This window comes from Acidisoma silvae (assembly GCF_020618775.1).
Lineage (GTDB): Bacteria > Pseudomonadota > Alphaproteobacteria > Acetobacterales > Acetobacteraceae > Acidisoma > Acidisoma silvae.
This window is the reverse complement of record NZ_JAESVB010000005.1, coordinates 1-113115: the sequence shown is the minus strand read 5'-3', so window position 1 is coordinate 113115 and position 113115 is coordinate 1. Positions and strand designations below refer to the sequence as shown.

General features: G+C 63.4%; 110 protein-coding genes and 1 tRNA gene (1 of these 111 only partly in view). 49 read left to right on the top strand and 62 right to left on the bottom strand.

Translation table 11 applies throughout. The features are described from left to right. The 5 genes from ASILVAE211_RS13010 to ASILVAE211_RS12990 form a co-directional block, all read right to left on the bottom strand. Nucleotides 1-501: the start of an amidohydrolase family protein gene (locus tag ASILVAE211_RS13010; RefSeq protein ID WP_227321758.1), read on the bottom strand. It extends 795 nt beyond the left edge of the window; the window shows 501 of its 1296 coding nt (coding positions 1-501); it begins with the start codon at nt 499-501; the stop codon falls past the left edge of the window. 4 nt (nt 502-505) lie between these two features. Beyond that, nucleotides 506-1459, bottom strand: coding sequence for an isopenicillin N synthase family dioxygenase (locus ASILVAE211_RS13005; protein ID WP_227321757.1), 954 nt, complete (start codon nt 1457-1459; stop codon nt 506-508). A gap of 38 nt (nt 1460-1497) precedes the next feature. Beyond that, on the bottom strand, nt 1498-2160 hold the full coding sequence (locus tag ASILVAE211_RS13000) for a hypothetical protein (protein ID WP_227321756.1): 663 nt from the start codon (nt 2158-2160) through the stop codon (nt 1498-1500). Further along, nucleotides 2160-2579 (bottom strand): RusA family crossover junction endodeoxyribonuclease, encoded by a 420-nt coding sequence (locus ASILVAE211_RS12995; protein ID WP_227321755.1) that lies wholly within the window; start codon nt 2577-2579, stop codon nt 2160-2162. The genes ASILVAE211_RS13000 and ASILVAE211_RS12995 overlap by 1 nt, the downstream gene beginning before the upstream one ends. A gap of 78 nt (nt 2580-2657) precedes the next feature. Beyond that, complete coding sequence (locus ASILVAE211_RS12990) at nt 2658-3881, bottom strand: CaiB/BaiF CoA transferase family protein (protein WP_227321754.1); 1224 nt, start codon at nt 3879-3881, stop codon at nt 2658-2660. 131 nt (nt 3882-4012) lie between these two features. On the opposite strand from ASILVAE211_RS12990, the gene speB reads away from it, so the two are divergent. Continuing rightward, complete coding sequence (gene speB / locus ASILVAE211_RS12985; protein WP_227321753.1) at nt 4013-4981, top strand: agmatinase; 969 nt, start codon at nt 4013-4015, stop codon at nt 4979-4981. Further along, nucleotides 4978-5589 (top strand): flavin reductase family protein, encoded by a 612-nt coding sequence (locus tag ASILVAE211_RS12980; protein WP_227321752.1) that lies wholly within the window; start codon nt 4978-4980, stop codon nt 5587-5589. The genes speB and ASILVAE211_RS12980 overlap by 4 nt, the downstream gene beginning before the upstream one ends. Before the next feature lie 120 nt (nt 5590-5709). Here the strand turns inward: ASILVAE211_RS12980 and ASILVAE211_RS12975 are convergent, their stop codons facing one another. After that, on the bottom strand, nt 5710-6198 hold the full coding sequence (locus ASILVAE211_RS12975) for a hypothetical protein (protein WP_227321751.1): 489 nt from the start codon (nt 6196-6198) through the stop codon (nt 5710-5712). Nucleotides 6199-6377: 179 nt separating this feature from the next. On the opposite strand from ASILVAE211_RS12975, the gene ASILVAE211_RS12970 reads away from it, so the two are divergent. The 3 genes from ASILVAE211_RS12970 to ASILVAE211_RS12960 are packed head-to-tail and all read left to right on the top strand — an operon-like array spanning nt 6378 to nt 9957. Next, nucleotides 6378-7691, top strand: coding sequence for a paraquat-inducible protein A (locus tag ASILVAE211_RS12970; RefSeq protein WP_227321750.1), 1314 nt, complete (start codon nt 6378-6380; stop codon nt 7689-7691). Next, nucleotides 7688-9382 (top strand): PqiB family protein, encoded by a 1695-nt coding sequence (locus ASILVAE211_RS12965; RefSeq protein WP_227321749.1) that lies wholly within the window; start codon nt 7688-7690, stop codon nt 9380-9382. The genes ASILVAE211_RS12970 and ASILVAE211_RS12965 overlap by 4 nt, the downstream gene beginning before the upstream one ends. Next, entirely contained in the window at nt 9379-9957 is a 579-nt protein-coding gene (locus ASILVAE211_RS12960; RefSeq protein ID WP_227321748.1) for a PqiC family protein, read from the top strand. Before ASILVAE211_RS12965 ends, ASILVAE211_RS12960 begins: the two co-directional genes overlap by 4 nt. Before the next feature lie 130 nt (nt 9958-10087). On the opposite strand, the gene ASILVAE211_RS12955 is transcribed toward ASILVAE211_RS12960, so the two are convergent. Both ASILVAE211_RS12955 and iolG read right to left on the bottom strand, forming a co-directional pair. Next, a complete protein-coding gene (locus ASILVAE211_RS12955) occupies nt 10088-10900 on the bottom strand; it encodes a sugar phosphate isomerase/epimerase family protein (protein ID WP_227321747.1) in 813 nt (270 codons plus the stop codon). A gap of 18 nt (nt 10901-10918) precedes the next feature. After that, the gene (iolG, locus tag ASILVAE211_RS12950) at nt 10919-11911 is read right to left on the bottom strand and encodes an inositol 2-dehydrogenase (RefSeq protein WP_227321746.1); all 993 of its coding nucleotides are present in this window, start codon (nt 11909-11911) and stop codon (nt 10919-10921) included. A gap of 185 nt (nt 11912-12096) precedes the next feature. On the opposite strand from iolG, the gene ASILVAE211_RS12945 reads away from it, so the two are divergent. The 9 genes from ASILVAE211_RS12945 (at nt 12097) to ASILVAE211_RS12905 (ending at nt 24489) form a co-directional block, all read left to right on the top strand. Continuing rightward, on the top strand, nt 12097-13047 hold the full coding sequence (locus ASILVAE211_RS12945; RefSeq protein WP_227321745.1) for a MurR/RpiR family transcriptional regulator: 951 nt from the start codon (nt 12097-12099) through the stop codon (nt 13045-13047). A 119-nt stretch (nt 13048-13166) separates the two neighbouring features. Beyond that, nucleotides 13167-15080 carry a bifunctional 5-dehydro-2-deoxygluconokinase/5-dehydro-2-deoxyphosphogluconate aldolase gene (locus tag ASILVAE211_RS12940; RefSeq protein WP_227321744.1) on the top strand — a complete coding sequence of 638 codons (1914 nt, stop codon included), beginning with the start codon at nt 13167-13169 and terminating at the stop codon, nt 15078-15080. Between the two features lie 30 nt (nt 15081-15110). Beyond that, nucleotides 15111-16982 carry a 3D-(3,5/4)-trihydroxycyclohexane-1,2-dione acylhydrolase (decyclizing) gene (iolD, locus tag ASILVAE211_RS12935; RefSeq protein ID WP_227321743.1) on the top strand — a complete coding sequence of 624 codons (1872 nt, stop codon included), beginning with the start codon at nt 15111-15113 and terminating at the stop codon, nt 16980-16982. A 146-nt stretch (nt 16983-17128) separates the two neighbouring features. Then, a complete protein-coding gene (gene iolE, locus ASILVAE211_RS12930) occupies nt 17129-18013 on the top strand; it encodes a myo-inosose-2 dehydratase (protein ID WP_227321742.1) in 885 nt (294 codons plus the stop codon). Further along, on the top strand, nt 18013-18813 hold the full coding sequence (gene iolB, locus ASILVAE211_RS12925) for a 5-deoxy-glucuronate isomerase (RefSeq protein ID WP_227321741.1): 801 nt from the start codon (nt 18013-18015) through the stop codon (nt 18811-18813). The genes iolE and iolB overlap by 1 nt, the downstream gene beginning before the upstream one ends. A gap of 163 nt (nt 18814-18976) precedes the next feature. Next, the gene (locus ASILVAE211_RS12920; protein WP_227321740.1) at nt 18977-20470 is read left to right on the top strand and encodes a CoA-acylating methylmalonate-semialdehyde dehydrogenase; all 1494 of its coding nucleotides are present in this window, start codon (nt 18977-18979) and stop codon (nt 20468-20470) included. Between the two features lie 191 nt (nt 20471-20661). Further along, entirely contained in the window at nt 20662-22248 is a 1587-nt protein-coding gene (locus tag ASILVAE211_RS12915) for a sugar ABC transporter ATP-binding protein (protein ID WP_227321739.1), read from the top strand. Between the two features lie 177 nt (nt 22249-22425). After that, on the top strand, nt 22426-23427 hold the full coding sequence (locus ASILVAE211_RS12910) for an ABC transporter permease subunit (protein WP_227321738.1): 1002 nt from the start codon (nt 22426-22428) through the stop codon (nt 23425-23427). A 99-nt stretch (nt 23428-23526) separates the two neighbouring features. Beyond that, a complete protein-coding gene (locus tag ASILVAE211_RS12905; protein WP_227321737.1) occupies nt 23527-24489 on the top strand; it encodes an ABC transporter substrate-binding protein in 963 nt (320 codons plus the stop codon). Between the two features lie 180 nt (nt 24490-24669). Here the strand turns inward: ASILVAE211_RS12905 and ASILVAE211_RS12900 are convergent, their stop codons facing one another. Next, the gene (locus ASILVAE211_RS12900) at nt 24670-25794 is read right to left on the bottom strand and encodes a Gfo/Idh/MocA family protein (RefSeq protein WP_227321736.1); all 1125 of its coding nucleotides are present in this window, start codon (nt 25792-25794) and stop codon (nt 24670-24672) included. Nucleotides 25795-25929: 135 nt separating this feature from the next. Here ASILVAE211_RS12900 and ASILVAE211_RS12895 point away from each other — a divergent pair, with 135 nt between their 5' ends. Beyond that, entirely contained in the window at nt 25930-27003 is a 1074-nt protein-coding gene (locus ASILVAE211_RS12895; protein WP_227321735.1) for a threonine aldolase family protein, read from the top strand. Nucleotides 27004-27134: 131 nt separating this feature from the next. On the opposite strand, the gene ASILVAE211_RS12890 is transcribed toward ASILVAE211_RS12895, so the two are convergent. Beyond that, a complete protein-coding gene (locus ASILVAE211_RS12890) occupies nt 27135-27914 on the bottom strand; it encodes a CbtA family protein (protein ID WP_227321734.1) in 780 nt (259 codons plus the stop codon). A gap of 12 nt (nt 27915-27926) precedes the next feature. Then, nucleotides 27927-28133 carry a CbtB domain-containing protein gene (locus ASILVAE211_RS12885; RefSeq protein ID WP_227321733.1) on the bottom strand — a complete coding sequence of 69 codons (207 nt, stop codon included), beginning with the start codon at nt 28131-28133 and terminating at the stop codon, nt 27927-27929. 187 nt (nt 28134-28320) lie between these two features. Here ASILVAE211_RS12885 and ASILVAE211_RS12880 point away from each other — a divergent pair, with 187 nt between their 5' ends. Then, entirely contained in the window at nt 28321-28881 is a 561-nt protein-coding gene (locus tag ASILVAE211_RS12880) for a histidine phosphatase family protein (RefSeq protein WP_227321732.1), read from the top strand. A gap of 62 nt (nt 28882-28943) precedes the next feature. Then, nucleotides 28944-29645: a glutathione S-transferase gene (locus ASILVAE211_RS12875; protein WP_227321731.1), complete on the top strand. Its 702-nt coding sequence runs from the start codon at nt 28944-28946 to the stop codon at nt 29643-29645. Between the two features lie 187 nt (nt 29646-29832). On the opposite strand, the gene ASILVAE211_RS12870 is transcribed toward ASILVAE211_RS12875, so the two are convergent. The 5 genes from ASILVAE211_RS12870 to ASILVAE211_RS12850 form a co-directional block, all read right to left on the bottom strand. Then, a complete protein-coding gene (locus ASILVAE211_RS12870) occupies nt 29833-30441 on the bottom strand; it encodes a hypothetical protein (protein ID WP_227321730.1) in 609 nt (202 codons plus the stop codon). A 3-nt stretch (nt 30442-30444) separates the two neighbouring features. Further along, a complete protein-coding gene (locus ASILVAE211_RS12865) occupies nt 30445-30750 on the bottom strand; it encodes a hypothetical protein (protein ID WP_227321729.1) in 306 nt (101 codons plus the stop codon). A 345-nt stretch (nt 30751-31095) separates the two neighbouring features. Beyond that, complete coding sequence (locus tag ASILVAE211_RS12860; RefSeq protein WP_227321728.1) at nt 31096-31557, bottom strand: CreA family protein; 462 nt, start codon at nt 31555-31557, stop codon at nt 31096-31098. Between the two features lie 51 nt (nt 31558-31608). Then, entirely contained in the window at nt 31609-32238 is a 630-nt protein-coding gene (locus tag ASILVAE211_RS12855) for a LysE family translocator (protein WP_227321727.1), read from the bottom strand. Nucleotides 32239-32315: 77 nt separating this feature from the next. After that, nucleotides 32316-33455 carry a ceramide glucosyltransferase gene (locus tag ASILVAE211_RS12850; protein ID WP_227321726.1) on the bottom strand — a complete coding sequence of 380 codons (1140 nt, stop codon included), beginning with the start codon at nt 33453-33455 and terminating at the stop codon, nt 32316-32318. A 287-nt stretch (nt 33456-33742) separates the two neighbouring features. On the opposite strand from ASILVAE211_RS12850, the gene ASILVAE211_RS12845 reads away from it, so the two are divergent. Then, nucleotides 33743-34273: a hypothetical protein gene (locus ASILVAE211_RS12845; RefSeq protein WP_227321725.1), complete on the top strand. Its 531-nt coding sequence runs from the start codon at nt 33743-33745 to the stop codon at nt 34271-34273. 48 nt (nt 34274-34321) lie between these two features. Here the strand turns inward: ASILVAE211_RS12845 and ASILVAE211_RS12840 are convergent, their stop codons facing one another. Together ASILVAE211_RS12840 and ASILVAE211_RS12835 are read right to left on the bottom strand one after the other, a co-directional pair. Next, on the bottom strand, nt 34322-35452 hold the full coding sequence (locus ASILVAE211_RS12840) for a M20/M25/M40 family metallo-hydrolase (RefSeq protein ID WP_227321724.1): 1131 nt from the start codon (nt 35450-35452) through the stop codon (nt 34322-34324). An 82-nt stretch (nt 35453-35534) separates the two neighbouring features. Next, a complete protein-coding gene (locus ASILVAE211_RS12835) occupies nt 35535-36485 on the bottom strand; it encodes a GlxA family transcriptional regulator (protein WP_227321723.1) in 951 nt (316 codons plus the stop codon). Between the two features lie 119 nt (nt 36486-36604). On the opposite strand from ASILVAE211_RS12835, the gene ASILVAE211_RS12830 reads away from it, so the two are divergent. Continuing rightward, nucleotides 36605-37402: an SDR family NAD(P)-dependent oxidoreductase gene (locus tag ASILVAE211_RS12830; protein WP_227321722.1), complete on the top strand. Its 798-nt coding sequence runs from the start codon at nt 36605-36607 to the stop codon at nt 37400-37402. On the opposite strand, the gene ASILVAE211_RS12825 is transcribed toward ASILVAE211_RS12830, so the two are convergent. From ASILVAE211_RS12825 to ASILVAE211_RS12790, 8 genes are all read right to left on the bottom strand, one after another. Further along, entirely contained in the window at nt 37399-38241 is an 843-nt protein-coding gene (locus tag ASILVAE211_RS12825) for an undecaprenyl-diphosphate phosphatase (RefSeq protein ID WP_227321721.1), read from the bottom strand. The two genes, ASILVAE211_RS12830 and ASILVAE211_RS12825, sit on opposite strands and share 4 nt — an antisense overlap. A gap of 36 nt (nt 38242-38277) precedes the next feature. Continuing rightward, nucleotides 38278-38490 (bottom strand): hypothetical protein, encoded by a 213-nt coding sequence (locus ASILVAE211_RS12820; protein WP_227321720.1) that lies wholly within the window; start codon nt 38488-38490, stop codon nt 38278-38280. Nucleotides 38491-38499: 9 nt separating this feature from the next. Next, a complete protein-coding gene (locus ASILVAE211_RS12815; RefSeq protein ID WP_227321719.1) occupies nt 38500-39261 on the bottom strand; it encodes a COG4280 domain-containing protein in 762 nt (253 codons plus the stop codon). A gap of 16 nt (nt 39262-39277) precedes the next feature. Next, nucleotides 39278-39625, bottom strand: coding sequence for a COG4705 family protein (locus ASILVAE211_RS12810; RefSeq protein WP_264478850.1), 348 nt, complete (start codon nt 39623-39625; stop codon nt 39278-39280). Between the two features lie 5 nt (nt 39626-39630). Continuing rightward, on the bottom strand, nt 39631-40071 hold the full coding sequence (locus tag ASILVAE211_RS12805) for a COG4705 family protein (protein ID WP_227321718.1): 441 nt from the start codon (nt 40069-40071) through the stop codon (nt 39631-39633). A 107-nt stretch (nt 40072-40178) separates the two neighbouring features. After that, the gene (locus ASILVAE211_RS12800) at nt 40179-40943 is read right to left on the bottom strand and encodes a biosynthetic peptidoglycan transglycosylase (RefSeq protein ID WP_227321717.1); all 765 of its coding nucleotides are present in this window, start codon (nt 40941-40943) and stop codon (nt 40179-40181) included. 89 nt (nt 40944-41032) lie between these two features. Continuing rightward, nucleotides 41033-42427 (bottom strand): sensor histidine kinase, encoded by a 1395-nt coding sequence (locus ASILVAE211_RS12795; protein ID WP_227321716.1) that lies wholly within the window; start codon nt 42425-42427, stop codon nt 41033-41035. Continuing rightward, nucleotides 42414-43097, bottom strand: coding sequence for a response regulator transcription factor (locus ASILVAE211_RS12790; protein ID WP_227321715.1), 684 nt, complete (start codon nt 43095-43097; stop codon nt 42414-42416). Before ASILVAE211_RS12790 ends, ASILVAE211_RS12795 begins: the two co-directional genes overlap by 14 nt. A gap of 114 nt (nt 43098-43211) precedes the next feature. Here ASILVAE211_RS12790 and ASILVAE211_RS12785 point away from each other — a divergent pair, with 114 nt between their 5' ends. The 6 genes from ASILVAE211_RS12785 to ASILVAE211_RS12760 all read left to right on the top strand — a co-directional run bounded on the left by ASILVAE211_RS12785 (nt 43212) and on the right by ASILVAE211_RS12760 (nt 53667). Next, a complete protein-coding gene (locus tag ASILVAE211_RS12785; protein WP_227321714.1) occupies nt 43212-43901 on the top strand; it encodes a response regulator transcription factor in 690 nt (229 codons plus the stop codon). Nucleotides 43902-43980: 79 nt separating this feature from the next. Next, nucleotides 43981-45411, top strand: coding sequence for an efflux transporter outer membrane subunit (locus ASILVAE211_RS12780; protein ID WP_227321713.1), 1431 nt, complete (start codon nt 43981-43983; stop codon nt 45409-45411). A 3-nt stretch (nt 45412-45414) separates the two neighbouring features. Further along, a complete protein-coding gene (locus ASILVAE211_RS12775; RefSeq protein ID WP_227321712.1) occupies nt 45415-46620 on the top strand; it encodes an efflux RND transporter periplasmic adaptor subunit in 1206 nt (401 codons plus the stop codon). Then, complete coding sequence (locus tag ASILVAE211_RS12770; protein WP_227321711.1) at nt 46617-49724, top strand: efflux RND transporter permease subunit; 3108 nt, start codon at nt 46617-46619, stop codon at nt 49722-49724. Before ASILVAE211_RS12775 ends, ASILVAE211_RS12770 begins: the two co-directional genes overlap by 4 nt. Before the next feature lie 327 nt (nt 49725-50051). Then, nucleotides 50052-52730 (top strand): iron uptake system protein EfeO, encoded by a 2679-nt coding sequence (gene efeO / locus ASILVAE211_RS12765; RefSeq protein WP_227321710.1) that lies wholly within the window; start codon nt 50052-50054, stop codon nt 52728-52730. Between the two features lie 124 nt (nt 52731-52854). Then, nucleotides 52855-53667, top strand: coding sequence for a COG4705 family protein (locus ASILVAE211_RS12760; RefSeq protein ID WP_227321709.1), 813 nt, complete (start codon nt 52855-52857; stop codon nt 53665-53667). Here the strand turns inward: ASILVAE211_RS12760 and ASILVAE211_RS12755 are convergent. The 13 genes from ASILVAE211_RS12755 to ASILVAE211_RS12695 all read right to left on the bottom strand — a co-directional run bounded on the left by ASILVAE211_RS12755 (nt 53619) and on the right by ASILVAE211_RS12695 (nt 71425). Further along, on the bottom strand, nt 53619-54974 hold the full coding sequence (locus tag ASILVAE211_RS12755; RefSeq protein WP_227321708.1) for a sensor histidine kinase: 1356 nt from the start codon (nt 54972-54974) through the stop codon (nt 53619-53621). The genes ASILVAE211_RS12760 and ASILVAE211_RS12755 overlap by 49 nt on opposite strands. Then, nucleotides 54971-55654 (bottom strand): winged helix-turn-helix domain-containing protein, encoded by a 684-nt coding sequence (locus ASILVAE211_RS12750; protein ID WP_227321707.1) that lies wholly within the window; start codon nt 55652-55654, stop codon nt 54971-54973. Before ASILVAE211_RS12750 ends, ASILVAE211_RS12755 begins: the two co-directional genes overlap by 4 nt. A gap of 37 nt (nt 55655-55691) precedes the next feature. After that, nucleotides 55692-56099: a hypothetical protein gene (locus ASILVAE211_RS12745; RefSeq protein ID WP_227321706.1), complete on the bottom strand. Its 408-nt coding sequence runs from the start codon at nt 56097-56099 to the stop codon at nt 55692-55694. Nucleotides 56100-56152: 53 nt separating this feature from the next. Further along, the gene (locus tag ASILVAE211_RS12740) at nt 56153-56932 is read right to left on the bottom strand and encodes a COG4705 family protein (protein WP_227321705.1); all 780 of its coding nucleotides are present in this window, start codon (nt 56930-56932) and stop codon (nt 56153-56155) included. Between the two features lie 691 nt (nt 56933-57623). Beyond that, nucleotides 57624-57713 (bottom strand) — tRNA-Ser (locus ASILVAE211_RS12735). 140 nt (nt 57714-57853) lie between these two features. After that, nucleotides 57854-58765 carry an IclR family transcriptional regulator gene (locus ASILVAE211_RS12730; RefSeq protein WP_227321704.1) on the bottom strand — a complete coding sequence of 304 codons (912 nt, stop codon included), beginning with the start codon at nt 58763-58765 and terminating at the stop codon, nt 57854-57856. Between the two features lie 202 nt (nt 58766-58967). Next, the gene (locus ASILVAE211_RS12725) at nt 58968-62081 is read right to left on the bottom strand and encodes an efflux RND transporter permease subunit (RefSeq protein WP_227321703.1); all 3114 of its coding nucleotides are present in this window, start codon (nt 62079-62081) and stop codon (nt 58968-58970) included. 6 nt (nt 62082-62087) lie between these two features. Beyond that, the gene (locus ASILVAE211_RS12720; RefSeq protein WP_227321702.1) at nt 62088-65327 is read right to left on the bottom strand and encodes an efflux RND transporter permease subunit; all 3240 of its coding nucleotides are present in this window, start codon (nt 65325-65327) and stop codon (nt 62088-62090) included. Beyond that, nucleotides 65324-66541 (bottom strand): efflux RND transporter periplasmic adaptor subunit, encoded by a 1218-nt coding sequence (locus ASILVAE211_RS12715; protein ID WP_227321701.1) that lies wholly within the window; start codon nt 66539-66541, stop codon nt 65324-65326. The genes ASILVAE211_RS12720 and ASILVAE211_RS12715 overlap by 4 nt, the downstream gene beginning before the upstream one ends. An 8-nt stretch (nt 66542-66549) precedes the next feature. Then, nucleotides 66550-68070 (bottom strand): efflux transporter outer membrane subunit, encoded by a 1521-nt coding sequence (locus tag ASILVAE211_RS12710; protein ID WP_227321700.1) that lies wholly within the window; start codon nt 68068-68070, stop codon nt 66550-66552. 48 nt (nt 68071-68118) lie between these two features. Then, nucleotides 68119-69150 (bottom strand): glycosyltransferase family 2 protein, encoded by a 1032-nt coding sequence (locus ASILVAE211_RS12705; protein WP_227321699.1) that lies wholly within the window; start codon nt 69148-69150, stop codon nt 68119-68121. A 22-nt stretch (nt 69151-69172) separates the two neighbouring features. After that, nucleotides 69173-69637 (bottom strand): GtrA family protein, encoded by a 465-nt coding sequence (locus tag ASILVAE211_RS12700; protein WP_227321698.1) that lies wholly within the window; start codon nt 69635-69637, stop codon nt 69173-69175. A gap of 75 nt (nt 69638-69712) precedes the next feature. Continuing rightward, the gene (locus tag ASILVAE211_RS12695; RefSeq protein ID WP_227321697.1) at nt 69713-71425 is read right to left on the bottom strand and encodes a protein kinase domain-containing protein; all 1713 of its coding nucleotides are present in this window, start codon (nt 71423-71425) and stop codon (nt 69713-69715) included. A 169-nt stretch (nt 71426-71594) separates the two neighbouring features. On the opposite strand from ASILVAE211_RS12695, the gene ASILVAE211_RS12690 reads away from it, so the two are divergent. The 3 genes from ASILVAE211_RS12690 (at nt 71595) to ASILVAE211_RS12680 (ending at nt 73615) form a co-directional block, all read left to right on the top strand. After that, nucleotides 71595-72089, top strand: a complete 495-nt coding sequence (locus ASILVAE211_RS12690; protein ID WP_406566058.1) for a L,D-transpeptidase family protein — start codon at nt 71595-71597, stop codon at nt 72087-72089. A 236-nt stretch (nt 72090-72325) separates the two neighbouring features. Beyond that, complete coding sequence (locus tag ASILVAE211_RS12685; protein ID WP_227321695.1) at nt 72326-73081, top strand: response regulator transcription factor; 756 nt, start codon at nt 72326-72328, stop codon at nt 73079-73081. A 156-nt stretch (nt 73082-73237) separates the two neighbouring features. Beyond that, on the top strand, nt 73238-73615 hold the full coding sequence (locus ASILVAE211_RS12680) for a VOC family protein (RefSeq protein WP_227321694.1): 378 nt from the start codon (nt 73238-73240) through the stop codon (nt 73613-73615). A 15-nt stretch (nt 73616-73630) separates the two neighbouring features. Here the strand turns inward: ASILVAE211_RS12680 and ASILVAE211_RS12675 are convergent, their stop codons facing one another. Beyond that, nucleotides 73631-74212 carry a chalcone isomerase family protein gene (locus ASILVAE211_RS12675; RefSeq protein ID WP_227321693.1) on the bottom strand — a complete coding sequence of 194 codons (582 nt, stop codon included), beginning with the start codon at nt 74210-74212 and terminating at the stop codon, nt 73631-73633. Between the two features lie 181 nt (nt 74213-74393). Here ASILVAE211_RS12675 and ASILVAE211_RS12670 point away from each other — a divergent pair, with 181 nt between their 5' ends. Both ASILVAE211_RS12670 and ASILVAE211_RS12665 read left to right on the top strand, forming a co-directional pair. Next, the gene (locus ASILVAE211_RS12670; protein WP_227321692.1) at nt 74394-75152 is read left to right on the top strand and encodes a GolD/DthD family dehydrogenase; all 759 of its coding nucleotides are present in this window, start codon (nt 74394-74396) and stop codon (nt 75150-75152) included. A 17-nt stretch (nt 75153-75169) separates the two neighbouring features. Next, nucleotides 75170-75661: a copper chaperone PCu(A)C gene (locus ASILVAE211_RS12665; protein ID WP_227321691.1), complete on the top strand. Its 492-nt coding sequence runs from the start codon at nt 75170-75172 to the stop codon at nt 75659-75661. 121 nt (nt 75662-75782) lie between these two features. On the opposite strand, the gene rlmN is transcribed toward ASILVAE211_RS12665, so the two are convergent. Both rlmN and ASILVAE211_RS12655 read right to left on the bottom strand, forming a co-directional pair. Further along, complete coding sequence (gene rlmN / locus ASILVAE211_RS12660; RefSeq protein ID WP_227321992.1) at nt 75783-76964, bottom strand: 23S rRNA (adenine(2503)-C(2))-methyltransferase RlmN; 1182 nt, start codon at nt 76962-76964, stop codon at nt 75783-75785. Nucleotides 76965-77026: 62 nt separating this feature from the next. Continuing rightward, nucleotides 77027-77518 carry an invasion associated locus B family protein gene (locus tag ASILVAE211_RS12655; protein WP_227321690.1) on the bottom strand — a complete coding sequence of 164 codons (492 nt, stop codon included), beginning with the start codon at nt 77516-77518 and terminating at the stop codon, nt 77027-77029. 100 nt (nt 77519-77618) lie between these two features. Between ASILVAE211_RS12655 and ASILVAE211_RS12650 the strand changes: the two genes are divergently transcribed. Beyond that, nucleotides 77619-78866, top strand: coding sequence for a class I SAM-dependent methyltransferase (locus ASILVAE211_RS12650; protein ID WP_227321689.1), 1248 nt, complete (start codon nt 77619-77621; stop codon nt 78864-78866). Here the strand turns inward: ASILVAE211_RS12650 and ASILVAE211_RS12645 are convergent. Continuing rightward, the gene (locus tag ASILVAE211_RS12645; protein ID WP_227321688.1) at nt 78863-79444 is read right to left on the bottom strand and encodes a TetR/AcrR family transcriptional regulator; all 582 of its coding nucleotides are present in this window, start codon (nt 79442-79444) and stop codon (nt 78863-78865) included. The two genes, ASILVAE211_RS12650 and ASILVAE211_RS12645, sit on opposite strands and share 4 nt — an antisense overlap. A 99-nt stretch (nt 79445-79543) precedes the next feature. Between ASILVAE211_RS12645 and ASILVAE211_RS12640 the strand changes: the two genes are divergently transcribed. Continuing rightward, nucleotides 79544-79984 (top strand): type II toxin-antitoxin system PemK/MazF family toxin, encoded by a 441-nt coding sequence (locus tag ASILVAE211_RS12640; protein ID WP_227321687.1) that lies wholly within the window; start codon nt 79544-79546, stop codon nt 79982-79984. A 312-nt stretch (nt 79985-80296) separates the two neighbouring features. Beyond that, a complete protein-coding gene (locus tag ASILVAE211_RS12635; RefSeq protein ID WP_227321686.1) occupies nt 80297-80884 on the top strand; it encodes a DUF308 domain-containing protein in 588 nt (195 codons plus the stop codon). Here the strand turns inward: ASILVAE211_RS12635 and ASILVAE211_RS26010 are convergent. From ASILVAE211_RS26010 to ASILVAE211_RS12595, 9 genes are all read right to left on the bottom strand, one after another. After that, the gene (locus ASILVAE211_RS26010) at nt 80874-81665 is read right to left on the bottom strand and encodes an MFS transporter (RefSeq protein ID WP_264478849.1); all 792 of its coding nucleotides are present in this window, start codon (nt 81663-81665) and stop codon (nt 80874-80876) included. The two genes, ASILVAE211_RS12635 and ASILVAE211_RS26010, sit on opposite strands and share 11 nt — an antisense overlap. Continuing rightward, entirely contained in the window at nt 81614-82279 is a 666-nt protein-coding gene (locus ASILVAE211_RS26005; protein ID WP_264478848.1) for an MFS transporter, read from the bottom strand. Before ASILVAE211_RS26005 ends, ASILVAE211_RS26010 begins: the two co-directional genes overlap by 52 nt. Next, nucleotides 82270-83766, bottom strand: coding sequence for an efflux transporter outer membrane subunit (locus tag ASILVAE211_RS12625; protein ID WP_227321685.1), 1497 nt, complete (start codon nt 83764-83766; stop codon nt 82270-82272). The genes ASILVAE211_RS26005 and ASILVAE211_RS12625 overlap by 10 nt, the downstream gene beginning before the upstream one ends. Nucleotide 83767: 1 nt before the next feature. Further along, complete coding sequence (locus ASILVAE211_RS12620; protein WP_227321684.1) at nt 83768-84688, bottom strand: efflux RND transporter periplasmic adaptor subunit; 921 nt, start codon at nt 84686-84688, stop codon at nt 83768-83770. A 10-nt stretch (nt 84689-84698) separates the two neighbouring features. Next, nucleotides 84699-84896 carry a DUF1656 domain-containing protein gene (locus tag ASILVAE211_RS12615; protein WP_227321683.1) on the bottom strand — a complete coding sequence of 66 codons (198 nt, stop codon included), beginning with the start codon at nt 84894-84896 and terminating at the stop codon, nt 84699-84701. Between the two features lie 4 nt (nt 84897-84900). Further along, nucleotides 84901-87039 carry an FUSC family protein gene (locus tag ASILVAE211_RS12610; RefSeq protein WP_227321682.1) on the bottom strand — a complete coding sequence of 713 codons (2139 nt, stop codon included), beginning with the start codon at nt 87037-87039 and terminating at the stop codon, nt 84901-84903. Then, on the bottom strand, nt 87036-87497 hold the full coding sequence (locus tag ASILVAE211_RS12605) for a MarR family winged helix-turn-helix transcriptional regulator (protein WP_227321681.1): 462 nt from the start codon (nt 87495-87497) through the stop codon (nt 87036-87038). Before ASILVAE211_RS12605 ends, ASILVAE211_RS12610 begins: the two co-directional genes overlap by 4 nt. Nucleotides 87498-87668: 171 nt before the next feature. Then, entirely contained in the window at nt 87669-88427 is a 759-nt protein-coding gene (locus tag ASILVAE211_RS12600) for an ABC transporter ATP-binding protein (RefSeq protein ID WP_227321680.1), read from the bottom strand. After that, on the bottom strand, nt 88427-89272 hold the full coding sequence (locus tag ASILVAE211_RS12595; RefSeq protein WP_227321679.1) for an ABC transporter permease: 846 nt from the start codon (nt 89270-89272) through the stop codon (nt 88427-88429). Before ASILVAE211_RS12595 ends, ASILVAE211_RS12600 begins: the two co-directional genes overlap by 1 nt. Nucleotides 89273-89426: 154 nt before the next feature. Between ASILVAE211_RS12595 and ASILVAE211_RS12590 the strand changes: the two genes are divergently transcribed. Continuing rightward, entirely contained in the window at nt 89427-90371 is a 945-nt protein-coding gene (locus ASILVAE211_RS12590; protein WP_227321678.1) for an aliphatic sulfonate ABC transporter substrate-binding protein, read from the top strand. Between the two features lie 41 nt (nt 90372-90412). Here ASILVAE211_RS12590 and ASILVAE211_RS12585 read toward each other — a convergent pair whose 3' ends face one another. Next, nucleotides 90413-90961, bottom strand: a complete 549-nt coding sequence (locus ASILVAE211_RS12585) for a cytochrome b (RefSeq protein ID WP_227321677.1) — start codon at nt 90959-90961, stop codon at nt 90413-90415. A 421-nt stretch (nt 90962-91382) separates the two neighbouring features. On the opposite strand from ASILVAE211_RS12585, the gene ASILVAE211_RS12580 reads away from it, so the two are divergent. Beyond that, nucleotides 91383-92570, top strand: coding sequence for an MFS transporter (locus ASILVAE211_RS12580; RefSeq protein ID WP_227321676.1), 1188 nt, complete (start codon nt 91383-91385; stop codon nt 92568-92570). A gap of 31 nt (nt 92571-92601) precedes the next feature. Here ASILVAE211_RS12580 and ASILVAE211_RS12575 read toward each other — a convergent pair whose 3' ends face one another. The 3 genes from ASILVAE211_RS12575 to ASILVAE211_RS12565 form a co-directional block, all read right to left on the bottom strand. Then, nucleotides 92602-93513, bottom strand: coding sequence for a DMT family transporter (locus ASILVAE211_RS12575; protein ID WP_227321675.1), 912 nt, complete (start codon nt 93511-93513; stop codon nt 92602-92604). Nucleotides 93514-93608: 95 nt separating this feature from the next. Then, complete coding sequence (locus tag ASILVAE211_RS12570; RefSeq protein ID WP_227321674.1) at nt 93609-94409, bottom strand: AraC family transcriptional regulator; 801 nt, start codon at nt 94407-94409, stop codon at nt 93609-93611. A gap of 79 nt (nt 94410-94488) precedes the next feature. Next, nucleotides 94489-95916 (bottom strand): UbiD family decarboxylase, encoded by a 1428-nt coding sequence (locus tag ASILVAE211_RS12565; RefSeq protein ID WP_227321673.1) that lies wholly within the window; start codon nt 95914-95916, stop codon nt 94489-94491. A 28-nt stretch (nt 95917-95944) separates the two neighbouring features. Between ASILVAE211_RS12565 and ASILVAE211_RS26330 the strand changes: the two genes are divergently transcribed. The 4 genes from ASILVAE211_RS26330 (at nt 95945) to ASILVAE211_RS12545 (ending at nt 99740) form a co-directional block, all read left to right on the top strand. After that, a complete protein-coding gene (locus ASILVAE211_RS26330; RefSeq protein ID WP_227321672.1) occupies nt 95945-96904 on the top strand; it encodes an FUSC family protein in 960 nt (319 codons plus the stop codon). 137 nt (nt 96905-97041) lie between these two features. Beyond that, complete coding sequence (locus tag ASILVAE211_RS12555; RefSeq protein ID WP_227321671.1) at nt 97042-97470, top strand: SRPBCC family protein; 429 nt, start codon at nt 97042-97044, stop codon at nt 97468-97470. Nucleotides 97471-97492: 22 nt separating this feature from the next. Then, on the top strand, nt 97493-99130 hold the full coding sequence (locus tag ASILVAE211_RS12550; RefSeq protein ID WP_227321670.1) for a UbiD family decarboxylase: 1638 nt from the start codon (nt 97493-97495) through the stop codon (nt 99128-99130). Next, nucleotides 99123-99740, top strand: coding sequence for a UbiX family flavin prenyltransferase (locus ASILVAE211_RS12545; RefSeq protein WP_456304495.1), 618 nt, complete (start codon nt 99123-99125; stop codon nt 99738-99740). The genes ASILVAE211_RS12550 and ASILVAE211_RS12545 overlap by 8 nt, the downstream gene beginning before the upstream one ends. Nucleotides 99741-99742: 2 nt before the next feature. Here the strand turns inward: ASILVAE211_RS12545 and ASILVAE211_RS12540 are convergent, their stop codons facing one another. Beyond that, nucleotides 99743-100507 carry an SDR family NAD(P)-dependent oxidoreductase gene (locus tag ASILVAE211_RS12540; protein WP_227321669.1) on the bottom strand — a complete coding sequence of 255 codons (765 nt, stop codon included), beginning with the start codon at nt 100505-100507 and terminating at the stop codon, nt 99743-99745. A 182-nt stretch (nt 100508-100689) separates the two neighbouring features. Here ASILVAE211_RS12540 and ASILVAE211_RS12535 point away from each other — a divergent pair, with 182 nt between their 5' ends. Further along, the gene (locus tag ASILVAE211_RS12535; protein ID WP_227321668.1) at nt 100690-101583 is read left to right on the top strand and encodes a LysR family transcriptional regulator; all 894 of its coding nucleotides are present in this window, start codon (nt 100690-100692) and stop codon (nt 101581-101583) included. Between the two features lie 172 nt (nt 101584-101755). Here the strand turns inward: ASILVAE211_RS12535 and ASILVAE211_RS12530 are convergent, their stop codons facing one another. Next, nucleotides 101756-102271 carry an Lrp/AsnC family transcriptional regulator gene (locus tag ASILVAE211_RS12530; protein WP_227321667.1) on the bottom strand — a complete coding sequence of 172 codons (516 nt, stop codon included), beginning with the start codon at nt 102269-102271 and terminating at the stop codon, nt 101756-101758. A 70-nt stretch (nt 102272-102341) separates the two neighbouring features. Between ASILVAE211_RS12530 and ASILVAE211_RS12525 the strand changes: the two genes are divergently transcribed. Together ASILVAE211_RS12525 and ASILVAE211_RS12520 are read left to right on the top strand one after the other, a co-directional pair. Further along, the gene (locus ASILVAE211_RS12525) at nt 102342-102974 is read left to right on the top strand and encodes a LysE family translocator (protein WP_227321666.1); all 633 of its coding nucleotides are present in this window, start codon (nt 102342-102344) and stop codon (nt 102972-102974) included. A gap of 188 nt (nt 102975-103162) precedes the next feature. Continuing rightward, nucleotides 103163-103705: a cupin domain-containing protein gene (locus ASILVAE211_RS12520; protein ID WP_227321665.1), complete on the top strand. Its 543-nt coding sequence runs from the start codon at nt 103163-103165 to the stop codon at nt 103703-103705. A gap of 189 nt (nt 103706-103894) precedes the next feature. Here ASILVAE211_RS12520 and ASILVAE211_RS12515 read toward each other — a convergent pair whose 3' ends face one another. Then, nucleotides 103895-104509 (bottom strand): FMN-dependent NADH-azoreductase, encoded by a 615-nt coding sequence (locus ASILVAE211_RS12515; RefSeq protein WP_227321664.1) that lies wholly within the window; start codon nt 104507-104509, stop codon nt 103895-103897. A gap of 166 nt (nt 104510-104675) precedes the next feature. On the opposite strand from ASILVAE211_RS12515, the gene ASILVAE211_RS12510 reads away from it, so the two are divergent. Then, nucleotides 104676-105572, top strand: a complete 897-nt coding sequence (locus ASILVAE211_RS12510) for a LysR family transcriptional regulator (RefSeq protein WP_227321663.1) — start codon at nt 104676-104678, stop codon at nt 105570-105572. Between the two features lie 316 nt (nt 105573-105888). Further along, a complete protein-coding gene (locus ASILVAE211_RS12505; protein WP_227321662.1) occupies nt 105889-107100 on the top strand; it encodes an MFS transporter in 1212 nt (403 codons plus the stop codon). 60 nt (nt 107101-107160) lie between these two features. Here ASILVAE211_RS12505 and trhO read toward each other — a convergent pair whose 3' ends face one another. Then, a complete protein-coding gene (gene trhO, locus ASILVAE211_RS12500; RefSeq protein ID WP_227321661.1) occupies nt 107161-108003 on the bottom strand; it encodes an oxygen-dependent tRNA uridine(34) hydroxylase TrhO in 843 nt (280 codons plus the stop codon). Nucleotides 108004-108357: 354 nt separating this feature from the next. On the opposite strand from trhO, the gene ASILVAE211_RS12495 reads away from it, so the two are divergent. From ASILVAE211_RS12495 to ASILVAE211_RS12475, 5 genes are all read left to right on the top strand, one after another. Further along, complete coding sequence (locus ASILVAE211_RS12495) at nt 108358-108888, top strand: hypothetical protein (RefSeq protein WP_227321660.1); 531 nt, start codon at nt 108358-108360, stop codon at nt 108886-108888. Nucleotides 108889-108985: 97 nt separating this feature from the next. Continuing rightward, the gene (locus ASILVAE211_RS12490; protein WP_227321659.1) at nt 108986-109276 is read left to right on the top strand and encodes a hypothetical protein; all 291 of its coding nucleotides are present in this window, start codon (nt 108986-108988) and stop codon (nt 109274-109276) included. A gap of 161 nt (nt 109277-109437) precedes the next feature. Then, complete coding sequence (locus tag ASILVAE211_RS12485; protein WP_227321658.1) at nt 109438-110022, top strand: TetR/AcrR family transcriptional regulator; 585 nt, start codon at nt 109438-109440, stop codon at nt 110020-110022. Beyond that, complete coding sequence (locus tag ASILVAE211_RS12480) at nt 110019-110849, top strand: EamA family transporter (RefSeq protein ID WP_227321657.1); 831 nt, start codon at nt 110019-110021, stop codon at nt 110847-110849. The genes ASILVAE211_RS12485 and ASILVAE211_RS12480 overlap by 4 nt, the downstream gene beginning before the upstream one ends. A 138-nt stretch (nt 110850-110987) precedes the next feature. Beyond that, nucleotides 110988-112043: an alpha/beta hydrolase family protein gene (locus tag ASILVAE211_RS12475; protein WP_227321656.1), complete on the top strand. Its 1056-nt coding sequence runs from the start codon at nt 110988-110990 to the stop codon at nt 112041-112043. A 97-nt stretch (nt 112044-112140) separates the two neighbouring features. Here ASILVAE211_RS12475 and ASILVAE211_RS12470 read toward each other — a convergent pair whose 3' ends face one another. Together ASILVAE211_RS12470 and ASILVAE211_RS12465 are read right to left on the bottom strand one after the other, a co-directional pair. Next, nucleotides 112141-112734 carry a cysteine hydrolase family protein gene (locus ASILVAE211_RS12470; protein WP_227321655.1) on the bottom strand — a complete coding sequence of 198 codons (594 nt, stop codon included), beginning with the start codon at nt 112732-112734 and terminating at the stop codon, nt 112141-112143. An 8-nt stretch (nt 112735-112742) separates the two neighbouring features. Further along, the coding region (locus tag ASILVAE211_RS12465) for an MFS transporter (RefSeq protein ID WP_227321654.1) at nt 112743-113115 on the bottom strand (373 nt) is incomplete at its 5' end.

Here is a 113115-nt window from a genome sequence, read left to right as displayed (position 1 = left end):
TTCCTTGAGCAGATCGACCGCGCGGGGCGAGCGGTAATAGCCGTCCTGCGGAAAGGCGACGAGTTGCAGGTCGATATAGGGTTTCACGCGCTCCCGCACTTCCAGCAGCGCATCGACCGCGATGAGGCTGTCGCTGATATCGATATGGCTGCGAATGGCCAGCAGGCCTTGCGCCACGGCAAGGTCGCAATAGCGCAGTGCGCGTTCCACCAAAGCGTCATGCGTCAGCAGGGGTTTCAATTCGCCCCAGAGTGCGATGCCTTCCAGCAGCGTGCCGGACCGGTTGATGCGCGGAATGCCCAGCGACAGCGTCGCATCCATATGGAAATGCGGATCGATGAAGGGCGGCGAGACGAGCTGGCCTTCGGCGTCGATAACCTCGCCGGCCTCCGCCGTGATAGCGCGCTCGACCGCGACGATGCGCTCGGCGCTGACCGCGATATCCTGGCCGCTGCGGCCGTCGGCCAAGGTTGCGTTGCGAATGAGAAGATCGAAGGTCACAGCGTCAGCTTCCGGTCTTGAGATGATCGTAGGTCGCGGTCAGGCGCTGCCGCAGATAGTCCGCACAGGTGATGGCGGGATAGCGCGGGGCCTCGCCGGGTGCGAGGCAAGTCGGCAAGGTTTCGACCACGGCATCGGGGTTGGCATCGGCGAAGAAGGCCACCGAATAGCGCTCGGCTTTCGGCCGCAGCACGCGATGCGGGGTGGAGACATAGACGTCATTCGTCCAGCGCATCAGGCAATCGCCGATATTGCAGACGAAAGTGCCGTCGATATGCGGCGCGTCCAGCCAGACACCGTCACGTCGTTGCACCTGCAACCCGGCGACGCCGTCCGTCGCCAGGATGGTGACATTGCCGTAATCGGTATGCTGGCCGGCGCCGATTTCGGCACCCTCCTGGGCCTCGCCCGCCGGGTAATGCAGCAGGCGTAAGGTGGCGATGGGCCGGTCCATCTTATCGGCGAAGAAATCCTCGGCAATGCCGAGGTCCAGCGCGAAGCCACGATGGATGGTGAGTTGCAAGGTCATGCAAGCGTCGTAATAGGCCAGAACCTGATCGCGCCATCCAGGAATATCGGGCCAGAGATTGATTCCGCGAAACGGCTTGCCGGCCAGAACTTCGGGGTCATCCGCGGGCAGCTCGAAACCGATATTGAAGGCTTCCTTCTGGTCGGGGCTGGCCTTGGCATCCAGCCGCTCGCCCGCCATGCCGACATAGCCGCGATTATGCGGGGACCGCTTGATGGATAATGTTTCCTTCACGGCATCCGGCTGCGCAAACAGCGTGTACGCCGCCGCGAAAATGCCCTTTGCCACGTCATCCGCGATACCGTGATTGCAGACGTAGAAGAAACCGACCTGCCGGCAGGCGGCGCCGAGCACGGCGGCCACCGCACGGCGTTCGTCCAGATCCGAAGACCGCAGGCCGGAAAGATCGATGATGGGGATATCGGTCATGAAATGCTCTCTGATGCCGGATGGCGCTAAGCGTCCGATCAAGCCGCGCCGGCAGGTTCGGTCAATTCCAGCAGGGTCAGCGTGACGGTGATCAACTGCTCAAGCTGCTTGGGCGTTATCGTGGCATCAAGCTTGCCATGGGCAGCCTGATTGCGCTCTCGCGCCAAGTTGCGGAGCATATCCGCCTCGTCCGGAGTGATGGCGCCGCTGAAGGCAAGAGCCTCCAGCATTCTTGCTGGCGGTTGCGGTCTCTCAAACGCCTCGGGCATCAGCCGTCGTGCGGCGGCTTCGAAGGCGGACCAGCCAGTCAGCAGCGCAGCGACGGCACCACCTTGGTCGAATACATAGGGTAGCCGGCGTACAATCTCCGTGACGGATTCTTTGGATTCCGGTGTCAGGTCAGGCTCGGTAGGCGCTCCTGGCGCGTACAGAATTTGGAATTCCCAATCTTTTTGAGTGGCAAAAATCGCCTGTACTTGTTGCAAGGGGGACTGGTCTTCCGATGCGCCGCCTCCGGCCGCGACTTCGATTGCAATTTTGCGGCCGGGCTTCACGGCAATGGCATCGGGGCGATAGCCTTTCATGAATGGAGGCAGAAGCTGACCGTTCGGATGTAGGAATACCTCGAAGCCATCCGCCTCAAGACCTGGAATAACCGTTTGCAGGATGGCACGTTCCCGCCGGCCCGGAGATTTACTCATTAGCGCCAATCCTCTGATGGATCGTCGGAAAGCCGCACGTAGAGCAGCGGCTTGGATCCCATGATCGCCTGTTCCAGAATAGGTGAGGGGGCACGGAACGCGAAGAAATTTTCCGGTTCGAACTTCTGGACCAGGATGCGTTCAACCTGCCTGTCGTCCAGGTAGATGTGCTGGGAGAAGGCATCGAGGACGGGTTTCACGATATTGTCGATGTCTCCCTGCATTTCCTCAGCCGGAAAATAAAATAGAGTCACCACGATCCGGCCAGCGCTGCAGAAATGCCCTTCGGGGAGAGCCCCTGCGCTGGCGGTGCGGATTTTATCTCTCCACGCTTCCCGGGTCGAGATGCGCTTTGTTTGCAGAGAGACGGGCGTGCCACCGACGACAAATTCCAGCGGGAAGGTGATTTCCACGGTCATCGGCGCTGATGGCTCCCTCTAATTCTATCGCTGGTGCCATAAAATCCAAAGAGGAGGGAAATTCAATTTGATATCGAATCAAACGACGCCCTTCGCCACCAGCAGCTCGATCGCCGCGTCATCCAGCCCTAGCGTATCGGCCAGAACCGCCTTGGTGTGCTGGCCGAGCGTCGGCGGCGCGCTGCGGTATTCCGGCGGGGTCGCGGACATGCGGATGGGATTGGCGACCAGCGCCACATCCACGCCCGCCGCATGGGGCAGGGTAATGCGCGTGTCCCGCGCCTGAACCTGCGGGTCGGCGAAGACCTGGGCCAGGGTATTGATCGGCCCGCAGGGTACGCCGGCCGCTTCCAGCGCCGCGATCCAGTCCTTGGTCGTGCGAGTGACGGAGACAGCGGTGAAAGCCTCCACGAAGGCCGCGCGATGTTCCACCCGCGCCCGGTTGGTGGCGAATTCCGGCATCAAGGCCCAGTCCGGATGGCCGGCGACGATGGCGAGTTTCGCGAACTGGCTGTCGTTGCCGACCGCCAGAATCATCGCCCCGTCCTGGGTCGGAAAATCCTGATAAGGCACGATATTCGGATGGGCATTGCCCATGCGCTGGGGCGCGCGGCCGGTGGTGAGGTAATTCATCGTCTGGTTGGCGAGGCTCGCCACCTGCACGTCCAGCAAGGCCAGATCGATATATTGCCCCTGGCCGGATTTCTCTCGGTGCAGCAGCGCGGCCATGATGGCGTTGGACGCATAGAGGCCGGTCATCACATCCGTCAGCGCCACGCCCACCTTCTGCGGCCCGGCCCCGGCCTCGCCATCACGCCTGCCGGTAATGCTCATCAGCCCGCCCATGCCCTGGATGAGAAAGTCATAGCCCGCGCGCTCGGCATAAGGCCCGGTTTGGCCGAAACCGGTGATGGAGCAATAGATCAGGCGCGGATTGATGGCGGCCAGGCTCTCATAGTCCAGCCCGTATTGCGCCAGGCCGCCGACCTTGAAGTTTTCCAGCACGACGTCGGATTGCCGGGCGAGGTCACGCACCAGGGCCTGGCCCTCGGGCTTGGTGAAATCGACGGTGACGGATTGCTTGTTGCGATTGGCGCAGAGGAAATAGGCGGCGTCCCGCGTGTCCTGCCCCTCGGCATCCTGCAAAAAGGGCGGACCCCAGGCCCGCGTATCGTCACCGCTGCCCGGCCGCTCGATCTTGATGATTTCGGCACCCAGATCGCCCAGCAATTGGCTGGCCCAGGGGCCGGCCAGAACGCGAGACAGATCGAGCACCCGAATATGCGACAGCGCGCCGGCCATTCTTTATCCACTCCAACGAGCGCCCAAGGGTCAGGCGCAAGTGACAGGACAGCACTGGCGCCCGTTGATCAAGTCGGATGCCCATGCTCTGTGACGCTCAGCCTTTCGCGACTGATGCAGGAGCTGCCCCCGTGACCAATTTCAACCAGCCGGTCGATGCCGCGCTCGTGCCGCGTTTCGCGGGCCACTCCACCTTCATGCGCCTGCCGGCGGTGGGCAGCCCCCAGGGCCTGGACGTGGCGCTGATCGGCGTGCCGTTCGACGGCGGCACCACCAACCGTGCCGGGGCGCGTCACGGCCCGCGTGAAATCCGCAACCAGTCCAGCCTCATGCGGCGGGTGCATCACGCGACCGGTGCCGCGCCCTATGACACGATGCAGGTGGCGGATCTGGGGGACTGTCCGGTGAACCCGATCGATGTCCGGGATTCGCTGGCCAAGATCGAATCCTTCTTCCTGGAAGTGGTCATGGCCGGGGCTGTGCCGCTGTCGGCCGGTGGCGATCATCTCATCACGCTGCCCATCCTGCGCGCGGTCGGCCGCCGCGCGCCGGTGGGCTTGATCCATTTCGATGCGCATTCCGATACCAATGACACCTATTTCGGCGACAATCCCTTCACCCATGGCTCGCCCTTCCGCCGCGCCATCGAGGAAGGCGTGCTGGACCCCAAGCGCATGGTGCAGATCGGCCTGCGCGGCTCGCTTTATACGACTGACGATCACGGCTGGGCGCGGGCGCAGGGCATCCGCCAAATCTATATCGAGGAGTTCGTCGGGCGCGGCGTGGACAGCGTGATGGACGAGGCCTTGGCCATTGCGGGTGACGGCCCGACCTATGTTTCTTTCGATATCGACAGTCTGGACCCGTCCATGGCCATCGGCACAGGCACCCCGGAGATCGGCGGTTTCACCACTCGGGAAGCGCAGTTCATGCTGCGCCGCCTGAGTGCCGTGAATATCGTCGGTGCCGATGTGGTGGAAGTGGCACCGCCCTTCGACCCGTCCGGGCTGACGGCGCTGACCGGGGCCACGATGATGTTCGAACTGCTATGCGCCATCGCCGCCGGCAGGGCGGCCGCCAGTCAGGAGGCTTTGGCATGAGCACGACCCATTTCTACCAGCCCGGTCTGGGCCACCGCCTGCCGCATGATCCGCTGAAGGCGATCATCGCGCCCCGGCCCATCGGCTGGATTTCGACCGTCAGCGCCTCCGGCCTCGTTAATCTCGCACCTTATAGTTTCTTCAATATGGTGTCCGACGCGCCGCCCATGGTCATGTTCAGCAGCAATGGCTGGAAGGACAGCGTGCGCAATGTCGAGGAAACCGGAGAGTTCGTTGCCAATCTCGCGGTCGAGGCTCTGGCCCGGCAGATGAATGAAAGCTGTGCGCCGGTGCCGCATGATGTGGACGAGTTCGAACTCGCCGGGCTCGCCAAGGCGCCGTCCTTTCTCGTCGCCCCCCCGCGCGTGGCCGCCGCCCCGGCGGCGCTGGAATGCAAATGCCTCTCCATCCAGCAGCTCAACGGCCTGGATGACGTGGAGGGGTCAAACTTCATGGTCATCGGCCAGATCGTCGGCGTGCATATCGATCCGGCCTATCTGAAGGACGGACGCTTCGATACGGCCGCCGCCAGCCCGCTTGGCCGCTGCGGCTATCGCGGCGACTATGTCGCTGTCTCCAGCCTCTTCGAAATGGTGCGCCCGGGCTGAGAGCGGGGCCGAGAATCCCCTTACCGTCATGCCCGCGAAAGCGGGCATCTTCTTGTCCCAGGGATCAACCGAGAAGATTCCCGCTTTCGCGGGAATGACGTTGCTTCAACGAGAAGCGGGTTACTTGAAGGTGATGACGACGACATCGCCGCCCAGGCTCAGCATCAGCCCGGTGCGCTTGGCGTGCAGATGCAGCACCACGCCGTCATTATTCTTCAGCCACAGATCGCCGCTGCTTTTGTCGCCGAAGGCGAAGCCGTAGCGGCCCTGCACATAGGAACCAGGAAACTGGTTGACGGATTTCAGGCCATAGACCTCGCCCGTGGCGTCGATGGTCGACGCACCGATACCGCCGACGCCGAGGCCGCCGACATTGAAGTTATAGCTGCGGCCCTGGTAGTTCAGCGTGCCGTAGCCGCCATTGCCGCTGCCGATGAAGGCGGCCTGAACCTGGTGCATGACAAGCGTGCCATCAGGCGTCTGCCCGTTCACGGTATTCGGACCGGCGCCAGAATGACTGCAAGCGCCAAGGCCCGTGACGGCGATACTTGCCGCGAGCATCATGCCCAGATGGAGCCGTCTGGCATGGCGGGCTGTTGAGATTTTCATCATCCTGGACCCTTTCTGGCACCCCTTATGGTGCATCGCGTGATTCCTGGGGCACGCGCTGTGCCTCAGTCGCAACTTCGCTTGACACGTCTTTGTGAAATCTATCATTTCCGGCGATGGGTGAATAGCAGCCCTGGATGGCCAAAAGCGGAGTGCGCGGTGAGATTCGGGCTAGCATCATGATGCATTGGCCGGCTGCTGTCGCGAGCGAAGATGCTGCCGGTGACGTCAGCCCCTCGCATCCCATCCTGTGCCGCTATTGCGGCTTGCTACAGCAGGTGCCGGCGCTTGCCGCACCGGCCGTCGCCTCCTGCGCGCAATGCCATGCCACGCTGCGCCGGGTGCAGCGCAATTCCCTCGGCCGGGCGCTCGCTTTTTCGCTGACCGCTCTGGCGCTTCTCGTTCTTGCCTGCATCATGCCGCTGATGCAGGTGAGCACCTTTGGCATCATCCTCGGCGCGGATGTCTTTTCGGGCCCGAGACGTCTGGACCAGCAGGGCATATGGGAATTGGCGCTGGTCGTGCTCTTCACCACGGTCGCCGCGCCGCTGCTGAAACTGGTCGGTACTAACTACGTTCTTCTGTCGCTGCGCAAGACGCATCCGCCGGCGCATCTGCGCCGCGTTTTCGCCTGGACGGCAAAACTCGGCGCCTGGTCGATGGTCGAAGTCTATTTGCTCGGCGTTTTCGTGGCTTACGTGAAGCTCGTCGACATCGTGCATATCGATGTCGGTTTCGCGGTCTACGCGCTGGTCGGGCTGATGGTCGCGACGGTCGCGGCGGATGCCTTTCTGGATCGCCAGGCGGTGTGGGAGGCGATGGAGCGCAAGGGTGTCGTGGCACATCCCGTCGGTCCTTTCACCATGCCGGCCGCACGCGATGGGTCTGTCTCCCTCCTGGCCTGCGAGACCTGCGAGAAAGTCTCAAGCGTGGCCGGGCAGGGCGCGCATGAATGCCCGCGCTGCGGCAGTCACCTCCATGCCAGAAAACCGAATGGTATTGCGCGCTGCTGGGCTTTGGTGGCGGCGGCCGCCATTCTTTATATTCCCGCCAATCTCTATCCCGTGCTGACGGTGGTGCAGATGGGTGCCGGCGCCCCAAGCACCATTCTGGGCGGGGTGGAGGAATTGCTGGCTGCCAAAATGTATCCGCTGGCGGCGTTGGTGTTTTTTGCCAGCATCATGGTGCCGATGCTGAAACTCGTCGGTCTCGTCATCCTGCTGGTCATGACGCAATTCGGAAGACCGGAACGGCTGGTCGATCGCGGGCGGCTGTATCGTATCGTCTGCGTCATCGGCCGCTGGTCGATGATCGATATTTTCATGATTTCCATCCTGGTCGCCCTGGTCCATTTCGGCGCCCTCGTTACCATCGCCCCCGGCATCGGCGCGGTCGCCTTCGCCGGGGTTGTTATTCTGACCATCTTCGCCGCCGAATCCTTCGACCCGCGTCTGATGTGGGACGCGGCGACCAGCCCAGGCAGACGCCCATGAGCGATTCCTCTCCGTCGATCCCCCATGCCGTCGTGCAGAAGAAAGGCCGGCGGCGCGTGTCGCTGATCTGGGCCATTCCCGTCGTCACGGTCGTGATCGGCGGCTGGCTGGTCTGGGATACCTATGCCAAGCGCGGTCCGTTGATCAGCATCACCTTCGATCAGGGTGACGGGCTGGCGGCCGGGCAATCGGTCGTCAAGCATCGCGACGTCACGCTGGGTACCGTCACCTCCGTCAAGCTGACACCGGACATGAACCATGTCGTGGTGAAGATTCAGATGACGCGAGATGCGACGCCGCTGATTTCGAATCTGACGAAGTTCTGGGTCGTGAAGCCGCGTTTCTTTGCGGGCAGTCTGGAAGGGCTCGGCACGCTGTTGAGCGGTCCCTATATCGATCTGCTGCCGTCCCCCGATAAGGGCAAGCCGCAGACGGTGTTCACCGGTCTGGAAGATCCACCGGTGCTGCAATCCGTGGTGCCGGGCCGCAACTTCGTGCTGCACGCCGACCGCATCGGGTCCGTCTCGCTCGGCGCGCCGATTTTCTATCGCGATCTTCAGGTCGGCCAGATTCTGGGCTGGGATATCGGTGACATGGCGAAAAGCGTCACCATCCATGCTTTCGTCCGCGCGCCTTACGACGCTTATGTGCATGATGATTCGCGCTTCTGGAACGCCTCCGGTCTGGCCGTGAAGCTGGGGGCGGACGGCGTGCAGGTGAAGGTGCAGTCGCTGGATGCGCTGCTGCTCGGCGGCATCGCCTTTTCCACGCCGGATGACGCGACGGCCGAGGCTGAATCAGCGGCCGGCACCAGCTTTCCGCTCTATGACACGCAGGACGATGCCGATCAGGCAAGCTATGACCGCCGCGTGCCCTTCGTCGCCTATTTCACGGGTTCTGTCGCCGGGCTCGGGCCGGGGTCACCGGTCACCTTCCAGGGCCTGCGTATCGGGCAGGTGAAAAGCGTCGATATGGAATATGACAGCGCCACTAATACCGTGCGCGCGCCCGTGCGGTTTGAGGTGGAGCCGCAGCGCATCAAGAATATCAATAAGGTCGCATCACGCGGACCTTTGGCCAATGTGCAGGCGCTGGTCGCCAGCGGATTGCGGGCGCAGATCCAGAAATCCAATCTCTTGACCGGGCAGAGCGAGATCGCGCTGACCATCCTGCCGAATGCGGCCAAGGCCGATGTCACCTTCCAGAATAATGAAATCGTCTTCCCGACGGCTTCCGGCGCGCTCGATTCCATCACCACTTCGGTCAGCACCCTGCTGGCCAAGATCAACAACCTGCCCTTCGATCAGATGTCGGCCAGCCTGACCACGACGCTGTCGGGCCTGGCGAACCTGACCAATGGGCCGCAGACGAAGCAGGCTGTGGCATCCTTGGCCGGCACGCTGGCTGCGTCGCAGTCGCTCGTGAAGCAGCTGAATACCGAAGTCGGGCCGGCGCTGAAAAGCCTGCCGGGCCTGACGAAGCAGCTGAAGGCGGCCTCGGTCAACCTCAATACCATGCTGGTCTCCGCCAACAGCACCTATGGCGGCGACAGCCATTTCAGCCGCCAGCTGGAGCAGTTGATGACGCAGTTGAACGACATGACGCAATCCTTCCGCGCGCTGTCGGATTTGTTGACAAGCCATCCGGAAGCGCTGATCCGCGGGCGCACCAATGCAGGGGTTGAGCAATGATGATTTCGCGGCGCCAGTTTTCGGTGGCAGCCTTGGCGCTGGCCGCGCTGCCGGCTTCCTGCGCCTCGCCCGCGCCGGTTCTCTACACGCTCGCCGCCGTGCCGGGTCCGGTTCTGTCCGGTGGTCCACGCATCGTCATCGTGCAGGATGTGGGCCTCGCGCCCTATCTTGACCGCAAACCCATCGTGCGGTCCTCCGCCGGCTACCAGATTGCGGTCGAGACCAATAACTGGTGGGGGGAGACCTTCTCCGCCATGATCGGCCGCGTGCTGGTGACGGAGCTTGATCAGCGTCTGCCGGACGCGCAGGTCTTTTCGGAAAGCAGCACCGTCTCGCCCCAGCCGCAGGCGACGGTCGCACTCACCGTCACGCATTTCGACCGGGATGCCAGCGGCGCGGTGGCGCTGGTCGCCGAAATCGAGGTGAAGCGCGCCGATGGATCGGTGCCGCCGACGGTCGCCACTCTACGTTTCACGGCGCCGGCGACGGGCAAGGATGTACCGAGCCAGGTTCAGGCGATGAGCGTGGCTCTGGGGCAATTGGCGGATGCCATCGCCCGCACGCTGGCGGGATAGGGACTGTCAGACTTAGTCAGCCTCCAGTCGTCATGCCCGCGAAAGCGGGCATCTGCTTGTCCCAGGTCTGAGCGAAGAAGATTCCCGCTTTCGCGGGAATGACGCTGCTTAGACGAAAGCCCGAACGGACTTACCGTCCCGCCAGCCAGACCCGGCTTTCACCCAGAAACAGCTCCTGTTGCGCCAGATAGTCACCGTCCTTCACCGGCGTGAAAGGATTGGGGCCGGCAGCCGTGCATTCCACGATGATCGGGCCTGTATAGCCGATCGCATCCAGTGCCTGCATGATGGACGTGAAATCTGTATGGCCGCGTCCGACACCTTCGCGGTTGGAATCCGCGACATGAAACAGGCCGAGCTTGCCGCCGACGTGGCGGATAGCACCGGGCAGATCGGCTTCCTCGATATTCATGTGATAGGCGTCGAGTAGCACGCGCATCGCCGTCGCATCCGCGTCACCCAGCAATTGCAAAGCCTGCGCGCCGGTATTGATGAGATGGCTTTCGTAGCGGTTCAGAACTTCATAAACCATCGGCACGCCGGCTGATGCTGCATAACTATCCACGGCGCGCACGCTATCCACCAGATGCGTATATTCCCCGGCCTGACTGCTGATCGGCTTGATCCGCTGCACCAGTCCGTGAAAGGACACGATGGGCTGGCTGCCGGTCGCTGCCGCGAAATCGATCAGCCGGCGGTAATAGTCGATGGCCGTCTGCCGAATGGCGCTATGGGGATGCGCCGGGTCGCAATCGGCCGGCGTCAGCGACAGGATCGTCAGCCCGTGATCGGCCAGTAGTCGCGCCGTCGCGACGGGCTCAAAACTGTCCAGATCGCCATGCAACTCCACGCCGTCATAGCCGAGCCGGGCGAGGGAGGCCGCGACCTCCGCCAAAGGGCGCGGCCCATAGGTCCAGGTGCAGACACCGAGTTTGCGTTGCATGGCTCGCCCTCCGTCCGCTCAGCCGATTTTTACGATGCGGCCGGTCTGAAGGCTTTCCAGCGCGGCGTCCGCCAGGCGCAGGGCCTCCGCACCATCGCGGAAGCTGGTCAGAGGCGTTTTGCCGCCCGCCACGCTTTCCACAAAATTCGCGATCTCTGCGGCATAGGCATCGGCATAGCGTTCGATGAAGAAGGGCAGCACGACATCGCCCTGGCCGGTGCCGGCGGCGGAAAAGGACTGCACGCTGGTCGCGGTCTTGTTGCCGGCAATCAGCATGCCCTTTTCGCCGAAAGCTTCCAGCCGCTGGTCATAGCCGTATGAGGCGCGGCGGCTGTTGTTGATATGGATCAGCGCGCCGGAGGCCGCGCGCATCGTCACCATGGCAGCGTCGATATCGCCGGCATCCTTAATTGCCGGGTCAACCAGATTGGCGCCGAAGGCCTGCACTTCCACGATGTCGCCGGCAAAATAGCGGGCCAGATCGAAATCATGGATCGTCATGTCGCGGAACAGGCCGCCTGAGACATTGATATAGCTGATCGGCGGCGGGCCGGGGTCGCGGCTGGTGATGATCAGTTGTTCCAGCTTGCCGATTTCGCCCGCCGTCATGCGGTCATGCACGGCGCGGAAGGATGGATCGAAGCGGCGGTTGAAGCCAATCATGACGGTGGCGCCAAGAGTGCCGATTTCCGCCCAGCAGGCTTCGACCTTTTTCATGTCCAGCGCGATCGGCTTTTCGCACAAAATCGCCTTGCCGGCACGGGCGGCGCGGGTGATCAACTCCACATGCGTATCCGTGCTGGTCGCGATCAGCACGGCGTCGACTTCCGCGTCAGCCAGAACCTCGTCGACCGATTGCGCGGCGCGCACGCCGAGTTCGGCCGCCATGGCGTCCGAGGCTTTTGTGAAGACATCGAAGACGGAGACGAGCTTGGCCTGGGGGTGACGCGCCAGATTGCGCGCATGCATGGTGCCGATGCGGCCGCAGCCGAGGACGGAAAAGCGGATCATTATCGTTTCTTTCGTGTCGGACGTTTCTGGGGAAGTCAGCGGCATCTGCCTGAGAATGCTGCTAACCTCCCAGGGCGCTTGGAGCGTCTTGATTTCTTGACGGAAGATATAGAAGAAATATTCCATTTAGGCTATCTCTTGTCAACGGGAGACGCCTTTGCATCGGCAGGTTTTGGATTGGGATGATGAGTGACAGCGATGGTGAACCGCAGGGCATGAGGGATGACGAGGCGATGCCGGCCGATCTGGAGGCGGATGCCGCGCCGCGGGATTTCCGTACGTTGCGCGCGCTAATCGTGGAGCGGCGCGGCCAATTGCCGAAGCGGCTGGTGCAGGTGGCGGATTTCGCGGTCCAGCATCCGCAGGAGATTGCCTTCGGCCGCGTCGCCGAACTGGCCAAGCGCGCCAATGTGCAGCCGTCGACCATGATCCGTTTCGCCCAGGCGCTGGGTTATTCCGGCTTTTCGGACCTGCAACTGGTCTTTCAGAGCCATGCCCGCGACCGCTGGCCCGATTATAATGTACGTCTGGAAGCGCTGCATGACGGCAATCAGGGCGGCGATGTGCTGAGCCTGCTGGACGGTCTGGTGGAGGCGTCCTGCGCTTCGGCGCGGGATTTCCGGCAGAGTATCGATGTCGAGGCGCTGGAACAGGCGGTGGAGCGGCTGGCCGCCGCACGTACTATTTATGTGGTGGGCGTGCGCCGGGCCTTTCCGGTCGCGGTCTATCTTGTCTATGCCTTGCAGAAGCTGGGCGTGCGGTCTGATCTGGTCGATCAGCTTGGCGGGCTCGGCGGCCGCCAGACGGATCTGATCACGCCCGAGGACGCGCTGCTGGCGCTGAGCTTCACGCCTTATGCGTCTGAAACGCTGACCTCGGCGCGGGCGGCCTTTCAGCGCGGTGTGCCGGTGATCGGCATTACCGATTCGCCTTTCTCGCCGCTGGTGCAGGTTTCCAGCACCTGGCTGGAAGTGGCGGAGGCCGATTTCGGCGGGTTTCGGTCGCTGTCGGCGTCCTTCGCGCTGGCGACGACGCTCTCCGTCGCCCTTGTCAGCAAGCGGGCGGGCGCTTTGCCGCCGGTCAGCGCACGCCATAAAAAGGAATATACAAACCGGATTGACGAAAATTTGGAATAATGGTTTTATTTAAGAATAAGCAAAAGCGGCGACAAGCCGCCTAGACAGGAAACGTCCGGCCGCTTCATCCGGCTCAATCGGCCTTGGCCGGGCCGCTCCTCCAGAAGAAGGGGTTTCCCATGGCCGCACCGATGCTGGACCTGATTACGATCGGTCGATGCTCTCTTGACCTCTACGGCCAGCAGATCGGCGGCCGGCTGGAAGACATGGGCAGTTTCAGCAAGGCCATCGGCGGTTGTCCCGCGAATATCGCGGTGGGCACCGCGCGGCTTGGCCTGAAATCCGCTTTGCTGACCCGCGTCGGCGACGAGCAGGTCGGCCGCTTCATCCTGGAACAATTGGCGCGGGAAGGGGTGGAGACCCGCGGCGTCACGGTCGATCCCAAGCGGCTGACGGCCCTGGTATTGCTCGGCGTGCGCGACAGCAGCACCTTTCCCCTCGTTTTCTATCGCGACAATTGTGCCGATATGGCGCTCTGCGAGGATGACGTGGATGAGGCTTTCCTGGCCTCGGCCGCTGCCATCGTCGTCACCGGCACGCATTTCGCGACGGCAGGCACGGCGGCAGCCCAGAACAAGGCCATGCGCATCGCCAAGGCCCATGGCCGGCGCGTCATCTTCGATGTCGATTACCGGCCCAATCTTTGGGGCCTCGCCGGGCATGATGCCGGCGAAAGCCGCTATATCCAGTCCGATGAGGTGACGGCTCATCTCGCACCCGTGCTCCCGCTTTGCGATCTGATCGTCGGCACCGAGGAAGAATTGCATATCGCCGGCGGCTCGCAGGATACGCTGGCGGCCGTTCGCGCCATCCGGGCGCAGTCCAAAGCCGTTATCGTCTGCAAACGCGGCCCGATGGGTTGCGTGGTCTTCCCGGCCGAGATTCCGGACAGTCTGGATGACGGCGTGCGCGGCCCGGGCTTTCCGGTCGAGGTCTATAACGTGCTGGGCGCGGGCGACAGTTTCATGTCCGGCTTCCTGCGCGGCTGGCTGCGCGGCGAGACGCTTGAAACCTGCTGCGCCTATGCCAATGCCTGCGGCGCTTTCGCGGTCTCGCGTCTGCTGTGCTCGCCGGAAATCCCGACCTTCCCCGAACTCGAATATTTCCTGGCCCATGGCAGCCAGCATCGCGCGCTGCGGCATGACGAGGATATCAACCATATCCATTGGGCGACGACGCGCAGCGCCACGCCGCCCGGCATCATGGCGCTGGCGATCGACCATCGCATTCAGCTGGAAGCGGTCGCCACCGAAGTCGGCGCGCCTTTCGAGCGGATCAGCGATTTCAAAGTTCTGGCCGTGCAGGCGGCGGCCCGCGTCGCGGCCGGGCGTCCCGGTTTCGGCATGTTCATCGACGGCCGCTATGGGCGCGAGGCGCTGTTCCGTGCGGGCGACCACAATCTGTGGGTGGCGCGACCGGTGGAGCGCACCGGCTCCCGTCCGCTCGATTTCGAATCCGGCGGAAGTCTGGGCGCGCATCTGACGGAATGGCCTTCGGCGCAGGTCGTGAAATGCCTGTGCTTCTATCACCCGGATGACCCGGAGGAGCTGCGTCTGCGGCAGGAGCGGGAATTGGCCCGCGTCTATGACGCCTGCCGCCGCACGGGGCGGGACGTGCTGATCGAAATCATCGCCGGCAAGCATGGCCCGCTGCTGGATGACACTATCCCGCGCGTCATCAATCGCCTGTACGATCTTGGCATGAAGCCGGATTGGTGGAAGCTGGAGCCGCAGAAAAGTGCGGCCGCCTGGGGGCAGATCAACGCGGCCATTACCACGCGCGACAGCTATTGCCGGGGCGTGCTGGTGCTGGGCCTGGAAGCGCCGATGGCCGATCTGGCGGCTTCCTTCCGCGCCTGCGCCGGCGTGCCGGTGGTGCGCGGCTTCGCGGTGGGCCGCACCATCCATATCGACCCGGCCCGCGCCTGGCTGAGCGGCAAGATTTCGGACGCCGAGGCGGTGGACCAGATGGCCGGTCGCTTTCAACAATTGGTGGATGCCTGGCAGGATGCCGGCCAGACCAAGGCCGCCTGATAAAAAAAGAAAACGGGATAGAGACGAGCGATGCGCATAATTCGCCTCACCATGGCTCAGGCCCTGGTTCGCGCCATGGCCGCGCAAAAGACGGTGGTGGAAACGGACGACGGTAAGACAAGCGTCCAGCCTTTCTTCGGCGGTGTCTGGGCCATTTTCGGCCATGGCAATGTCGCGGGGCTCGGCGAGGCCCTGCACGGCGCGCGCGACGTGCTGCCGACCTTCCGCGCCCATAACGAACAGGCCATGGCCCATGCCGCCATCGCCTATACCAAGGCGCTGCGCCGCCGGCAGGTGATGGCCTGCACCAGTTCCATCGGGCCGGGCGCGCTGAATATGGTGACGGCCGCCGCCGTCGCCCATGTCAATCGCCTGCCGCTTTTGCTGCTGCCGGGCGATGTCTTCGCCTCCCGCCGGCCGGACCCGGTTTTGCAGCAGATCGAGGACTGGCAGGACGGTACCGTCAGCGCCAATGACGCGTTCCGGCCCGTCTCCCGCTATTTCGACCGTATCACCCGGCCCGAGCAGATCATCCCGGCCTTCGCGCGGGCCATGCAGGTTCTGACCGATCCGGTGGAATGCGGCCCTGTCACGCTCGGCCTGTGTCAGGACGTGCAGGCCGAGGCCTATGATTTTCCGGCCTCCTTCTTTGACGAGAAAATCTGGACGCCGCGCCGGCCCCGGCCGGATGGCGGCGAATTGGCGGCAGCCGTCGCTCTGCTGCGGGAGGCGAAGCGCCCCTTCATCGTTTGCGGCGGCGGTACGCTTTACGCCCAGGCCGAGCGCGACCTCGCGGCTTTCGCCGAGAGCCACGGCATTCCGGTGGGGGAAACCCAGGCCGGCAAATCCTCGCTCGCGACGGATCACCCCATGAATATGGGTGCCATCGGCGTCACCGGCACGGCAGCCGCCAATGCCATGGCGGCGGAAGCCGATGTGGTGCTGGCGGTGGGCACCCGCTTGCAGGATTTCACCACCGGGTCTTGGGCGCTGTTCCAGGGTGAGGGCAGGCGGATCATCGGCCTCAATACCCAGCCTTTCGACGCCGGCAAGCATCAGGCCCAGCCGCTGGTGGCGGACGCCCGCGCGGGACTTTCCGAACTCACGGCTGCCCTCGGGGCGTGGCGCACCGATGCCGTCTGGTCGGAACAGGCGGCGGCGGTGAAAGCTGCCTGGTATAAGACGGCTGCCACCTATACCGACGCGCCGGTCGAAAGCGGCAATGCCCTGCCGTCCGACGCGCAGGTGGTGGGGGCCGTGCAGCGCCAGTCTCGCCCCTCCGATATCGTGCTTTGCGCGGCAGGCGGCCTGCCGGGCGAATTGCACAAGCTGTGGCAGGCCGGCGCGCCCGGCGGCTATCACATGGAATACGGCTTTTCCTGCATGGGCTATGAGATTGCGGGCGGTCTTGGCGTGAAGATGGCGCAGCCCGAGCGCGAGGTCTTCGTCATGATCGGTGACGGGTCATATCTCATGCTCAATTCCGAAATCGCGACCAGCGTCATGATCGCGCGCAAGCTGATCCTGGTCATTCTCGACAATCGCGGTTTCGGCTGCATCAATCGTCTGCAACAGGCGACCGGCGGGGCGGGCTTCAACAACCTGCTCAAGGACAGCCGGCATGAGGTGATGCCGGAGGTCGATTTCGCGCTTCATGCCCGCGCCCTGGGTGCGGTGACGGAAAAGGTGAGTGACCTGGCTGGGCTGTCTCAGGCGCTGGAACGGGCGCGGGCCAGTGAGCGCACCTATGCCGTCGTCATCGATACCGATCCGCTGATCTCCACCGCCGCCGGCGGCCATTGGTGGGATGTGGCGGTGCCGGAAGTCTCTGTCCGCTCGGAAGTGCAGGCGGCGCGGGCGGATTACGTGGCGGCGCTGACACGTCAGTTCGTCGGCAATTGATTTTTACTGTCATCCACGGGCTTGTCCCGTGGATCTACCCCCCGCAATGGCGTGACGTTTTGCTTGGGGGAAAGGGTAGACCCGCGGCATGAAGCCGCGGGCGACACTCTGCGAAGAACGAAAATAAACGAGGAAACGCCAAGACCATGACCATTCGTATCGGCGCCAATCCCATTTGCTGGGCCAATGACGACATGCCCGAACTGGGCGGCGACACGACGCTGGAAACCATTCTCAGCGAAGCGAAGCAGATCGGTTTCGAGGGGATGGAACTCGGCAAGAAATTCCCGCGCACGCCGGACGGGTTGCGGGATGCGCTGGCCCCCTACGGTCTCGCCTGCATTTCCGGCTGGTATTCCGCGAAATTGCTGAAACGCAATGGCGATGCCGAATTCGAGGCGGCGCAAAACCATCTCAATCTGCTCAAGGCCCAAGGGTCGACCGTCATGGTTGTCTGCGAAACCTCCAATACCATTCAGGGTGATATCGGCACGCCGCTGTCCCGCCGCCCGAAACTCACGGGTGACGACTGGCGCGCTTTTGGCGCGCGCATGACGCGGTTCGGAGACCTGCTGGCGGCGCAGGGAATGCGCATCGTCTATCACCACCATATGGGCAGCGTGGTGCAGAGCCCTGATGATATCGACGCCTTCATGGCCAATACCGGCCCCTCGGTCGATCTGCTGCTCGATACCGGTCATGCCGTCTGGGGCGGGGATGATCCGGCGCGGCTCGCCATCCGCTACCGCGACCGCATCGGCCATGTTCATACCAAGGATATCCGCACCGAGGTTCTGGCGCGCAGCCGGGCGGAGGATTGGAGCTTCCTGAAAAGCGTGCTCAACGGCGTCTATACCGTGCCGGGGGACGGCACCATCGACTTCCGCGCCATGTTCCGCGCCTTGCCGGGCTATTCGGGATGGGTGGTGCTGGAAGCCGAGCAGGATCCGGAAAAGGCCAATCCCTTCACCTATGCCAGTCTCGGCTATGCCAATCTCAAAACCTATCTGCGGGATGAGGGGCTTCTCTGATGACCTCCAAACTTCTGGTCCATCCGCACGCGCCGGATAAAGACGGGTTTATTCATCACATCACCCCGACCTCGGCCGGCTGGTTCCATGTCGGCTTCTCGGTCCTGAAACTGGCGCCGCAGAAGGTCGTCTCCCGTCCCACGGAGGGCGATGAGGTCTGTCTCGTCATCCTCTCGGGCCGCGTGCGCATCAGCGCCGGCGATGTCGATTTCGGCCTGCTGGGCGAGCGGGAATCGGTCTTCGACGGCTTGCCCTGGTCGGTCTATGTGCCGGCCAAGTCGAATTGGACGGTGGAGGCCGAGACGGCGGCCGAGGTCGCGGTCTGTTCCTCCCCGGCCGAAGGCAAGCTGCCCGCCCGCGTTATCCCGCCCAGCGAAGTGGGGGAGGAAGTGCGCGGCAAAGGCACCAATACCCGCCATGTGCGCAATATCCTGCCCGATACGGCGGTGGCGGAAAGCCTGCTGGTGGTGGAGGTGGTGACGCCCGGCGGCAACTGGTCTAGCTACCCTCCTCACAAGCACGATGTGAACGACCCGCCGCGTGAGACCTACCTGGAAGAGACCTATTACCATCGCCTCAAGCGCGGATCGGGCTTCGCCCTTCAGCGCGTCTATACCGATGACCGCTCTCTGGATGAGACGATGGCCATCGGCGACGGCGACGTGGTGCTGGTTCCGCGTGGCTATCACCCGGTCGGTGCGCCGCACGGGTTTGATCTGTTCTACCTCAACGTGATGGCGGGGCCGGTGCGCGAATGGCGCTTCACTATGTCGCCCGATCACGCCTTTCTCACCTGGTAAGCCCGTGTCTTTGAAAACCCTACTATGCCGGCCGTCTAACCCGCCTTTTTGCGCTCCGGTGCTCACGGCCTCTTACGGCCGCTTCGCTCCGGTGCTCAAAAGTCCGGGCCAGCCGGCTCAGCCTAGCGGGTTTTGAAAGACACGTTCCTTTTTGGAGAAGAAAATGGATATCGTTCAGCACTATATCGGGGGCAAGCTCACCTCCGGCACCTCGACCCGCACGGCCAATGTCTATCAGCCGGCGGATGGCTCGGTCGCGCGTCAGGTCGTGCTGGGCAATGCCACCGACGTCGATACCGCCGTCAAGGCGGCCGAAGCGGCCTTCCCGAAATGGGCGGCGACCCCGCCGCTGGCCCGCGCCCGCGTCATGTTCCGCTTTCGCGACCTGATCGAGCAGAAGGCGAAAGAGATCGCCGCCATCATCACCTCCGAACACGGCAAGGTGCTGTCGGATGCGCTGGGCGAAGTGACGCGCGGCATGGAAGTGGTGGAATACGCGACCGGCGTGCCGGAACTGCTGAAGGGTGATTTCACCGAGCAGGTCGGCCGCGACATCGACGCCTATTCCATGCGCCAGCCGCTGGGTATTTGCGCCGGCATCACGCCCTTCAACTTCCCGGCCATGGTGCCGCTGTGGATGCTGCCGACCGCACTCGCCACCGGCAATTGCTTCATCCTCAAGCCCTCCGAGCGCGATCCTTCGACCTCGCTGTTCATCGCCGACCTGCTGAAGCAGGCGGGTCTCCCGGACGGCGTTTTCGGCGTCGTGCATGGCGACAAGGAAGTGGTGGACGCGATTCTGGAACATCCCGGCATTCATGCCGTGAGCTTCGTCGGCTCCACGCCCATCGCCGAGTATATCTACACCACCGGCACCCGCAACGGTAAGCGCGTGCAGGCGCTGGGCGGCGCCAAGAACCACGCCATCATCATGCCGGATTGCGACCTCGACAAGACGGTCGATGCGCTAATGGGCGCGGCCTATGGCTCGGCCGGCGAGCGCTGCATGGCGATTTCGGTCGCGGTCGCGGTGGGCGGCATCGGCGATAAGCTGGTGGAGACGATGGCGCCGCGCGTGCGTGCGCTGAAGATCGGGCCGGGCACCGACAATACCAACGAAATGGGCCCGCTCGTCACCAAGATCCATAAGGACAAGGTCAGCGGCTATATCGATGCCGGCGAGGCCGAGGGCGCCAAGCTGGTGGTGGACGGTCGCGGGCTCAAGCTCCAGGGCTATGAGGACGGCTATTTCATCGGCGGCACGCTGTTCGATGACGTGACACCCGACATGAAGATCTACAAGGAAGAGATCTTCGGGCCGGTTCTGGCCGTCGTCCGCGCCGAGACCTTCGATGAGGCGCTCGATCTCGTGAACAAGCATGAGTTCGGCAACGGCACGGCCATCTTCACGCGGGACGGCGACTCGGCCCGCACCTTCGCCAGCAAGGTTCAGGCCGGCATGATCGGCATCAATGTGCCGATTCCGGTGCCGATGGCCTTCCACAGCTTCGGCGGCTGGAAGCGGTCACTGTTCGGCGATCACCACATGCATGGGCCGGAAGGCATTCGCTTCTTCACCCGCTACAAGGCCGTGACCTCGCGCTGGCCCACGGGCATCCGCGCTGGTGCGGACTTCATCATGCCGACTCTGGGATAATGTAAATGGCTTCGCCGCGCGCAAAAGCCCGCGCGCGGCGGAACCGGTTTTATTGCACTGCATCACGAAACGAGACCTGCGTTTTCTGCCGAGTGACTTGAGCGTGCCTTCGGACGACTTGACTTTACGGCAGGGACTGCCGAACGTCGCCAAAGACGGAAAGTCAGGGCAATTGCCCGGGGAGACAAGAAATGACCGGCCAGACAACAAATGTTCTGGATAACACGCCGTCGAGCGTGGCCTCGTCCGGCCAGCGTTCCGCCGCGCTCGAAATGCGTGGCATCAGCAAAACCTTCGGTCCTGTCCGCGCCCTGGCCGATGTTTCCCTGACGGCCTATTCCGGTGAAATTCATGCCCTGATGGGCGAAAACGGCGCCGGCAAATCGACGCTGATGAAAATCCTGTCCGGCGCCTATCATGCCGATTCCGGCGGTGAGATCAGGATCGACGGCAAGCCGCTACAGATCGGCAATCCGCTGGCCGGGCGCCGCAGCGGCATCGCCGTGATCTATCAGGAACTCGCACTGGCCCCCAATCTGACGGTCGCCGAGAATATGTTCCTGGGCGAGGAAATGCGTCGTAATGGCATGATTGACCGCACATCCATGAATGCCGCGGCGCAGCCATACCTGGATCGTCTTGCGGCGCCCTTCAGCCCGACATCCAAAGTCGCCTCGCTGTCCATCGCCGAACGCCAGCTGGTCGAAATCGCGCGTGCGCTGGCAGGCCACCCGCATATTCTGGTGATGGACGAGCCGACGACGGCGCTGTCCGCACGGGAGGCCGAGAAGCTGTTCACCATCATCCGCACGCTGCGCGATGAAGGCATCGCCATCATCTATATCAGCCACCGCATGGCCGAGGTTTACGAGTTGTCCGACCGCGTCTCGGTTTTGCGTGACGGCAGCATGGTCGGTACCTTGCTGCGGGAGGAGCTCAATCCGCAGACGCTGGTGCGCATGATGGTGGGGCGTGAGTCGTCATCCTTCTACAAGAAGGAACACCGCGCGCCGCTGACGGACCGCAAGATCGCGCTGGAAGCGCGCAATATGGATGACGGCCACCGCGTGCATGACTGCTCCTTCAGCGTCGCCGAAGGCGAGGTTCTGGGCATTGCCGGTCTGGTCGGGTCCGGTCGCACCGAATTGGCCCGCCTCATCTACGGCGCCGATCCCAAAAAACGCGGTCAAGTTTTCGTCAATGGGCAGGAGCGCGCCATCCATAACCCGCGCGACGCGATCGATGCCGGCATCGTCTATCTGACGGAAGACCGCAAGGTGCTGGGCCTGTTTCTGGACATGAGCATTAACGGCAACGTCAATATCAATGTGCTGGACGAGGATGCGCGGGCGGGTGGCGTGCTCAACCTCGCCGCGGCCAAGCGCCGCGCGGCTGACGCCATCAAGAAGCTTGGCGTGCGCGCGCCCAATGCCGAGATCAATGTCGGCAGCCTCTCAGGCGGCAACCAGCAGAAAGTTCTGTTGTCCCGTTTGCTGGAAACCAATCCCCGTGTGCTGATCCTGGATGAGCCGACGCGCGGCGTCGATATCGGTGCCAAGTCCGAGATCTATCGCATCATCGATCAATTGGCGCGGACGGGGGCAGCCATTGTCGTCATTTCCAGCGAATTGCCGGAGGTGATCGGCGTGTCCGACCGCGTCGTGGTCATGCGCGACGGCCATCTGGTGGGGGAAGTGGTGGCGCAGGCTGACGCCCCCATCACGCAGGAAGCGATCATGGAATTGGTGACCGATATGGGTAGTGCCAAAGCTGCCTGATCGGCGCATAGCTCGCGTCCGGTTTGGTACTTTATGCCAAAAGCAAGGGCGTGTATGGTTCTAAAAATTGCCCGTAACGGCGGGTTCGCGTAGCGAAAATTATAAGAAATTATAATATGTCCAAACCGGCACTAAGCCGGGGGCCGAGCGAAACGGTTGAAGTGGTGAGGAAAATCTATGGCTGACGTTACGACTGAAACCGTGGCGGCCCGGCAGGCGTCGGTGTCGCATCAGCAGCGTCTGCGCAACCTGCTGCAATATGCAGGCATGTTGCCGGTGCTTATTATATTGTGCATCGGTTTCGGTCTTGAGAACGAACGCTTCTTTAGTCTGACCAATGCTTCCATCGTTCTTCAGCAGGCGGCCATCAATACTGTGCTGGCGGCTGGCATGACCTTCGTCATCCTGACGGCCGGTATCGATCTGTCGGTCGGCTCCATTCTGGCCGCCTCCGCCATGGGCGCGCTCATCGTCTCCAAAATCCCCGATATCGGCATGCTGGGCATCGTGGCGGGCCTGGGCATCGGTCTGCTGTTCGGCCTCCTCAACGGTTTGCTGATCTCGGCCATCCGCCTGCCGCCCTTCATCGTGACACTCGGGTCGCTCACCGCCGTGCGCGGCATCGCCCGCCTGATGGGCGCGGATACGACCATCTTCAACCCGAGCCTGCCCTTTGCTTTCATCGGCAATGCGACGCTGTTCGGCGTATCCTGGCTCGTCATCATCGCCATGATCGTGGTCTTGCTGTCGTGGTTCATCTTGCGACGCACCGTGCTCGGCACACGCATCTATGCCGTCGGCGGCAATCCGGATGCGGCGCGGCTGACGGGCATCAAGGTCGGCAGCATTCTGCTCTTTGTCTATGCGACGTCAGGTTTCCTGGCCGGGCTTGGCGGTGTCATGTCGGCCGCGCGGCTTTACGCCGCCAACGGATTGCAGCTCGGCCAAAGCTATGAGCTGGACGCCATCGCCGCCGTCATTCTGGGCGGCACCAGTTTCACCGGCGGCATCGGCTCCATCTGGGGCACGCTGATCGGCGCGCTGATCATCGCCATTCTGACCAACGGCCTTGTTCTGTCCGGCGTTTCCGACATCTGGCAGTTCATCGTCAAGGGACTGGTCATCATCGGCGCCGTGGCGCTGGACCGTTATCGCCTGGATCACAAGGGCCGCACCTGACCCGGTCCGAGGCAGAAAAAATTCGCGTGCGGGGCCGCGTGACCCCGCATGAGAACGCGTGACGCTAAAAACAACAATACTTTCCAGTGAGGAACGACCATGAAGCTTGCACGTTACGGATTGTCGCAGATCGCGCTGGGCGCGGTGATGGCGGCCACGCTTGGCGGCACCGCCATGGCCAAGGACATCACCACGGTCGGCATTACCGTGGGGTCGCTCGGCAACCCGTATTTCGCCGCGACCGACAAGGGGATCGAGGCGCGGTCGAAAGAGATCACGCCGGGCGCCAAGACCATCGCAGTGTCGTCCGACTATGATCTGAACAAGCAGTTCACGCAGATCGACAATTTCATCGCGGCCGGCGCGCAGGTCATCATGGTCAATGCGGCCGATCCTGTCGCCATCGCCCCGGCGCTGATGAAGGCGCATAATGCCGGCATCGCCATCGGTGCCTTCGACGTCGCCGCGACCGGCGCGGACGTGACGGTGATGACCGACAACGTGAAGGCGGGTTCGCAAGCCTGCCAGTATATCGTCGATCATCTGCCGGGTAAGGCGGGCAATGTCGTTATCGCCAATGGCCCGCAGGTCTCCTCCGTCATTGATCGCGTCAAGGGCTGCGAGGATGTCCTCAAGACCGCCCCCGGCATCAAGATCCTGTCCGACAACCAGAACGCCATGGGGTCACGCGACGGCGGCTTCTCGGTCGGCCAGAGCCTGCTGACGCGCTTCCCGAAAGTGGATGCGGTTTTCGCCATCAACGACCCGACCGCGATCGGTTTCGAACTGGCGGCCAAGCAGCAGAACCGGAAGGAATTCTTCATCACCTCCGTCGATGGCGCGCCGGATATCGTGCCTGAGATCAAGAACAAGGACGGTCTGATCAAGGCATCGTCGGCGCAGGATCCCTACGGCATGGCCGGCAAGGCCTATGCCTATGCGGTGGACGTCGCCAACGGCAAGGCACCGCCCGCCAAGGTCATCCTGCTGGCGCCGACGCTGATCACCATCGACAATGTCGACAGCTACAAGGGCTGGGATCCGACCGCCGCGACGAAGTGAGTTTTTTGAAATGATACGTCATCCCCGGGCGGTCCAGCCCGGGGATGAAATGTCAATAAAGAGTTCCTACATTCGTCATCCCGGCCTTGAGCCGGGATCTTCTTGCTTGGGCATCCGCGAAAAGAAGATCCCCGTGACAAGCACGGGGATGACGCTGTTTTAACGAATGGCTGACAAAACCTACAGCCTCACCCAGGCCTCATTCTTCGACGACAGCAGCGCGGCATCGATGACGCGCTGCACCTCGTAGCCCTCGCGGAAATCGGCAAAGGGTTTCGGGCCACCGGCAAGGGCCGCCAGGAAGTTGCGGATTTCGATGACCTTGAGGTCGTTGAAGCCGATCTGATGGCCGCCCGCGACGCAGAAGGCGCCATAGGGCGCGTGTTCCGGCCCGGCCAGAATGGTGCGGAAGCCGTTGCGGCTGCGATCGGCCTCGGTCTTGTAATAGCGCAGCTCATTGAAGCGTTCCTGGCTGAAGACCAGCGCACCCTTTTCCCCAATGACTTCGAATTCCAACTGCATCTGCCGGCCGGAGGACAGCCAGCTGGCCTCCACCGTGCCACGGCAGCCATTGCCGAAGCGCACGAGCAGCCTTGCCTGGTCATCCACCGCAACCGTGCGCAGCTCATCCGGCTGGCCGGGCAGGGGGCGGCGGTCGATCACCGTTTCCACATCCGCGCAGACGGCGGCAATCGGCCCCAGCAGATAGCGCGCCATGCCGATGATATGGCTGCCGATATCGGCAATGGCGCCGGCGCCGCCGGCCGGGTCCAGCCGCCAGGTCCAGGGCGTCTGGCGGTTGGCCATGAAGTCCTCGGCATGAATGCCGCGAAAGCCCCAGATCTGGCCGAGCTCGCCAGCCGCGATCATGTCCCGCGCCAGGGTCAGCATGGGATTGCAGATGTAGTTGAACCCCACCTGCGTCACGACGCCTGCACGTTCGGCGGCTAGCGCCATGGTCAGCGCTTCCTCGGCCGTCGGCGCCAGGGGCTTTTCGCAATAGACCGGCTTGCCAGCGGCGAGTGCCGCCAGCGCGATCGGTGCATGCAGCTTGTTCGGCGCGGTGATGTCGACGATAGCGACGGCCGGGTCCGCGACCAGGCTCTGCCAGTCGTCCGTTGCGCGGGCAAAGCCGAAGCGCGCGGCGGCGGCCTCCGCCAAAGGCATTGTCGCATCGGCCAGCAGTTCCAGCCTAGGCACCACAGGCAGATCGAAGACACGGCCGACGCTGGCCAGGCCCAGCGCATGGGTCCGGCCCATGAAGCCCGAGCCGACAAGGCCGATGCCGAGTGTTTTTTTATCCAAAATTCCATTCCTCCGGATTTTTGGAATTCTTGTAGCGTAATGCGCCGCGTCGGTCATGTGAATTTGGGAAAAAGCGGCGCCCGTGGCAGGCTGGCCGCCAGGTTTCGATAGTCAGTTGGGTTGGAGTGAGCGCGCGTGGCGACGGTCGGCAAGAGCGAGTGGAATTTTTGCAGTGACAACGTGGCGCCGGTCGCGCCGGAAATCCTGGCGGCCATGGCCGAGGCCAATCAGGGCAATGTCGCCTCCTACGGCGAAGATCCCTGGACGGTCTCGCTGACCGAGGCGCTGCGCCGGCTGTTCGAAAAGCCGGATCTGATCGCCTTTCCGGTCGCCACCGGCACGGCCGCTAATGCGCTGGCCGTCAGCACCATGGTGCCGCCCTATGGCGGGGTCATCTGCACGGAAGACGCGCATATCAACACCGATGAATGCGGCGCGCCGGAATTCTTCAGCGGCGGCGCCAAGCTGCTGGCGGTGCCGGCGCCCGACAGCCGGCTGACCCCGGCGCAGATCACCGCGCGGGTGGAGCAGGCCAGGGATCACGGCGTTCATGTCGTGCAGCCCCATGCCGTCAGCATCACGCAATCGACCGAATGGGGCGCGGTCTATGGGCTGGAACAGTTGCGCGCCATTGGCGAGACGGCGGCCCGCCATAAGCTCGGCCTGCATATGGACGGCGCGCGTTTCGCCAATGCGCTGGTCCATCTGGGCTGCACGCCGGCCGAGATGACCTGGAAGGCCGGCATCACCGCGCTGTCCTTCGGGGCCACCAAGAACGGGGCCATGGCGGCCGAGGCGGTGGTCTTCTTCAATCCAACGCAGGCGCGCGGCTTCGCCGAAAGGCGCAAGCGGGCGGCCCATCTTTGGTCGAAGCAGCGCTTTATGAGCGCGCAGATTTTGGCCTATCTGAAGGACGATCTGTGGCTGCGGAATGCGCGTCACGCCAATGCAGTGGCGCAGATTTTTGCGCGCGGCCTCTCAGCCGTGCCGGGTGTTCGGCTGCTGCAGGAGGTTCAGGCCAACGAGGTTTTCGCGGTCCTGCCGGAAGGCGTCGTCGCGGCTCTGGAGGCAGAAGGCTTTGGCTTCTACCGCTGGCAGGCCGATACCGCGCCGGGCGAGGCCGCCATTCGCCTCGTCAGCTCCTATGTCTCCAAGCCGGAAGCGGCGGAAGCGCTGGTTTCTGCCGCCGCGCGTTTCGGCAATCGCTGAGGCCAAGAAAAAGGAAAGGCCCGGACTATGCCGGGCCTTTGCGAAATGCGTCATCCCGGCCTTGAGCCGGGATCTTCTGACTTGGGCGCCTATGAAGAAGATCCCCGTGACAAGCACGGGGATGACGTTGCTTACCGCCAGACCAGCGCCGGGGTCAGGCGAGGGCGATAGAGGCCCTTGGCGATGAAGCTGCGCTCGGTCAGCGCACCGAAGCCCAGGCCCAGCACGGCCCACATGATGATCTGCATGGCGGCGGAATCGACGCGGAAATGCCACAGCACCACCGCCGGGAAGTCCGACGGCACCTCGTTGATCGGCGGCAGGATGGCGGCGACGACCATGACCGCGACGATATAGACGGCGCCGGAAATGATCGCCGCTTCCCAGACGCCAAGCTTGGGGGCCAAGCGCTTGCGGAGCACGGCGGCCACCGCCATGGCCGCGATCGAAAGCGCCATCATCGCGAAATAGAGTTCCGTGCGGATGGTGATGGTATCCGGATGCCCGACCGAAGGCGGATTGGCCGGATATTTCAGGTTCGGCACCATATAGAAGGCGACGAACCCCGTCAGCGCCAGCAGGGCCGAGACGGCGCGCGGCCCGAGCTTGGTCGCACGCCCATTGGCGAAGGCGAAGACCAGGGCGAACAGACCGCCGAAGGCCGTGGCATAGACCATGACGCCGGTCAGCAGGCCGAAGCTCGCCTGCATCGGGCGGCTGACGAGTTCCGGCTCCGGCCTATCATGAATGCCTTTCGCCGCGTCCGCCTTCATCTTGGCGTCGTCCATCGCCGTCTCGAAGGCGATGGCGCGGTCAACCTGCGGCTCGCCGAAAATCTTGGCGAAGCCGAAGACCAGCAACCCCGCGACAAAGCCAACCAGCATGCCGCGGATGAGCAGAGACCTGACCATATGCATGACCCCTTAGTGGCAGGGGAAACCGAGCAGATGGCGGCTGTCATGCACCCATTCGTGCACATACATGCCCTTGATGAGGGAGGTCGCCCCTTCTTCGGCGCCGACGAAATAGATTGCCAGCAGCATCAGCGCGCCGAAGATGATCCAGGGCAGAATCTCGCGCACCGGAATCGGCGCGGATACGACATCGGAACCGATCGCTTTATCGGACATAGGCTTTACTCCCAGGGATCCAGCGTCCCGACGGATTGATGTAAGCCATGACCGGGTCTGACTTTCGGGAGACCTCGCATGCGGCTTCCGATTACAGTGGCGCGACCGTGCCGGGCTTTCACCGGCTTCCGACCATGACTGTTACAAGTGCTAGGGGCCGGCCCATCGGCTGTCAAACGGAATAGCAATGACCAGCCTGCGCCTGACCCTGATCGCGAATGCCGCGACCGCCGCCACCCGCCAGGCGGCTTTCCCCTTGGATGAGGGGCTGGAGAGCCAGGGGCTGGCAAAGGCCACCGCCTTGGCCGTGTCTCTCGGCCGGGTCGATGGCGCATGGACTGGCCCGGCGCGCCGCGCCCGCCAAACGGCAGAGGCTTTGGGACTGCAAGCGGCGGTCGATCCGGCTTTGGCGGATATAGACCTGGGCCGCTGGGCCGGCCGGTCCCTGGCCGAGATCGCGGCGGAAGACCCGCAAGGGCTGGGGCTTTGGACGAGCGATCCGGATGCCGCGCCGCATGACGGCGAGAGCGTCACGCGCCTTCTGGCGCGGGTCGGGTCATGGCTGGAGGCGGCGCAGCCGTCTCAGGGGCGGATAGTTGCTGTCACCCATGCCGCCGTCATCCGCGCCGCGATGATCATCATTCTGGACGCGAACCCGCGCGCCTTCTGGCGTATCGATGTCGAACCGCTGGCCTGCGCGCGCTTGCAGGCGACTGCGGGCCGCTGGACCTTGCGGTCTCTGGGTTAACATAGCGACCGACCGACCTCATCTTCCGACGCGACAGGAACCTTTCTGCGGGAGCGACCGAGATGTCCGATTACGATCTCTATTACTGGCCGGTGCCGTTTCGTGGCCAGTTCGTCAGGGCCGTTCTGGCCCAGGCGGGCCGCACCTGGCGGGAGGGCAGCCCAGAGGACATCGTCAACCTCATGAGCGGCCCGGTCGCGGATATGCCCGTGCCCTTCATGGGGCCGCCGGTTTTGGTCGATAAGGCTGGCGACGTCGCGATATCGCAGATGCCGGCCATTATCCTGTATCTGGGCGAGACGCTGCATCTGCTGCCGAAAACCCCGGCCCTACGGGCCATGACCATGAAGGTCGTGGGCGACGCTAATGACGTGCTGGACGACATCACGCTCGACGGCGGGCGGGAGATGTGGACGCAAAAGCGCTGGCATGACTTTCAGCCGCGCCTGACGAAATGGATGTCCTTCTGGGAGGAGACCGGCAGCCGCCATGGCATGACGGCGGATAGCGGCTTTCTGCTGGGCGGCAGCGCGCCCGGCATTGCCGATATCGTCACCGCCGTGCTGTGGGGAACGATGACGGAGCGTTTTCCCACGCTCGGCGCGCTTTTGGATGAAACAGCGCCCAATACGGCCGGTCTGGTGCGCCGGGTAGCCGCGCTGCCGGCTTTGTCCAAACTCGCCGCCCGCGCGGCCAAGGATTACGGCGATACTTATTGCGGCGGCCAGATCGAGGCATCGCTGCGCAAGGTTCTGGGCGGTTAGCGTCTGTCGGCTGAGGTGATAGGAATCCCACAACCGTCATGCCCGCGCAGGCGGGCATCTTCTTATCGTCGCGGCGCTGGGGCCTAAGGGAGAAGATCCCCGCTTGCGCGAGGATGACGCTGCTACCGCGAAAGCCTGACAGACTTAGCCTTGCCTGGTTTCAATGCAGTGGTTGGGCCGCCTCCGTTCAAACGGCATAGGGCCTGTCGGTGGATTGCGAGCGCGACGGAGTCCAGCCGGCAAACAGCCTGGCCGGACGGGCAAGTTTTTCTATCCTGCTCTGACGCCGCGCATAGGCCGGATTGTCCAGAAAGTTTTTGAGCACCCCGTCCAGCAGCGCCGGCGTCTCGCTCTCCGTATTCAGGCAGCGGCCCATGAGCGGGCCGCCGTGCTGGCGCAGGAAATATTCCTCGATGATCGCCGCCTGCTGCTCCAGGCCGTAATCGAGAAGATCCTTGCCCGGTTCAAGACGAAACAGATAGGCCCTTGCGTAGTGAAGCTGATGCTTCACGCCCTCGCGCATGGCAGCCACCGCCAGGTTCAGAACATTGTTCTGATGCTGCCAGACATGCACGCTTTCATGAATGAAAAGGCGCTGCTGCGGCAGGGAGGCTTGGGAAAAATCGTGATTATAGCTGTCGGGCAGATAGATATTGCCGCGATAGGACATATTGCCGGTGGCGTTCAAAAAGGCATAGCCTCGGTCATACACGCGCACCGCGTCATAATCGATCGCATGCGCGAAGATGCTGTGCGCCAGGCGAATTTCGCCTTGTGTCAAGGATCGTTTGGACATGGCTCAGGCCCCAACCACAGGCAGGCGCTGCCAGCGGCTGCGCCGATGCCGGACAGCCAGCTTGCCGGCGACGATGATGGCTGCCAGCAGGCCTGTGCCAGGAAGGGGAATGGCATAGGCGGCGGCAATGAAGGCCGCGTCTTTTTTGGAGACATGTTTTTTAACGACGGCCGGCACGGGAACAGTGCCGATGACGGCACTGGCCTGCCGAATCGTTGTTTGAGCAAATTTAACGCAGGTGGAAAAAGCGTTTTTCTGCTCGGGCGATACGGCGAAGCGCGGGAATAAAGCGATTTTGGTTTCAGACATGTCGGTCTCTTTTTAACGCCCTGCGGCGATGCGTTGCTCAACAAATCCATCCCGCGCTGGGCAGGGCAAAAGGATTGCGTTCAACAACACAGAGACATAATTAACGATACCAAATAGGTCATATAACGCAATGTACCGACGCAAATAACCAAAGTCAACGGTCTAATATGGTTTTCACTTTTGTGGTGCGGAATAGGTGGGCGCCTCCGGCCATCAGAGCGTTTCAGGCATTCACTGATACGCCGTCATTCCCGCGAATGCGGGAATCCTCTCCCTCTGGCACGGCGACAAGGCATGAGGATGCCCGCATTCGCGGGCATGACGACAATAAAAGCCAGACAGACCCTACGGCGTCGGCCCGGTCGGCACGGCGGTGATGGAATTATACGGGCTGCCATCCTTCAGACGGCTGCTGATGACGACATAAAGGATAACCTTCTTGTCGGCATCAAGCAGGCGGTAGACTTCCAGCGTCTTGAAGAAGACGGACAGCGAGCTGGTGAAGATGCGCTGCTTCTTGGGCAGATTCGTCGGCCAGGCGACAGGCCCCACGGCACGGCAGGCGATGGAAAAGCGCGACGGGTCTTCGGCCAGGCCCAGGCTGCCCTTCACGCCGCCGGTCTCGGCGCGGGAGACGTAGCAGGAGACATTGGGCACATCCGGATCATCATAGCGGTCTATGACGACGCGGTCGTTGGAGCCGAGGAAGCGGAAGGTGGTATCCACCCCGCCGATACGGGTCTGCGCCTGCGCGGCGCTGCCGGTCAGGACAAGGCCAAGGGCCAGGGCCGCTGCCAGACGTTTCATGCCAAATCCTCCGCCGATCATCATCATGGCGGATGGCCTAGCACAGCTTGGTCAGTTGGTGGCACCGCGCCAGCCGGCGGCGAAAAGCCCGGCGCCGATCAGCAGAGACCCGCCGGTGCGATTGACGGCGCGCTGCAAGCGGGACGCGCGCAGCCGCTCGCGCGCGGCGGCGGCCAAAAGCCCATACAGCGCCGCGTTCACGGTCGCCAGGGTCACGAAGGTCGCTTCCAGGATCAGAACCTGATGCAGGAAGGGGCGGCCGGTCTGGAGGAACTGCGGCACGAAGGCCACAAAGAAAATGATGCTTTTGGGGTTCAGCGCCGTGACCGCATAGGCATGGGCCAGCATCCGCCACGGTCTGGCTTGCGGCGCTTCGCCAGCCGGATCGGCCGTCTGCACCGGCGCGCGCCACAGCTTGATGCCGAGATAGATGAGATAGGCGCCACCCACCCAGCGCAGCGCGGTGAAGATGGCGGCCGAGGTCGCCAGCACCGCGCCCAGGCCCAGCATGGAGGCCGACATGGCGGTCAGGTCACCCAGGGCCACGCCCGCCACGATGGCGGCGGCGGGCTTGCGGCCATGGCCCAGCGCATAGGACATCACCAGCAGCACGGTCGGCCCCGGAATGGCCAGAAGCACGCTGGAAGCCGCGACAAAGGCCAGCCAATGATCGAAGGACATGGTGCGCTCCCGCTCAGGAGCCGAGCCATCCACAGGATGATGGCTATGGCAAGTCCGCTCGGTGAAAGAAGGGAGACTTACTCCAGCTCTTCCGCCACCACCTGCTTCACGTTCACCGCATTGCCGCGCCAAACATAGTCCTGCTGAAGCCAGGCCACGACCCAAAGGGGCGGCAGCAGAAAGTCGCGCAGGGCGCAGGCCAGCAGCATGCGGGAGGAGAAATGCCAGCCGGCGATGCGCGCCAGCAGCGCTTCCGGCCCGTACCACAGCGCCGCCAAAATCGCGCCGACGACCGCGACATTCACATTGGCGTCCCAGGCGGCATAGAGGCCGGCCACGATAGGAAAGAAGCCGCCGGTCAGAAGCTCGGGCAGATACATCAGCGGGAAGGTCTTGCGGCGCAGCATGGCCCAACGCGCCTGGCGGGACCAGACTTCCTGGCCCGTGCGCTCACCCAAAGGCTGTGCGAAGGGGGCATTGACCAGATGCACATGCAGCCCGGCCTGACGCACCAGCTTGGTGAAGGCGGCATCCTCGGCGATTTCGGCCCCCAGTGTCTTCAGCAGGCCGCCGCCGGCATCCACGATATCGCGGCGCATGAGCATCGATTTGCCCTGGGCGAAGCCCTGGCCCAGGCTTTCGCCGACATATTGCCAGCGCGCCTGGAAAGTATTGAGGAAGGCGCATTCGATTTCGGCCCAGGCATTATCGGGCTGCGTGCCGATGGGCATGGAGCAGACCAGGCCGGTCTTCTCGGTCCAGCGGCCCATCATCTGCTGGATATAATCGCGCGGCATCAGCACATTGCTGTCGGCCATGATGATCCAGGGATTTTCCGCCGCGTCCCAGCCCTTCAGGCAATTATTGAGCTTGGGATTCTTGGTGCGGCGTTCCTGTCCGATCAGCAATTGCGCCCGCACGCCCGGGAATTTTTCCATCAGGTTATAGACCAGCCCGGCCACCGGATCATTGCCGTCTTCAAGGCAGAAGATGATGTCGTAGCTGGGGTAGTCGAGCATGAAGGTGGAGGCGAGGGTCTCGCGCTCGTAATTATTGATCCGGCAGAGCGGCCGGATGATGGTCACGGCTGGCGCATCGGCCGGTGTCGGCCGCGTCGCACCACGCGGGCGCAGGCGGAAGGCCGCGATGGTCAGCCCGCCGAGATTGAGGGCCGTCGCGATGATGCAGAAGGCCGCGGCACAAAGGGTGAAAGTCATTCGCCAATCAACTCCGGGCTCGGTCGCAGCAGCGTGAGTCGGACCACGCTTGGGTGAGTCGAAACTCCGTGTTTTGAGCCTGATCGGCCGCGTTTTGTCCAACGCTTCCGTCATATTTCCGATGACAAACGGAAGACATTCGTCTTGCTGTCATCTGGAGGGAAAGCCGTTCCGCCAAGTCCCCCTCACGGCCAGTTGAGGCGGGAATGGCGGTTTTTCCATGCGCTGCGGGTTACGCAGCCGGCTGGCGGACGCACATACCGGGGCAGATCACGTCAGGAGGTGTCATGCGTCGGAACGCAATCTTGCTCGCAACGCTCGCTTTGTCAGGATGCGGCTATGGCGCGTCCCGCGACGCCCATCTGGCGCAGACGAGTATGATCGGCATGAGTTCGGCCGATCTTCTGTCCTGTGCCGGTCCTGCGGCTAAAACGACCAAGATCAACGATGTCGCGCATGTCGACACCTACCTCTACAATCCGGCGGCGACCGGCGGCTTCAACGTCACCCTGCCGCTGACCTTGGGCGCGGTTTCGCTCGGCGGGTCCGGCACCGGCTGTATCGCCGATGTGCGCGTCGTCCATAACAAGGTCACGGAAGTCCATTATACCGGCCCGGATGACGTGACGATCGGCAGCGATGGTGTCTGCGACCCGATTTTCCGGGGCTGCATGCGCCAGCCGGAAGCCACCATGCAGCCGGTCAATGGCAGCAATTACGATCATTCCTCCGGCTTCCATTCGCCAGCCGTGCCGCCGCAGAGCAGCGAGGCCGAGGATATGGAAACCACAGCCACGCCGGCCGCAGCAGCGAAGTAAAAGAGCTCGGTTTCGCGCGGCGGGGATCGCACCCCGCCGCGCGAAACATCAGTTCAGTTCCAGCAGCAGGCCCGCCATCAGCCGCGCCCGCTCCGCTAGGCTGGCGATTTCCACATGCTCGGTCAGCGTATGGCCGCCACCGCCGACCAGACCCAGCCCATCGATGCTGGCCAGGCCCAGCGCGCCGGTGAAATTGGCGTCCGACCCGCCGCCGGCGCTGTGATGCGGCAAGGCGAGGCCCAGGCGCGCTGCAACGCCCTTTGCCGTCTCATACAGCGCCATGCAGGCGTTGTTCGGCTCCCAGACCGGCCGGGTGACGGTACGGGTGGCGGTGAAGCCCGTCTCCGGCGTGCTGCCCGTCAGCGCCAGCATCTTGGCCACGCCGGCATCCAGGTCCGCCTGCCGCTTGGCCATGGTCAGGGCTTCGCCGGTGCAGGTGGTGGCGACGCAATTGACCCATTGGCCGCCCTGGATGACGCCGACGCTGAAGGTGCAGTCCGCCGTCGTCATATCCTCGATGGCGATCAGCTGCTTGGCCAATTCGCGGATGGCGGAACGGCCTTCGGCCAGCGCCGCGCCGGCGTGGCTGGGCCGGCCCCGGCTTTCCAGGCGGAAACGCGCAATGGCATAGCGGCCGGTAATGACGCCGCGATCCGGCGTCGCCGGTTCCGGCACCAGGATATAGCGGTGGCGCTTGCCTTCCGCCTCGATCAGGGCGCGGGTGGACGGGCTGCCCACTTCCTCGTCACTGGTCAGCAGGAAGGTGACGGGCAGGGGGCTTTGCAGGCTGGCGGCGGCAAGGCCGCGCACGGCTTCCAGTGCCGCGAACGTGCCGCCCTTCATGTCCCAGATGCCCGGGCCGAAGCATGTCCCACCCTCTTCGCGGAAGGGCAGGTCGGTCAGCGTGCCGATCGGATGGACGGTATCCAGATGCGCCATGATCAGAATGCCCGGCGTGCCGGCTTTGGGGTGCGGAAAGCTGGCGCGAATACAGTCGCCGAAGCCCATGCGGCCGGGAATCCGCTCGACGCGGGCGCCGCTGCTGACCAGTTCCCAGGCGGCCAGATCCATCATGCGGCCGACGGCGGCCGGGTCATGGGTCGGGCTTTCACACAGAATCCACGGCTTCAGGCGTTGCAGCATCTCGGCGCTGTCGAAGGGCAGGCTGGTCAAATCCATCGCGGCTAATCCCGTCGTGAAAGGTTTCGAGGGCTCATCCTACGCGGCCCTCGGGGCGAAACCGCAAGCAGGTTTCATGCCTTCACCGCCCGGCTTGGGTTTCCACCCGCGCATTGCGGCGCAGCGCCTGCGGCGGCTGGCCGAAGGCGCGCAGAAAAGCCCGGCGCAGATGGTCGCGGTCGCTGAACCCGGTCTGCTGAGCGACGATATCGATGGAATGGCGGCTTTGTTCCATCATCGTCCGCGCCATCTCGACCCGCAGGCCCTCGATCGCCTTGGCGGGGGATTGACCGGTCTCCGCCAGGAAGGCGCGACTGAACTGCCGGGGGCTGAGATGAGCGGCCTCCGCCAGATCGGGGACGGTCAATGGCTTGTGCAGATTTTCCCGTGCATAGGTCAGCGCCGTCTGGATGCGGTCCGATTTGGGCGACAGTTCCAGCAATGCAGAAAACTGTGACTGGCCGCCGCCGCGCCGATGATAGACGACAAGCTTGCGCGCGACGGATTTGGCAATCTCCGGCCCCAGATCGGCCTCGATCAGCGCCAGGCCCAGATCGATCCCGGCCGTCATGCCGGCCGATGTCCAGACCGGCCCGTCATTGATGAAGATGCGATCCTGATCGACCATCACGCCCGGAAATTGCTTCTGCAATTCCCGCGCGTAGAGCCAGTGCGTGGTGGCGTGCCGCCCGTTCAAAAGGCCGGCGTCGGCGAGCAGAAAAGCGCCCGTGCAGACGGCGGCGATGCGGCGTGTGCGCGCGGCCGAGTCCCGGATGAAGGCGATCAGCCCCGGCGTCGTGGGTTCAGGCACCGTCGCCCCGCCCGCGACCAGCGTGTCGAAGGGCCTGCCGGTCCAGGCTTCGGTGTCGATGGCCATGCCGGCCGAGGTTCTGACCCTGCCGCCGCCTTCCGAGATGAAATGCAGGGCGTAAGGCGGGTCTACCGCCATGGCATTGGCGACCTCGAAAGCGGTCGCCACGGCCAGCGCCATGACGGAATAGCCAGGATAGACCACGAAAGCGATGTCGCGCACGGCGGATGCCCGTCCTGTGATGTCTGAAATCTACGTATCTATGACATTTGAGACTTCGTATCGCAAGCCTATGACTCCTCCCAAGGCTCAATCCTGAGCGCCAAGGAAGGACTAGCGTGATGAACACTACGATTGCGAAGGGCAAAGCTCTTGTGACCGGCGCTTCTTCGGGCATCGGCGCCGTCTATGCCGACCGTCTGGCCCGGCGCGGCTACGACCTGGTTCTGGTGGCCCGCAATGCGGCGCGCCTGAATGCGCTGGCGGATCGCCTGCGAGCGGAAACGGGCCGCAGCGTCACGGTTCATCCGGCCGATCTGAACGACAAGGCCGGGCTTGCGACGGTGGAAGCCCTGCTGCGCCAGGACGGGGGCATCACCGTGCTGGTGAACAATGCCGGCATCGGCTCCGTCGCGTCGATCCTGCAAGCGGATGTGGATGGGATGGAGGCGATGATCGACCTCAATATCACGGCCCTGACCCGCCTCAGCTACGCGGCCGCCCCGGCCTTCGTGGCGCGCGGCAGCGGCACGATCATCAATATCGGCTCCATCGTCGGCATCGCCGTCGAGCTGCTGAACGGCGTCTATAGCGCGTCCAAATCCTATGTCCTGAGCTTCGGCCATTCGCTGCAGAAGGATCTGGCCGATAAGGGCGTGCGCGTGCAGACCGTGCTGCCGGGGTCCACGGCGACAGAGTTCTGGGATATCGCCGGCTATGCGCCGCAGAAGACTGCGGCCATCACCATGTCGGCGGAAGATTGCGTCGACGCGGCGCTGGCCGGGCTGGATGCCGGCGAACTGGTGACCATCCCCGGCCTGCATGGGGGCGAGGCCTGGACCCGCTGGGAAGCGGACCGCCAGGCGATGGGGCCGAAATTCGGCAATGCCAAGCCCGCGCCGCGTTACGGCATCGTCTAACCGACCACGATGAGGAAGACGGCGCTGAAAGCACCGGCGAGAATGCAATAGATCGCGAAGGGCTTCAGCGCCCATTGGGTGTGATTGCGGAACCAGCGCATCAGGAAGGCCGTGCTGGCCAGAGCGGTGACGCCCGCAATCACGGCGCAGATCAGCGCCAGGCCCATGCTGCCATGGGCAGCCTTATCGTGCAGCAGCTTGGGCAGTTCCAGCACGGCGGCGGCGGCGATGATGGGCAGGGCGATGAGAAAGGAAAACCGCGCCGAGGCCTCGGCGTCCAATCCGCGCAGCATCCCGCCCAGAATGGTGGCGCCGGACCGCGACAGGCCGGGAATAAGGGCCAGACATTGCCAGAAGCCGATGACGAGCGCGTCACGGACGGTCAGACTGGCGAAGCTGCGGTTGGCGTTTGTGGCGGTCTTCGCGCGCTCGCCCAGCAGCAGAAGACCGCCATTGACGATGAGAAACAGCGCGGCGATCAGCGCGGTGGCGAAGACATGGCGCAGGACATGTTCCAGCGCGCCGCCGATGATGACGGCGGGAATGGTGGCGACGACGATCAGCCCAAAAACACGGCGCGCTTCCGTCACCTGCGTGGCGGGGCCTGTTCCAACCAGGCCGGTCAGAATGGCCCACCAGTCCTTCCAGAAGAATCCCAGCAGCGCGATGGCCGTGCCGACATGCAGCATGACGAGAAAGGGCAGGAAGGACTGGCCGCTTTGATCCAGGTTCCAGCCGAGCAGGGCGGGAAGCACCACGGCATGGCCGAGGCTGCTGACCGGAAAAAGCTCGGTCGCGCCCTGAACGATTGCGATAACGATCGCATGGATGGGATCCATAAACGCTTGTTCTGTTTTGTTGGTTTTTGAAGAGACTTATGGCGCGCGCGTCGCGCGGCGGCAGGCGCTTTCCAGCAGAATGGCGGCCAGCCCCAGGAACAGCAGCAGGCCGGTCCAGACCGGCGCTATGCCAAGATGGCGCGGGACGAGCCAGGCGATCAACAGCCAGACGATGATGGCCAGCGCGAAGCGGCCGTCATCGACGAACAGGCCCCAGACTTCGCGCAGAACGGTTTTGATCCAGGACATGGCGTGTTCCTATCGGGCCAGGCGGGCAGCAGTGGCGGCGCGCATCCGGCACAGTGGCACTGCGAGCAGGGCGGTCGCCAGAAAGCCTGCGATCAGCAGCAGGATCGACCAATCCTGACCGGGCCAGGCGGCACCGATGCCTTCGCCGAACCAGAAACTGCCGAAGGCCGACAGCAAGACGCCGACCATGAATTTCAGGGCATTTTCCGGCACGGTTGCCAGCGGGCGATGCAGGATGATGCCGGCTACGGCGACGAGGATCAACGCCGCCAAGGCGCCGATACTTGCCGGCAGCAGCAGGCCGGTGCCACCCGCGCCGACCGCGATGACGATGAAGACGACTTCCGTACCCTCCAGCATCGTGATCTGGAAAGCGGCGGCGAAGGCGATCTTGTCCCAGCCCGAGGCCAGGCCGTGACGCCGCATGGCGTCGGTCTGCTTGGCGAAAGCGGCGGACTCGTCATGCAGCGGAATGACGCCGGCCGCCCTCAGCACCGCCTTGCGCAGCCAACGCAGGCCGAACAGCAGCAGCAGCGCGCCCACCGCCACCTGGATGACGTTCAGCGGAACACGGGTCAGGGCCGAGCCGAGGACGCAGACCAGAAGCAGCAGCACGAGCAGGGCGGCGGCCGTGCCGGCCAGGGCGTCGCGCCAGCCCCGCACGCTGCCGACCGCCAGGATGACCGTCAGCGCCTCCACGAATTCGACCGTCGATGCCAGAAAGGCAGCGAGGATCGACGGGCCGATATGGGTCCAGGCGAGATGGGTCATCCGCGATGTCCTTTGCTTACTCGGCCGCCAGGGCCGGCCGCTCGACATCCGAACGGCTGAAAAAGAGATAGCCGACAAGGACAAGAATGACGGCCGTCAAAAGCACGGTGAGATGGCCGGTGCCGAAGCCGAGCCCGTTATGGCTGGCAGGCTTGCCGATCCAATCCGCGAAGGAGGCGCCGAGCGGACGGGTCATGACATAGGAGAACCAGAAAGCGATGATCGGGTTCAGGCCGAATTTCCAGAAGCCCAGACCCGGCAGCAGGAAGAGCGCGAGGAAGATGAAGCCCGACAGAAGATTGCCCAGATGCAGCGTGCCCGCCGTCCAGTCACCCGCCGCCGTGCCCAGCGTGAAGCTGGTCATGACCGTCAGCCAGTATAAAAGACTTCTCGCCGGGGCGTGTAGATGCTGTGGACGGATAGCGTGCCTTCCACCCGATACCAGGCGAAGAAGACGATCCCGAGCAGCGCGGCGAAGACAAGGGTGGCAGTGGTGTGGCCGACACCGAGCAGGTCCAGCCCATCGGCGAACATGGTGCCGAAAATGGCGATCATCGAAACCAGAAACCAATAGCTCCAGGCATTATAGCGCGGGGTGCGAAACTGGATGACCAGGGCGATGACGAAGCCGGCCGCGCCGAGCGCGACGGCGACGACGGGATCGAGCGCCTTGACGAGATAATCCGATGCCGCTTCGCCCATGGCCGTCGTCAGGATCTTTACGACCCAGAAGCTGAGATTGGTGAGCGGAACCTTGGCGGCTTCGATGACGGTTGGCCTCTCGTCCAAAGTCGATACCAGTGAATTCATGAGCTTTCCTTGCGCGGTCGCGATTTTTGCAGGCTCTCCCTAGGAAACGCGCCGTAAAATGCGCTTCGCCCAAACATGAACAGACTGTCAGATACCGCCGTCGCCGTTCAGGGTGACGGGCTTGTGATCAGTCCGAGCGGGGTGGCGCGCTGCGCCTTGGCCTGATTCTCGGTCAGATAATGAAGCGCCACCAGCCGCCCGAAGACATGCCGGCAGCGAGCGGTGGCGCGCGCCAGATGCGTGCGCGGATTGTCGGCGGAGGGGGCATTGACCAGCCCGGCCAGCATGGCTGCCTGATGTGCTGTCAAGGCATCAGCCGTCGCACCGAAATAGCCTTGGCCGGCGGCTTCCAGCCCGTAATAGCCGTTTCCGAAATAGGCCATTTCTGCATACATGCCGAGAATGGCGGCATGCGAATAGGACAGGTGCAGCTTAAAGGCCAGAATGACCTGTTCCACGTCGACCAGGAAACTGCCGCTCTGGTTCGGCGTATACAGCATCTTGGCCAATTGCTGGTCGATCGACGCGCCACCGCCGCCCGGCGGCCCGAAACCGGTGACACCAAGCACCAGGCGCGTCAGCGCGATGGGATCGACGCCCATATCCGTGATCCAGAAAAAGCGCTGATCTTCGGTCGCGACCAGCGCATCCACGAATTGGGCCGGCGGGCGGGGTGCCGGAAAAGCCTCGTGATGGCGGGTCGCGAAGGCGCGGGCGATCTGCGGCGCGTCGGTCACCGCCGGGGTCGAATTCGCCATGCTGAAAGCGGCCAGACCGGCCGCGACCGCGATAATGGCCAGCGGCAAGACAACACGTGGCAGCCGGCGCCGCTCGGTCTGAAATTGTGATTTCCGGGAATAGGTCTGTCGCATGCGGCTACTGTCGATGGTTCGGTCACGGCAAGACGCGCTAGCTAGGTCGCGATGCCTAAAACCCCGGTCGCCTCAACATGAACGCCACGTTAGGTATGTGCCTGCGCTCTGCCATGGCCCGGCAGCAGCAGCGTGACGATGGTGCCGGACGCGTCATCGGCGGCCGACAGGCTTTCGATCTGCACCGTCATGTCATGCAGGCGGGCGACGGCCGCGACCAGGCTGAGGCCGAGGCCGTTACCCGGCATGTGGCGGCTTTTCTCCGTGCGATGAAAGCGGCGCTGCACGGCTTCCCGGTCTGCGACCGCGATGCCGCAGCCGCTATCGGCCACGCGGATGGTAAGACCCTCCGCGCGGTCCATGACGGTGATGGCAATGAAGCCGGCCTCGGGCGTGAATTTTATGGCGTTGTCAACAAGATTGCTGATGGCTTCGAACAGCAGGCTGGGGTCGCCCTTCATTCGGTAGGGGGCGCTGCCTTCGCAGCTGAAGCTCATCCTCAGATCTTTCTGCTCGGCCAGCGGTTCATAGAATTCGACCACGTCGCGGGCGATGGTTTCGACGTCGACGGTCTCGAACCCCGCGCGGCGCGGTCCGTCCTCGATCTCAGCGATGCGCAGCAAAGCGGAAAAGGTGCGCAGCACGCCTTGCGTTTCGACGATGGCGTCCTCGATCGCGGCGGCATAGTCATCCGTCGTGCGGGCGCGACGCTGCGCGCGCTCCAGCCCCGCCAGGATGCGCGTCAAGGGCGTGCGCAGGTCATGCGCGATGCCGTCGCAGACGCCTTTGACGTCATACATCAGCCGCTCGATGTCATCGAGCATGCCGTTGACGACATGGCCCAGACGGTCGAGGTCGCCCGACGTGCCTTGCGTCGGCAGGCGCTTTGACAAATCGCCACCGACGATGCGCTGAATGGCCAAGGCCACATCATCGAAACGGCGCACGGTGCCGGCGCCCATGATGACGGCACCCAGCAGGCCCAGTGCCGCGGCAATGACACTGCCCCACAAGGCGGTGCCGACAAAATCCTCGTCGAATTCCCGCGTGTCATACATGTTCTGGGCGACGAGGATGATGTCGCCGCTCTCCAGGCGATGCGCGAGGCCGCGAAACCGCATGCGGGTGTGCTGGCCACCCGGAACACGGAAGTTGAAAGGCTGATCGAAGCGCGGCACGGGGTTGGGCAAGGGCAGGGCCTCGCCCGCCAGATAGGTGCCGTCCGCGCTATACAGCGTGAAGGCCCGGTCCATATCCGTGTCGCCCTGCGCATGGGCATTGAACCGGGCGATGATGGCCGGCACGGGGGATGCGTAATTGCCTGGCGCTTCCCGCGCCAGCCAGCTGTCCACGCTTTGAATCAGATAATCCTGCGTGCGGATATACAGAAATCCGAACAGAATACTGGCCGCGATGCCGAACAGCGCCAGAAAGACCAGGGCCAGCCGAAAGCTGCTGGTGCGCGGAAGATCAACCAGGCGCATGCAGCACGTAACCCGATCCGCGTACGGTGTGAATAAGCTGGCTCATGCCGGGCAGATCGATCTTGCGGCGCAGCTTGCTGAGATGAACGTCGATCACATTGGTCTGCTCGTCATAGCGATAATGCCAGACTTCCTCGAACATCATGGCGCGCGTGACGATCTGCCCCGTATTGCGCAAAAGATATTCCAGCAGCTTATACTCGCGCGGCAGCAGGTCTATGCCCTGGCCCGCGCGGCTGACCTTGCGCGTCAGCAGATCCATCTCCAGGTCTTCGACGCGCAGCTTGATGACGCGCTCGGGCATTTCCCGGCGATGCACCAGAACGTCCAGCCGCGCCGTGAGTTCCAGAAAGGCGAAAGGCTTGGTCAGGTAATCATCGCCGCCCGCCTTCAGCCCACGCACGCGGTCATCCACGGCCGACAGCGCGCTGAGCACCAGGACGGGCATATCATTGCCCATGGCCCGCAATGTCGACAGCACCGCGATACCGTCCATCCCGCCCGGCAGCATGCGGTCCAGCACGATGGCGTCGAAAGATTCGGTCGCGGCCTTCAGCAGGCCCGCGCGTCCCGTATCGACGGTTTCGACCGCATAGCCATGATCCGAGAGGGCCGCTTCTATCTCAAGCGCGGGCTTGGCATCATCCTCAATGACCAATATGCGTGTCATAAGCGACAGACCATTCTTTTCACGCTCCCATGATGCGGCTGATGTCATGACCGGGCATAGGATTACTTCGCCCCAATATGAACTTTCGTTAACCTTTGGAGCGACCGGCCTGAGATGCGTTTGCTGGTGATTGAGGACGACGACCCGACGGCATCCTATCTCGTCCGTGGATTGACCGAGAGCGGCCATGTCGTGGACCGGGCGCGGAACGGGGAAGACGGGCTCGCGCTGGCCCTGGAAGGGCTCTACACCGTCATCATTCTCGACCGCCGCCTGCCCATTCTGGATGGGATCGGCGTGGTGGTCAGCCTGCGCAAGGCCGACATCGTCACGCCAGTGCTGATGGTCAGCGCCATCGCCGGCATGACAGACCGGGTGGACGGCATGCGGGCCGGCTGTGACGATTATCTGGCCAAACCCTATGCCTTCGCCGAGGTTCTGGCACGGGTGGAGGCGCTGGCCCGCCGGGCAGACCGGGGCCGGAGGCAAAGCCAGCTTGTGGTGGGCGACCTGATGCTGGACCCCGCCATCCGCCAGGCGATGAGGGGCGGTCAGGAGATCCACCTTCAGCACCGGGAATGCCTGCTGCTGGAATTGCTGATGCGCCATGCCGGGCAGGTCGTTACCCGGTCCATGCTGCTGGAAGCCGCCTGGGATTATGACTTCGACCCGCGCGGCAATATCATCGACATGCATATCCACCGGCTGCGGCAGCGGATCGACGACGGGCATGCCCATAAGCTGATCCAGACCGTGCGCGGCGCCGGCTATATGATCAGCGCCGAGGCTGCGACCGAGCGCTGAACCGGACCGGGTTCGACATTAAAATCGAATTCACGCTGAGGCGAAGCCGCCATTACGCGGGCGCCGCCAATAAGCCGCCGTGCCTCACATCATTCCCTTCCGCGCTCTTTTGTCCGTGCCGCGCGTCGTCAAGGCGACCGCCGCGCTTGGCCTGTCGCTGGCGACCGCCGCCTGTTCCCTGACGCCCAGCTATCACCGTCCGGCGGTCGCGACCGCGCCCAGCTGGAACGGCAAGCCGCAAGCCAGCGTCAACGCGGTCTCGGCGACCGGTGCCTGGTGGCAAAGCTTCCATAGCGCGGAACTCGACCGGCTGATGCAGCAAAGCCTTGCCGGCAATTTCAATCTCGCGGCCGCGGAGGCGCGGGTGGCCGAAGCCGCCGGCACGGCGCAGGTGGACGCGGCGCCACTGTTCCCGCAATTGAGCCTTGGCGTCACGCAAAGCCAGACCATGGGCGTGAAAAATAGCTCCACCCAGCAGGCCGTGGGGCAGGCCAGTTACGAACTCGATTTCTGGGGCAAGAACCGCGCCGCCGCGCAGTCCGGCAGGGCGCTGGCCCAGGCATCCGTCTATGACGCGCAGACGGTTGCGATGACGCTATCCGGCTCCGTCGCCGATACCTATTTTCTGGTCCTGTCGCTGAATGAACGTATCCGCCTGGCGCAGCAGATCGTGGCCGATGCGCAGCATGTGCTGAGCCTGGTGGTGGTGCAGCAATCGGCCGGCACCGCGACCATGCTGCAAGTGCAGCAGCAGCGGAATGCTGTCGCCACCTTCCAGGCCGCCATCCCCGTGCTGCAACAGCAATCCGATCAGGCCATGCACTTGCTTGCGGTGCTGACGGGCAAGGCGCCGGAAGGTTTCGCTATCGGCGGGCAGGATCTGGTGGGCCTCGCCGACCCTGCCGTGCAGCCCAACCTGCCATCGGCCTTGCTGGAACAGCGGCCAGATATCCGGGCGGCGGAAGCGCGGCTGCGCTCCGCCAATTTCGACATCGGCGTCGCGCGCGCGGCCTTCTTCCCCACCGTCTCGTTGACCGGGGCTGTGGGTTTCGGCGCGCGCCACCTGTCCGATTTCTTTCCCCCGGCGGCGGTGACGGATTTGGGCACCTCCATCCTGCAACCGCTCTTCTCGGGCGGCCAGTTGCAGGGGCAACTGCGCTATAGCCGCGCGCGGCAAGTGGAAATGGTCGCGACCTATCGGCAGACCGTCATCACCGCCTTCCAGGATGTCGAGGATCAGCTCAGCGCTCTCAGCCATTTCCACGACCAGGAAAGCATCGAGGTGACGGCCGAGGCGGCGGCCAGCCAGGCCTATGCGCTGGCCGAACTGCAATACCGCCTCGGCGCGGCCGACTATCTGACGGTGCTGACGACGGAAGAGTCTCTCTACCAGGCGCAGGACAGCCTGCTGCAATTGAGGCTGCAACGGTATCAGGCGACGGTCGGTCTGTTCCGCGCCCTGGGCGGCGGCTTTGCCGCGCCCGCCACAGCAAGCCAGGCCGGAGGCTGAGAGATGACCGATACGCAGCATAAGCGCTTCGAAATTCACCCTGGCCCTGCGGGCCGGCGCAGCACGGCGAAACGTCTGGCGGCGGCCGTGGTGCTGATCGGCGCGGGGGCCGGGGCCTGGTGGTATTGGGCCAATACCCCGTCCGCCCCTGCGCCCCATGCGACGGCCGGCGGATTGACCATTCCGGTCATCGCCGGGGCTGCCTCCACCCGTGATCTGCCGGTCTGGCTGTCTGGTATCGGCACGGTGACACCGCTCAACAAGGTGGACGTCAAGGTGCGCGTCGATGGGCAGTTGCAGCAGCTTTTCTTCACCGAGGGCCAGGATGTGACGGCGGGGCAGCTTCTGGCGCAGATCGACCCGCGCCCCTACCAGGCGGTGCTGGCCCAGGCGGAAGCGACCCGGCAGCGCGATCTGGCCCAGTCCGTCAATGCGCAGCAGGAGGTGGTGCGCGCGCAGAAACTGGCCTCAGCCGGAGCCGGGACATCCCAGAATCTCGATACCATGAAGGCCCAGCAAGCAGCCTTGAAGGCAACGCTGGATTCCGACGAAGCCGCCATCGACGCGGCGCAGCTTAATCTCGATTTCACGCGCGTCACCTCGCCGCTGGCCGGGCGCGTCGGCCTGCGGCAGATAGACGCCGGCAGCATTGTCCATGCAACCGATACGACCGGTCTGGTGACTGTGACTGAGATGGCGCCGATTTCGGTTCTGTTCTCGCTGCCGCAAAGCGAACTCGCGGATGTCGCGGCGGGCCAGCATAAGGGCGATCTGCCGGTCGCGATCGATTCCCGCGACGGCACGCAGCATATCGCGGACGGCAAGCTGATCTTCATCGATAGTTCGGTGGACCAGAGCAACGGCGAAATTCAGCTCAAGGCGGTTTTCACTAATACTGATCGCGTGCTTTGGCCCGGCGAATTCGTCTCCGCCCGCGTTCTGGTGCGGACGGACCGGCATGCCGTGACCGTGCCGGCGCAGGCGGTGCTGACCGGCCAGAACGGACTCTATGTCTATGTCGTAAAGCCGGATGATACGGTGACGCCGCAAACCGTGGTGACAGGCCCGACGGTGACGGGCTTCACGGAAATCCGTTCCGGCCTTCAACCCGGCCAGCAGGTGGTGCTGGACGGCCAGTCGCGCCTCGCGCCCGGCACGCATGTGACCGTGGCACCAGACGCGCCGGCAGGTGGCGGGAGCGGCACATGAGCATTTCCCGGCCTTTCATCTACCGGCGCATCGGCACCTGCCTGCTGGCGCTGGGCATGATCCTGATCGGCATCGTCGCCTATCGCGGCCTGCCGATTTCATCCCTGCCGCAGGTCGATTTCCCGACCATCCAGGTCACCGGAAAATTGCCGGGGGCCAGCGCGCAGACTATGGCTACCTCGGTCGCCACACCGCTGGAACGCGCCTTTTCCAATATTCCCGGCGTCACGCAGATGACCTCGTCCAGCTCGCTGGGGCTGACGACCATCGTGCTGCAATTCGACCTGAACCGCGACATCAACGGCGCGGCGCAGGATGTGCAGACGGAAATCAACTCGGCTGCCGGTCTGCTGCCGAAGGACATGCCCAGTCCGCCGACCTATAACAAGGTCAACCCGGCCAATGCCTCCATCATCTCGCTTGCGCTGACATCCTCGACCCTGCCGCTGACCGAGCTGGACCGCTATGCCGAGGATTTCATCGCGCAGCCCATCTCCCAGCTGCCCGGCGTCGGCATGATCGACTATCACGGCCAGCTGCGCCCGGCCGTGCGCGTGCGGATCGACCCTGAAAAGCTGGCGGGTCTCGGCCTGACGATGGAGGACGTGCGCAGCGCCATCGGCGCCGCGACGCTGGACGCGCCGAAAGGCACGCTGAACGGCGAAAACCGCGCCGTCGTCATCAATACAACCGATCAGCTGCTGACGGCGGATGCCTATCGCACGATGGTCGTCGCCTATCGCAACAATGCGCCGATCCGGCTTGAGGATATCGGCACCATCGTCAATGCGCCCGAGGATGTCTATGAAGCCGCCTGGCTGAACGGCAAGCGCGCCATCATCATCGACGTGGCGCAGCAGCCGGGCTCCAACGTCGTCAAGACGATCCAGGCCATCAAGCAGGCTTTGCCGGGCTTGCAGGCCAATCTGCCGGCTGCGGCCGTGCTGCATGTGGTGGGTGACCGCACGCAGACCATTCATGCCGCCATCAGCGATGTGCAGATGACGATGATGATCTCCATCGCGCTTGTCGTCATGGTCATCTTCGTCTTCCTGCGCAATCTCTGGGCGACGCTGATCCCGAGCATGACCATTCCGCTGTCGCTGATTGCCACCTTCGCGGTCATGTATTGCCTGGGCTATAGTCTGGACAATCTCTCGCTCATGGGGCTGACCATTGCGGTCGGCTTTGTTGTGGATGACGCCATCGTCGTCATCGAAAACGTCATGCGCCATCGGGAGGACGGCAAATCCAAGCTGCACGCGGCGCTGGAAGGTGCGCGGGAAGTCAGCTTCACCATTGTCTCCATGACGGTTTCGCTGATCGCCGTCTTTATTCCCATCCTGCTCATGGGCGGTTTGGTGGGCCGGCTGTTCCGGGAATTCGCCGTCACCATCTCGGTCGCCATCATCATGTCGGCCATCGTCTCGCTCACCGTCACGCCCATGCTCTGCGGCTGGCTGATCCAGCATGACGCGGATGCGAAGCCCGGACGCCTGTTTCTGTGGTCGGAGCGGCTGTTCGACGGCATCACAGCCGGCTACGGGCGGATGCTGGATGTGGTGCTGCGCTTTCAGAAAGTGACGCTGGCAGTGATGATCGGGACGATCGTGCTGACCGGCTGGCTGTTTGTCGGCATCCCGAAAGGCTTTTTCCCGGAAGTCGATACCGGCTTCGTGCTTGGCGTTGTCAAGGCAGCGCCCGATATCTCTTTCGAGGCCATGTCCGGCCGCATCAACGCGCTGGCGGCCATTGCGGAGAAGGATCCGGCGGTCGATACGGTGGATTACTTCATCGGTGCCACGCCCACCGTCAGCCAGGGCCGCCTTCTGCTCAACCTCAAGCCGCTGGGGCAAAGAACGGCTTCGGCCGATCAGGTTCTGGCGCGGCTGCGCAAGAAGATGGCCAAGGTCGAGGGTGTGACCATCGGCATGCAGGTGCATCAGGACATTCAGGTCGGCGGCCGTATTTCGGCGGCGCAATACCAGTATACGCTGCAAGATCCGAATGTGACGGAACTCTACCATTGGGCCGCGACGCTGGAAAAAACCTTTGGCGGCATGGCGCAATTGCGGGACGTGAGTTCCGACCAGAACGCCTCCGCCACCAGCGCCACGCTCGATATCGACCGGCAGACGGCCGGGCGCCTGGGCATTACCGTGCAGGCCATTGACGATATCCTGTACGACGCTTTCGGACAAAGGCAGGTGGCGACGCTGTTTTCGCCCACCAACCAGTATCATGTCATCGAGGAGGTCGATCCCCGCTACCAGTTGAGCACGGCGGCGCTGCAACATCTGTATGTGCGGTCATCCTCCACCAATGCGCTGGTGCCGCTCAGCCTGCTGGTCTCCGTGCATCAGGGTGTCTCGCCCATCACCATCAATCATCAGGGTCTGTTTCCGGCCGTGACGCTCTCCTTCAACCTCGCGCCGGGCGTGGCTTTGGGCGATGCCGTCAATGCCATCAACGCGGTGGAATTGCAGACCCACATGCCGGCCAGCGTGACGGGAACCTTTCAGGGCTCGGCGCAGGTTTTCCAAAGCTCCCTCAAAAGCGAGCCCTGGCTGATCCTGGCCGCCATCATCACCATCTACATCATTCTCGGCGTGCTTTATGAAAGTGCCATTCATCCGCTGACGATTATTTCCACACTGCCTTCGGCCGGCATCGGCGCCCTGCTGGCGCTGCGCCTTTGCGGGCAGGATCTGTCGATCATGGGCATGATCGGCATCATTCTGCTCATCGGCATCGTCAAGAAGAACGCCATCATGATGATCGATTTCGCGCTGGTGGCGCAGCGGGACCAGGGAAAGACCCCGTTCGAGGCCATCCGTCAGGCTTGCCTGCTGCGCTTCCGCCCGATCATGATGACGACCTTCGCGGCGCTGTTCGGGGCGCTGCCCCTGGCGCTCGGCCATGGCGCGGGTTCGGAACTGCGCCAGCCGTTGGGCATCGCCATCGTCGGTGGCTTGATCCTGTCGCAGGCGCTGACGCTGTTCACGACGCCTGTGGTCTATCTGTGGTTCGACCGGCTGCAAAGCCTGATGACGCGCCGAAAGATGGACAGGACAGAACCGTCTCTGACGTCACGGGAAATCTAGAGCGGTCAGGGTGTTAACGGAAACTGGGTCATTCTCGCGAAGGCGGGAATCTTCTCCCTTTGGCACGGCTAGGCGGCGTAGAAGATGCCCGCTTTCGCGGGCATGACGGTTGGGGAGGCGCTTCAATCCAAACCCAAAGTGTTCCAGCTGACGCTACATTGTATATTCCCAATGTTGCAAAGCCGGCGTCGTTCCGGTCGGAAATTATTGCGATATCCATCGATCATATAAGGAAATATTGAAAATACGCTCTAATCGCGACTGATTTGCAGTTGCGAATGGACCTCGATATGGGTTCCTCATGGAAAATGAAGGACCGATGCTGGCATGTTAGCGACCTTCGTCATCGGCCTGCGCGAAGGGCTGGAAGGCGCGCTGATCATCGGTATCATCGCCGCCTTCCTCCGCAACAACGGCAAAAGCCTGGTACCGATGTGGATCGGCGTCGGTCTCGCCATGGCTTTGGCGATGCTGGTCGGCGCGGCACTCGATCTGGTCGAGCAGGCTTTGCCCCAGGCCGCGCAGGAAGGGATGGAAACCGTCATTGGCGGCATCGCCCTTGTTTTCGTCACGGGCATGATCGTTTGGATGAACAAGCATGCCCGCAGCATGAAGCGGGAATTGGAAGCGCAGGCGGCGGAAGCCTTGACGCAGACCGGGGCCTTCGCACTGGCGGCAATGGCCTTTCTGGCTGTGCTACGTGAGGGTTTTGAGACATCGGTCTTCCTGCTGGCTTCCTTCTCGGCCGCGCAGTCCACCAGCCTGGCCGCTGTCGGTGCCGTGCTGGGCCTGCTGCTGGCGCTTGTCATCGGCTGGGGCATCTATGCCGGCGGCGTGCGCATCAATCTCGGCAATTTCTTTCGCGTCACCGGCGCTTTCCTGATCCTGGTGGCGGCCGGCCTGGTGATGGCCGCCTGCCGTACGGCGCATGAAGCGGGCTGGCTGAATGCCGGCCAGCAACTGGTGATCAATCTCTCCTGGCTGATCACGCCCGGCACCATCCAGTCGGCGCTGATCACCGGCATGCTGGGCGTCTATCCAGACCCGAGGCTGATCGAGGTGCTGGGCTGGCTCGCCTATCTGCTGCCGGTGGCACTTTATATCTATTGGCCACGGTCGCGCTGTCCGTCGCCGCGCAATACCGTCCGTTTGCAATGCGCCGCGGCTGGCATTCTTCTGATCAGCGCGGCAGGCCTGGCGATCCTGTATCCCGTGCCGCAGCTGCGGCTTCCCGCGCAGGCCGATGTCGTCACCATGGACGGCGATGCGCCGCGCATCATCGGCACGGCGCAATGGGTTGACGGCAGCATCCGGCTGTCTCTGCGGGAGACGGCGAAGGATGCGCCGTCAACATTGACGCTGGATCAGCTTGTCGCCCTGTCCGGCGGCCGCATTCCGGTGGGGCTGAATGCCGCCCTTCATCCTGGTCCCTTCACCGCCACATGGACCAGACACCAGTCCATCCATCTTCGCACGGCGCATGCGGTGCTGCTGGATGCCGGGGGCAGCACGACCACGATCCTGACGCTCTCCGGCAGCGGGCTTTCCCCGCCGCGCATCATCGCTTTGGCGCAGGACAAGGCCATGTATTCGGGCCAATGGCGGCTGTCGGACGCCTATGTCTCGCAGGTCCAGAACGCGCTCAACGCGGTCAGCCTGGCACGGATGGAGCGGCAGTTTTGGGCCGTCTATCTGCCGGTCGGTCTTGTCGTCATCGCTGCCCTATTTTTCATCTTCGCCCTCCGCCGGATAAGCCGATCAAGGAATGAACAAATGTCGATGACACGCTTGGCGAATCCGCTGATGGCGGGCCTGTGCCTGGCCACGGCGCTGACGGGGCTGGCCCTGTCATCCCGCGCGCAGGCGCAAACCGCCCCTGTCACGCATGATGTCGCGCAGGTCCATATCGCGCTGACTGCCGATAAGGGCGGAAGCTGTGTGATGGATCACAGCAGCGCCAAGGCCGGCCCCATCACCTTCACGGTGCAGAACAAGGCCGCCCCGGGCCTGACGGAGCTGGAACTGCTCAGCGAAGGCCGCATCATCGGCGAGCAGGAAAATCTGGCCCCCGGCCTGCCGGCCACGGCACTGACCCTGACGCTCGACGGCGGCAGCTATCAGCTCTATTGCCCCGGCGCCAATCCGGAAATGCAGACGTTCACCGTCATCGGCCGCGCGGCAGCCCAGCAGGGCGGCAACACGGCGGACCTGCTGGCGGCGGGTGCCAAAGGCTATGCCGGCTACGTCAATGGCGTGGCGGATGCCATGCTCACAGCCGTCGGCATTCTGGAAGCCGATATCGATGCGGGTAATCTGGCCAAGGCGCGTGCCGAATATCCGCTGGCGCGACCTTTCTACGAGCGCATCGAATCCGATGTGAACGGCTTCATCCTGCCGGGCTTCAAGGCGACCGACAATGCCGGCAATCTCGACTATCTCGTTGATATGCGCGCCTCTAACCTCGACCCGCAGGTCGGCTGGCACGGCTTCCACGCCATCGAGCGCGATCTGTTCCAGACCGGCCAGATCACCGACCACACCAAGGCGCTGGCCGCCGAGTTGCAGACGAATGTGGCTTTGCTGGCCAAGCTTGTCCGCACCATCAGCTTCGCGCCGGAAGATCTCGCCAATGGCGCGGCGTCCCTGCTGGAGGAGGTGCAGACAACCAAGATCACCGGCGAGGAAGAGGCGTTCAGCCATATCGATCTGGTGGATTTCGTGGGTGACGTGGAAGGCGCGCAGCAGGCTTTCGCCTTCCTCGAACCCGGCATGCAGACAATCGACCCGGCGCTGACCGAGCGCGTCAAGGCGCAATTCGCCAAGGTCATCGCCATGCTCGACACCTATCGCGACCGCAGCATCCCCGGTGGCTACGCGCTGTATACGGCGCAGGTGAAAGCCAGTGACGCGGCCAAGCTCAGCAAGGCCATTCAGGCCTTGCAGGAGCCGCTGTCCAAGATCGCGGAAAAGGTCGCGACGGCCGGCACGGCGACCAGCGCTAACTGACGGCGATGGTATAAGGCCCGAGATTGGGAATCCTCAATCTCGGGCCTTTATTCGTGACGCGGCCAAGGGATCGCGCTAGCGGAAGGCAGGGCCGCCTGATGGTGCGGCAGCGAAGGAATTGCCGATGCAAATGTCATCCGCCGAACCTGCACCCTGGGTCGCCGTTGCCTCCAAGGTTCCGGTCATTACCGGACTCTTCTGGGGCATCAAGCTTCTGACGACGGCCATGGGCGAGGCCGCTTCGGATTACGGCGTGCATCTCAACGCGCCGGTCGCGGTCGGGCTGGCCTTCGCGGGCCTTGTTGCAGCACTTCTGATCCAGTTTTCGCTGAAGCGCTTCAACGCCTGGGCCTATTGGTTCGTGGTGGCCATGATCGCCGTCTTCGGCACCATGGCGGCCGATATCATCCACAAGGCCGGCGTGCCGCATCCGGTGACGACAGCGGCCTTCGGGCTGCTGCTGGCGATTGTGTTCGTCTGCTGGCGCGCGGCTGAAGGCACGCTGTCGATCCACAGTATTTTCACAAGACGACGTGAGGCGTTTTACTGGACGACGGTCTTCGTCAGCTTCGCTTTCGGCACGGCGGCCGGGGATTGGACGGCGCATAACTTGGGCCTGGGCAATTTCGTCTCGGGTCTTGTCTTCCTTGTTCTGTTTCTGGCGCCCGCTGTCGCTCATTGGAAATTCCGTCTGAACGATATCTTCGCCTTCTGGTTTTCCTATGTCATGACGCGCCCGCTCGGCGCTTCCTTCGCGGATTGGGTCGACGGCAAGCGCGCCCATGGCGATCTTGGCTTTTCCAAAGGCTATCTGGCGATCATCCTGACGGTCGTGATTGTTTGTCTCGTCGCCTACTCAGCCAGGACGCCGCGCGACAAAACCGAAGGTCAGGGTTTTTCCGCCGGAAAGATCAGACGCACCGCAAGCCCGGGATGAGCCGCTTCCAGATCGACCCGGCCGCGATGCAACTCCATCACGGCGGCCACAAGGCTGAGGCCCAGCCCATTGCCGGCCGTGGTGCGGCTGCGCTCCGTCCGATAGAAGCGCTGCGTCAGGCGCGGCAGATCGTCAGGCGCGACGCCTGGGCCGTTATCGGCCACGGCCAGCACGGGGCCGGTGCCGCTGCCGGCTGACAGCGTCACCCGTAGGACCGTCCCGGCCGGGGTGTGGCGCAGCCCGTTTTCGATCAGATTGGCAAGCGCCTGGGTCAGCAGATCCTTGTCGCCATGAACGGTTACGCTGGCGGTGGCCTCGACCAGGATAACATGGCCGGCATCCTCGGCATCCGGCCGATAGGCGTCGGCCACGGCATCGACCACGGCTGAGAGATCAACATCGCGGAAGGCGGCGCGGCGGGCCGCGCCCTCCACCTGGGCGATGCGCAGCAGGGCCGAAAAAGTCTCCATCAGCGCTTCGGCATCGCGCAGCGCGCCGTGGATGGCGGCCTCGTAATCGGCGAGGGAGCGCGCATTCTCCCGCGCGCCGTCCAGCTTCTGATAGAGGCGGGAGAGGGGCGTGCGCAGGTCATGCGCGATATCCGAACTCACCTGCTGCAAGGTTTCCATCAGCGCATTGATGCGGTCCAGCATGCGGTTCAGCGTGCCGGCCAGACGGTCAAAATCGCTGTCGCCGCCGGTCGGGATGCGATGCGACAGGTCGCCGGCGATGATCGCCTCGGCCGCACGGCCGATGGCATCCACGCGCGCCAGAAAGGCCTGGCTCAGCAGGACGCCGCCGCCGATGCCGAGGATGACGGCAAGACCGACGACCCAGGCGAAAGCGGAAGCGATGGCTTCCTCGACTTCCGAGATGCGGGACAGGTCGTCGCCCACGCCCAGCAGCAGGCCGCCGCCCAGGTCCACCACCAGCGCCCGCAGGTGCTCCGGCGTCTCCTGGTTCAGCCCCTCTTCGGCGGCATCAAGCTCCGTCCAACCGGGATGGAGGTCAGAACGGGGGATGATCTCGCCGGCCAGAACCTGCCCGCTCGGAGCTTGCAGAATATAATCCGGCGCATCGGGCTCGCGCTCGCGCGTCTGGATAAGACTGCGCAGATGCTGAAGGCCGCCACGGGCATATTCCGATTGCAAGAAGGCCATATCGGCGGTCACGCTCGTCGTCAGCTGCTGTTGCAGGCTGCGGCGGGCGGTCAGAAATACCGCGCCGCCCAGAATGCCGGCCGAGACCACGAACAGCAGGACATAGAGCGCCGCGAAGCGGAAACTCGCCGTGCGGATAAGCCTCAAGGGCCGGGCGCGCGCAGGACGTAGCCGGAGCCACGCACCGTATGGATCAGTTCCGGGTGCCGGCCGAGATGCGAGATTTTGGAGCGCAATCGGCTCATATGGCTTTCGACGATATTGGTTTTCGGATCGAAGTGGAATTCCCACACGCCTTCCAGCAGCATGGTGCGGGTCACCACGCGGTCGGCATGGCGCATGAGGAATTCCAGAAGCAAAAATTCGCGCGGCTGAAGGTCAACCCGCTGTCCGGCGCGGCTGACGGAGCGCCGCAGCAGGTCAAGCTCCAGATCGGCGACGCGGAAGGACGTCGGCGCATTCTTCAGCGGCGGGCGGCGCGCCAGCGCCTGAAGACGCGCCAGCAATTCGGCAAAGGCGAAGGGTTTGACGAGATAGTCGTCGCCGCCCGCCTCCAGCCCCTGCACGCGGTCGCCGACGCCGCGCAGCGCCGTCAGGAACAGAACCGGCGTCTGCACATGCGCGCGGCGCACCGCGCGGACAAGGTTCAGCCCTTCCATGCCCGGCAGCATGCGGTCCACCACCATGACGTCATAGGCGGCGTTGGTGGCCTGAAAGAGGCCGTCCTGACCGTCCGCCGCGTGATCGGCCTGGTGGCCGTGCTCGCGCAGGCCACGCAGGACGAAGCTTGCCGTCTCTTCATCATCCTCGACGACTAGAACGCGCAAACCGGTAGTCCTTCGCCAGTGTCATCCTGTCGCATGATTAGCCCTTTTGCGCGGTTTGATCCATAACCTGCAACAAAGCGCCAAGTGTGGCCTCGCAGCTTGCCTGGTCCGGCTGGCTGGCGCGCAGCGCGGTCAGCGCATGGTCGATCGCCTTATCGACCTTATGCCAGTCGCGCGCGTCGCGCGGCTTCAGGCCGGCCTCGGCATCGTCCCAGGCCGTTTCAAGATCCTTGATGCGGACGCGGGCGCCATGCAGGTCGCCCTTGTCGGTCAACGTTTTGACATCGACGACGATGGCGCGGAAGGATGATAGGTCACCCAGGCTCGCGGCCGCCTGCGCGGTGACGGTCATGGCGGGGACCATCGCCCCTTCAAGCCCGGCGATGGAAAGCAGGCTCAGGCTGAGGCGAAGGGCAAGCGGAAGACGCAGCGTGTAAAAGGACATTGTGTTACTCCGAAGGAAATTTTTGATTGGAGCGCTGTCAATTCAGGGCGTGCTCAGATGCCGGCTTCGGCCCCGTCGCTATCGCGCTGTCTGCTGTCCTGCACGGTCAGCCGGACAACGAGGGCGATGATGATGGCCAGGAACACGATGCTGGTGACGATGGTACCAAGGCCGAGGCCACCATAAGTCTGCGACTGCGACAGCAGATCGCCGAGGGAGGCGCCAAGCGGGCGCGTCAGGATATAGGCAATCCAGAAGGTGAGGACGGCATTCGCGCCGATATACCAGGCGCCGGCGGTCGCCAGGATGAGCAGGCCGAAAATGACGACGCCGAGGGTGAAGCCGAGGCCGAGCGCTTCCGTTGCCAGGTCACCGGATGCCGTTCCCAGCGCGAAGGTGAACAGGATGGCCGTCCAATAGAACAGCTCGCGCCGCCGGGTGACGATGCTGTGGATGGACAGCGTCTTCTCGACCGCGAACCAGGCGAGGAAGGTGACAGCCAGAGCCACGGCGAAGACGGCAGTACTGACATAGAGGCTGACATTCAGCCCGTCGGTCAGCGCATCCGTAATCTGGGTGCCGACGACGCTGACCAGAACCACGGTCAGCCAGTAGATCGCCGGCACATAACGGCGCGCGCGTAACTGCGCGATGAGCGCGGCGGCCAGCAGCGCCACCATCAGCAGCGTCGTGGCGGTGGCGCCCAGGCCGACATTGACCGCCAGGTAATCGGCCCCGGTTTCGCCCACCGTCGTCGACATGATCTTGATGAACCAGAAAGCCAAGGTGATTTCTGGAACCTTGTTGAGCATCAGCTTCGCCCCGGACTGCACGGCCTCTCCCTTCAGATACCGGGCGAGGTCGGTGTCTCCATCGACGCAGCCGCCCTGACACCGGTTGAACGCATGGTGTGGGCTGGGCTTCTAACAGGGCGAAGATTGGGGGAAGGCGGCCGGGGGATTGGGATTGGCCAATCTGCGTCAGGCGGGCGGCCGCGCCGGCCTGGTGGCAAGGCCAAAGCTTAATGCAACATTAAATCCGCACAAAAGTAGCCATCGCAGCAAAATGTGATTGCTGCGATGCCGCAAAACTCTTGCGCGAAAGGAGGTGGGGAGCCTAGTTTCGTATTCAGCGGCGACGGCGGTCCCGGATCGTGTCGCTGCTTTCTTGGACGTTTCCTCCCTAAACTTGGCGGTGCTTCGGCACCGCCTTTTTTTTGCTCAGGGCGAAATCTCTAAAGCATGTGAAGGGTTTGTAACCAACTCAAGATCACGTCATCGCCCATGGCTGTAACCGTTTGAAAATTCTCGTAATTTCAGAAATTTGTGAATTAAAGCGTTTCATCCCTGGTCGGAATCACCTTCTATCGTCATGCCGCGGGCAGCCTCGCCCGGCGATGACAACTATCGGATCGCTTCAATCTCTATCTGAAAGACGCTAGCCTCAGCGGGCGAGCTGTCGTTTCGGGGGAGCGTCCGGGGCTAGGCTTGAACCGCTCACTATCAGCGGAAGCCTACAGCCCTATGGCGGAGAGGGTGGGATTCGAACCCACGGTACGCTTGCACGCACAACGGTTTTCGAGACCGCCCCGATCGGCCACTCTGGCACCTCTCCGCAGGGAAGCGGCTTATAGGAAGGTTTTTTGCCTTCCGCAAGCGGGCGGGGGCAAATCTCCCCTGCCGTTTCAGCCGGCCGGCTGGGCGCCCCCGGCTAGGCGCCGCCGGCTGGGCGCGGCCAGCTGGGCGGGGCCGCCCCTAGGCCATCACGTCGTAGGCGGCATAGGCCGGCTCGGGCGCGGGGGATGCCTCGCCCTGGTTTGCAGGCGCCAAAGCGGGGGGCGCGCGGTGCCCGAAGCTGATCGGTCCGAAAGGCCGCCAGCCGACGCGGGATTCCACGCGGGCGGTCGCCTCGCGCACGGCATCGGCATAGGTGTCGAAGGATTCGCGCACGCGCAGCTCGGGCATGATGATGCTGATCGTCATCTCCACGATGCCGGAGGCATTGGTGATGGGCGCTGCGATACAGGCGATGCCCTCATCCGTGCCGCTGAGCTGGCTGGCATAGCCCAGCCGCCGCGCCTCGTCGCAGAGCGCCACGAACTGGCCGGGGTCGATCGGCGCCCGGCCGGTGGCCGAGGGCACGGCGTTCTGGCGGAAAATCTCCAATTGCTCGTGCTGCGGCAGATGGGAGAGGAAGAACCGGCCCGAGACGCTCCAGTTGATCGGCACGCGGGCGCCGATGCGGGACGAGACGCGCAAGTTGCGCGAGGCCTCGGCCATATCCTGGATCACCACGAAGCCTTCATGACGGACGCAAATCTGCACTGTCTCGCCCAGGTCATTGGCCAGGCGGCGCATTTCGGTGCGCGCTTCGCGCAGCAGGTCGACATTGCGGCCATAGGCCAGACCATAGTGATACATGCGGCTGCCGAACCACACGGCGCCGGCGGCATCGCGCTCCAGCAAGCCCGCCGTCACCAAAGCGTCCACCACGCCGTAAATGGTCGAGACCGGCGCGCGGATGGCCTTGGCCAGATCATAGGCGGATGTCGCCTTACCCTCCACCACCAGACGGTCCAGCACCTGGGTCGCTCGCAGCAGTCCGCTCATGCGTGATCGCGGCGAGGCGACGGTCTCGTCGGAGAATGGATTGACGGCACCGTCCATGGCTCACTCCTATCCGCCGATCCCGGCAGAGCCAGAACCACGGCTTTTTATCGCCCGGCGACGCCGCCAGGTTACCTATTCGTTAGCTGAGCATAGATAGGGAGACAACGAGCCGAGGGCAAGAAACCTCATCTCCAGGCTGCCGTGCCTTTAGAAAATTCTAGTTTGCGTCTAGGAAATTCATGTTGCACTGCAGCATTGGTCAGATTTCCGCGGCGCGCCGCCGACGCCAGAGGCGAAACCGCCACCTATGCTGCAACGCAACATACAGAACCGGCGTCGTGTACAGCGTCAGGGCCTGCGAAATCAGCAACCCACCGATAATGGCAATGCCGAGCGGGCGACGGTATTCGTAGCCAATGCCGAAGGAGAAGGCGAGCGGCACGGCGCCCAGGATCGCCGCCAGAGTCGTCATGATGATGGGGCGGAAGCGCGCGACGGAGGCTTCCTTGATGGCGTCGACCGGTGCCAGGCCGCGCGTCCGCTCGGCCTCCAATGCGAAATCCACCAGCATAATGGCGTTCTTCTTGACGATGCCCATGAGCAGAAAGATGCCGATCAGGGCGATGATGGTCAGCGGCGTATGGGTCGCCAGCAGCGCCAGCAGCGCGCCGACGCCGGCGGAGGGCAGGGTGGACAGAATGGTGATCGGCTGGGTCAGGCTCTCATACAGCACGCCGAGCACGATATAGATCGCCAGGATCGCCGACAGCAGCAGCATCGGTTCGGAATTGGCCGATTGCTGGAACAACTGCGCATTGCCGGCGAAGCTGGTATGGATATCGGCCGGCATGAAGATATCGGCCACGGCCTGCTGCACGATCGTCTCCCCGGCACTCACCGCCGTGCCGGGCTTGAGGCTGAAGCTGACGGTCGCTTCCGGAAACTGGCCCTGGTGGCGCACGGTCAGCGGCGCGGTCGATCGTTCGAGATGCGAAAAGGCCGACAGCGGCACCTGCGTGTTGGAACCGCCCGGCACATAGACACGGTCGAGCTGCGACGGATCCATCTGCAATCCCGGCAGCGCTTCCAATACGACCTTGTACTGATTGCGCTGCTCATAGATCGTCGAGATTTCGCGCTGCGCATAGCCGTTGTTCAGGGCATCGTCGATCTGCTCCATCGTCACGCCCAGGCGCGACGCCTTGGCGCGGTCGACCACGATATTGACCTGCGGGCTGGCCTTGTCCTGGTCGCTGGAAATATCGGTCAGCTGCGGAATGGTCTTGAGCTTGTCTTCCAGCTTCAGCGCCCAGGTCTGCAATTCCGTGAGATCGCTGCCCGAGAGCACGAAATCGTAGTCGCTGGCGCTCTGCCGGCCGCCGGTGCGCAGATCCTCCTGCGGCATCAGAAAGGCCTGGATGCCTGGAATGCGGTTCAGCTTGGTGCGCAGCCGGGCAATGACGACGTCGGAACTGACTTTCCGTTCATTCATGGGCTTCAGCGAGATGAACAAGGTGCCGCGATTGAGCGAGGAAAAGCCGTTCGAGACGCCGATGCGCGATCCTACTTCGGCAATCGCCGGGTCTTTCAGGATGACGGCGACGACGCGGCGCTGCAACGTCTCCATCGCCTTGAAGGAGATCGATGGCGCGGCAATGGTCTGGCCCATCAGCAGGCCGGTATCCTCGTTCGGCAGGAAGCCCTTTGGCACGATGACATAAAGCCAGACCGTGAAGACGATGGTGCCGAGCGTCAGCAGGTTCATAAAGATGCGGTGGCGCAGAACCCAGTTCAGGCTGCGGCCATAGCCGTTGACGATGTGCTGAAAGCCGCGATCGAAGGCAGCGCCCAGCCGCCGGCCCAGTTGCCAGCGGCGCGGTGCTGTCTCCGGGCGGTGCTTGCCCATGAACCAGGCGCAGATCATCGGTGTCACGGTCAGCGACACCACCGCCGAGACGCTGACGGCGATCACCAGCGTCATAGCGAATTCGTGGAACAGCTTGCCCATGATGCCGGGCATCAGGAACATGGGCGAGAAGACCGCGATCAGCGACAGCGTGATGGACATGACGGTGAAGCCGATCTGCCCGGCACCGCGCAAGGCGGCGCGCATCGGCGACATGCCGCGTTCCACATGGGCATGGATATTCTCGATCATGACGATCGCATCATCGACCACGAAGCCGACCGAGATGGTGATCGCGAGAAGCGAGAAATTGTCGATCGTAAAGCCTTCCAGCCACATGCCGGCCAGCGTGCCGGCGATGGACAGCGGAATGGTGATGCCGGCCGCGATCGTCAGCACCGTGCGTTGCAGGAAGATGATGACGACGGCCAGCACCAGCAGCACGGTGCCCAGCAGGGTGAACTGCACATCGTCCACGCTGGCACGGATCGTCGTCGTGCGGTCGGTCAGGATGGTGGTGTGAATGCCGCTCGGCATCAGATTCAGGATGCTGGGCAGCACCGCCTTCACGCCGTCCACCGTGTCGATGACATTGGCGCCGGGCTGTTTGGTGATATCGAGCAGAATGGCCGGCTGCTGCCGGTTCCAGGCCGCCAGCCGCAGCGTCGCCACGCTATTGATGACATTGCCGAGGTCGCGCAGATGCGTGACGCCGTCTGTGCCTTTGGCGACGACCAGATTGCCGTAGTCGGTCGCGTCCTTCAGCTGGCTATTGACGACCAGCGTGTAGTTCTTGCCCGCGGCCTCGATGCTGCCGGTCGGCTGCACCACATTGGCATTGCCGATGGTTTCGCTCACCGTCTCCGGCGACAGGCCGGCCAGCGCCGTCGTCGTGGGATTGAGCTGCACGCGCACCGCCGGCTTATCGGCACCGCTTTCCGTCACCTCCGCGACGCCATTCACCTGCGCCAGGCGCTGCGCCAGGATCGTATCGACCGAGTCGAATATCTGCGCGATGGACAGCTTGTCCGATGTCAGCGCAATCGTCATCACCGGCGCGTCGGATGGATTGAACTTGCGGTAATAAGGCGCGCTCGGCAGGTCCGACGGCAGATCGGCCTCGGATGCGTTGATCGCCCCCTGCACATCGGCGGCGGCGGCATCGATATTCCGGCTGACGTCGAAGATGCAGATGATGGTGCTCGATCCGGTCGAGCTGGTGGACGTCAGTTCATTGATGCCGGGTATCTGGCCTAAATGCCGCTCCAAAGGGGCCGCAATGGAATTGGCCATCGTCTCGGGGCTGGCGCCCGGACGGCTCGCGAAGACGACGACCGCCGGCAAATCGACATTGGGGAGCGACGCGACAGGCAGGAATTTATAGGCGACGGCGCCCGCGATCAGCAGGCCGATCGCCAGCAGCATGGTGCCGACAGGGCGGCGGATGAAGGGGGTGGAGAGCGACACGCGGGGTCAGCCGGTCTGGCTTGCCGCGCGGCGGCGGCCACTGCGGGGCGCGAAGCGGGCGCGCAGCCCCTCGAAGGCCAGATAGATCACCGGCGTCGTATACAGCGTCAGCAGCTGGCTGAGCACGAGGCCGCCGACGATGGTGATGCCCAGCGGCCGGCGCAGTTCCGAACCCGCGCCACCTTCCAAAATCAGCGGCAGCGCGCCCAGCAGCGCCGCCATGGTCGTCATCATGATCGGGCGGAAGCGCAGCAGGCAGGCTTCCAGAATGGCGGCGGCCGGGGTCTTTTTATGGGCGGCCTGCGCCTCGATCGCGAAGTCGATCATCATAATCGCGTTCTTCTTCACGATGCCCATCAGCAGCACCACACCGACCAGCGCCACGATGGAGAGGTCGTTGCCGGTCAGCATCAGGGCCAGCAACGCGCCGATGCCGGCGGAGGGCAGGGTGGAGATGATGGTGATCGGGTGGATGGTGCTTTCGTACAGCACGCCCAGCACGATGTAGATGACGACGACGGCCGCCAGAATCAGCCAGGGTTCGGAAGCCAGCGAGCTGTTGAATTCGGCGGCGTCGCCCTGATAGCTGCCATTGATGGTCGACGGCACGCCGAGTTCCGTCTCCGCCTTCGCAATGGCCTGCACGGCCTGACCCAGTGACGTGCCGGGGGCCAGATCGAAGCCGATGGTCGCGGCCGGGAACTGCTCGTCATGCATGATGGCCAGCGGGGTGATGGTCCGCGTCACCTTGGCGAAGGCGGCCAGCGGCACCTGGGACGACGTGCTGGTGCTGGTGCCGGTCGATTCCGTGGTCGTTGCGGTGGCGGTATTGGACCCGCCGGAGCCGACGGAGGTGCTGGAGCTGGTCGAGCTGTTCGAGGTATTGGTGGTGGAACTCGTGCTGCTGCTGCCGCTTTCGACATTGCCGGGGAAAAACAGCATGTCCAGCACGTCCGGATTGCTGGCGAAGGCCGGGGCCACTTCCTCGATCACGCGATACTGGTTGGTCTGGCCGTAGATGGTGGAAATCTGCCGCTGCCCGAAGGCATCGTCCAGAATGTCTTCCACGGTCTGGACATTCACGCCCAGGCGCGCGGCCTGGACGCGATCGACATTGATATTGATGCCGGCGCCGTCATTCTGAATGTCGCTGTTGACATGCGCGATTTCCGGCAGGGTTTTCAGCTTGTCCACCAGCTTCGGCACGAAGGCGTTCAGCTCATCCGTATCCGTATCCGTCAGCAGATACTGATAGGCGGTGCGGGTGATGCTGGTGCCGAGATTGATGTCCTGCACCGGCACGAAATAGACTTGAAGGCCCGGCAGATCGGCCACGGCGTCGCGCAGCTTGTCGATGATCGCGGCCACGCCTGGCCGGTCGCCGATCGGCTTCAGCGTGATGGTGATTTGGCCGGAATTGGGTGTCGCATTATCGGTGCCGGTGCCGACATTGGAGACGACATTCGTGACGCCCGCGACATGGCGGAATTCCGCCGCCGCCTGATTTTGCAGCTTGACCATTGCGGGGATGGAAACGGTCTGCGACGCCTCGGTAATGGCGATGACCGACCCGGTATCCTGCGTCGGCAGGAAGCCCTTGGGCACGACCACGTAAAGCACAACGGTTCCGACCAGGGTGCCGACCGCGATCAGCAGCACCAGGGCCTGACGGCGCAGCACCCAGATCAGCGTGACGCGATACAGGCCGAGCAGCTTCGCGAAACCGGCTTCAGCCATGCGCGCCGGCCAGGCAGGCTTGTTCTCGGAAGCCGGTTTCAGAATGCGCCCGCACATCATCGGCGTCAGCGTCAGCGAAATCACCGCCGAAACGATGACCGCGACCGACAACGTAACGGCGAATTCATTGAACAGCTTGCCGACCACGCCCGTCATGAACAGCAGCGGAATGAAGACGGCGATGAGCGAAATGGTGAGCGAGATGATGGTGAAGCCGATCTGCTTCGCGCCGCGATAGGCGGCCTCCAGCGGCGGATGCCCTTCCTCGATCAGGCGCACCACGTTTTCGATCATGACGATGGCGTCGTCGACCACGAAGCCGGTCGCAATGGTCAGCGCCATCAGCGACAGGTTGTCGAGGCCGAAACCCAGGAAATACATGATGCCGAAGGTGCCGATCAGCGACAGCGGCAGCGCGAGACCGGGGATGATGGTGGCGCGGACGGAGCCGAGGAACAGATAGATTACCAGCACCACCAGCAGCACGCTGAGCAGCAGCGTGAACTGCACGTCGCGGACGGAGGCGCGGATGGTCGTCGTGCGGTCGCTGACCAGCGTGACCTTGACGCCGCCGGGCAGCGTCTGTTCCAGCTGCGGCAGCATCTTCTTCACGGTATCGGCGGTCGCGACGATATTGGCACCCGGCTGGCGCTGAATGGAAATCACCACCGCCGGCTGCCCGTTATAGCGGACATCGGTCTGGTTGTTTTCCATGGACGTCACGACGGTCGCGACGTCCCGCAAGCGCACCGGCGCGCTGTTGCGCCAGGCGATGACGAGATCGGAATAGTCCTTCGCGGTCTCCAGCTGGTCATTCGCGCCGACGGTCACCGCCTGGGACGGACCGTCGAACCCGCCCTTGGACCCGTTCTGGTTGGCATCCGTCACGGCGGTGCGGATGTCTTCCAGCGACAGGCTATAGGCGGCCAGCCGCGCCGGGTCGGCCTGAATGCGGAAGGCCTGGCGCAAGCCGCCCAGCACGGTTACCTGACCGACGCCGCTGATCTGGCTGAGCTTTGGTTGCAGCAGCGTCACCGCGTCATCCGCCATCGTGTATAGCGGCACGTTCTTGGACGTCAGCGCGAAGGTCACGATCGGCGTATCGGCCGGGTTCACCTTGGCATAGACCGGCGGATAGGGCAGCGAGGTCGGCAAGGTGCCGGCGGAGGACTGGATAGCCGCCTGCACGTCCTGCGCGGCATCGTCGATATCGCGCGACAGCGCGAATTGCATGACGATCTGGCTGAGGCCCTGGCTGCTGGTGGACGTCATGCCGACCACGCCCTGGATTTCGCCGAACTGACGCTCCAGCGGCGCTGTGATCAGCTTGGAGATCGTATCCGGGCTCGCACCGGGCAACTGCGTCGTCACTTCGATGGTCGGGAACTCGACCTCGGGCAGCGAGGAGACCGGAAGCTCCATATAGCCGAGCAGGCCGGCGAGCAGCACCGCGACCGCCAGAAGGGAGGTCGCGATGGGGCGAGCGATAAAGGGAGAGGAGACGCTCACTGCGCGGTCGCCGCCTTATCCGCGCCCTTCGGGCTGGCGTCGCCCGTCTGCTGGTCAGCCTGGCCGGTCGTCGCTTTGGGCGTCACGACCTTGACCTTCGAACCGTCGCTGAGGCGCGATCCGCCTTCCAGCACGACCTTGTCGCCGGCGGCGAGGCCGTTCTGGATGACGGCCAGTTTTTCGTTCTGCTGGCCGAGCGTGACGGAGACCTGCTTCACCGTGTTGTTCGCTTGCAGAACATAGACGAAGCTCTGGGTCGGGCCGGTCTGCACGGCGGCCGGCGGCACCGTCAGCGCATCCTTCAGCACCTGCACGGTCAGATGGGCGGTGACGAAGCCGCCCGGCCAAAGATGCTCGTCCGCATTCGGGAAATAGGCTTTCAACTTCACCGTGCCGGTGGAGCTGTCGACCTGATTGTCGATGACGCTGAGCGTTCCGGTCTCTTCCGGGCCGGACCCGTCGCCTTCCGGCACGACGGACAGGGGCAGGGCGCCCGCCTTGGACGCGTCGATGATCTGGGGCAGGTCTTGCTGCGGCAGGGTGAAGACGACGCCGATGGGCTGGATCGTCGTCAGCGTCACGATGCCCGAACTGCTGCCGGCCGAGACGATATTGCCGATATCGACGTCGCGGACGCCTAAGCGGCCGTCGACCGGCGCGGTGATGGTGCAATAGTCGAGATTGGTCTGGGCCAGGGCGATGGCGGCCTTGTCCTGAATGATCAGAGCCTTGGTCTCGTCGACCGTTGCCTGCTCATCCTCGGCGGTCTGTTTCGAGATATAGGACGTGCCGGACAGCTGGCGGTAGCGCGTCAGATCGCGCAGCGCGCCGGCCAGCGTCGCCTGATCCTGCGCCAGCTTGCCGCGATCCTCGTCCAGCGTCGCCTGATAGGTGCGCGGGTCGATCACGGCCAGCACGTCACCTTTTTTGACGGTCTGCCCTTCGGTGAAATTGATCGAGACGATCGGCCCGGTCACCATCGGGCTGATGGTGACGGTATTGGACGCCTGCACGGTGCCGATGCCGGTCAGCACCACCGGCACATCCTGTTTCGTGACCGGCACGACAGTGACGGGCGTCACGTCGTTCGGCATGGCTTTGCCGCCGCGCTTCTGGGCATGGGCCTGCGGCACCATAAGTGTCAGCGCCGTGGCACCCAGCAGGGAGAGCAGAAGAGCGCGCGCAAGGCGCGGGCCGTGCTTTTGGTCCGTCATGGTCAGGCTCACGGGATGATCGAGGGGTTGATGGCGGGCACGGGATGGGCGGTCGCGGGTTCGGCTTGCTGCCAGCCGCCGCCCAGCGCCTTGAACAGCGCGACATAGGCTTCCAGCCGAGCCAGCTGCACGGTGACCAGCGTATTCTCGTCGGTGAGCTGCGTCTGCTGGGCGGTGATCAGCGTCGTGATATCGGCGGTGCCGGCATCGAGCTGCGCACGGGATACGGTGGTGGACAGCCGCGCCTGCTGCACGGCCTGCTGTTGCAGATCCTGCTGCTGCTGGGTGTAGTTCACCTGCGTCAGCGCCGTTTCGACATCGGTATAGGCTTGCAGCACGGCTTCCTGATAGGAGGCGGCGTCTTCCTTTGCGAGACCGCGATCCTCAGCCACCTGACCGGACAGTTCGCCATTGTCGAACAGCGTCTGGGTCGCGCTGGCGGCAGCATTGATGATCAGCGATTGCGGCGCGATCAGCCCGGCGATGGCACCGTTCTCCCAGCCGATCGACCCGGACAGGGTGAGGGAGGGGAACAAGGCGGCACGGGCGGCGCGCGTCGTCGCCACCGCCGATATCAGCGTGGCTTCGGCTTCCGCCACATCCGGGCGGCGGCGCAGCAATTCCACGGGCAGGCCGGGCACCACCGCCGGAGAGGTCAGGGTGGACAGCGTGCCAGGGTCGATCGTGATCTCTTCCGGCGGCCGGCCGACCAGAATGCCCAGCGCGATGACTTCCTGCTTTTCCTCGGAAATCAGGTTCGGGATATCGGCGCGCTGCCCGGCCACGAGCGCCGCCTGCTGTGCGACGTCCAGCACCGAGGAATAGCCGGCAGCCAGCCGGCCTTGCTCGACCTTCAGCAGATCCTCGGCGGTTTTGAGATTGGCCTGCGCCACCCGCAGCTGGTCCTGATAGGCGAGTGCGGCGAAATAGGTATCGGCGACTTCCGAGACGACGGTCAGCGCCGTCACTTCCGCGGCGTAGCGGGCCGACATGGCGCTCGCCTCCGCCGCATTGAAGGTCGCGCGGTTCTTGCCCCAGAAGTCGATTTCGTAGGAGGCCGACAGCTCGGCGCTATAGGTGCGCGTATCGGTAATGCCGCCGCCGCCGGTGGAGATGGTGCCGTTGGAATTGACCACGGCATTGGTGCCGCTGCTGCCGGTATTGACCTGGCTCCAGTTGACGCCGGGCGCAGTGCTGAGCGTCGGCAGCAAGGCCCCGCCGGCCACCCGTACGGCGCCGTCAGCCGCTTCCACGGCCGCAATGGCGCCCTGGATCGTATAGTTATGGGCTTTCGCCTCTTCCATCAGCTGGTTGAGCTGGGGCGAGCCGAAGCCCTCCCACCAGGTCGCGGAAGGCCAGATCGGCGCCGGTCCGGTGGCGGAGGCGCTCTGCGCGCCGGGCGCGGTGAAGACCGCCGGCACGGCGCTCGCCGGCCGATGATAGTCGGGTCCGACATCGCATCCGGCCAGGGGAAGAAGGGTCAGCAGGCCGATGGGGCCGAGCATCAGGCGGCGGTGGGAAAAGATCACGCAATCCTCTGTACGGCGATGTTCATGACCGGGGCCGATTGCCCGGGCCTAAGGCCGGTTTGTAACGGAGCTATGTCCGCGATCTCTCTGGCGGGAAGAAGGCAGTGCCGCGAATACCTCACGCCTGAGCCTTTGCCAAAGCCCCCCGCGCCAGCGCCCATCGGTTTCCCACAGATAATCCTGCGATGCTGGGCCCAGAGTCGCGGGTGGTGCGGGAAGCACCATGCCCAGACCGGCGCGGAGCCCGCGCAGACCCTGGCAGGGCAAGCCAATTCTGAGGCTTTTCAGTAGGTAAGCGATCAGAAGCGGCAGCTGCCCGGCTGGTCCGCGACGCCATTTCCGGGCGACATAGACACGGTTGCGCACGAAGAAAAACCACCGCCTCTCCCCCCAATTCATGCGCCCTGCGGTCGCGCGCTTGTGATGCACCGCAATATCCCCGGCATAGAGCAAGCGCCAGCCGGCGGCGACGGCCCGCAAAGCGAAATCGAATTCCTCCCAGGTGAAAATCAAAACCGGGTCGTAACCACCAAGCTGGTTCCAGGCCGTGCGGCGGATGGCATGGCCCGCGCCCACGAAGGTTGCGCAGGCGAATCGCTCAGCAGCGCGAGGGCGCAAGGCATCCGGGTAGCCCCAGGCCTCGCTATCGTCGGTGTGGCCATCGCCGTCCAGAATGCGAAAGGCGACAACCGCGCAATCCGGCGCGGCGCGCAGGGTGCCGACGGCCTGCGCCGCCGTAGCGGCGGTCGCGAAAGTCGCATCATTGTCGAGGCCGATGATGACATCGCCCCGGCCGCAGGCGCTGGCGCGATTGCGGCCGCCAGCGACGCCCAGATTGCGGTCGCCGGCGAGCAGAATTGCGTCCGAGCGCCCCGCGATCAGGTCGGCGAAACGCGCCAGAGTTTCTGGGGTCGAACCCTGGTCAAAGATGATGAGATGGCGGCTGAGGCCGGTCTGGGCCAGGGCGGAGCGGATCGCCGCCTCGGTCTCATCGGCGCGGTCCAGGCTCAGGATGACGATATCCGCGTCATAGCTGCCGGCCGCAGGGGGCTGGCCGGCGATGACGCGGCTTTCCGTCACGTCGAACGAAGGGCGGTTTCGGTCATCGGTAGACGACGCGGCGGGACATCACGAAATTGATGCCCATCGCCACGATCGACCCGGCCGCGAGGGGAATAACCGGATGCCGCACGCAGAGGGTGCTGGTCGCGATCAGCGCGATATAGACGCCACGGTTCAGCGCGAAGCCGACCGCATTCGTGGCCAGATAGCGCAGCCATTCGTGATGCACGGCCCCGGTGCTGGCGCCGCGAAAGGTCCAGACGCGATTGAGGAACCAATTGGCGGTCGCGGCCACAAAAAAGGACAGCAGGCCAGCCAGGATCAGGCCCATGCCGAAGACGAAATGCGCCGTATAGACAAAGGCATTGTCGACCAAAAAGCCGCAGACGCCGACGACGCCGAATTGCAGGATCTGCCGGGCCAGCGGGCCATGCCGGTCCAGCAGGCTATTCAGCCTGTGCTTCGGATCGGCAGGGGGGCGCGGCAGGGTGGTCGCGTCAGGCAAAGGGCGGTCTTCCAGGTCATGGCAGGATGATCACGGCAATCTATGCCCGCGCATTGCGGCGGTATCGCGGCAGTGTCAGCGCAAGGCAAGCGCGCAGAGCAAGGCAAGGCCCAGCAGCAGGGACAGACCGCGCCACAGCATCAGGGGTTCGATCAGGCGGCGGGACGCGACCCGGTTGCCGGTGCCATCCTGCATGGAATCTGACATGGCGATCCCCAATGCGGCGGCATGGGCCGGTCTGCGCGCCGGATCAGACTCGAGCGCCGCCGCGATGGCCGTGCAGAGCCGCACCGGCAGGTCCGGCCGCAGGCGCGTCAGGCTGCCGGCGATATCGCCGCCAGGGCGGGGAAAGCGGCCGAAAGCGGCCAGACGGTGCAGGATGGTGCCGAGCGCATAGACCTCGCTGCGGTCATCCGGCGCGCCGCCGCGCAGCACTTCCGGCGCCATATAGCGCAGCGTGCCGGCCAGGCCCTGCGCGGCAGCGGCTTCCATCCCGGCCAGATAGGCGAGGCCGAGGTCCAGCAGCCGCAACCCGCCGCCATTGGGCAGCATGATATTCTCAGGCTTCAAATCGCGATGCAGAACCTGCACGGCGCGCAAATCCTCCACAGCCTCGATCAAAGGCAGGCCGATGGCCATGATATCCGGCAGCGCGAAGCGCGGCTCGCGCAGGATGCGGCTTTCCAGCGTTTCGCCCGCATAATACGGCATGGCGATATAAAGCTGCGACCGCCGGCCCGGCTCGGGCGCCAGAACGCGGCCGATGACCGGGCTGTGGATGCTGGCGCCGATCCAGCTTTCGCGCGCGAAACCGGCCTGGAAGACGCGGTCGTTCAGCATCGCGGGCAGGGGGAATTTCAACACCACCGCCTCGCGCGTGCGGGTGTCGACCGCATATTTCAGCAGCGTATAGGCGCCGCGATGCAGGCTGCGGCCGATGGTGTAGCCGTCCAGCGTCTCGCCGGTCTGCGGAATGGCCGCCAGCGGCAGATCGGCGAGGCTTGCTTCCATCGCTGTCACGCTGGGCGCGGGCAGGCTTTCGATGTCGAGGATGATAACGCTGCGGCCTGGGGCGGGGGCCGCGAAACAGGCGAGGTCTCGGGCCAGCAGGTCCGGCGGCCGATCAGCGCCTGACCGGCATAGGGCCAGCAGCGCGCTGCCGTCGATCCGCTCGCCCTGGGGGCTGCGGATATCGCCGAGCAGAATATAGCGGTCGCCCGCCAAAACCGCATCTTCCTGGTAATCCAGCACGATCCGGCTGTCATGGCCCAGCGCCCTGCGCGGAGTCAGTGTGTCTGGGTTCAGGCGGCGCAATTGCGGCGCGGTCACGCGCATGACTTCGCCGGCGCGCACCCGCAGAATCAGCCCGGCGCCGATCTGCATGAGCCCGACGCGGCTGCCGCTGAAGACGAGGGCCGAGAGCGAGGTCGCCATCCCAGCCTCCGTCGCGTCCTGACCCTGGGCCGCGAACATCCAGCGGTTCAGCGCCTCCAAGACCTGGGCCAGCGCCTGGCCGCGTCCGAAGGTGGGGCGCGCGTTATAATAGCCTTCAACGAGGCCCGAAATCGCCATCGGCGCGGCGGACGCGCGGGAGCCGGGTGCATCCGGCGTCCCCGTTTCCTGGGCGACGGCGGCCAGGATGCCGCGATGGGCCCGAAGTGCCGGGTCGCCGTCATCGGGCCCGCTGGTGACCACGGCGGCGCTGTAAGGCGCGCTGTCCAGCACCGTCTCGGTCATCACCCAGCCGGCAAGGTCGATCCGGCGGGTGATGCTCTCCGCAAGGGTCATCAAAACCTCCGGTGTCGAAACAGGGGTCATCGTCGATCGGCGATTAACGATTAGCAATTTCGAGGCCGCAAGGAGCGGCGGCAAACCTTGGCAAAATTTTAGAGGAAATTCATTTGTTTAGGGAGGTAGGCGCATAACACTGCCACATTCACAGTCTAGCGTTTTGTTCATGTCGCATGCAGTTCTCACCGCAGATGGATTTTTGACCTTCGGCTCTGACCGCTATCCGGCCTGTTTCGGGCGGGGGGGCATCCGGCGTGAGAAGGAGGAGGGTGACGGCGCCACGCCGGTCGGCTTCCTGCCGCTGCGCCGTGTGCTCTACCGCGCCGATCGTCTGGCCGCGCCCCGCACCGCCCTGCCGTTGGAGCCTATCGGCCCGCGTGACGGCTGGTGCGATGACAGCCGCGACCCTGCCTATAATCGGATGGTGCGGCTGCCTTACGGCGGCCGGCATGAGGAGTTGTGGCGTCAGGACGCCGTCTATGATGTGATCGGGATATTGGGGTGGAACGATTCGCCCGTCGTGCCTGACAGGGGATCAGCGATTTTCCTGCATCTGACGACGCCGGATCGGGCACCTACGGCAGGTTGCATCGCGCTCGGTCTGGACCATCTTCGTGACGTTTTGGCGAAAGGGCTGACAGGAATCGAGGTTCATGGGTGAGGGCGCGGGGCAGAACCGGGTGAAGCGGCCTGCGCCGGGCAAGGCGTTGCTATTTGTTGCGGTCATTCGGCAGGAAATACTTATCAAAATATAGTAAACCTCGTGAGCACCCCCATATCGGAGCCTAGAGCCGAGGTGGGTGAGGCAAGGTCTAACAGTATTGACGGGAGAAGCGCCTTCCAAGAGGGCTTCCTCCGTGTCGCGCCTGACCTCTCAGACGACTAGGGAGACGGTCAATGGCAGAAGTGCTTGAGCAGAATGAGAGGGTCATAGTGGCAGAGAAACCGAGCGGGGACGAGCGTTCCATCCTGATCGTGGACGACGACCTGGCGCTGCGATCGACTTTGGCGGAGCAGCTTGTCGTCGATGGCGAATTCTGGGCGGCTGAGGCAGCAACGGTTGCCGAAGCCGATGAGATTTTGAGCAAGCAGGGCGCACGTTTCGACGCCATTATTATGGATGTCAGCCTGCCGGACGGCGATGGCCGCGATTTCTGCACGCAGTTGCGCGCACGTGGCTTCAAGATGCCGATCATCATGCTGACCGGTTCGGCGGAAGAAACGGATGTCGTGCGCGGCCTGGATTCGGGCGCCAATGACTATGTTTCGAAGCCCTTCCGTCTGTCGGAGCTGATGGCCCGCCTGCGCGCGCAGCTGCGCATGTTCGAAAACAGCGAAGACGCTGTGTTTTCCATCGGGCCTTATGTCTTTCGTCCGGCGACCAAGCTGCTGCATGAGCCGATCAAAAATCGCCGCATCCGCCTGACCGAAAAGGAAGCCGCGATCCTGAAGTTCCTGTATCGCGCGGGCGCCAAGCCGGTCGCGCGGCAGGTGCTTCTGAACGAGGTCTGGGGCTATAACGCGGCGGTGACGACGCATACCCTGGAGACGCATATCTATCGTCTGCGGCAGAAGATCGAGCCCGATCCCAGCCATTCGCAGTTGCTCATCACGGAAGCCGGCGGCTATCGCCTGGATCCGAAGGCGAGCTGACGCACAGTCAGACAGGACGTTCGACAATCCCGCCAGATGCTCTCGTCTGGCGGGATTTTTTTTGGCCAGATTGTTGCCAGGTCATCATCCCTGGACAGCCGCCGGCCGATGACCGACACTGCCGCCTTCGCGCCAAAAACACGACCGGAGACAAAAATGCCGATCTACGCCACCTTCGGAACGAATGACCTGGACAAGGCGACGGCCTTCTACGACGAACTGCTTGGCATGATCGGCGCCACGCGCGTCGCCGCCATCGAACGCGGTGTTTTCTACGGCCGTGGCATCATGGAATTCGGGATTTTGCAGCCGGCTGATGGGGAAAGGGCGGTTGTCGGCAACGGCGCCATGATTGCGCTGGATGTGCCGTCGCGCGCCGCCGTGCATGACATTCACGCCAAGGCGCTAGAGCTCGGCTGTCGTTGCGAAGGCAAGCCGGGTCTGCGGGATGACGACCCGGACGGCTTTTACGGCGCCTATTTTCGTGACCCGGAAGGCAACAAGCTCTGCGTCTTCCGCATCGGCGCGAATTAGCCTGCCTCGGCGGGGTCAGTTTAGCCCTAGGATCCCGTCGCGCACCGTGGCGGGGTTGGCTTCCGGACCGATATAGCCGCGCAAAATCACATGGGCCAGCAGCGGGTCGGTGACCTCGCCCAGGCTGCGGCCATTGACGGTGAAATCGATCCCCCGGTTGTCGAAGCGGATATCGACCGTGTCGCCCTTGTTCATCGGCGGCACGCTGGCCAGGAACTTGGCGACCTCGTCGCTGGGCAGGTGGCAGGGCGCCTGGCAATTGTCGTTCAGCGACCTGACCCAGGATTTGCGTCCCTGTTCGGCATCGACATCATGTAGAAACACGAAACGCAGCAGCTTGGGCTCGGGCGAGGCCATGATTTCATCGGCATCATGGCTCGGTTCGCTCAGGAACAGGCCGGCGACGAAGATATGGATGCCGAGTACGGAATAGGTCCGCAGCGCCATGCCGTTCAGCGTCAGCGGCACGCCGTCGACGACCTTGTGGTCCGGCATCTGCACGCCGGCCAGTTCGGCCGCATGCGCGCGGTTCTGCGCTGCGAACAGGCAGCCGGCCAGAGCCATAGAGCGCAGAAGGGTCGCTGATCGAAGAGCCAAGGTTTCGCGTTATCCTGGTAAGTTTGGCAGCCACTAGGCCCATTGTCCGACATGTCGGCCGGTTTTTCAACGCAGCATCGACTGAAGGACGCCCGCTTGGCGGCGGCGCGGTGCCATGGGATAGTCGGGCAAAGCACGGCTATCGTGCTGTCCAAGAACGAGAATATCGGGAGACGTCAAAATGCCGAAAGCGGTGAACGCGGCCTATGATCTGTCGGGCCAGGTGGCTCTTGTGACCGGTGGCGCGCGGGGAATCGGCCTCTCTATCGCGACGCTGCTGGCCGAGCAGGGGGCGCGAATCGTCCTGGTCGATTCGAATCCCGAGGTCACCACGGTCGCGGCCGGGCTGGGGCAGGACGGTTTCGGCCTCGTTGTCGATGTGCGCGACGCGGCGGCCGTGGAAGCGACGGTGGCCGAGATCATCGCCCGCACCGGGCGTATCGATATCCTGGTCAATAATGTCGGCGTCGGCGTCATCGCCCCGGCGGCGGAACTGACCAATGAGGTCTGGGATCTGACGATGAGCGTCAATCTCCGCGCGCCCTTCCTGTTTTCCCGCGAAGTCGGCCGCCATATGATCGAGCGCGGCTATGGCCGCGTCGTCAGCATGGCGTCGCAGGCCGCACTCGTGGCGCTGGACGATCATGTCGCCTATGGCGCCAGCAAGGCCGCCATCATCGGCATGAGCAAGGTTCTGGCGCTGGAATGGGGGCCGAAGGGCATTACCAGCAACACCATTTCCCCCACCGTCATCAACACGCCCATGGGCAAGATGACCTGGGTGGGCGAGCGCGGCGACAAGTTCCGCGCCAAGATCCCGGTCGGCCGCTTCGGCGAGGCCGAGGAAATCGCCCATGCCGTGCTCTATCTGGTCAGCCGGGTGGCGGGTATGATCAACGGCGAAAATCTGGTGATCGACGGCGGCTATACGATCACCTGACGACACAGGAGCGCTGGATGCGGCTTGGGCTTGGGGTTTCGATGGCGGCAGGGTTCCTGTCGCTGGCCATGACAATCCCGGCTCTGGCCGCTGACCCACCCGGTATCGCCGTGACCGGCGCCTGGTCGCGCGTCACGTCCATCGCGACCATTCCGGCGGTCGTCTATCTGACCGTCACCGATAGCGGCGCGGCCGACAGCCTCATTTCCGCCGAAACGCCCATCGCGCAATCCGCCAGCCTGCATCTGAGCCATTCGGTGAACGGGCTGATGGTGATGGACCCGGTAGCGACCCTGCCGGTGCGTGCGGCGCAGCCGCTGGCGCTGTCGCCGGACGGCTATCACATCATGCTGGACGGGCTGACCCATCCGCTCGCGGTGGGGGAGACCTTTCCGCTGACGCTGACCTTCGCCCATGCCGGCAAGATCACCGTCACCGTCACCGTGCAGCCCATGACCTATGTGCCGCCGGCCGGCGCGATGCCGGGCATGAAGATGGCGGCGCCTTAAAAGACGCCGTGATGTGATGGCATAGTCGCGTCATCCCGGCCTTGAGCCGGGATCTTCTTGCTTTTGCGACCGCAAAGAAGATCCCCGTGACAAGCACGGGGATGACGGTCCTTGTGAAAAACTAAACCTCGGCCGCCGCCGTTTCGCTGTCCGACGCGGCGCGGCGGCGGGACAGAACGGTCTCCGTCTTCAACTGGCCGCAGGCCGCCAGAATATCCTGCCCGCGCGGCGTGCGAATGGGGGAGGCATAGCCCGCGTCCATCACGATATTGGCGAAGCGATGGATGGCGTTGCGGGAACTCGTCTCATACTTGCTGCCCGGCCAGGGATTGAACGGGATCAGGTTCACCTTGGCCGGCAGGCCGGCAATCAGCCGCACCAGTTCGCGCGCATCGGCCTCGCTGTCGTTCACGCCCTTCAGCATGACATATTCGAAGGTGATGCGCCGGGCGTTCGACGCTGGCGGATAGCGGTGGCAGGCGGCAATCACCTCTTTGATCGGGTATTTGCGGTTCAGCGGCACCAGTTCGTCGCGCAGGTCATCCCGCACGGCATGGAGCGACACGGCCAGATTGACGCCCAGTTCCGCGCCCGCGCGGTCCATCATCGGCACGACGCCGCTGGTGGACAGCGTGATGCGGCGGCGGGACAGGGCGATGCCTTCCCCGTCCATGACGATCTTCATCGCCTTGGCGACATTCTCGTAATTATACAGCGGCTCGCCCATGCCCATCAGCACGATGGTGGAGAGCAGGCGCGGCGTCTCGCCCTTGGGGCTCGGCCATTCGTTATAGCTGTCGCGGGCGGCCATGAACTGGCCGACGATCTCGGCCGATCCCAGATTGCGCATCAGGCGCTGGGTGCCGGTATGGCAGAAGGAACAGGACAAGGTGCAGCCGACCTGGGAGGAGATGCAGACCGCGCCGCGATCCTGCTCCGGGTCAGGGATATAGACGGTCTCGGCTTCCTGCCCGTCGCGGAAGCGGAACAGGAATTTGCGGGTTTCATCCGTGCTGGTCTGCACGACCGCCGCCTGCGGGCGGCCGACGACGAAATGCTCGGCCAGCTTGTCCCGCATGGGCTTCGCCATGCTGGACATCTTGCTGAAATCGGTCTCGCCCTGATGATAGATCCAGTGCCAGATCTGCTTGGCGCGGAAGGGCGCTTCGCCGATGTCGCGCACGACCTCGGCCAGTTCCTCACGCGACAGGCCCACCAGCTCGCGCCGTCCGTCCGCCATGCGTGCGGGCGGCGGCGCAAACAGCGCGGCCTTGGCCATGATGCGCGCGGCATCTTCCGGCATGGCGCCGACGAAAGGCGTGCCGGCTTCTGGCTGGGTCTGTGTCTTCAGGGGCTGAATGGCATTCACTTCGCGGGACAAGCCTTCACAATGGCGCCATAGGCGGCGCTGAAGCCGGCCAGCGAGAACTTCTCGCTATGCTTCTTCTCGGTTTTGGTCGCCCAGGCGGCGCTGGCGCCATTGCCCTTCTGCATGGCGATGACGGTCGCGCGGCCATCGCGGGAAAAGGCGTGCGGGCCGGCGGTATAGAAGGACATCGCGTCCTGATCGTCGACCTGGACCGCGACTTCGGTCTTGGCCGGGAAATCATGGGTCGCATTGACGACCACTTCATCGCGCGAGGTCGGGCGTTCGGTGACGATGATCATGGCCGCCGTCGCCGTCTTGGCGCTGCCGATGGCGCGCGTGAAGGCGTAGCAGACATGGGACGCGGGCAGGGATGCCGCCGTCCAGTCCGAGAAGACGCCGAGCGAGGTGGGGCCACTGCCGGTCTCCGCGGCGAAAGCCGGAGCGGAGAGGGCCATCAGGGTCGATACGGTGATGAGGATCTTGCGCATGGTGACGGGATAAGGGACGGGGCGGCCGCTTCGCAAGTGAAGCTTGCGACATGCGCCGCATGTCTCGCCAGCGCGCGCCGGAGTCTTTAAAGCGGCGGGCATGACCGACAGCACCGACGCCCAGCTCGCCGCCCAATACGAGGCCTATCCCTATCCGGCCCGCGACCCGAAGGAGGAGGCCAAGCGCCTCATCGTCGGCAGCCCGTCGCATATACGGGAAATCGACTATTGGGTCTTTGGCGCGCGGCGGCCGCAATCCCAGCCGCTGCGGGCGCTGGTGGCTGGCGGCGGCACCGGTGACGGCACCATCATGCTGGCAACCCACTTGTCCCGGCGGGGCAATGCGGGTCGCGTCACCTATCTGGACCGCTCCCAGGCCGCCATGCGGATCGCCAAAGCCAGGGCAGAAGCGCGCGGGCTCACCAATATCGACTGGGTGCAGGGGTCGATTCTCGACCTGCCGACGCTGGGCCTGGGGCCCTTTGACTACATCGATTGCTGCGGCGTGCTGCATCATCTGCCCGAGCCCTCGGCCGGCCTGGCAGCTTTGGAAGGCGTGCTGGCGCCGGGCGGCGGCATGGGGCTGATGGTCTATGCGCCGCATGGCCGCACCGGCGTCTATATGGTGCAGGAAGCGCTGGCTTTGCTGGCCCCGCCCGACCAAAGTCCGGCGGCGCGGATCGAGGTCGGCAAGCGCGTCATGCGCCATCTGCCGGAAAGCAATTGGCTGCGCTTCAACCGCAATTTCTCGGATCACATTTCAGGCGGCGATGCCGGGCTGTACGACCTGCTGCTCAACCCGCGTGACCGCGCCTTCACGGTGTCCGACTTCGCGGCGCTCCTCGGCACGGCCGGGATGGAGGTTTCGGCCTTCATGGAGCCGATGCGCTACAACCCCGCCACCTGGCTGCCGGACCCGAAACTGCGCGCCCGCGCGGCGGCGCTGTCGTCCACCGATCAGGCGGCGCTGGCCGAGAGCCTGACGGGCAATATGAGCGTCCATATCGCCTATTGCCGGCGCGCAGCCGAACCGGTGACGCGCGCAGACCCCATGGTCGATACGGCCGTACCGGTGATGCGCGAAGTGCCGGGATCGGAACTGGTGAAATCCATCCTGCCCAACGGCCAGCTGCCTTTCCTGTTCGACGGGCTGCGCGCGCCCGTCAGCCTGCCGCCGCAGGCGCCGGCCATTCTGCACGCCATCGACGGGGAGAAGACGGTCGCCGATCTGGCGGCGCTCTTTGCCGAGCGCGGCATGGGGGCCGAGAAATTCCGCCGCGCCTGGGCCGAGACCTTTGCGGCGCTGGAACCCGTCAACCGCGTGCTGCTGGCCGCGCCGAAAGACTAGGCGCGCAGCCTGTCCACGCAGGGCGCAAGGATGGCACCGAACCGGGCGGGGTCATCGAAGGCGCGGGCCGCCAGCATCGCGCCATAGACGGCGGCGATGAAGCGCTCGGCTTCCTCGCCGGGCGTGCCAGCGAAGCGCATCGTTCCCTGCGCGCGTCCCTGTGCCAGCACCTGTTTCATCCAGCCGGCCAGGTCAGAAAAATGCCCGCGCACGGCGGCGGCCACGTCCGGCGGCAGGCTTGGCAATTCGGCGGCCAGCACGCCGGCCAGACAGAAGGGCATGGACTGGTCGGTGATGCAGCTTTGCCAGAATCCCGTATAGCGCAGCAGCTGATCCATCGCATCGACCGTGCCGTCCTGGAGCTGCGCCACCTGCGCCCGCGTCGCCGCGCGGGCCTGGTCGATGGCCGCGATAACGAGGTCGGTTTTCGACGGAAAATGATGGTGAATGCTGGCCTTGCGGATGGCGAAACGCTCCGCGAGGTCGGCATAGCTGAAGCCGTTATAGCCCCCGCGCATGATGAGGTCGGCGGCGCCCGCCACCAGCTTGCCGGCCGTGTCGCTGTACTGTCTGTTCATGGCCCTACCTTCTGATAGGACGGCCTAAAACGCAAGCTCATGCCTCTTGGCAATCTATGGAGATGATCGATACGCTTGGCGATGTATTGGAGGGCAAGCATGTCTATTCCATCCAACATCCGGCTTCCGCCGGGCCAAGTCGTCATGGTCGAATTTGGCCCCGATCCTCGCCAAATCATGGCGCCTGGTGTGATGACCGGCCCGCTTGGGGTGCGGCCCGAAATGTATAAGGAACGCCACTGCATTGTCGTGTCGATCACGAGCGGACTCACAACTGTCGTGCCATTGTCAACTAAGCCACCGTCCGTCGTGCGCGCGTATCATTTTCGTATCTTGGCGGGCAAATATCCGGGCATGAGCATAATCGAGGATAGCTGGACGAAATCTGACTTGATCACGACGGTCAGTAATCAACGAGTAGACAGAATTCTGGTCGCTGGACGCCGAACGACGGTGATACTCGATGCAGCCGACCTGAAAGCTGTGCGCGCAACGGTATTGCACGCTCTACAGCTTGGAAGATTGACTTTTGCGCTATGAGAGTGTAACAAATCTGCGGTCGCGGTATTGATTCCGCATAGCAAGATCGTCAAAGCCCCGTCGCGCAAGCGTCGGGGTTTTAGCTTTTCGGACTTGCGGCGTCTTTCGCAGATGACCGTTGCCTCTTCGGAGAGCATCAATCGCAAAGGTGGTCTTCGGGCCGCCTTTTGCTTTCCCATGGACAAACTCCAGGCCAGCAGTTTGGTCACAGTCGGGTGACGCGCGGAAATAGGCAATTGACGCCATCCAGAGCTACCTACTAGTAGGTTTATGCCTTCCTTCTGGTAGGGAGGTTTAAAACGAGGAATCGTCATGCCGACCGAGACAGTGAAAACCCAAGCCGCCACCGCGCCGGCGTCCTGGCTTAAAACCTATTATTTTCTGCGCTTTGCGATCTCGGCCTTGTGGGTCGCGCTGGCCTTTACCCTGGCCAAAACCATGCCGCCCATCGCCGCCGTCATGCTCGTGGCCTATCCGGCCTGGGATGCCCTGGCCAATGTGATCGATGCCGGCCGCAGCGGCGGGCTGCGCCGCAACCCGAGCCAGATGCTGAATGTCGCCGTCAGCCTGCTGACCGCGATTGCCGTGGTCGTCGCCCTTGGGCGCGGCATCAGCAGCGTCATCACCGTCTTCGGCGTCTGGGCCGCATTGTCGGGCCTGTTCCAACTGCTGACCGGCGCGCGGCGCTGGAAAACCGCAGGCGCGCAATGGGCCATGATCCTTAGCGGCGCGCAGTCCGCGCTCGCCGGATTCTTCTTCGTGAAGATGGCCCATGGCACGGCGCCCCTCGGCATCGTCACGGTCGCGCCCTATGCCGCCTTCGGCGCCTTCTACTTCCTGGTTTCCGCGCTTTGGCTGGTCGTGAGCGACGCGCGCCGGAAGACAGCCCTCAGCTCTTGACCGTATTCGGCACGCTGCCCGGCAGGCGCAGCCGCAGCAGGCTGATCGTCATGCCGATGACCGCAAGCAGGCAGGCCAGCCCCATGGCGACCGGCATCTGCCCGTGATGCGGAAACAGCTTGAAGACGGTGGCGCAAAGCGTGGCGCCCAGGGTCTGGCCCGTCAGTCGGGCCATGCCCAGCATGCCATTGGCGCCGCCCGAGCGATGGCGCGGGGCGGACCCCAGGATCGCCCGGTTATTGGGCGCCTGGAACAGGCCGAAGCCGGCGCCGCAAATGCCAAGGCGCCAGCAGATGTCCCAGTTCTCCGGATGCGCGGGCAGCAGCGCCGTCAGCCCCAGGCCGAGCGCGTAGCAGCCAAGGCCGATGCCGCCCAGCAGTCCCGCCGGAAAATGGTCCGACAGCCGCCCGGCAATGGGCGCCGCGATCATCACCATCAGGGGCCAGGGCGTCATCAGCAGGCCGGTCATCACCTCGCTGCGGCCGAGCATGTCCTGCACGTAGAAGGGGATGGCGATGAAGGCCAGAAGCTGCGCGCAGAAGGAGAAGACCGAGGTCATGATCGACAGGCGGAACAGCGGGATGCGCAGCAGGTCGATCGGCAGCAGCGGCTCGGCCCGCGTCAATTGCCGGCGCACGAGGAAGACGCCGGAGACGAGGCCGATGACGACCTCCACCAAGCCGCGCTGCCAGGTGGTACCGTGGGACAGGTCCATGATGCCGAACATCCCTACCCCCACGCTGAGCGCGCAGAGCAAGGCGCTGGCGCGGTCGTAGCGCATGGTGGAGCGCTGGGTGAGCGGCAAGGCCCAATAGGCGACCCGAAACAGGCAAAGCCGATCGGCACATTGATGGCGAAAAGCCATTCCCAATGCGCGACGGCCAGGATGGCGGAGGCGATGGAGGGCGCGGCGGCGGTGGAGGCCGCCACCACCAGCGCATTGATCGCCAGGCCTTGGCCCAGTTTCGCACGGGGATAGGCGTAGCGGATCAGCGCGCCCGAGACGCTCATCTGCCCGGCCGCACCGCAGCCCTGGATGACGCGGGCGACGGTCAGCTGGTCCAGCGTCATGGATAGCGCGCAGCCGAGGGAGGCGCAGGTGAACAGCACGATGCCGCCCAGAAAGACGCGCTTATAGCCCAGGATTTCGCCGAGCGAAGCGAAGGGCAGCAGCAGCATCATGACGGCGATCTGATAGGCATTGATGATCGAGACGCTGTCATGGGCGCTGGCATGCACATCGGTCGCGATCGTCGGCAGCGCGACATTGGCAATCGCGCCGTCCAGCACGGCCATGACGAGGCCGAGCGCGACCGCGAGTACCGCCCAGAAGCGCTGCGGCTGGTCCAGCCCGTCCTGTGGGATCGCGGTCGAGAAGCCTGCCGTCAAAACCATCCGCCCTTGCGTCGTTGCGCCGCCGCTTGCGCGATCATCGCCTTCACGTCCGGCGGGTCAAGCTCCACATGCTGCCAGCCGCCGCCCAGCGCCTTGTATAGGGCGATATAATCGGTCACGAGTGCGGCATCGCTTTCGGCCAGCGCATCGCGGGAGGCGAAGACCGTGCGTTCATTGGTCAGAACAGTCAGGAAATCCTGAAGCCCGGCGTGATAAAGCTGGGTCGATTGATCAAGCGCCTTCTGCGCGTCGGCAACGGACGCGGCGAGGGAGGCATTGGCCTCGCGGTCGCTCTGCACATGCACCAGCGCGTCTTCCACCTGCTGCAAGGCCGAGAGAACGGTCTCTTTATAGCTCAGCTGCGCCGCTTGCGCGTTGTCGCGCGCCTGCCGGATCTTGGCGTCGAGCTTGCCGCCCTCATACAGATGCTGCGTGCCCTCGATGGCCGCGATGAAGGTCATGGACGCACCGGAAAACAGCGTGTTCATGGCGCTGGACTGCGGCGTGATAGTCAGCGGGATGGTGAAATGCGGCAGCTCGTCCGCCACCGCCACGCCGATTTCGGCATTCGCCGCCGCGTAATCCATCAGCGCGCCATGGACGTCCGGCCGGTTCGCGATGACATCGGCCGGAACCGAAACCGGGATCGTCGCCGGTGTCGCCATCAGCGGGCGCGGCTGGCTCAGCATGGGTTCCAGATCGCCCGGATAACGGCCGAGCAGGACGGCGATGGCGTGCGCCATGACGGCGACGTCAGCCCGCAGCGCGGGCAGGGTGGATTGCGTCTGTTCCACCTGGGCCTTGGCCTGAAGGGCTTCGACGGTGGTGCCGATGCCCTGGGCTTCCAGTTGCGCGGAATAATTCGCAATCGCCTGAGCCGTGTGCAGATTGCTTTCCGCGATGGCAAGCCGCGCCTGGGCGGCCCGCAACGTTGTGTAGTCGACCGCGACTTCCGACAGCAGGCTGACAAGCAGGGCGCGGCGGTTGGCGATGGAGGCGTTCACGTCATAGGTCGCGGCTTCCGTCGCGCGCCGTGTCTCTCCGAAAATATCCAGCTCCCAGCTCGCATCGAAGCCGATCTGGGAATAGTGGTAATTGCCGGTGCCGGGCGGCCAGGTCAGCGTCGTGCTCGACCGCGCGCGGGTATAGCTGGCGCCGAAATCGACCGTCGGCAAATCTCCGGCCTCGGCCTGCACCTTGTCCTCACGCGCCTGCAACAGATGCTGGCGGGCGATCTGAAGGTCGATATTGCCGGCAATCGCCTGGTCGATCAGCTGGTCCAGCACCGGGTCGTCGAAGGATTGCCACCAATGCGTCAGCTGGGCGTCGGTCAGCGCGATATCGGTCGGTGTCGCGGCCTTTTCCGTGAATTGCGGCGGCAGGTCCAGCTTCGGCTTGGAAAAGTTGGGCCCGACCGTGCAGGCCGCCAGCAGGCTTGCCAGCGGCAGCGCCAGAACCCCTTTCAGGGAGAAGGAGGGGCGGCGCATCTTACAGATTATCCTCAAGCCAGCGCTGCACGCGGCCGACAAAACCGTGCTGGGCCGGAACTTCGCGCCCGACATTGACCGAGCAGGTCATGCCCGATGCCAGCACCACGCCGGCAGGCAGGTGGTCGATGGCGATATAGACCGGAATGCGCTGGGCCAGCCGCACCCAGTCGAAAACCGGGTTGATTTCGGGCAGGCCGTTCGGATTGGCGGCATCGTTCTGATTGGCGATGCCGAGGCCGATGCTGCTGACATGGCCGGTCAGGCGGTCGGGAAAGCCCATCAGCTTGATGCTGGCGGCATCGCCGACATGGATCTTGGAAATCTTGGTCTCTTCGAAATAGCCGATGATCTTGAAAGACCCGGTATCGATCAGCGCCACATCCGGGTGACCGGCGGTCGCGAAATCGCCGGCCTGCAAGCGCAGATGGCTGACGACGCCGGTGACCGGCGCATAGATTGTGGACCGCACCAGATTGAGCTTGGCGAGATCGACGGCGGCCTGCGCGCCGCTGACATCGGCGGACGCAATGGCCGAGGCGATATCGGTATTGGCGACGTCTTCCTTCGAAATCAGCCCGCTGAGGCCGCGCCGGCGCGCCACGTCATCCTGCGCCTTCTTTTCCTGCAACTGGGCGGCGGAAAGCTGGGCCTGCGCTTGATCCAGCGCGATCTGGAAGCGGCTTTTGTCGATCTGATACAGCAATTGCCCCTTCTGCACCGTTTCATTGTCGCGCAGCGGCATGGCGACGACGGTGCCGGAGACTTCAGGCGCCACCACCACGGTCTGGGCGAAAACGCGCCCGTCGCGCGTCCAGGGCGCCAGCATATAGACGTTCCACAATTGCACGACGATGAAGACCGCAACGGCCAGGATCGCGAGCGTGATCAGAAAGCGGATAAGGCGGAGGATGACAGTCATGATGTCCCGGTCAGGCGGCTAGCAGCACGATGGCGCCGGTGATGATGAAATACAGAGCAACTTCGAAAAGGGCAGGGTGCCAGACGAAGGAAAACACCCGCAGCCTGCCCAGAATGAAACGAACCGGGACGAAGATGATCGCACCCAGGATGCAGTAGAGAACGATCGGCGCGTAAAGAATGCTGTCGATCTGGGCTTCCGAAAACATGCCGTCACGCGTCCTTCGGCAAAGGCGCTTCAAGCGCGAGAAGATGTTCAACCTGCGGCATCAGCGCGGCGATGGTGCGGAAGCCCGCCGCCACCCGCAACAGGCCGGGCCTGGGCTCGGTGGCCGCGGCATGCAGCGCGGCCAGGCTTGCGCTGGCCTTCTCGGCGCTGGCCGCCGCCCGGCGCGGCTGGCGCAGGCAGGTCAGGTTGCGCAGAGCAAGGGTGGTCTCTGCCGCTTCGGCCGCAGGCAGGGTCATGCCGCGCAGCAGGGACTGCAAACGAATGGCCTCCTGCGTCACGATCAGCAGCGCGCCGCTATCGCCGATGGAGCGGTTGCGAAGACCGGGATTGACCTGAAGGCGCAGGAACAGGCGCTGCATCGCCTGATTATAGGTCACCAGCCAGCCCAGCCAGTCGCGCCGACGCTGCGGATGGGCGCTGCGCGCGATCAATTGCTCGGCCGCGCGGCGGATGCGGCGGGTCAGGTAGCTTGCGTCGCGCATCGGATTGGGCGGCAGGATCACCCGGAAGACCAGAACCGTGCCCCAGGCGCCCAGCACGAAGGCGATACCGCCATTGGCGAAGGACAGGATGTCATAGGTCATCAGATCGGCCAGGTTCAGCTGGGTGATGAAGAAGATGACGAAGCCGAGCGCCATCAGTCCGTATTTGGGAATGATCGTGTAATAGACAGCGACCAGCAGAACCGGCGTGATGCTCAGGAACAGCATCGGATAGCCGTTCAGATGCGGCAGGACGCAGAATTCCCAGATAAAGGCGACGACGGTCGAGAGCGTGATGCCCTTGGCGAATTGCAGGCTGGCCGCCGCCGCGCTGGGCGCGCCGGATAGCAGCGCGCAGGACGCGGCCAGGATCAGCAGCAGGGTCGGGCCCTGCGGCCAGGCCGTGACATAGGCGAACAGCCCGCCGAGCACGACGGCGATCATGCTGCGGGTGCCATTGCGCCGTGCCGTGCCGTAATCCTTGAAAGCGGTGAGGGTACCGCCGCGATGATAGGGCCGCTGCCGCGCCCGCCAATTGGCGAAGGGCGCCATGCAGTCATAAAGCTGTTCCAGCTCCTGATGGATGCGCGCCAGCGTGGTCGCCTCGTCCAGCGTGACCACGGCCGATTGCAATGCCGTCACTTCGCGCGCAATCGCGGCGATCTTTTCGGCCATCACGACGCTGTCCTGGTCGGTATGCGGGTCATAGGCCGCAACCTCCCGCAGCAGGCCGCGCACCCGTTCGACGATGGCATGATCGTCCAGGTCGGTATTCTGCTCCGCCGCTTCCCGGCGCCGCGCGGTCTCGATCCCGGCCAGGGTATTGAGGGACTGCCCGGCGACCGAGACCGAGAGCAGGGCCGCATACAAGGCAGCCAGGCCCCGGCGCAGGCTTGCGGCATGGCGGCTGACGTCCGGCGCTTCGGCGCCGGCGAATTCGATGGCCTCGTCCAGCCGCTCGATCTCCCCCGCCAGACGCGTGCGCTCGGCCACGAAAGCCGGGTCGTCCATCGGCGTGCCGTCGGCGCGGCTCAGCAGCAGATTGGCGACACCGCGCAGCGCGGCGCGCGACCGGACGCGCATGGAATCCGTCGTGACCGTCGCCTGGAAGATCATGGTGACGAGGGTGGAGACGACGACGCCAAGCGTCACCACCGCAAGGCGCGCCAGGGCGTAGTCCAGAACATGGTCGGGTTTCGGGATGGCGCCGATGGCGATCAGCGCCACGGTATAGCCGGACAGCACCGCGCCATAGGCGCGGAAATGCCGAAACATGCTGGAAGCGAAGGTGCAGAGACCTAGCCAGAAGCCAAAGGCGACGATGAACAGAATCGAGGATTGGCCGAACCAGGCCATAATGACGACGGCCGCCACTGCACCGGTCAGGGTGCCGAAGATACGCCATACGCCTTTCGAGACGATGCCGCCGCGCGACAGATTGGCGACGATCATCACCGTCACGGCGGAGGAGGCCGGGGTCGCCAGTTGCAGCCACAGCGCCGCGTAGAAGGCAATCGCCATGGCCAGCACGGTGCGAAGCACATAGGCATGGGCCGGCGACAGACGCAGCGCCTGACCGAGACCGTTCCAGGCCGAGCCGAAGCGCTGTGCGCTGCGGGCGGGCGCCAATCCCGCGCTCACGCCGGTTCGCTTTCGTCGATGGTGAGCCGGTCGGATTGCGCGTCGATGGCAAGCTCGATGCGCTCGAGGACAGAGGCGCAGATCGCCATATCCTCGGGCGCGATATCGCGGACGAAGTTTTCAGCCAGGCCCTGATGGATCGTATCGACCTGCGCGTAAATCGCGCGGCCCTGTTCCGTCATGGTGATGCGTTTGGAACGGCGGTCGTCCGGGTCTTCGACACGCTCGGCAAGGCCGGCGCGTTCCAGCGCATCCACCAGCCGCACCAGGGACGCCGCCTCGATCATCAGCGCGGCGGCAAGGTCGGTCTGGCGCTGCCCGTCACCCAGGCGGCCGAGATAGAGCAGGGGACGCCATGTCGCTTCCGTCAGGCCGAAATCGCGCACGCGGACGTCGATCTCCCGCCGCCAGGCGACGGATATCCGATAGATCAGCCGACCGAATTCGGTAGCGCGCATCCCATCCCCGATAATGAACCGAACTAACTGTGACGCTTATAGTTAGCGTCCTAACAATTAGCTAGGCACGGAAATGTGAGCAGGGTTGCGCGGCCGGTTCTGGCCTGAACATGAAAACGGCGAGCCGCATGGGCTCGCCGTTTTTGCGTTCAGTCGTGCCGTCGGCCGCGATCAGCCGGCGACTTCGTCCACGCCGAGCGTCGCTAGCAGTTGCTGGCGCAGGCGGATGAAGTCCGGGTCGCCGTGGCGGCGCGGGCGTTCGAGATTGATCGGAATATCGGCGCCGATCTGGCCGTCGATCAGCACCACCGCGCGGTCGCCCAGCAGCAGCGCCTCGTCCACGTCATGCGTCACCAGCAGCACCGTCAGGTCATGCTGCTGCCACAGCTTGGCGACAAGCGCCTGCATGCGCATGCGCGTCAGCGCGTCCAGCGCCGCGAAGGGCTCGTCCAGCAGCATCAGCTTCGGCCGGCGCACCAAGGCGCGGGCCAGGGCCACGCGCTGCGCCTCGCCACCCGACAGTGTCAGCGGCCAGGCGTCCAGCCGATGGGACAGGCCCAGTTCGTCCAGCGCCGCGCTGGCCTGGGCGCGGGGATCGCCGTCGCGCAGTCCGAGTGCCACATTGCGCCACACGCGCTTCCACGGCAGCAGGCGCGGCTCCTGAAACACCACGGCGCGTTCGCGCGGCACCGAAACCGTGCCGGCCGGCGCGGTATCGAGCCCGGCCAGCGTGCGCAGCAGGGTGGACTTGCCGGAGCCCGACCGGCCCAGCAGCACGGTAAAGCTGCCGGCTTCCAGTTCCAGGTCCAGATTGTTCAGGATCGCCGGGCCGCCGAAGCTGCGGGTCAGGCCGCGAATGCTGACGGCGGATTCGGCCGTCGTAACCCGGGGGCTATCCAGAACCGGGGCGCGGGTTTCGATAGCGGTCATCACAAGGCCCCCCGATTGGACTGCGTACCCACAAAGCTTGGCCGCCAGGCGAGCGCGCGGCGCTCGATGATGCGGACCATCTGATCGGTGATCAGGCCCAGCAGCGCATAGATGATGAGGCCGACGAAGATAACGTCGGTTTCCAGGAAGTCGCGCGCATTCATCACCAGATAGCCGATGCCGCTATTGGCATTGACCTGTTCGGCGACAACCAGCGTCAGCCAGGCGATGCCGACCGAATAGCGCAGGCCAACCAGGAATTGCGGCAGCGCGCCCGGCAGCACCACGTTCCAGATGATTTCGGCATGGGTCAGGTTCAGCGTCGAAGCCGCTTCGATGATCTTGCGGTCCACCGAGCGGATGCCGGCGAAGAGGTTGAGGTAGATCGGGAACAGGGCGCCGAGCGCGATGAGCGCAATCTTCGGCGTCTCGCCGATGCCGAACCACAGGATGAACAGCGGGATCAGCGCCAGATGCGGCAGGGTGCGGACCATTTGCAGGGTCGAATCCACGGTATCCTCGCCCAGGCGCGAGAGGCCCGCGAAGACGCCGAAACCGGTGCCGAGCACCACGCCGATGCCAAGGCCGATGCCGACACGCACGAGAGAGGCCCAGAGATTGCCCAGAAGCTGCCCGGTCACCAGCAGCTGCCAGAAGGATTCCGCCACCATGACAGGCGAGGGCATCAGGCGGCTATTGATGAGATGGAAGGAATCCAGCGCCTGCCAGACGATCAGGATCAGCACGGGCATGGTGAAGCGATGCGCCTGCGTGAGGAACGCGCCGCTATTGAACGATGCCGCACGCTGTTGTGGGCGCGCGGCGGAAACGGCTGCGCTGGCCATAGTAAATTACCTCTGACGGAACTGTGGAACAAACCTGTTAAACAATTATATGCACGATTGACGAAGTTGAGATAGTTCAAATACCACTGGTTCCAAGCGGGTGCGGTATGCTGCACCTGCGTAAAACTCGCCATCACCATCGCAGGACAGCCCGATGATCTCCCGCAGATCCCTTCTCGCCACGGTGCCGGCGCTCGCCGCCGCCGGGCTCGTTACCGCCCGGAATCCGGCCCAAGCCGCTGATAAGGTTCTCCATATCGGCTACCAGAAATACGGAACGCTGCTGCTGCTGAAGGCAGCCGGCACGCTGGACAAACTGCTGGCGCCGCAGGGTTTCACGGTTCAGTGGAGTGAATTCCTCGCCGGCCCGCCGCTTTTGGAGGCGATGAACGCGGGCGCCATCTCCTTCGGCATTACCGGTGAGACGCCGCCGGTCTTCGCCCAGGCCGCCGGCACGCCCTTCGTCTATCTGGCGGCTGACCCAGCCGCGCCGCAGGGGGAAGGCATCGTGGTGCCGCCCGGCAGCACGGTGAAGAGCGTCGCGGAACTACGCGGCAAGCACGTGATTACGACCAAGGGCTCCAACGCGCATTACTGCCTCGTGGCGCTGCTGCTGAAGGCCGGGCTGAGGCCGTCCGAGGTCAATATCAGCTATCTGTCGCCGCCGGATGCTTTCGCCGCGTTCCGCGCGGGCAGCGTCGATGCCTGGTGCGGCTGGGATCCGCTCTTCGCGGCGGCCGAACTGACCGGCGGGCGTCTGCTGGCGGACGGCACCGGCGTGGTGCCGAACCACCAGTTCTTCTTGGCCAATCGCAGCTTCGCCGAAGCCAATCCGGCGGTCATCCATACGCTGCTGGATGCGGTTCTGGCGGAGGAGAAGAAGGTGCAGGCCAATCCGGCGGCGGCGGCGGCGACCATCGGGCCGGCAACCGGCATTCCGATCCCCGTATTGCAGAAGGCCCTGCCGCGTATGGGCTATGGCCTGGCGCCGATGACGCCGGAAATCTTCGCCGACCAGCAGAAGATCGCCGATACCTTCTTCAGTCTCGGCCTGGTGCCGAAGAAGATCACCGTCACCGACAACGCCTGGAAGGGCTGAGGACGGCGTGATGGGTCGCCGGCGCCGTTGATGCGCCGGCCTCAGCCGGTCATGCGCCGCAGCACGCCGTCGCGCAGCACAAGCTGATGATAGACCGCCATCAGCCCGTGGCCGGCGGCGATGACGATGATGGCCCAGGCCAGCCATTCATGGGTGAAGGAGATGATGGGGCGCAGCGCCGGGGCATAGGCGAAGGGCGAGGGGATATGCAGCAGCCCGAAGACATCCACCGTGCGGCCCCGATCCCAGCGCTTTGACAGGCCAGCCACCAGTTCCACCACCATCATCGTGTACAGCAGATGATGAATGCCATGGGCGATTCCGGCCTGGGCGCGCGGCAAGGTCTCGGTCGGCCGCCGCATCCACAGGCTGCGCCAGAGAATGCGAAAGACAAGCGTGGCGATCAGGCAGACGCCGAGCGAGACATGCAGCCGCACCAGACTATGGCCCAGGTCTTTCCCGACATCGTCCCAGACCAGGGCGAGAACGAACTGGGCGATGATCTGCACCGCCATCAGCCAGTGCAGCCAGCGGGTGACAGGGTCATAATGCCGGACGACCGGTGTTTGGGTGACAAGATCCAAGGACAAGAAGGCATTCCCAACTGTTTGTCCGGGCTTAACACGTGGGCGCCGTTTTTATTCTGGTCGCCGGAAAATTTTGGATGGTGCGGGCTTCGCCGCGCCATCGTCCTGGGGCACAGGGCCGCTCTGCTTTGTCGCGCACCGGGAGAGGGCCTTAGGCTTCTCAGTCTCCACGAGACTGTCGCCGCAAGCCGTCATACCCGCGAAAGCGGGTATCTTCTTCCTGTTGTTGCGCCAAGTCAGAAGATCCCAGCCTACGCGGGGATGACGATGCGTTAGTCACAACCGGGCAACGCGCGCCGCAGCGATCGCACTGATCGCGCGCTGATCCTTGACCAGGACGATGCTTGCCCTGATTGGGGGTTCTCCTGACGGAGGCGGGCCGATAAGACCCTTGCGCGTAGCGCAGCATGGAAGCGGATCGGTCGTGACTGAACTTAAACTGGAAGCCCGGCAAGATTACGTGCAAGGCGTCCTGATCGCCGTGACCTTCGCGCTTCTGCTGGCGGGCAGCAATCTCACCAGTCCGCTGATGCCGCTCTACCGCAATGCGCTGCACCTGACGCCGCTGTTGATGACCATCACCTTCGTCACCTATGTGGCGCCGCTGGTCCTGGGCCTGCTGGTGCTGACGCGCCCGGCGCTGATCCGCTGGGCCCCCATTCTGCTCTGCGCGGCCTTGGTGACCTGCGCGGGCGCCGATCTTTGTCTGAGCTCCGTATCGCGCCTCGGCATTTTCGCCGGGCGCGCGCTGACCGGTATTGGTGGCGCGCTCGGCACCGGTTCGGCCTCTGCGCTGGTGGTGGCAGCCCTCGGTGCGCGCGGCCGCGCGATTTCGGCGACCGGCAATTTGATCGGCGCTGTCTTTGGCACGGGGCTGTCGCAACTCTGCGTCTCCCTCATCGGTAACCATGCGATGCGGCTGACCCCTTCGGCCCATGCGCTGATCTGTCTCCTGATGCTGATTCCTGTTGTGGCGGTTCTGCTTTTGCGTCGCGCGGACAACACGCAGATGCTGCATGTGCGCAGCAATCCGGTGCCGATGTCCCAGGTTTTCGCGCATCTGGCGCGGCATAAGCTGCCCGTGGGCGTCGGCTGCCTGTCCTGGGCGACGCTGAGCCTGACGGTGGTTTGGGTGCCGACCTATTTTCACGTCATGCGGATGCCGCTTGTGCAAAGCTGCGGTCTGATCATTTTCCTCATCGCCAGCGCCGGCGGGCAATTGGCCAGCCCCGCATTGACGCGGCTGGTACCCGGCTTTTCCGGCATGGTGCTGATTGCCGCCGGTGTCCTGGCAACCTTCGGCGCTTCGGAGATCCATTGGCCAGGTCTCGCCATTCTTGGGCTCTGCGCGCTGGGCGTCGGCGCGGGCGTTTCCTACCGCCTGGCCCTGGTGGTGCTGACGCGGGGGACAAGACCTGTCGTGCAGGGGTCGCTCGCCTCGCTTTACTCCGCCATCACCTATGGCTTTGCGGCCGCCAGCGTTTTGATTTCAGGTTTCGTCGGCAATGCCATGGGGCTGGTGGGCGCCGTGATCCTGGTATTCTGCCTCTGCGCGGTCAGCGCTTTGGCGCTCGCCCGCCCGGCGCCGCGCTTGCGCCAGACGTTGAACTGACAAGCGAAGTCGCCGCTCAGCCGGCCCATCGTCACTCCTGTCTGGTGGCACCCGCCTCGGCCTGAATGCCCAGGAATGTGCCGAGCAGAATCAGCGCCGCGCCGGCCGATGTCGTGGCCGTGACGGGCTCCGCGATCAGCAGATGGGCCAGTGCGAAACCAAACAGCGGCTCGGTGCCCATCAGCAGCGCCACGCGGGTGGGGCTGGTCCGGCGCACCATGGCATTCTGCACATAGAAGGCCAGAACCGTGCAGAAGATAGACAGGAAGCCGGTGCTGATCCAGAAGCGCGGCGGCGCTGTGATCAGAATGGCGGCCGGCCCGGGCAAGGCCAGCAACAGCGCCAAGGTCAGCACGCTCACGGTATTGGCCTGCAAGGCCGTCAAAGCCTTCGAGGACAGCCGGCTGCCCGCCATCGTCCGCTTGGTGGTGACGACCATCACGGCGCGCAGCCCGGCCGCCAGCAGCAGCAGGCCATCGCCGGCGGACCAGGAGGCCAGGCCGCCGACAAGCAGGGCGACGCCGGCGCAGGCCAAAACGGCCCCGGCCAGAATGCCGCGCGGTGGCAGGCGCTTCGCCAGCCCGTAGTCCAGCAGCGGCGTGAACAGGGTGCAGAGCGAGATGATCAGCGCCGCATGGGTGGCGCTGGCCAGGGCGACGCCCGCCACCTCGGCCGAAAAGATGGAAAACAGGATGCCGCCGAGCAGAATGCCTTTGGCGAGGTCGGCGCGGGAGATCGCGGCCAGATCGCGCCAGGACAGCGCGCTCATCAGCAGTCCGGTCAGCGCGAAGCGATACAGGATCAGGGTAAGGACAGTGGCATAGGCCAGCGCGATCTTGGTGACAGGATAGCTGGCCCCCCAGACCACGGCGATACCGAGCAAAGCCAGATCGGCCCAGCCTATCGCCCGGCTTATTCGCCGCCCCTGTTCTGCCGCCATCATGTCTTTGATCCCGATCCTGGCCATCGCCCGTCAGGGCGCATGGCGTCAGCTACCGGGCGAGTGGGCTGGGCTCTAGAACGAAAGCGCGGCCCGGGTCAGGCACGCGCAAAAGCGGCCGGCGTGGTGCCGACGATGGACAGGAAGTGCCGCGTCATATGGCTCTGGTCCGCGAAGCCGGCATCGGCCGCCGCCTGCGCCGGTGTCACGCCCTGACGCAGCAGCGTCTGCACCAGCCGCACCTTCAGGCCGAGATGATAGGCATGTGGCGGCAGCCCGACCCGGCGCTTGAAGACGTCGATCGTATGCCGGCGCCCGAGACCCGCAAGGGCGCCGAGGGCGTCGAGCCCGATATCCTCCGCCGGATGGGCATGCAGATAGTCGATCATGCGCTGCACCCGCGCATCCGGCGGGTCATGAATCGGGGAGGGCGCGGCGACGCCTCCGGCCATGGGTTTCAGCAACGCAGCCAGGCCGATCAGGGCAGTGTCGCGCGGCAGGGCGAGAGGTGACCGATGCATGGCGTCGTGCAGACGCGCCAGGCGCGCGGCCAGACCTGAGGCCGTGTGAACGGGCGTCCTGAAACTGGGGGTGGATGGCCGGCCGTCGCTCAGCAGCCCACGCAGCGTCTCTTCCCCGATATAGACCATCCGCTGCACCCAGCCGCCGGCATCTCCGGCCCCGCCGTGATGCACGTCGCCCGGATGCATGGTGACGACCGTGCCGCCGGAAACGTAGCGCTGCTCCCCCCGGCACCAGACGGTGTGAACGCCGGCGGTAATGACGCCGATGAGATATTCCTCATGCGCGTGCGGCTTGAAGGACCGCTGCACATAATGCGCGGCCATCGTCTCTATCGGCAGCGTCTTGAACGGGCGTTTGAAGGATGCGGCTTCCACAATCGCCGTATCTAGCCCGGCTTGCGCCCAAAAGCCTGCCTTTTATCAGGGGGCAGACCATCTGCCCCCGCTGGCAGGGTCAGGGCCTGTCGATTTCGGGCAGGTCAAACCTCCGCCAGTCCGGAACTTCCGAGACTTCGGGAAATTCGACGCCATAGGGCCGGGTCGCGTCGATGCCGACCGAACCGGAATAGCCGCCATCCGTATAAGGGTCGAGCGGTGCCGTCGCTGTCCGGTCGATGATGAAGACGTCCTCGCGCGGCTTCACCCGGAATGACATCGCCCACTCGACCTCGGCGGATTTGCGAATATCGACGTCCGGATCAACAACGACGACCCATTTCGGATGAAGATTGGAAGCCATGGCGGCCAGGATGGCGTGCCGGGCCTCTCCCTCGTAGCGCGGCGTCATGGCGATGACCACATAGGCCTGGACCCCGCCGGAATTGGTGATGGCGATATCCGCAATCGTCGGGAATTGCGCCTGAAGCTGCCGCAGGATCGAGGCCTCGAAGGGAATCTGCTTGAGGATGTGATTTTCCGTAATCGGCTTGCCCGTCAGCAGGCCCTGGAAGATTCCGCCCCGGCGATGGGTGATGGCTGTCACCTTCGCGGTCGGCTTGAGCGAAGCCGGCGTGTAATAGCCGGTATATTCGCCGAGCGGCCCTTCGATGCGCTGATCGTCGGAATCGACCGTGAATTCGATGACGAACTCGGCATAGGCCGGAACTTTCAGATTGCCGCTGATCGTCTTTGCAAGCTCGACCGGGGCGCCGCGAAGGCCGCCCGCAATGAACCAGTCATTCGACGCATCCCCGGCCTGAACCTGACAGGCGAATATTGTCATCGGATCGACGCCGATGACGATCGCGCCATGCAGCGGGACATTCCGCGCAAGCGCTTTGGCGATGTTTTTTCCGAAACGATGGTTCGATGCGGAAAACAAGCCGAGCACCCGCGGGCCGTGCAGCTGAAAGCGGTAATTGCCGATATCGGGAATGCCGGTATCCACATCCTCCGACACGACGATGCCGGCGGTGATATAGGGGCCGCCATCCTTGGGGCTGTAGATGGGAACCGGCAGTTTTGTCAGGTCGATATCGTCGCCCAGGAGCACGATCTCCTGGCAGGGCGGGGGGCCTACAAAGTCGAGCGGGCCAATTGGGTTATCAATGGCCTTCGTCACTTTTTCGTGAATCGAAGATTCCGTTGCCTCGAAGGCAATCAGCGCCCGTTTGCGCGTGCCATAAAGACCGGCGACAAGCGGAAACGCGCTTTCTGTCTTATTGAATAGCAGAGCCGGCCCTTCCACGGCGCTTGCTTTCGCCAAAGCTTTTCCGACGTCGTATGTAAGAGAGATTGGTCTCTCGATATCGACGAGTTCCCCGGACTGTTTTAGAACCGTTAGGAAAGCTCTCAAGTCCTGGTAGGGCAATTTCCGTCCCCGTCTTCGTTCTGGTGCAGGATTAATGCGAAATTTTTCCGCCAACGTAAAGTCGCAAGACATCAGAGCCGCGATCCGCGTGGGACTGTCCGTGGGGATTCCGCTATATTTTATCTATTGCGTCGGCCGGCTGGACCTTGAAGTTTTCGCGGCTTTCGGGGCGTTGACGTCACTCTACGGTCATAGTGAGCCTGCCGAGACAAGATTGGAAACGCAGCTCGCGGTGGGGGCCAGTCTCGTGTTGACCATCGCGGCGGCTGCAATTTTTTCGGCCATGCTTGGGCCGTCCTGGCTGCTGGCATTAATGCTTTTGGCTGTTGTTTTGCTCGCTGGAAGCCTGGGCGCGGTGATGGGATGGATGCCGCGCGGTGAAATATTCTTTGTTCTGTCACTGTTGGTGATTGCAGGATTGCCCTTGAAGCCGACGGAGCTGCCCCTGGTCATCGGCACTAGTACTGGTGGAGCGCTCATCTCGATTATTCTCACCCTGCTGGAAATCGAAAATTCCAGAATGGCGCAGCCCTGGCATCGTCGTTTACGACAGCGCACTGCGGCGGGGACTGACGCCCTCGATAAAAGACGGCATGCGATTGCCATTATGATGGCGGCCATCGGCGTAATGTCTGCCTGGCTTCTGTCCCTCGCGCTGAAGATCGGCCATCCCTATTGGGCGGCGCTGATCGTGACGGCCCTGATCCCGGCACTATTATCGGCGGATGCGCTGCGGCGAACCGGCCGTCTGGCGCTCGGCACCGCCGGCGGCGTCGGCCTGGCTGCCTTGCTTTTTTCGGCATCGCCGGGGCCGCTGGCTTTGATCTCCGTCATCGTCATATGCCAGGCCATTGCTGAGGTTTTCGTCGCGCGGAGCTATGCGATCGCGCTGCTGTTCTTCACGCCCCTGGCCATCGGCATGAGCAATATCGGCCGTGGCCTGCCCTGGGGACCGTTGCTGACCACGCGGGTGGTCGAGGCCGGCATCGGCATCGTCATCGCTCTGCTGGTGATTGTTGCCGGCCGGGTGGCGCTGTCGAAATGGGCGCCCGGGACATGAACAGGGGCCTAAATCGTCGCCGTGGCGGTTTGATTAAAACGCTTGCAGTTCATCACTTGGACGATTGTGCGGCAGGCATTGCGCTTGCGTTATATCGACAACCTGGACCAGTATCAGCGTAAATAAGGAAGAGCGTCATGACCGTTGCACACGCGCTGAAGCATGAAATCTCTATTTCCGCCTCGGTCGACGCGGTATACGCGGCGCTCAGCACCGCATCAGGCTTGAAGGGATGGAACACGCCTTCCGTTGACGGCAGCGGTGCGGTCGGCTCCATCTGGACTCTGCATTACGCGGGCAGGCCCGATTTCTGCTGGCGCATCGACATCAGCACGACCAGCGAAATCCTTTGGACCTGTACCAAAGGCCCAGGCGATGCCGTGGGTACCACGGCGGATTTCACGCTGACAGCCAAGGATGACAGCCGCACGTTGGTGCGCGTAACGCATGGCGGCTGGCCACATGATGAAGCGAACTTCATCAAGTGCAATACGATCTGGGGCGCCCTGATGGATCACCTGCGGGAATTTGTCCATTCAGGCAAAGCCGATCCGGCTTTCTCCTGAAGTCAGATCGGAAACCGCCATCATGGCTTCTCAACAGCTGCTGCCCGATTTTGTCCAGGCCATGGACGAGGCCGGTTTCCTGATCCGCATCCAGGATGAAATCCGCGTCGATCAAATCCCAAAGACCATCGAGGCCAATCCCACCAAAGCGGTCTTGATGGAAAAGATCAAAGACTGCGAATTCGCCGTTCTGGCCAATGCCTATTCCAACCAGGACATGTATGCCTGGGCGATGGAATGCGACAAGACGGAAACCGGCCGCGTCATGGTGGAGAAAGCCAAGACGCGCCAGCCATGGGAAATTGTCGCGACCGCACCCTGCAAGGACGTCATCCTGACCGGAGACGAGGTTGACCTGACCCGGCTACCCTTGTTTCTGCATCATGACCGTGACGGCCATGCCTATACCAACGACAATCTTTTCATCAGCAAGCATCCCGATACCGGCGTCTATGACTGGGGCATCTACCGGTCCATGTTCCGGTCAAGGAATGAGAAATCCGTCGATATGACCTGCACCTCGCATCGCCAGCGCATCCACGCCATGGCCGCTGCGGCAAAGGGACAGAATCTTGAAGTCGCCATGGTCATCGGCGGCCCAACGGTCGACAAGATCGCCGCTCTTGTCGGCGTGCCCGGAGACACGGATGATTTCGAAGTCCTGGGCGGTTTCTATGGTGCGCCTGCCAAAATGGTCAAATGCGAGACCATCGATGTCATGGTGCCGGCCAATGCCGAACTGGTTCTGGAATGCGAGCTGATGGCCGTCGAAGGGCTGAATTTCGATGAAGGCCCTTACGGCGAATTCACCGGTATGTATGGCGGCGGGATGAAGCACAACTACCGTCTGGTTGTGAAGGCGATGACCTATCGCAAGAATCCCATTTATCAGCACTGCACCATTGGCGGCATGCACCCCTGGTTTACCGACAATATGCTGCAACTCCCCGCGATCGAGGCCGATCTTTACGGCGCGATGCGCCTGGCCGGGATCGACGTTGTTGAGGTCCGCAGCCCGGCCGGCGGCCTGTCCAATATCGCCTATGCCAAAATCCGCCCCCTGGGTGCCGGTGACGCGAAACAGGCTCTGGCCCTGATGCTCACCTGCTCAAAGCAGGGCCTGCCCAAGGTCGCGATGGTCTTCAACGATGATGTGGATATCTGGGACGATCAGGCCGTTTTGGCCGCCATGGCTTTTCGCTATATGCCGGCGCGCGATACCGTCATCATCAATGACTGCAATACCATGACGGTGGACCCGAAATGCGCCGAGCCCGGCGTTGCCTCCAAAATCGGGATGGACTGCACAAAGCCGCTGGGCGGCAATTGGAACCCGGATGAGTTCATCAAAAGCGCCGTAACCGATCTGGGTGACCCGCCGGAAACGGTCGTGCCGATGACGGAAGCCGAGATTGCGCAGGATATGCTGGCCTTCATCGGCGCCGAGCCGCGCGCCTGGATCGATATCCTCACGCGCTACCACGGCCAGAACTACAAGCTGATCTATGGGGCTTTCGGCGGCCTTCGCCACAGGCTGGGCCGCATGAACGACGCGCCCTGGTACCGCTATACGCTGTCCGACCGGCCCTTCGCTTTCGAGGCCAAGCCCCGCCCGCTCTCCAACTTCGACCCGCGTCATGTGGGGTCAAGCCTTGTATGACGGTGCCAAACCTGCGCGGCAGCCCAATCCCCGGCGCATGGTGGTGGGGATTACCGGTGCCACCGGCATTGTCTATGGCGTGCGGCTGCTGAAGGCTTTGCGGCATCTCGGCATCGAAAGCCATCTGGTGGTGTCCAAGGCCGGCGAGATGACGCGCGCCTATGAGACGGATTTGTCATCCGAGGCGCTGAAAGCTCTGGCCGATGTCGTCTACGCCCCGAGCGACATCGCCGCGCCGATCTCAAGCGGCTCATTCCGGACGATGGGCATGATCATCGCGCCTTGCTCCGTGCGGACGATGAGCGATATCGCGCATGGCGTGACATCGGGCCTGATCAGCCGTGCGGCGGATGTGGCCTTGAAGGAGCGTCGGCGGCTGGTTCTCATGCTGCGTGAAACGCCCCTTCATGCTGGGCATCTGAAAAGCATGCTGGCGATTACCGAAATGGGCGGCATCATCGCGCCGCCCGTTCCGGCCTTTTACGCGCATCCGCAATCGCTGGACGATATGGTCACCCATACCATCGGCAGAGTGCTCGATCTGTACGATCTCGATCTCAATGCCTTCCCCCGATGGGGGGAGGAGGCGGTACTTCCCGTGGCGGACTAGAATCAGCGCATGATGAAGCCGCCGTCGACCGAGATTGACTGGCCGGTGACATAGCTTGCCGCATCGCTGCATAGCCACAGAACCGCATCGGCGATTTCCTCGGGGCGCCCGACGCGGCCCATGGGAACGCTCTTCTCCATGCCCTTCAGCGCCTCGCCCTGGCCGGCCGCGACCATCTGGTCGGCCATCGGTGTCCAGATCAGACCCGGACAGACCGCATTCACCCGAATGCCGCGCGCGGCATATTCAAGTGCCGCACTTTTGGTAAAGCCGAGGATGCCATGCTTGGCCGCATGATAGATGCCGCGCTCGGCGCCGCCGACCAGGCCGCCGAGTGACGAGCAATTGACGATGGCGCCCTTGCCCTGCCGCCGCATATGCCGCAGCTCGAACTTCATGCAGCTCCAGATGCCGCGCAGATTGACGCTCATCACCCGGTCATAGTTCTGGCCTGTCGTATCCGCCGTTTCCGCCAGCACATTCTGGACGCCGGCATTGTTATAGGCGGCATCCAGGCGGCCGAAATGCGAGACGGTTTGCGCAATCATCGCCTCGACCTGCGCGTCATCCGCGACATCGCAGGCAATGGCGAGCGCCTTGTGGCCTTCTGCCGTCAATGCGGCTGCGGCCTGCTCCACCGCGTCGGCATTCCAGTCCGCGAGTGCCACCGCCGCGCCGGATCGCGCGAAGGCGCGGGCCGCCGCCAGGCCGATGCCGGAGGCAGCGCCGGTGACCAGCGCCACCTGCCCATCATAGGAAATCATCATCGCTCTTTGCCCTGCTTAAACTTAAACGCTTGCTTCGAATATGAGGCCGGGCAGGGCAGGCGATTGGGCGGAATAATCCGAATGTCCCTATAGGCTGGTCTTATGAATGGGGGGCTGCTTTGAGCGTGCGTGCACCGCCGATTTTGTATTAAAGATAGCGGACACATAAGTGGTGCCGATGAATGCTTCAGGGCAATATGAACGACCTCGTCGCCTTTCTGGCGGTTGCAACCGAACGCAGCTTCACCAAGGCGGCCGCGAAGCTGGGCGTGTCTCAGCCTGCCTTGAGCCAGACCATTCGCCAGCTTGAAGAGCGTCTTGATCTGCGGCTACTTGTGCGCACCACGCGCAGCGTCTCTCCGACGGAAGCCGGCGAAAAGCTGATCCAGAGCATCGGTCCGCGCTTTGCGGATATTGAGGAGGATCTCAACGCATTGCGCTCCGCCCGCGGAAAACCCACGGGCATGATCCGGATCACGGTGGGCGACCACGCCGCCACGACCATCCTCTGGCCCAAGCTGGTGCCCTTTCTGAAGACCTATCCCGATATCGGCATCGAGCTGACGACCGACTATGGGCTGCGGGATATTGTCGCGGAACGCTATGACGCAGGCGTGCGCCTGGGCGGACAGGTCGCCAAGGATATGATCGCGGTGCGCATCGCGCCCGACATTCGATTTATTATTGTTGGATCACCGGCTTACTTCGCCGGTCATGCACCGCCCAGGACGCCTCAGGATTTGCCTGATCATTCCTGCATCAATCTGCGCCTGCCGACTTATGGTGGTCTTTATCCGTGGGAGCTGGAAAAGGACGGCGTTGAGCTGAAGGTTCGCGCGGAAGGCCGCTTCGTATTCAACAGCACTTTCAGCGTGCTGGATGCTGCGGTCGCGGGATTCGGACTGGCGCATGTGCCGGAAGATATCGCAGCCCCCTATGTGAAAAAGGGAAAGTTGCGGCAGGTTCTACAGGATTGGTCGCCCGCATGGCCGGGCTATCACCTTTACTACCCAAGTCGCCGCCAATCCTCGCCGGCGTTTTCTCTGCTGGTCAATGCCCTGCGCCACCGCGATTGAGGGAATGATCGGCGGCTTCTTGAGTGGATTTTAGAGTCTGTCAGGTGCTGATTGAAACAGCGTCATCCCCGCGCAGGCGGGGATCTTCTTGCTTTGGCATAACGACGAGAAGACGATGCCCGCTTTCGCGGGCATGACGATTTTGGCCGATGCCAATTATGTCCGACAGACCCTAGCCGAGCTGACGCAGCAGCGGCAGTTCATAGCGGCGGCGCGCGTCAAAGATGATCGATGTCTCGATCCGCGCCACGCCCGGCCGGTTTGTGAAATTGTCGAGCGCGAGATCCTTCAGATGCTGGGTATCGCGCACCACCACGTGGACGACAAGATCATGACGGCCGGTGACGAGGAAGGCGAAGCGTACCTCCGGCACCTGTATGACCTCGTCGAGGAAGCTATCGACCGTCGAGCGGCGATGCTTCGACAATTCGATCATCAGCAGCGCTTCCAGGCCGATGCCGAGCACCTTCGGATCAACCTCGACATGCACGCCGCGCAGGATATCGGCGTCACGCAGCCGCCGGATCCGCTCATGCGTGGAGGAGGGTGCCAGGCCGATTTCGGCGGCGATCTCCTTGATGGAGAGCCGAGCATTATTCTGCAAAAGGCCGAGAATGGCGGCGTCCGTTCGGTCAATCCCGGCTGGGAGCGTATTGTCCCGTAATCCATTCGTTCGATCAAATGCCATGCCGATGATAATATCGCCCTTACTAAAAAATGCCAGAAGACATTCGGAATCATGAGGATGTGCGGCCAAGATGAACGATATTCCCATTTTCTTGGGCGCGCTCGTCGTCGCCTATACGGTTCCCGGCCCCGACATGATCTTCCTGTTACAGACCGGTGCCACGCTTGGTCGCGCGCAGGCGCTGGCGGCGACGATCGGGCTGGGCGGGGCAAGGGCGTGCCATGTGGTCTTCGCGGCCATCGGCCTGGCGGCCCTGTTCCGCACGGCGCCCTTTCTGTTCGACACCGTCCGCTTCGCCGGGGCCGCTTACCTGATCTGGCTCGGGGTCGGCCTATGGCGCGCGCGGTCGCTGGTGCCTGACCCGGCCTCTACCGCGCAGAGGGGCGGCCCGCGCGACAGGCGCGTGGTGATGCGCGGTTTCCTCACGAATCTGCTCAATCCGAAGCCGCTGCTATTCTGTTCCGTGCTGCTGCCGCAATTCGTCCACCCCGGCGCAGGGTCGGTTCTGGCGCAGTTCGCCCTGCTCGGGGCGATCCTCGTCTTTATCGGCTTCCTGTTCGACGCGACCTTCGCTTTATGGGGCGCGGCGCTTGGCGCCTGGCTCGCGCGGCGTCCTGCTGTGCAGGCCGGCCAGCGCTACGGCTTCGCTGCCGTGCTGATCGGGTTCGGTGCCGAGCTGATGATGATGCGCGCACCGCACTGATGTTCGGGCGCAATAGGGTGATTAATCAACAATGTGGAATGCATCTAGGGCTGGTTCGGCAGATACGGGCTCAGTCAGGTCGTGGCGGCGGCCAACTTGCATTCCCGATCGCATGGTTTAACAGTGGCGATTATTGTGAATATTGAAACAGCGCCTCGCTTTGCATGACTTTGATTCTGGAGGACAGCATGACCGAGAAGCCGTCTATGATCGTGAACATGCACGTGGCGCCGGAAATCGCGGCTGACGTGCCTTTCGCCTGGACGCATTTCAGGCGTGCTTTGACGCCGGCCATGAAGGATGCGGGGCCGGGGCGTTTCGGCATGGGCCGTCTCGGCATGCGCGCCGTGCGCTTGCCCCAGGGCCATAGCGCCTGCCCGGCGCATACCCATCTTCAGGCTGACGAGATCTTCGTCGTGCTCGAAGGGCGAGGCCTATTTCGCTACGGCGATCGCGTGCATGAGATCGGGCCCGGCGATTGCATTTCCTGTCCGGCCGATACGGGTATCGCGCATCAAATCGCCAATCCTGTTACCGCAGACAGCACGGGCGACCTCGTCTATCTCGCGATTGGCGCGGAGCCGCCGGCGGATGTCTGCACCTATCCGGATAGCGGCGCGCTCGTTGTCGATGCCCTCGGCCGCCACGGATTTCTGCGCGAGGCGGATTACTACGAGGGACAACCCCAGCCCACACCGCTTCTGGCACGCGGCGGTGACGCGTCCGGCTAGATTTTTATGTGCTGTCCGTAACGGCTATTCCGCCTTTCGCCCGTCCGCTCATGAGCAGACGGGCGAAAAGCGACCCCAAGGCGTTACTGGCGCAAAAGCATCGACTTCCAGAAAGCAGACCTAGACATTCCCCAAGGTTCTTATGCGGCTATCGGCAACGCAAATGGCACCGCCACTAGGCCGACAGACTTAGGCAGCCGCAGCGTCAATCGCTGGCTGAAGGGCGTTGATAAAACCTTCCATCGTCGTCTCACGCATATCAACCGCCTTTGCACCACCACCGGCCACGACCGTCACTTCGGTGATGCCGATCACGCCCAACACAAGGCGCAGGTATTGCGTCGCGATGTCGCGGTCGCGGATGGGCGAGCCTTCGGTATAGATGCCGCCGCTCGCCATCAGCACCGTGGCGGTCTTGCCGGTGACGAGGCCCTTGCCGTCAAAGCCCAGTGTCAGCCCCTTGCGCACGATGCTGTCGATCCACGCCTTGAGCGCGGCGGGAACATTGTAGTTGTAGACTGGTGTTGCGATCACGAGATGGTCGCAAACAAGCAATTCCGCGATGAGCTCGTCCGACATTTGCAGTTCGGCCTTCATCTCGGGCGAGTGCTGCTCGGGCGGCGTGAAATACGCCTGGAGCCAGGGCGCGCCAATGAATTGGAGATCGGTTTCCATCAGGTCACGATTCACGACCTCGCCGCCCGGGTGGGCCGCCTGCCAAGCGGCGACGAAGCGGCGGGCCATAATGCGCGAAATCGACTGGTCACCGCGCGGGCTGGTTTCAACGACGAGAAGCTTGGTCATGACGATTGTTCCTGTGGGCCGAGATCAGCCCAAGTGAGAGGCGGGGATCGGCTTGCCGAACGCATGGCCGTCGCAGTGAGCAAGGTGCGTGACCAGCGATATGATCGATGGACACCAGTCGCGGCAGTGATAAAGATGTGATGATCTTTATCGGCTGAGGTGATAGATGATCGGCAGTCTCACGCTGGACCAACTCCGCGTCCTCACGACCATCGCCGATACGGGCAGCTTTTCGGCCGCAGCACGCAAGCTCGGCCGGGTGCAGTCCGCCATCAGCCAGACGGTCGCAACGCTTGAGGATGTGCAGGGTGTGACGCTGTTCGACCGATCGGGGTTCCGGCCTGTTCTGACTGATGTGGGCCGGGTGTTGGTGGCGCAAGCGCGCAGCGTCCTGGTTGGCGCCGCCCGGTTTGAGGCTGTCGCGGCGGGCACGCGCGAAGGGATTGAGCCGGAGCTCGCCATTGCGATCGATCCGCTGGTGCCGACCGCCGCCTTCATCGACAGCCTGCACGCCTTGCGCGAGACCTTTCCCTTTCTTCCAGTCAGTTTCTCCACCGAGGGGCTGGGCGGAGCCGAGCGACGGTTGCGGCGCGGAGAGGCGGCGCTTGCGCTCTGCATCCTGTTGCCAAGCGTGCCGGAGGACGTGGCGGCGCTTCCGTTGCTCGGGATCGAACTCGTGCCCGTGGTCTCGCCAGCCCACCCGCTAGCCGCGCTATCCCGCCCGGTGACGCCCGCCGAGTTGGAGGCGCATGTCCAGCTTGTCCTATCGGACCCGGCTGCGCCGGACGGTCCGAGTTATGGCGTCATCGGCACCAAGACATGGCGGTTCGTGGACCTTGCGCGGCGGTTGGATTTCCTGCTGGCCGCGCTGGGATGGTGCCGGATGCCCGAACATCTTGTCGCGCCCTATCTTGCCGACGGCCGCCTGGTAGCCCTGGAGATCGAGAGCGACCCGGCTCAAGCAGCCCCTCCGCTCACAATCTACGCCGCTCACATGCGCAACCATGTCTTGGGACGGGCTGGGAGCTGGCTGCTGCACGATTTACAGGCTCGGCTTGCCTAATTAGGAAATCAAAAAAATCATCCATTTCAGGACCGGAGCTATCGCTATCTCGGCCGAAACCTGCGTGACCACTCCCCCTTGCTTATGAGCGGCCAGTCGGCAGTCCACCCAAGATGGTCCTTCAACCTTCCGCATGGCCCGCGAAGTCTGCCACCGGCGCGGCCCATTCCTCGGCGACGAAGACAGAAGGCCTTGCCGGTATCGCCCTCATGCGCCATGTCGTGGCGCGCCGCTCCCAAGGCTTGCGACGTGGCACCTGGCCCGATAGTCGGGTCGCGGGCGCCGGACTTGGCCGCGCGCGGTAGGAACGCAACCCATGCCGGTCTGTCAGTCAACCATCACCCCGGCCGCCTGGCGGGCTTTGTTCGCCTCCACCGTCGGCTATGCCCTGGATGGGTTCGATCTGCTGATACTGGGCTTCATGCTGCACGCCATCGCCGCCAGCCTGGGCCTCAGCGCCGGCCAGGCCGCCAGCCTGGTGACGGCGACGCTGATCGGCGCCGTTCTGGGCGGCATGCTGCTGGGAATGCTGGCCGACCGCTTCGGCCGCGTGCGGGTTCTGTCCTGGTCGATCGCCCTCTTCGCCGTCGCGACCGCCGGCTGCGCCTTCTGCTCAAGCTACGGATCGCTGCTGGTCTGCCGCCTGGTCGCGGGCGCCGGGCTGGGCGGAGAATTCGGTATCGGCATGGCGCTGGTGGCGGAAACCTGGCCGGCCGCGATGCGCGCGCGGGCCTCCTCCTATGTCGGTCTCGGCTGGCAATGCGGCGTGCTGGCGGCGGCGCTGCTGACGCCCGTTCTGTTGCCGGCGGTGGGCTGGCGCGGCGTCTTCCTCATCGGTCTGCTGCCGGCGTTGTTCGCCGTCATCATCCGGCGTACCGCGCATGAGCCGGTGCTGGCCGAGCCCAGCCGGCGCCCGGCGCCCACCGCCGCCCTGCGCGCGCTGGTGCAGGACCGCGCCAGCATCAAGATCAGCCTCGGCCTGTTCATTCTCTGTAGCGTGCAGAATTTCGGCTATTATGGCGTGATGATCTGGCTACCCAATAATCTGGCGGCGCAGTTCGGCTTCGGGCTGACGAAATCCGCGCTGTGGACGGCAGCGACGATCATCGGCATGGGCGTCGGCATCTATGCCTTCGGCAGTCTGGCCGACCGCTTCGGCCGGCGGCCGACCTGCGCCTTTTACATGATCGGCGCCGCCATCATGGTGGTGGTCTATGCCCATCTGTCCCAGCCCGGCACCTTGCTGGTCGGGGGCGTGGTCTTGGGGTTTTTCGTCAACGGCATGATCGGCGGCTATGGCGCGCTGATCAGCGAATTGTATCCGACGGCGGCCCGGGCCACGGCGCAGAACGTGCTCTTCAATCTGGGGCGCGGCGTCGCCGGGTTTGCGCCCGTTGTCATGGCAATGATCGCGACGCGGCACGGACCCGGCATGGCTATCGCGGTGCTAAGCATCCTCTATATCCTCGATCTCGTGGCACTGCTGACGCTGATCCCCGAGCGGCGCGGCTTGGCCCTGGCCAGCTAGCGCCCATCGCTCTGCCCTGCCAGTGGCGTTGTCAGGCTGTTGTCCTGGGAGGGGGGCGCTTCACGCGTTCGACGGGAGAGGACCGTCGCAATGCGCGCAATGACAACCCGCGCGGTAAGCGGGATGCGCGCGGTCCCGCTCCGTCAGCGCAGCGCCGCAGGCAGTGCACGTGGTGATCGAAAGATCGGCGGTGAGGCCGTGCAGACCGGGGCGCACGGCCACCCGCTCGTCGAATACGTAGCAAGCGCCTTCGAACAGGCTTTCCTGCTCCGGCATTTGTGCCATGTAGTTCAGGATGCCACCTTCGAGATGATAGACCTCCTCGAACCCCTGGTCGAGCAGCCAGGCGGTGTATTTTTCGCAGCGGATTCCGCCGGTGCAGTAGGTGGCGACGCGGGGCGTGCGGACCGGATCGAGCGTCTGGCGGCTGAAGGTGGGGAGCTGGCTAAAATTCCGGGTTTCGGGATCAACCGCATGCTTGAACTTGCCGACATGCGTTTCGTAATGATTGCGCGCATCGATCGTGATGACGTCATCCCGGACGATCAGAGCGTTCCATTCGGCAGGGCTTACATAACGGCCGACCCGTCTTGCTGGCTCGGCGGTTTCCCCGAGCGAGATCAGCTCCTTCTTTAGACGCACCTTGGCGCGACCGAACGGTTGGACTGTGTGCCGGCTAATCTTGCGCGACAGGGGATTACCGCCGGGAATTGCTTCGAGTACCCGGTGCAAGTGTTCGATCGCCCTTTCGCTTCCGGATACGGTGCCGTTGATCCCCTCAGCGGCCAACAAAATGGAGCCGCGAATGCTTTCGGACTCGAGCAAGCGAAGCAGGTCGGTCTTACGGTCGGCATAATCCGGCAGAGGAAAGAATTTGTAGAAGGCGCTGACGATATAATCCATGGCTTCGCTTTTACATCAAACCGAGTGAACAGAAAACGATAGCCGCTCGCTTGAGCCGTGGGCGCAACGCAGAGCGCGTGTCATGCGGTCTGAGGGTTATCATCGAAGGCGTTTCGCCAGTTTGACCGTGTCTAACGCTGCGTCGCCTCCCGCAAGGGCAGCGCGAACAATAAGTCAGTTTTGCAATTCGACGGCTGTAGCGCGAACAGCGAGGCAACAACTCATGTGGCGATCTTCGATCCAACCGTGACCGCGCGGTAGGATGTGAGGCGGCTTGACAACAGACATTGACGCGGCGGCTGTATTGTTCACCCATGCGCTATAAAACAATCCTCTTACAAGACTGGAAGCCACGTGACCGACGAGCGAGCGGTGGTCGTCGAACCAAATGACCGCCTGATGATTTGGCCAGTTTTTATTCTTTTTGTGGCGATATTATTTTTAATTTTCGCGGTCAGATTTTTTGGCGTTCTATTATCCATAACTATCATCTTTGCGACACTGATTGCCCTTGCGTGGTTTTTGACGGCCGCAATATCTTATTTCCGGCGGCGATCTTGGCGACGTGGCGTATCGCTGGCTATGGCGTTTGCTATGTTTTGGCCGGGGGCATTTGGGTGTCTCCGCGCAAGCGATTATATAGTTTTTGTGGCGGCGTTTCCTTACTTTGCAACGCAAATCTATCGCTCTGGTTGCAACACGCAAAGTAATTTTTATTTCGGTGAGGGTGAGCACTACGGTAGCGAGTTGATTTACGATCCTTCCGATCAGCTCGCAAAACAAATTGGCAATGTCGATGAGCGAGCGGACAATATGGAAATTATAACAACAAAGCATCTGATCGGGCACTGGTATGTTCAGACCCAGAACTGGGCAACAAACTAACCGGCGCATGTAAAACTAATTCCTCAGACAGTTTAAAGGCGCGCCGCTCCCTCGGCTTGCGCGCGATCAAGGCGCCGAGCGCCAGACAAAAAGGCGCATGCGGCCGGGGGCCACGGCTTGCGACGCCGCGCCTGGTGACGGCGACGCTGATCGGCGCCGTTCTGGGCGGCATGCCTTCGGCAGTCTGGCCGACCGCTTCGGCCGGCGGCCGACCTGCGCCTTTTACATGATCGGCGCCGCCATCATGGTGGTGGTCTATGCCCATCTGTCCCAGCCCGGTACCTTGCTGGTCGGGGGCGTGGTCTTGGGGTTTTTCGTCAACGGCATGATCGGCGGCTATGGCGCGCTGATCGGCAAATTGTATCCGACGGCGGCCCTGGCCAGCTAGCGCCCATCGCTCTGCCCTGCCAGTGGCGTTGTCAGGCTGTTGTCCTGGGGGGGGGCAGGCAGACATCCGACATCCCTAAACGAAGTAGAATGCGAACATTCTTGACTAAAACACATCAGGTCGAATAAAGAGACAGACCTGTCTCACCTTATGGTGCAATGATGCCGCCAAACCTGGCTAGTTCAGATAAACGCCAGCACATCATCGAAACTGGGTACCGGCTTTTCAAACGGTCGGGATTCCATGCCACGGGCATCGATCGGATTATCGCTGAAGCGAATGTCGCCAAGATGACGATGTATCGCCACTTCCCAAGCAAAGATGGCCTCATCGTGGACGTGCTGGGCTATCGCGCCGAGCGATTTGATCGGCAGCTTGACCAGCTTGTCGAAGAGCGCAGCAGCGCTCAAAAGAAGGTTGAGACTCTTTTTGCTTGGTATAAGGCCTGGTTCAAGCGCCCTGATTTCCACGGATGTCTATTCGCGCACGCCTTAGCCGAATTCGGTGATCCCGCGCACCCGGTATTCCAGGCAGCCGCCAAACAGAAAACAGATCTCAGACGACGACTACAAAAAATCCTTGAAGACGCCATGACGACTGAGCGGTCCGAAAGCATCGCAGCGGCATTGTTGATGCTGATCGAAGGGGCAACTCTTATGGCTCAGATAGGACAGGGAGATGCAGCCATCAGGGATGCTTGGAAGGCTGCTGCTACACTGATTGGTTCTGTTCGGGCGCCGCGATGAGTGGACTGGTCATTGGGCTGGCGCTTCTTGCCGCTATCATGCATGCGACCTGGAATGCCTTCCTTCGCACCGGTTCAGACCGGCTATGGTCCGTCACCGTCATGAGTTTTTCCAGCACAATTGTTGCACTGCCCTTTGCGCTTTCCAGCCTTCCATCACCCCATGCCTGGCCGTATGTCATCCTCTCGGCGTTCCTCCAAGTAACCTACAGTGTGTTCCTTGTCATGGCATACAGATATGGCGAGCTGGGGCAGGTTTATCCGATCGTTCGTGGCAGCGTGCCATTACTTGTCACGCTCAGTGGTGCCTTGATGGCCCGCGAGTATCCCACCATACCACAGGCTATTGGTGTTGCTCTCGTGGCCATGGGGATCATCAGTCTTTCTCTTGGACATAGGCGTGCGGCAACAAGCTCAATCCTTTTTGCCATTACAACGGGGGTCATCATCGCCAGCTATGCGACGGTCGATGCCATCGGAGTAAGAAAGGCCGGGAGTAGCGTCAGCTATATCGCATGGGTTTTGGTCATCTACGGCGCTTTTCTGCCAGCCACCTTTTTTGCCCTCCGTGGCAAGCTTGTTGTCGATTTTCGAGCAACGGAAACGTTGAAGGCTTTGGGTGGTGGATTAGTGGCGCTTGTTGCCTACGGCGTCGTGGTCGCAGCTTTCGCTTTAGGGCCTGCTGGCCCGATTGCGGCAATTAGGGAAACGAGCGTCGTCTTCGCAGCGCTGATCGGCTGGCTGTTTCTCGGGGAAGAGCTTACGCCTCGGCGTATCGTGGCCTGCGTTTTGGTGGCACTTGGGGCTATAAGCATTGGATATCGCTGACAGATATCAGTGTTACGCTAAAGGAAACTGTGGTTTAAGCGGTCAGACAATATTTGACCCTAACGAGCCATCCAATACGGGGTTGTGGTCTGCCAAAGGCCGACATAGCGTCGAGTCTCAAAGTTTTCGGCCACCCCGATGACCGGGACGTTAAAGATTGAGCCTAAGAAAAGGCGCGCCATGAAAGTCGGTCTAAGAACAGGCTTACTCCTCGATAACACCCCCACATCCTGGTCAGAAGACGCTCCCCGTCCCGTGCGCTGGAGCGCGTGGTATCCTGCTTCTGACGATGCCATTGCAATCGTTGAGAAAAGCGATTTGTTCGACATCGGAACCATCGCCCGCAATGCCGCAATCAATAACAGAAGGCCGACCTATTCCACAGTCCTGCTGTCGCATGGCACCGGTGGCGCGGCCATCAGTCTGAACTGGCTTGCCACGCGCCTGGCAGCGGAGGGCTATATCGTCATCGGCCCCGATCATCATGGCAACACCGTCACGGAGCCTTTCCACCCGGCTGGTTTTGCTGCTTGGTGGGAAAGAGCGAGAGACCTGACTTTCGCTCTGGATGCTCTATCCACCGAAGGCTTTCTGTCCGGCCATATTGGAGGCGATATATCGGCCATCGGATTTTCCTTGGGCGGTTACACCGCGATGTGCCTTCTCGGCGCAGTCACTGATTTCGAGCTATTCAAGGCTTGGGCTCATAAAAATGGTGCCCGGCGAGGCCCGCCGCAGTTTCCTGACCTGCCAGATTTGATGCCCGGATTGATGATGGAACCGGCATTTTTGGAATCTTGGGCGCGGCAATCGCAGTCATATAAAGATAGCCGCGTTCGCCGGGCGATTCTGTTAGCGCCAGCTCCTCCCGTAAGAGCTTTCACGCCCGAAAGTTTGGCCACCATCACCGAGCCCGTCACTATCATGGTGGGCGGAGATGACCACGAGGCCCCCGCGGATGCCTGCGCGGCGTGGCTGAATACCCAAATTCCGACGAGTGAACTTTACAATCTCGGTGATAGAGTCGGGCATGCCACCTTCCTTGGTCTTGGGACCGACCGTAGTAGAAAAGAGAGTCCGGACCTCTATGTCGACAACTTCGGCGTGGATCGAGCCCTCATTCATGAGAGCGTCGTCGCCCTAACGCTGACGGCACTTGGATTTGGCTCGGGTATTTCGCGAAATCTTCTTTAATCCCCTCAGGGTAAAAATGCGTTGGATGCCGACCCAACACGGTCGTTCGGGTTAGCGGATCCCGGCCTCCAAAGCGGACAAAACCAGTCCTTGGCCTTCAGCCCTTCAGAGCTACAACTATCTGTTCTGTGTTCAGGACCGTCGCGTGTTGAGGGAGAATCTTTTCAATAAGCGCCCTGTGGACATCACCATCATTGTCGGCGCAAGCATCGGCCGCCACTGTTATCTGATAATCCAGATCGAAGCCTTGCCGCAATGTCGACAGCACCACGCCGCTGGTCGTGACACCTGCCAGGGTCAGCGTTTCGATGTTCCGGGCACGCAGAATACGGTCAAGGTCCGTGCCGGCAAAAGCGCCGACGCGATGCTTCACGACGACAGGCTCATTGTCTCGCGGTGCGAGCTCGGCATGGATCCTGATGCTGTCGCTGCCTGGCGCCGCAAGCCCACTCTCTTTGAGAAAGGAGAAAAGTTTGTTGCGCTCGCTGATCTCCGGATAGCCGGGCCGGAAGCCGACAGCGACATGGATCACCATGACGCCCTTCGTTCTGGCCGCAGCCAGAAGCGCTGCGGCTTGTGCGACAGCCTTCATGGCGACGTCGGGCGGCAGGAAATTATCCACAACGAAAGTCTGGAAATCCATCAGCAGGAGTGCGGCGTGCTTTGCGTCGACAGCAATTGCTGCAGACATAGGAATGCTCACTTCGAAGAAGCCTGAGTGCTAAACAGGCTTTGCCTGGTCCGGCTAAGGACAAGCCCGTTGAAAGCGGCGCCGATCAGCAGCAGGGCGCATGTGCCGAAGAAGACCGAGCGCATGCCGATCTGGCCGCCGATAAAGCCGCCGATCAGCGGACCGGCCACTTGCCCGGCAAATTGCGCGGATAGGGAAAGGCCAAGAGCCGTTCCGGCGGCATGGTCGGGGACGTTGTGCCGAATGACGGCCGCGATACACGGAACCAAACCGCCAAGCGCCAGCCCCATCGCGAAGCGCAAAGCTACAAGCTGCCAGGCTGAGGTGACGAAGGCTTGCGGCAACAGCAAGACGCCAGCGACCAGAAGCGCCAGAAGGATA

Bases quoted from the DNA above. Each gene is read 5' to 3' on its own strand.
- ASILVAE211_RS13005 (WP_227321757.1), bottom strand. From the start codon at position 1,459: ATGACCGATATCCCCATCATCGATCTTTCCGGCCTGCGGTCTTCGGAT.
- ASILVAE211_RS13000 (WP_227321756.1), bottom strand. From the start codon at position 2,160: ATGAGTAAATCTCCGGGCCGGCGGGAACGTGCCATCCTGCAAACGGTT.
- ASILVAE211_RS12995 (WP_227321755.1), bottom strand. From the start codon at position 2,579: ATGACCGTGGAAATCACCTTCCCGCTGGAATTTGTCGTCGGTGGCACG.
- ASILVAE211_RS12990 (WP_227321754.1), bottom strand. From the start codon at position 3,881: ATGGCCGGCGCGCTGTCGCATATTCGGGTGCTCGATCTGTCTCGCGTT.
- ASILVAE211_RS12980 (WP_227321752.1), top strand. From the start codon at position 4,978: ATGAGCACGACCCATTTCTACCAGCCCGGTCTGGGCCACCGCCTGCCG.
- ASILVAE211_RS12975 (WP_227321751.1), bottom strand. From the start codon at position 6,198: ATGAAAATCTCAACAGCCCGCCATGCCAGACGGCTCCATCTGGGCATG.
- ASILVAE211_RS12970 (WP_227321750.1), top strand. From the start codon at position 6,378: ATGATGCATTGGCCGGCTGCTGTCGCGAGCGAAGATGCTGCCGGTGAC.
- ASILVAE211_RS12965 (WP_227321749.1), top strand. From the start codon at position 7,688: ATGAGCGATTCCTCTCCGTCGATCCCCCATGCCGTCGTGCAGAAGAAA.
- ASILVAE211_RS12960 (WP_227321748.1), top strand. From the start codon at position 9,379: ATGATGATTTCGCGGCGCCAGTTTTCGGTGGCAGCCTTGGCGCTGGCC.
- ASILVAE211_RS12955 (WP_227321747.1), bottom strand. From the start codon at position 10,900: ATGCAACGCAAACTCGGTGTCTGCACCTGGACCTATGGGCCGCGCCCT.
- iolG (WP_227321746.1), bottom strand. From the start codon at position 11,911: ATGATCCGCTTTTCCGTCCTCGGCTGCGGCCGCATCGGCACCATGCAT.
- ASILVAE211_RS12945 (WP_227321745.1), top strand. From the start codon at position 12,097: ATGAGTGACAGCGATGGTGAACCGCAGGGCATGAGGGATGACGAGGCG.
- ASILVAE211_RS12940 (WP_227321744.1), top strand. From the start codon at position 13,167: ATGGCCGCACCGATGCTGGACCTGATTACGATCGGTCGATGCTCTCTT.
- iolD (WP_227321743.1), top strand. From the start codon at position 15,111: ATGCGCATAATTCGCCTCACCATGGCTCAGGCCCTGGTTCGCGCCATG.
- iolE (WP_227321742.1), top strand. From the start codon at position 17,129: ATGACCATTCGTATCGGCGCCAATCCCATTTGCTGGGCCAATGACGAC.
- iolB (WP_227321741.1), top strand. From the start codon at position 18,013: ATGACCTCCAAACTTCTGGTCCATCCGCACGCGCCGGATAAAGACGGG.
- ASILVAE211_RS12920 (WP_227321740.1), top strand. From the start codon at position 18,977: ATGGATATCGTTCAGCACTATATCGGGGGCAAGCTCACCTCCGGCACC.
- ASILVAE211_RS12915 (WP_227321739.1), top strand. From the start codon at position 20,662: ATGACCGGCCAGACAACAAATGTTCTGGATAACACGCCGTCGAGCGTG.
- ASILVAE211_RS12910 (WP_227321738.1), top strand. From the start codon at position 22,426: ATGGCTGACGTTACGACTGAAACCGTGGCGGCCCGGCAGGCGTCGGTG.
- ASILVAE211_RS12905 (WP_227321737.1), top strand. From the start codon at position 23,527: ATGAAGCTTGCACGTTACGGATTGTCGCAGATCGCGCTGGGCGCGGTG.
- ASILVAE211_RS12890 (WP_227321734.1), bottom strand. From the start codon at position 27,914: ATGGTCAGGTCTCTGCTCATCCGCGGCATGCTGGTTGGCTTTGTCGCG.
- ASILVAE211_RS12885 (WP_227321733.1), bottom strand. From the start codon at position 28,133: ATGTCCGATAAAGCGATCGGTTCCGATGTCGTATCCGCGCCGATTCCG.
- ASILVAE211_RS12880 (WP_227321732.1), top strand. From the start codon at position 28,321: ATGACCAGCCTGCGCCTGACCCTGATCGCGAATGCCGCGACCGCCGCC.
- ASILVAE211_RS12875 (WP_227321731.1), top strand. From the start codon at position 28,944: ATGTCCGATTACGATCTCTATTACTGGCCGGTGCCGTTTCGTGGCCAG.
- ASILVAE211_RS12870 (WP_227321730.1), bottom strand. From the start codon at position 30,441: ATGTCCAAACGATCCTTGACACAAGGCGAAATTCGCCTGGCGCACAGC.
- ASILVAE211_RS12865 (WP_227321729.1), bottom strand. From the start codon at position 30,750: ATGTCTGAAACCAAAATCGCTTTATTCCCGCGCTTCGCCGTATCGCCC.
- ASILVAE211_RS12860 (WP_227321728.1), bottom strand. From the start codon at position 31,557: ATGAAACGTCTGGCAGCGGCCCTGGCCCTTGGCCTTGTCCTGACCGGC.
- ASILVAE211_RS12855 (WP_227321727.1), bottom strand. From the start codon at position 32,238: ATGTCCTTCGATCATTGGCTGGCCTTTGTCGCGGCTTCCAGCGTGCTT.
- ASILVAE211_RS12850 (WP_227321726.1), bottom strand. From the start codon at position 33,455: ATGACTTTCACCCTTTGTGCCGCGGCCTTCTGCATCATCGCGACGGCC.
- ASILVAE211_RS12845 (WP_227321725.1), top strand. From the start codon at position 33,743: ATGCGTCGGAACGCAATCTTGCTCGCAACGCTCGCTTTGTCAGGATGC.
- ASILVAE211_RS12840 (WP_227321724.1), bottom strand. From the start codon at position 35,452: ATGGATTTGACCAGCCTGCCCTTCGACAGCGCCGAGATGCTGCAACGC.
- ASILVAE211_RS12830 (WP_227321722.1), top strand. From the start codon at position 36,605: ATGAACACTACGATTGCGAAGGGCAAAGCTCTTGTGACCGGCGCTTCT.
- ASILVAE211_RS12825 (WP_227321721.1), bottom strand. From the start codon at position 38,241: ATGGATCCCATCCATGCGATCGTTATCGCAATCGTTCAGGGCGCGACC.
- ASILVAE211_RS12820 (WP_227321720.1), bottom strand. From the start codon at position 38,490: ATGTCCTGGATCAAAACCGTTCTGCGCGAAGTCTGGGGCCTGTTCGTC.
- ASILVAE211_RS12815 (WP_227321719.1), bottom strand. From the start codon at position 39,261: ATGACCCATCTCGCCTGGACCCATATCGGCCCGTCGATCCTCGCTGCC.
- ASILVAE211_RS12810 (WP_264478850.1), bottom strand. From the start codon at position 39,625: ATGACCAGCTTCACGCTGGGCACGGCGGCGGGTGACTGGACGGCGGGC.
- ASILVAE211_RS12805 (WP_227321718.1), bottom strand. From the start codon at position 40,071: ATGAATTCACTGGTATCGACTTTGGACGAGAGGCCAACCGTCATCGAA.
- ASILVAE211_RS12800 (WP_227321717.1), bottom strand. From the start codon at position 40,943: ATGCGACAGACCTATTCCCGGAAATCACAATTTCAGACCGAGCGGCGC.
- ASILVAE211_RS12795 (WP_227321716.1), bottom strand. From the start codon at position 42,427: ATGCGCCTGGTTGATCTTCCGCGCACCAGCAGCTTTCGGCTGGCCCTG.
- ASILVAE211_RS12790 (WP_227321715.1), bottom strand. From the start codon at position 43,097: ATGACACGCATATTGGTCATTGAGGATGATGCCAAGCCCGCGCTTGAG.
- ASILVAE211_RS12785 (WP_227321714.1), top strand. From the start codon at position 43,212: ATGCGTTTGCTGGTGATTGAGGACGACGACCCGACGGCATCCTATCTC.
- ASILVAE211_RS12775 (WP_227321712.1), top strand. From the start codon at position 45,415: ATGACCGATACGCAGCATAAGCGCTTCGAAATTCACCCTGGCCCTGCG.
- ASILVAE211_RS12770 (WP_227321711.1), top strand. From the start codon at position 46,617: ATGAGCATTTCCCGGCCTTTCATCTACCGGCGCATCGGCACCTGCCTG.
- efeO (WP_227321710.1), top strand. From the start codon at position 50,052: ATGTTAGCGACCTTCGTCATCGGCCTGCGCGAAGGGCTGGAAGGCGCG.
- ASILVAE211_RS12760 (WP_227321709.1), top strand. From the start codon at position 52,855: ATGCAAATGTCATCCGCCGAACCTGCACCCTGGGTCGCCGTTGCCTCC.
- ASILVAE211_RS12745 (WP_227321706.1), bottom strand. From the start codon at position 56,099: ATGTCCTTTTACACGCTGCGTCTTCCGCTTGCCCTTCGCCTCAGCCTG.
- ASILVAE211_RS12730 (WP_227321704.1), bottom strand. From the start codon at position 58,765: ATGGACGGTGCCGTCAATCCATTCTCCGACGAGACCGTCGCCTCGCCG.
- ASILVAE211_RS12715 (WP_227321701.1), bottom strand. From the start codon at position 66,541: ATGACGGACCAAAAGCACGGCCCGCGCCTTGCGCGCGCTCTTCTGCTC.
- ASILVAE211_RS12695 (WP_227321697.1), bottom strand. From the start codon at position 71,425: ATGACCCTTGCGGAGAGCATCACCCGCCGGATCGACCTTGCCGGCTGG.
- ASILVAE211_RS12690 (WP_406566058.1), top strand. From the start codon at position 71,595: ATGTCGCATGCAGTTCTCACCGCAGATGGATTTTTGACCTTCGGCTCT.
- ASILVAE211_RS12685 (WP_227321695.1), top strand. From the start codon at position 72,326: ATGGCAGAAGTGCTTGAGCAGAATGAGAGGGTCATAGTGGCAGAGAAA.
- ASILVAE211_RS12680 (WP_227321694.1), top strand. From the start codon at position 73,238: ATGCCGATCTACGCCACCTTCGGAACGAATGACCTGGACAAGGCGACG.
- ASILVAE211_RS12670 (WP_227321692.1), top strand. From the start codon at position 74,394: ATGCCGAAAGCGGTGAACGCGGCCTATGATCTGTCGGGCCAGGTGGCT.
- ASILVAE211_RS12665 (WP_227321691.1), top strand. From the start codon at position 75,170: ATGCGGCTTGGGCTTGGGGTTTCGATGGCGGCAGGGTTCCTGTCGCTG.
- rlmN (WP_227321992.1), bottom strand. From the start codon at position 76,964: ATGCCGGAAGATGCCGCGCGCATCATGGCCAAGGCCGCGCTGTTTGCG.
- ASILVAE211_RS12655 (WP_227321690.1), bottom strand. From the start codon at position 77,518: ATGCGCAAGATCCTCATCACCGTATCGACCCTGATGGCCCTCTCCGCT.
- ASILVAE211_RS12650 (WP_227321689.1), top strand. From the start codon at position 77,619: ATGACCGACAGCACCGACGCCCAGCTCGCCGCCCAATACGAGGCCTAT.
- ASILVAE211_RS12645 (WP_227321688.1), bottom strand. From the start codon at position 79,444: ATGAACAGACAGTACAGCGACACGGCCGGCAAGCTGGTGGCGGGCGCC.
- ASILVAE211_RS12640 (WP_227321687.1), top strand. From the start codon at position 79,544: ATGTCTATTCCATCCAACATCCGGCTTCCGCCGGGCCAAGTCGTCATG.
- ASILVAE211_RS12635 (WP_227321686.1), top strand. From the start codon at position 80,297: ATGCCGACCGAGACAGTGAAAACCCAAGCCGCCACCGCGCCGGCGTCC.
- ASILVAE211_RS26010 (WP_264478849.1), bottom strand. From the start codon at position 81,665: ATGCGCTACGACCGCGCCAGCGCCTTGCTCTGCGCGCTCAGCGTGGGG.
- ASILVAE211_RS26005 (WP_264478848.1), bottom strand. From the start codon at position 82,279: ATGGTTTTGACGGCAGGCTTCTCGACCGCGATCCCACAGGACGGGCTG.
- ASILVAE211_RS12625 (WP_227321685.1), bottom strand. From the start codon at position 83,766: ATGCGCCGCCCCTCCTTCTCCCTGAAAGGGGTTCTGGCGCTGCCGCTG.
- ASILVAE211_RS12620 (WP_227321684.1), bottom strand. From the start codon at position 84,688: ATGACTGTCATCCTCCGCCTTATCCGCTTTCTGATCACGCTCGCGATC.
- ASILVAE211_RS12615 (WP_227321683.1), bottom strand. From the start codon at position 84,896: ATGTTTTCGGAAGCCCAGATCGACAGCATTCTTTACGCGCCGATCGTT.
- ASILVAE211_RS12605 (WP_227321681.1), bottom strand. From the start codon at position 87,497: ATGCGCGCTACCGAATTCGGTCGGCTGATCTATCGGATATCCGTCGCC.
- ASILVAE211_RS12600 (WP_227321680.1), bottom strand. From the start codon at position 88,427: ATGACCGCTATCGAAACCCGCGCCCCGGTTCTGGATAGCCCCCGGGTT.
- ASILVAE211_RS12595 (WP_227321679.1), bottom strand. From the start codon at position 89,272: ATGGCCAGCGCAGCCGTTTCCGCCGCGCGCCCACAACAGCGTGCGGCA.
- ASILVAE211_RS12590 (WP_227321678.1), top strand. From the start codon at position 89,427: ATGATCTCCCGCAGATCCCTTCTCGCCACGGTGCCGGCGCTCGCCGCC.
- ASILVAE211_RS12575 (WP_227321675.1), bottom strand. From the start codon at position 93,513: ATGATGGCGGCAGAACAGGGGCGGCGAATAAGCCGGGCGATAGGCTGG.
- ASILVAE211_RS12565 (WP_227321673.1), bottom strand. From the start codon at position 95,916: ATGTCTTGCGACTTTACGTTGGCGGAAAAATTTCGCATTAATCCTGCA.
- ASILVAE211_RS12555 (WP_227321671.1), top strand. From the start codon at position 97,042: ATGACCGTTGCACACGCGCTGAAGCATGAAATCTCTATTTCCGCCTCG.
- ASILVAE211_RS12550 (WP_227321670.1), top strand. From the start codon at position 97,493: ATGGCTTCTCAACAGCTGCTGCCCGATTTTGTCCAGGCCATGGACGAG.
- ASILVAE211_RS12540 (WP_227321669.1), bottom strand. From the start codon at position 100,507: ATGATGATTTCCTATGATGGGCAGGTGGCGCTGGTCACCGGCGCTGCC.
- ASILVAE211_RS12535 (WP_227321668.1), top strand. From the start codon at position 100,690: ATGCTTCAGGGCAATATGAACGACCTCGTCGCCTTTCTGGCGGTTGCA.
- ASILVAE211_RS12530 (WP_227321667.1), bottom strand. From the start codon at position 102,271: ATGGCATTTGATCGAACGAATGGATTACGGGACAATACGCTCCCAGCC.
- ASILVAE211_RS12525 (WP_227321666.1), top strand. From the start codon at position 102,342: ATGAACGATATTCCCATTTTCTTGGGCGCGCTCGTCGTCGCCTATACG.
- ASILVAE211_RS12520 (WP_227321665.1), top strand. From the start codon at position 103,163: ATGACCGAGAAGCCGTCTATGATCGTGAACATGCACGTGGCGCCGGAA.
- ASILVAE211_RS12515 (WP_227321664.1), bottom strand. From the start codon at position 104,509: ATGACCAAGCTTCTCGTCGTTGAAACCAGCCCGCGCGGTGACCAGTCG.
- ASILVAE211_RS12510 (WP_227321663.1), top strand. From the start codon at position 104,676: ATGATCGGCAGTCTCACGCTGGACCAACTCCGCGTCCTCACGACCATC.
- ASILVAE211_RS12505 (WP_227321662.1), top strand. From the start codon at position 105,889: ATGCCGGTCTGTCAGTCAACCATCACCCCGGCCGCCTGGCGGGCTTTG.
- trhO (WP_227321661.1), bottom strand. From the start codon at position 108,003: ATGGATTATATCGTCAGCGCCTTCTACAAATTCTTTCCTCTGCCGGAT.
- ASILVAE211_RS12490 (WP_227321659.1), top strand. From the start codon at position 108,986: ATGCGGCCGGGGGCCACGGCTTGCGACGCCGCGCCTGGTGACGGCGAC.
- ASILVAE211_RS12485 (WP_227321658.1), top strand. From the start codon at position 109,438: ATGCCGCCAAACCTGGCTAGTTCAGATAAACGCCAGCACATCATCGAA.
- ASILVAE211_RS12480 (WP_227321657.1), top strand. From the start codon at position 110,019: ATGAGTGGACTGGTCATTGGGCTGGCGCTTCTTGCCGCTATCATGCAT.
- ASILVAE211_RS12475 (WP_227321656.1), top strand. From the start codon at position 110,988: ATGACCGGGACGTTAAAGATTGAGCCTAAGAAAAGGCGCGCCATGAAA.
- ASILVAE211_RS12470 (WP_227321655.1), bottom strand. From the start codon at position 112,734: ATGTCTGCAGCAATTGCTGTCGACGCAAAGCACGCCGCACTCCTGCTG.